Below are 115,343 nucleotides of genomic sequence, written 5' to 3'. Positions count from 1 at the left end.
CAAGCGCTGAACAGAAGCTGGGGGCCGATCGCCATCGTTGAGCCGGAAAAATAATCACCCTTTTACCGAAAATAATAATAGGAGCGGTTAATGACTAAGATTTGTGTGTTGTTCCACAGTGGCTACGGCCATACCCAGCGTCTTGCAGAGACCATAGTGGAAAGCCTTGCCGAGCAGGCCGAGGTAACGGCGATTGCGATTTCCCAAGACGGTGAGATCAGCGACGCGCACTGGCAGGCCTTGGATGACAGCGACGGTATTTTATTTGGCTCGCCCACGTATATGGGCAGCGTGTCCTGGCAGTTTAAGCGGGTGGCTGACGCCTCCAGTGGCCGCTGGATGATGCAAAACTGGAAGGATAAATTGGCCGGCGGTTTTACCAACTCCGCATCGATGAACGGTGATAAGTCTTCAACGCTGGCCTATCTGCATACCTTTGCGATGCAGCACGGCATGTTGTGGGTGGGCACCGCGTTGCCGGCGGCCAATACCAAAGCGGCGCAGCGAAACGACGTTAATTACCTGGGGGCGTTTAGTGGTTTGATGGCGCAGTCGCCCGCCGATGCCGGCGCCGACGAGGCGCCCCTGCCCGGCGATCTTGAAACTGCCAAACTGTTTGCTGCGCGTTTTGTTGCGCAGTGCCAGCGTTTGGCCTAATGAAGGTAAGGGCGCGGTAAGTGCCGCGCCACAAACTTAGCCCCGGCCGCGTTTATCCAGCCGCTCTGCGCCGAAGACTTCCTCTTTTTGTTTGCGTGTTTTTGCCGTCCAGGCATTCAATGCATCACGCGCGCTGGCGGCTTCATCTTTCATAATAGCGTCGCTATTTTCTGCGCGGCAGGTGATTTCCACCTGAATGCCATTGGGGTCGTACATATATACCGAGTGAACAAAGCCGTGGTCTATGGGGCCAAGGCAGGTTTTGCCGGCGGCGTTTAAATAGTCCTGCCATTCGCGCAAGCTATCCAGCGACTCGGCTTCAAATGCCAGGTGCATGTCGAAGCTATCTTTGCGGCCAAAATGCTCGGGCTTGGAAATGCCGGGCTCATCAAAAAAGGCGATGTAGTTGCCGTCTGCCATTTCAAAAAAGATATGCAAGAAGTGGCGATTGCGACCGAGGTTTTCGCCAAAGTCGATGTCTTCTTCAAAGGCGGCGGCGAGTGTTAAGCCGAGAAGGTCTTCATAAAACCAGCGTGTTTGCTCGGCATCTACACAGCGATAGGCGGCGTGATGAATGTTTCCCAGGGCCTGAAGTGGTTTGTTCATCGCCTGTGGTTCTCCCATTTTTAATTATCGTTTTTAGTATTGGCCAGCTGATTGCAATAAGTCAATATACTTGACAATAATGAATCATGTTGATTGTATAAGCAAGAACTAGCAGGCCTCTGCAATACACCTCTTGAGGGTTCGCTGGCTTGTGTAGTGGCTCCCTAACAGCGCAGATAAAGAGAAGAATATGGCGATGTCTCGAGACTGGATGCAGATACGTAGCGAGTTGGTGGATTTCTTGGAGCAGGAGATTTATCCGCGCGAGCCGCTATTGCAATCTGCCGATAAAACCCTTGCCGAGGCGGAATTGGCCGCGCTGGTTAAGAAGGCCAGGGCAAAGCACTTATGGGCCTTTGGCCACCCCGAAGAGATAGGCGGTATGGGCTTGCCGTTTTTGGAATACGCCTACCTGAATGAGGTTATCGGCCGCTCGGAATTCGCTCAGCGCATTTTCGGCACGTATTCCTTGCAGGACTCCATCATGTTGAATGCCTACGCGTCTGACAGTCAGCGCGAGCGTTATTTGCTGCCGCTGGTTGCCGGTGACATCAACCCCAGTTTTGCGATGACCGAGCCAGGTATTTCCAGCTCTGACCCCACGCAGCTGCAGACCACCGCAGAATTAATAGACGGCTATTGGCATATTAATGGCCGCAAGTGGTTTACCACCGGCGCCGATATTGCCGCCTACACCACGGTAATGTGCCGCACCGAAACGCAGGCGCCCGACCACAGCGCATTCAGCATGATTATTGTGCCAATGGGTACGCCGGGCTATTCCATCCTTCGGGATACGCCGGTGCTGGGCATCGCAGGCGGCCACTTCGAGGCCGAGTATGTCAATGTAAAAGTGCCGGCCGACAACCTGTTAGGTGAGCGCGGCGCGGGGTTTAAAATCGCCCAGCGGCGCCTCGGCCCCGGGCGAATATTCCACTGCATGCGCTGGCTTGGTCAGGCCCAGCGCGCCTACGACCTGATGTGTAAGCGTTTGCTGTCGCGCAGCGCCTTTGGCTCTGGCCTCGCCGATAAACAGTTAATGCAGCAGCATGTGTTCAACAGTTACCAGGATATTCAGGCCTGCCGCCAGCTAACTTTGCACGCCGCCAAGCGCATCGACGCGGGCGATATTGCCAGAGTGGAAATTGGCGCAATTAAAGTGGCCGGTGCCGGCATGTTGCACCGGGTAATTGACCGTGCCATTCAGGTTTATGGGGCCGAAGGCCTTACCGATGACACTCCGCTAAGCCGGATGTATCGCCATGCCCGCGAAGCGCGGCTCTATGACGGCCCGGACGAAGTGCATGTTCAGTCGGTGGCGAAGCAACTGCTGCGAGCCTATGAAAAAGGTCAGGGCTGGGACTTTGGCCAGCGCGATGCCGAGTTTGCGTCATGACGGATATGGCCTTAGTCCGCTTGCTGGAAGAATGCCTGTCCGGGCATTGGCAGAGTAGCGTGACCATCGACAATGTTAAGCAATTAACGGGCGGTGCAGCGTCGCAAACCACCGCGTTTGATGCCTGGGCAGAGGGCAAGTTGCAGCCGCTGATCTTGCGTTGTGGCGACGATGAACACCAGTTTGAAAATGCCCTGACCAAACCCACCGAAGCCAGTTTGCTGGAGTTGGTGTATCAGCAGGGCTTGCCGGTGCCGGAAGTGATCGCTCACATACCGGCCAGTGACGTGAGCGGCGCCGGTTTTGTGATGCGGCGGCTCGCAGGCGAGGCACTACCTAAGCGCATTCTTACTGACGCGCGTTTTGCCACTGCCCGCGAGCTACTCGCTGGTCAGTGCGGCGCTGTTTTGGCGTCTTTGCACAATATTGATCCGCGTCGCGCCGCTATGCTGGAGTCAGTGTCGGTAGAAGACGACGTGCTGCGTTACCGGGAACGTTATCGGGAATTTGGCCAGTGTTTGCCGGTGTTTGATTTGGCCTTTCGCTACTTATTGGACACCCCGCCAACGCCGCGCCAAGCCGCCATCGTGCACGGCGATTTTCGCAACGGCAATATCCTGGTGGACGAGCAGGGCCTGAGCGGGGTGCTGGATTGGGAGTTGGCGCATATCGGCAACCCGATAGAAGACCTCGGCTGGCTGTGTGTGAATTCCTGGCGCTTTGGCCGCGTCGACAAAGCGGTGGGCGGCTTTGGTGACAAGCGTGCACTGTTGGAAACCTATAACCGCGGCCGCGACACCGATGTTAGCGAGCAGGAGCTGGCCTATTGGGAGGTGTTTGGCGTGCTGAAATGGGGGGTGATCTGCCTGTATCAAAGTGCCATTCATTTGCAGGGTAAGCAGCGCTCGGTTGAGCGGGCGGTGATTGGCCGGCGTTTGTCTGAGTGCGAGGCCGACCTTATTCGGCTGCTGAAGGAGCATTAATCATGGCTATTGAGCATCCCAATGCCGAGCAATTACTGGAAGCGGTTAGTGAGTTTTTAAAACAGTCGATACTGCCCGCCGTGGACGCGCCGGCCCTGTCGTATCAATTGCGGGTGGCAATCAATGGCCTTGGTATTGTCGGTCGCGAGTTGAGTGCAGGGGGGAATCAGCAGCGCGGCGAGCAAGCATTGCTCGCCGAATTCCTGGGCCAACGGGGCGAGTTGGTAACACTGCGTGAACAGCTTCGCTCTCACATTGAGGGCAGCGACGCGCCGTACCGCGACCCGGCTTTGCTGGAAATGTTGCAGAAAATCAGCGATGCCAAACTGGCTATCGACAATCCAAAGTATCAACCGGTGCGGCTATCGAGTGCAGGCATTCGGTAATGACCTGAACGTGTTTTAACAAGCAATACAACAATAAGGAGAACAACATGGATCTGAATAACAAAGTGGCACTGTTTACCGGCGGCGCATCGGGCCTGGGAGAGGCGACGGTGCGCGCCTACGCCGCCAAAGGCGCCAGGGTTGCTATCTTCGATATGAACGAGGCTCGCGGTAACGCTTTGGTGGAAGAGTTGGGCAGCGACCGCGCGGCGTTTTATAACGTGAACGTGGCGGATGAACAGTCGGTGGCCTCGGCCATCGATGCCCTGGTTGAAAAATTTGGCGGTCTGCATATCTGTAACAATTACGCCGGTATCGGTAACGCGATTAAAACCCTTGGTAAGCAGGGCGTGTTTCCGCTCGATGCCTATAAAACCGTTATCGATGTGAACTTGATTGGCACCTTTAATGTTGCCCGCCTCGCCGCTAAGGCGATGGCTGACGCGGCACCCTACCAGGATAACGCTCGTGGCGTCATTATTAATACCGCTTCGGTTGCCGCCTACGAAGGGCAGGTGGGACAAGTGGCCTACAGTGCATCAAAGGGTGGTGTGGTTGGCATGACATTGCCAATGGCGCGCGACCTGGCCAGCTATGGCATTCGCGTAAACACTATAGTGCCGGGCCTTATTCATACGCCGCTGTTTGAAACTCTGTCGGAGGTGGCATACAAGTCGCTGGAAGCCAGTGTGGTTAACCCTCAGCGTTTGGGTCGCCCAGAGGAAATTGCTCACCTGTCGGTGATGATCGCCGAGAATGAATACATGAACGGCGAGTGTATTCGTCTCGATGGTGCCATTCGTATGCAGCCGCGCTAATCGCGCGGTACTCCTCATATAAAGCAACGGCGAGGCGACAGCCATGTTTACTAATTTTAATCAGTACCACGCCTTTCATGCGCAGCGTCGCGGCGACGCCATGATGCTGCAAGACGACAGCCAGACACTGACCTTTGCCCAGGCCTGGGACTATGTGGGTACGATTGCCGGGGCCATGCAGCGCCAGGGCATTCGCAAAGGCCAGCGCGTGGGCATACTGGCAAAAAACTCTGTCGATAATTTATGTGTATTCCTCGCCTGTGCGCGCCTTGGTGCGATTGCGGTGGGCCTGAATTACCGACTGAGTGAAGGCGAGCTCGAATATATTGCCGACGACGCGCAACTGGTGGCGCTGTTTCTCGACGGGGAGTTCGACAGCCTGTGCGGGCCTGTCATGCAGGCACTGCCGCGCATTTACCTGGCGCCGACAGCGGGGCAAGACGACCTTAAAAGCTGGTGCAAGGGCGCGAATGCCCCCGCCGAGGTGGATATTGCTGGCGACGATATTTTGTTTCATATGTACACCAGCGGCACCACCGGCCGCCCGAAGGGCGTATTGATTAGCCACAGCAATGTGCTACTGAATAGTTATCAGGCGTCCATGAGTACCGGCGTGTGGCCGGCCGAAAACGACAAGGCATTGGTGATTGCGCCCACCTTCCATGCAGTGGGTTTGGTGGGTGCAATGCTCGGCGTGATATACGGTTCGGCGATGGTGATTCACCGCGACTACGATCCGGTGGGCATGATCGAAACGCTGGCCAACGAAAAGATCACCACCGTGGCAGTGATTCCGGTAATGCTGCAGTTTTCGCTGGCAATGGTCGAGAATGTTGAGCGCTATGATTTCTCTGCGCTGAAAACGATTAACTACGGTGGCTCGCCCATTTCCGAAAGTTTGCTGCAGGATTGTATGCGCATTTTTGGCTGCGACTTTGTACAGGGTTACGGGCAAACCGAAGCGACGATGGGGCTGACGTTTCTCACCGCCGACGATCACCGCCGTGCTTTGGCGGGTGAGCCCGGTCTGCTGCGCTCTTGCGGTCGCGCTGTGTTTGCTACCGCGTTAAAAGTGGTTGATACCGAAGGCCGTGAATGTGCGCCGGGCGAAGTAGGGGAGATTCTCGCCAAGGGCCCGCAAATTATGCAGGGATACTGGCAGCGACCCGAAGCGACCGCCGAAACCATCGTTGATGGCTGGCTGCATACCGGCGATGCGGGCATTATCGATGAGCGTGGCTATGTATTTATTCAAGACCGCGTGAAAGACATGATTATCTCCGGTGGCGAAAATATTTACCCGGCTGAAATTGAAAACCTGCTGATGTCGCACCCGGAAATTTCCGATGTGGCGATTATCGGCGTGCCGGACTCGCGGTGGGGAGAAGTGCCACTGGCCGTTGTGGTCTCGGCGCCGGAGTGTGAAATCAGCCTGGCGGAAATGAAAACGTTCTGCGAAGGAAAACTGGCGGCATTTAAAGTGCCTAAGCATATTTGTTTTGTGCCAGGGCTGCCGCGCAACCCGTCGGGAAAAATTTTGAAGAAAGAACTCCGCGAAATGTTTGCCGAGCAATACCGGCTCGACAACAGCGAAACGGTGTAAGGGAGTTAGGACATGTCGACAGCAGAAACCATCAAGGCAGCGCGCAAACCCACTTCTGATATCGATCATCTGCCGGGAGATCGCGGGGCCTTGCCAATTTTGGGTGACACCATACCCTTTCTTACCGACTACTTTGCCATGTCGATGGAAAAGTATCGCAAGTATGGTCGAATTTTTCGCAGCAATGCGCTGCTGCAAAAAACGGTGGTAATGGTCGGGCCTGAAGCCAATGAAATATTGCTAAAAGACAGCGAAAAACTGTTTTCCAGTAAGCGTGCCTGGGATCCATTCCTGGATCGTTTATTTCCCAACGGTCTGATGCTGATGGATTTCGCCGACCATAAACTCAATCGGCGAATACTGCAGTCGGCGTTTAAAAAAGATGTACTGGCAAAGTATGTCGATACCATGAACCCGATGATCGATCAGCGCCTTGCGCAACTGCCCGCTGGGCAGCAGGTCATGTTTAAAGACGAGATTAAGGCGATTCTTCTCGATGTGGCGGCACAGGTATTTATGGGCGTCGACATTGGTGACGACGCGCAAAAAATTAATCGCGCCTTTGTTCACGCAATGGAGGCGTCGCTGGCCGTTGTTAAGTTGCCGATTCCCGGAACTACGTGGAAAAAAGGCTTGGATGGCCGCAAAACATTGGAGCGTTTTGTCGAGCAACATATTCAGAAAAAACGCGAGCAGGAAACCGATGATTTCTTCTCGCAGTTTTGTCACGCCAAAGATGAAGACGGCAACTTCCTCGATGACAAAGCCGTTCGCGACCATATTATCTTTCTGTTGTTTGCGGCCCATGACACGACCACCAGCACGCTGTGTTCAACGATATATTTATTGGCAAAAAATCCTGAGTGGCAGGAAAAATTACGCGAAGAATTTGCCAGTATCGACAGCGACTCGCCCAGCTTTGATCAGCTTGCTGAGTTTTCCTTGGCGGGCTTTGTGATGCAGGAAGCGCTGCGTATGTACCCGCCGGTGGCGGTGGTGCCACGGCGCACGGTGCGCGAAACCGAGATATTCGGTTACCGTATTCCAGCCAATACCTCTATTGGCATTTCGCCGCTGATGACTCACTACCTGGAAGAGTGGTGGACTGAGCCCACGCGCTTTGACCCAATGCGGTTCTCGCCAGAGCGGGCCGAGCACAAAAAGCACTTCTACCAGTGGCTGCCATTTGGTGGTGGCAGTCATAAATGCATCGGCCTGAACTTTGCGGAGATTCAGGTGAAGATAGTGCTGTTTCATTTGTTAAAGCGCTACCGCATTGAAGCGGAGCCCGGCTATGAAATGCCCTACAATCCGGTGCCGATTTCCTTCCCAACCGATGGCCTGCCGCTACGTTTTATGTCACTAGAGGAGTAGTTTGGCAGCGACCCAGCGCGCTGCCTCGTCGGCACTACCGGCGTGTGGCAGGTGCTGGATTTGCGGCTCAGCGATACCCACCGCGATTAACAAGCGTGCTCGATGATGGGCTTCGGTCTTGTCGTGACCCATAGCGACAAATAGCTGCACGACAAAATTCATTAGCAATTGGTCGGCATGGTGCACGGCCGCGGCAACGGCGTCTTCTTCGCGTGCCCAATTTCGCATGACTTGGTCCAGGCGCGAGAAATTACTGCTCAGCCAGAAGCTGATTAGCTCTTCAAACGCGCGCTCGGGTTCGTCGTGGGCACTTTGGCGAATGCGCTGATGAATGCTCTGCTGAAACTCGTCGGCCCAAAACGCCACCAGCGCCTCGATCAGTTTCGCCCGCCCTTTGAAGTGCCAGTAAAAGCTCCCCTTAGAAACACCCAGCTGCTGGCATAGGCTGTCTATGGTCAACGCTTTCACGTTGCCTTCATTGGCCAGTATTTCCAGTGCAGCGTGAATAAACTGCGTTTTTGATTTGCGGCTTTTTTGTGGCTGCGGGTCGCCCATGCATCACCTGATAGTCAAATATATTGACAATATATTTTCCGTACCATACGGTATAGTATGTAGTGGTTGTACTCACAATAATCGATAAGAATGAGTAGACGCAATGTTTGTTGAGCAATTATCTGCAGCGCTGGTGCCCTACTATCTGCAAATAAAATTTTTCCATGTGGCCTGTGCGATGATCTGGTTGGCCAGCACATCGGTGGCCTATATCAATTACCTGCTGCCGGCGATTAAGGCCTGGCAGCGCGCGCCGGACGACGAGCGCTTGCTGCGTCAGCGTAATATCGCCATGGAGCGCTTTGATCAGGGCGTGGTACTGGAGCACGTGGCCTTTCCGCTATTGCTGCTAAGTGGTTTGTTGCTGCTCACGGTTGGCCCCTGGGGGCTGGCACATTTCTGGCTTAGCCTAAAGTTGTGCATTGTGGTGCTGGTGTTTCTGCCTATTGAGGCCATGGATTATTGGTTGTCGCATTTCGGTGGTAACAAGCGTGCTATTCGCGTGTCGGGGCAGGGTGATGTCACCCTGAGCTACGAACAGGCCATTGCCCATCATTGGTTGTTCTTAGTAGTGAGTACGCCGGTAATTTCAGTCACCGGTTTATTGGTTCTTTACCTCGCGGTTGTTAAACCCGTTTAAAACGAGCGACTTGATAATGAATAATAAAATGTCTGCTGCGCCGTCCCCGCAAACGCTGAGCAAAATCGCCATCGCTATGGGGGCCTATGTTTTGCTGGTGATCTGGCCCTGTTTTGATGCCCTGCGCCTGTTTATTGCTGAAGATAACCGGGCGTTTAGCCTGCATCACTTAGCGGTGGCTGCAGGCAGTGCACTGGCGGTGACTATTTTTTCCCAGCGGGTGATGCTGTCGCTGTGTCGGCCGCCCGTCGATAAAGCGGTTCACTTTACGGAGGGGGAAGTGCGATGAACAAGGCAATGAAAACGCACTGTTTGTGTGGGCTGGTTATTGGTCAGTTGTTGGCGTTACCTGCAATGGCAGCAGAGCACAAGCGCGCCTCTCATATCGAAGAAGTGATCGTCACCGCACAAAAGCGTTCGGAGTCGATTCAAGATGTGCCCATCGCGGTATCTGTACTCAGTGCTGAGCGCATGAAAAATTCTGCCATCGCGTCTTTTGAAGATATTTCTCTGGCCAGCCCGAATACGGAAATTAATATGACGCCGGGTTATGTACAGGTGGGTATGCGCGGCCTGAACTCGCCGATTAATGATGGCATGGAGCAGGCGGTAGGGATCTATGTGGATGGCATTTACTACGGAAAAATGGCCTTCCTGCAAGATGCATTTCTAGATCTGGCCCGAGTGGAAATGTTGAAAGGGCCGCAGGGCACGCTGTTTGGTAAAAACACGGTGGCCGGCGCAATAAGCATCAGTACCGCCCAACCTGAGGAAGAGTGGCGGGTATCGGCCAGCGCCGCTCATGGGCAGTTTTCCGGTGAAAAATATGACGCCATGATCAATGCGCCGCTGGTGGAAGACCGGCTCGCTCTGCGCGTTGCCGCGACCAGCGACCGCCGTGATGGCTATGTAAATAATGTGTTGCGCGGCACAGATGAAAAGCGCGTCGACAAAGAGGGACTGCGCGCCAAGCTATTGTTTACGCCGCTGGATACCTTGACGGCCGTGTTGACCTACTACCAGGGTGAGTCGCGAGACAGTGGGCAAGGCTGGGAGCCCTTCGTGCTGGGTGGCGACGCCGCGCTTGTGCACGGTTTGTTCGACCCGAATCTGGAAGCCAACTTTGATTACCGCAGCCACGCCGACGGGCCGAATGAAAGCTGGAGCGACACCGAAGTATGAAATCTGGAGGCGAATTGGGATGTCGCCGAGCACCGGCTAACGCTGATTGCCAGCGACGCACGCGCCGAGGAATGGTTATACCTGGATGCTGATACGGCCTCGGCACCGATCGCCGACTGGGGGCGCGAAACCGACTACCGCCAGCAAATGCTGGAGCTGCGTTTGAGTTCGCCGCCGGGCAAGCTGGAATACCTAGTGGGGGCCTTCGCGTTTCAGTCTGACAATGACCTGACCGGCGAGCTGCGCATGCTGCCCAAGGGGCCACTTCAGGGCTTGTTACTGCCTGCGCTCGGTTTGGATGTTGTGACCGATCTGCTTGGCGGCGTGCTGACGCCATTGCTCGACTCCCTCGATAATCTATTGGGCGCGTTAACCACCGATGCCTTGCACCAACGTTTCATTCAACATACCGAAACCCTGGCGCTGTTCTCGCAACTCACCTGGAATATTAATGACCGATTGAGCCTGGTGGCTGGCTTGCGGGCATCGGAAGAAAAGAAAAAGGTAGACCTGGACCAGAATTATGAGCAAACCGGCTTGCTGTTGCAGTCTGCCTTCGGGGTGACCGAGTACCAGCTGAAGGACACGCGGGAAGAGTCCAATATCGCCCCCAAGCTATCGATGAAATACAGCCTGGACGACGATTTGATCTACGCCAGCTATTCAGAAGGATTTAAAGCGGGAGGCTATAACCCGCTGGCACGCACGGCGGATGAGTCCGGCTTTGATCAGGAACGCGCCAAGGCCTATGAGCTGGGCTACAAGCTCACTGCCTACGACGGCGTACTTACGATTAATACCGCGCTCTACCACACTGAATTTAGCGATATGCAGATACAGGCATTTATCGGCAACGGCTTTATTGTGAACAATGCAGCGAAGGCGACCACTGAGGGGGCGGAGATTGATATCAGTTGGCAGCCCTGGCGTGGCAGCCAGTTCTTTGCGAGTTGGGGCTATAGCGATGCCCGTTTCGACAGCTATAAAGACGGGCCTTGCCCGGCGTCATCCAATGAAGAAACCTGCGATCTGAGTGGATCGCAGTTACCGCGCGCGCCAAAGATCAGCGCCACCGCTGGCTTTAATGTTGCCGTACCGTTGTGGCAAGAAAAGGTCGCCATGATGGTCGGTGCTGATATGAGCTGGCGTGACCGGATATTGTTTGATCTGGATGCCGACCCTATCGACAGCCAGGATGCGTATCACCTAATTAATCTTCATGCCGGCATCGTCGACCCGAATGGGCGCTGGCAATTTATGGGACATATTAAAAATCTGGAGAACAAAACCATCCGTCATTTTGCGGCAGATATGCCCATCTTCAGTGGCTCTCATATGGGCTTTTTGATGCCGCCTCGCATATTCAGTGCTGAGTTGCGGTTCGCACTTTAGCGATTTTTTTGTAGTAATTGATGGCGCTGTGAAGCGATGACTATTTTGCACTTCTCGCACTTGCTAGGCTGGAAAAATTCTAACAAAAAGCCAGTAGTGAAGAGGCGTCATGACTTCCCGCAGAGACTTTATTCGTTCTAGTGCCGCCGTTGTTGCCATGGGTGCCACGGCCTGTGGCGGCGGTGGAGGTGGCGCCGGTAGTACAAGTAGCGACGAGGCTAATGACATTATTATGTCGGGAGTTTCATCGGCAGATACTCCCCAGCCCGATCTTCCCCCGGCATCCGCAGAACTACACTTGCTCAAACGCGCGACGTGGGGGGCAACGCCGCAGAGTATGCAGGCAGTGGCGGAAGTTGGCGCAAATGCCTGGCTTGAGGAGCAGCTGTCGATGTCGGCGGCGCGCGACGCTGACGTTGAGGCGGAGGTTAATTTCCGCTGGCCTACCGTCAACTACGACGGCTGCCGTCTCGCTCAGCTCAATGATGATCGCCGAGCGATGGGAGAGCTGCGCAGTGCGACGCTGTTTCGGCGGGTTTTTAGCCGTCGCCAGTTGTTTGAGGTGATGGTCGATTTTTGGAGCGATCACTTCACAATCTATCACGGAGATGGCATTGCGCGTCACATGAAGACGGTGGATGATCGCGATGTTATTCGGGCAAACGCGCTGGGAAGTTTTCGCAGCTTACTTAATGCGTCAGCTAAAAGCCCGGCAATGTTGGAATACTTGGATAATCGTCGCTCCACCAAAAAACACCCCAACGAAAATTACGCCCGTGAACTTATGGAGCTACACACATTGGGTGTGGGTGGCGGGTATACCGAGGACGATATCTGGGAAGTTGCTCGGGCATTTACCGGCTGGGGTATTCAAACCGATGACGACGACCGTTTGTGTTTGGCGAATAACCACCACGGCTTTCTATTCGACGACGAACAACACGATAGCAACGAAAAGCGCGTACTGGGTCACACCCTGCCAGCAGGCAGAGGCATGGAAGATGGTGAGCAAGTGCTGGATATCCTCGTTGCCCACCCTTCAACGCGGCGATTTATTGCCAGTAAGTTATACCGGCGATTTGTGCGCGATTCTGCTGCGCCGGAGGCCTTTATTTCCTCGGTAGCGGCAGCCTGGGGGGAGCATGGTGATATTCCGGCAATGCTTCGAGCGGTGTTTAGCAGCGAGGAATTTCAGAACGCGGCAGACGCTAAGCTGACACGGCCACAAGAGAGCGCAATTGCGCTGGTGCGCGCTCTGGAACCGGAGATGAATGACAGCCTCACCTTGTCGGATTTATTGCGGGCCTCGGCTATTCCCGATCTCTACAGTATGTTGGGTTTGGCGAATATTGATGCCCTGCCCGAGCTCGACTTTGGCGTGCTGGACCCCCTTGATATTGACCTGAATCCGACCTATGAAGGGCCGAATAGCGACAGCATGATCTCGCGTACCGGCCATGTTCCCTTTCAGTGGCCAAGCCCCGACGGCTACCCAGATAGCGAGGGCTACTGGGCCAGTGTTAATGGCTTACTTGAACGTTGGCGCCACGTTATCAGTGTGGCGGGGCAGTCCCGCAGCGAGGGCGTGAGTAACGCCGCCTGGGCAGCAGACCAGCAGGAGGAGCCCAGCGAGGCACTGGCGGCCATGCGCCGCAAGTTGCTGATGCGCGATATCGACGACGCGACGGCCAGTCGTCTGCTGGCGGCTGCCCAAACCCACGCGAGCGGCGAACGCGCCGCATCCACCGAACAATTTTGGCGGCGTTTAATGGCGCTGTTGCTGATCTCGCCCTATGCCCAACGGCGTTGATTGACTTCGGTAGTAAAAGGAAGGAAATACAATGACTTATACTCGCCGAGAGCTTTGGAATACCCTCGTCGATGGTGAGGTGAGCAGGCAGAGCCAGTTCACTTCGGCAAAACACACCCTGGTTATGGTGTTTATGCGCGGCGCGGTGGACGGCTTGAATGTTGTGGTTCCCCACGGCAGCGACGACTACTACGCGCGCCGTCCGGTGGTGAGAGTGCCGCGGCCGGATCAATCCAACGGTGCCTTGGATCTAGATGGTTTCTTCGGTTTACACCCCTCGCTGGCTGCGCTGCTGCCCGCTTGGCAAAACGGCCGTATGGCCGCCGTTCACGCTGCTGGATCGCCCCATGAAAGCCGCTCACATTTTGATGCTCAGGCGATTATGGAAAGTGGTGTTCAAGACCCCAGTGCGACTTTAACCGGGTGGCTTGGTCGACACATTGCGCATACTCACAGTGGACCGTCGGCGTCGCCGTTTCGCTCGGTAGCCATCGCTTCAGCGGCGCCACAGAGTTTGCAGGGCCCAGTGCCGCCACTGGCGCTGGCACAGTTTGACCGTTTCAATTCCATAGTGAAGCAGGGCGATGACTTCCTCGATGCGGTGCGCAGCATGTACGGTGATGATACGGCGTTGTCGATTCAAAGCCGTTTGTCGTTGGATGTTGTGCAGGCGCTTGCAGCCGCCGATCCCGCGTCACTTGAGCCTCAAAACGGCGCTGAATACGCCAACAATGCCTTCGCCCGAAATATGCGCAAGGCTGCGCAGTTGATTCGCGCGGATATTGGCAGTGAATTTATCAGTGTTGATATTGGTGGCTGGGACACCCATGTGAATCAGAACGGGGCGTTGCGCAATAACCTGGCGGCAATGGGTGATGGCTTAGCGGCTTTTATGCAAGATCTCGGCGACGCCATGTCGCGAGTGACGGTGGTAACAATGAGTGAGTTTGGTCGCCGCGCGACAGAGAACGGGTCGCTTGGTACCGACCACGGGCACGGCAATGCCATGTTGCTAATGGGCGCCGGCGTCAACGGCGGGCAGGTTGTCAGTGACTGGCCCGGCTTACAAGACGATGACCTCGATCGCGGTGACTTGCAAGTCACCACGGATTACCGCCAGGTGTTGTCGGAGTTGCTGCAGACCCAAAGCAGTCGTCTCGATATCGCCAGGGTATTTCCCGGATACAACTACCCCGGCGGGCTGGGTCTTTTTCGCTAAATTATAAATCGCGAGCGTTGATATAAGCCTGCTCGGAAATATGGTGGTAGTTTTTTGCGCCTTCCAGGAATTGCTTCCAGCTGGTGTAAACCCGCTGGGTGAGTTCATCAGTTTGCGCCAGCTCCGCCAGGTAGTCGTCAGAGGTTTTGTGCAGCGCGCGAATCACATCATCGGGCAGCTTGCGTAGCTGTACGTCGTGTTGCTCTACCAACTCTTTTAAGGCGTTATTATTGCGCGCGGTATATTCGTCGAGCATGTCGGCGTTGGCATAGCGCGCTGCAACCTCAACAATGGCTTGCAGGTCTTCGGGCAGAGCTTCATAAGCCTGCTTGTTAACGATTAGTTCGAGAGTCGAGCCGGGCTCATGCCAGCCTGGGTAATAGTAATAACGCGTGACCTCGTGAAAGCCAAAGGCCAGATCGTTGTAGGGTGCCACCCACTCGGTGGCGTCGATCACGCCGGTTTGCAATGAGGTGTACAGCTCGCCGCCCGGCAGCGTTACCGAGGTGCCGCCCAAACGGTTTAATACTTCACCGCCCGAGCCGGGAATGCGCATCTTCAGCCCTTTGAGATCGTCTACCGAGTTAATCTCTTTGTTAAACCAGCCCGCCATTTGCACGCCGGTATTGCCGCCGGCCATGGGGATCAAATTAAAGGGGGCATAGGCCTCGCGCCACAATTCCAAGCCGCCGCCGTGGTAGAGCCAGCCGTTCATTTCCTGTGCGCTCATGCCAAAGGGCACGGCGGTAAAGAAGATTGATGAGGGCAATTTGCCCTTCCAATAATAGGCCGCGCCGTGGCCGGCCTGAACGCTACCGCCAGAGACGGCATCGAACACGCCGAGGGCGGGGACCAGCTCACCGGCGCCATAAACACTGATTTGCAGGCGGCCGCGGCTCATGCGATTGACCACCTCGGCAAACTTTTCTGGCGCGGTGCCCAGACCGGGAAAGTTTTTCGGCCAGGTGGTGACCAGCTTCCATTGATACACTCGCTCACCGCCCAGGGCGGCGGTACGCGCGTTGTCATCGGCGACATAGTGTCGGCTGCGCTCGCCCACATAGAGCCAGCTCATGGCGACCAGCGCGGCAACCAGGGCCAGAATAATCAGCGGGGTAGTGCGCGCGTTTGAAGAGCGGTTCATAGCGTTACCTTATTATTGTTGTGAGCCGGTGCGATTACAGCAGCTCCAGATTGGCGTACTGCAATACCAGCCATTTGCTGCCTTCGTCCTCAAAATTTACTTGTACTCGAGCGCTGGCGCCTTGGCCCTCGAAGCTGAGCACGGTGCCCGCACCAAAAATACTGTGCAGCACGCGCTGGCCCAGAGCGATACCACAGTCGGCGGCGGCCTGAGCAGCAATATTGCCACTGGCAAAGCTGCTCGGACGGGTCACAGAATTGTTAATACGCACTTCGTTGATGAGGTCATTGGGAATTTCGCGGATGAAGCGAGACAGGCTGTTGAAGTTCTCTTGGCCGTGCAGTCGCCGCGACTCGGCGTAACTCAGAAACAGCTGCTGCTCGGCGCGAGTAATACCCACATAGGCGAGGCGACGTTCTTCTTCAAGGCGTGCGGGGTCGTCCATCGACATCTTGTGGGGGAACAGGTTTTCCTCGACGCCCACCATAAATACGATGGGGAACTCCAGACCTTTGGCGGAGTGCAGGGTCATCAGTTGAATGCTGTCTTCGTGCTCGTCGGCCTGCTGTTCACCGGCATCGAGGGCCGCTTGGTCGAGGAATTCGCGCAGCAAATCGGCATCCGGGTCCTCCGGGGTAAAGCTGCGCGCGGCACTGACCAATTCCTGCAGGTTTTCTATGCGCGCCTGACCCTTCTCGCCTTTTTCCTTTTGGTGGAAGGCGATCAGTCCGGCTTTATCGATGACTAAATCCACCTGCTCATCCAGTGACTGGTCACTGCACTGCTCGGCGAGGTCTTCGACCAGTGACAGGAAGCCGCGCAAGGCATTGCCGGCGCGCGCGGTGAGGGCGCCGTTTTGAATCATCGCCATGGCCGATTGCCACAGCGACAGTTGGTGGTCGCGAGCGTATTCACGCAGCATTTCCACCGTGCGATTACCGATGCCGCGCGTGGGCGTGTTGATCACCCTTTCCATGGCGGTGTCGTCGTCGCGCAGGGCGATCAGGCGCATATAGGCGAGGGCGTTTTTAATTTCCAAACGGTCATAGAAGCGCTGGCCGCCGTATATTCGATAGGGTTGGCCGCTGCGAATCAGCGCCTCTTCCAATACCCGCGACTGGGCATTGCTGCGGTATAGAATACCGATGTCGGCGCGGCGATAGTCCTGGCGGAGCAACTCGTCGATGCGGTCGGTGACAAAGCGCGCTTCGTCCTGCTCATTGAACGCAGCAAACAGGGTGATGGGCTCGCCGTCTTCGCCGCTGGTCCACAGCTCTTTACCCAGGCGCTGGCTGTTGTTTTTGATCACCGCATTGGCGGCACTGAGAATGGTGCCGGTGGAGCGGTAGTTCTGCTCCAGGCGAATGATGCGGGTATCGGCAAAGTCCTTTGAGAACTGCTGAATGTTCTCAATGCGTGCGCCGCGCCAGCCGTAGATGGACTGGTCGTCATCGCCCACGGCAGTAATGGGCATGCCATTGCCGGCAAGAATCCGCAGCCACGCGTATTGCACGGCGTTGGTGTCCTGAAACTCGTCGACCAGCACATGCTTAAAGCGCTGTTGATAGTGGGCGAGTACCGCCGGGTTGTCGCGCCATAACTCCAGGGCGCGGAGCAGCAACTCGGCAAAGTCGATAACGCCCTGCTGCTGGCAGATCTCCTCGTAGCGCCGATAAACCTTCAACATGGTTTGCAAGTACAGGTCGCCACCGGCGTCATCAATGTGGGCGCTGCGTCGGCCCTCGTCTTTGTGGCCGTTGATAAAGTAACAGGACTGGCGCGGTGGCCAGCGCGAATCATCCAGTTGCAGTTCGCGGTGGATGCGCTTCATCAGCCTGAGCTGGTCGTCGCTGTCGAGAATCTGAAAATTCTCCGGCAGACCGGCTTCGCGGGCGTGGGCCTTTAATAGACGGTGGGCAAGGCCGTGGAACGTGCCCACCCACATACCACCCTGCAGGCTGCTGCCCAGCAGCTCCTCAATACGGCCGCGCATTTCCCGCGCCGCCTTGTTGGTAAAGGTGACCGCCATAATGCTGTACGGCGACAGGCCCTCTACCTTTATCTTCCAGGCTATGCGGTGAACCAGCACGCGGGTTTTGCCACTGCCGGCCCCCGCCAGCACCAGTGTGCCCGGGCTGTCAGCGGTTACTGCGTCGCGTTGCGCGTCGTTGAGTTGATCGAGAATATAAGATACGTCCATGGGCGGCTATTCTATCGGGAATGGCGGGTTCTGGCACCGTCGTTGAGCAGTAATCTCGTCATCGGCGGCCTTGGGTTACAATACGCATCAGGGCTTGCTCGGTGAGCCGCAGTTAGCCAAGCCTGTGGAGAAACGCTTGAAACCCAGAAATATCATCCGCGCCATTGAAACCAGCCGCGAGGCCATGCGCCGCAGCGAGCGCAAGGTGGCCGACTATATCCTCGCCAATCGCCGCGAAGTGATTCATATGCGCATTGTCGATCTGGCGCAGGAAGCCCACGTTAGCGAGCCAACTGTGGTGCGCTTTTGTCGGGCGGTCGGTTGCGACGGTTTTCAGAATTTCAAGGTTGCCCTGGCCCAGCATGTGGCACACAGCCCTGAATACGAGGCGGTGAGCTACGGCGATGAAGACAGTGCCCGGCAGTACACCTTCAAGGTGTTCGACGCCACCATGGAAGCGCTTAAGCGGGTACGCGACAGCATTGAAGTGGATGCCATTGAAAAAGCGGTGGAGTTGCTTAGCAATGCGCGCCGGGTGGAGTTTTACGGTTTTGGCGCTTCGGCGGCGGTTGCCCACGATGCCCAGCACAACTTCTTTCGCCTGCAAATCAGCGCCAGCGTCTATGCCGACCCCCACGTGCAGGCCATGTCGGCGATGTCCCTGCACGCCGACGATGTGGTGGTGGCGATCTCCCAGTCCGGCCGTACCCGGGCCTTGTTAGATGCCATTAAACTTGCCAAGAACAACGGCGCGCCGGTTATCGCCCTAGCGCCGTCTGGCAGCCCTATCGCAGAGCTGAGCGACCTGCCAATCTACGTGGATGTGGATAACGACAAAGGCGCCTACACGCCGCTGCCCTCACGGCTGGCCCATATGACGGTACTCGATATTTTGGCGGTGGGTATTTCCGCTAGCAAAGCCGGCCTGCGCGAGCACTTGGAAAGCATTGAACAGGGCCTGCAGTCGTTGCGTTTGGAAGGGCCTGAGTAGTTTTGCCGCTACCGGGCTTTGGCGCTTCGTTTCTGCCAGCGCTTGTAATAGTGTAAGCCGCCAGTAAGGCACAACCACGCGAGCGCAATACCGCTGAGAAGGGTTAATAGCCGGTAGGGGGTGTTCATGCCGAAGCCGGAGTGGAGGGGGTAGAGCTGGTTCAGCAATCTACGTGTTGTTGGCATGTTGTCGGCGCGCTCGGTGCGGCGGAGTTCACCGCTATGAGTATTGAGCCATACGGTAGTGCGGCCATTGAGGTGCCATTCGCCATTGAGGCGAAACCGCACTTTCAACATTACGTCCCCTTGTTCCTGACTAATAGTGATATACGTGGGCCAGCTGCCCTCTATTTCCCGGTGTGTCAGCAGGTAGCCTCTGCCTATTGCTGTGGTTGGGGCTTGAGCCTCAGTCTCAGCACTTTTCACCGTGAAGACGGGGTTGGCTGGTAGCAGGGGGAAAATGAGTTTTTGCCAGAGCATCAAGCTGCCCGTGAGTAGGATCAGCAATAGAACGGGGCTGCTCACGGCGCCGGTATGCCGATGGTATTGCAGCCATTGTGAGGGGCGTAATTTTTTGGGGAGCACCCAGCGCCAGCGAAATCCGCGGCGGCCTGGCCACCATAAGATGACGCCGCTGATACAGAGAAATAGTGCGAGCACGCCAGCCACCAATAACAGCGCCTCGCCGATCTCACCGCTGAGAAGATCGACGTGCAGCTCGCGAATAAATGTAATGACGTCGAGAAACCAAAGATTATTGGTATAGGGCTGAAGGCTACCCAGGGCCAGCAGTTCTAAACCCTCTGCGTGGCGCACCGTCCAGTAGGGCTCCAGTTGGCTGGGGGCTTTTAATTTCAGCGCCGGGTCGATACCCCGCTGGTTTGCCAGTGCCGAAAGATCCTCGGCCAACTGTTGATGGCGGTAGCCGGCAGGCAGGCTTGCATCGGGGGTGACAACCGCCGCGACCAACTCCTTCTGATAGACCAACAAGGCACCGCTGACGGCCGCGACAAGTAATACGCTAAGCCCGGCAATACCGGCCCATAAATGCCAGCGCCATAGGCCCGGCGCGCGAACTTTGCGCGGCCGCCGGGGTGGGTTTGAAGCCGTGTCAGACACTGCGAAAAGCGCCTTAGAAATTCAGCTGGTAGGCCATACCAAAGCTGCGACCAATGCCTTTGAAGTTGCGCAGGTCGTTGGGGCTGCTCTGCGAATAATAGGTGTAGTAGTCGCGGTTAGTCAGATTCTGGACTGACACGCTCAGCACGCCGGGGCCGACATTGATCTCAGCGCTGGCATCGACGGTGGTGTAGCCGTCAAACTGATTGACGGTAACATCGTTGCTGTCTTTCACGCGGCGTTCGCGCAGGTGGTTCACCTGAATACGCGAGCTGAGGGCGGGGGTCCACTGGCGCTGCCAACTGAGGTTTACGCGGTCTGGTGAAATATTGGTGCCGCCGAGGTCGGAGTCCACTTTACCGTCCTGGTCAGAGTCGTAACGACCCTCTGCCTGTGCGTAGCGCATGTCAACGGTGTCGGCCTCCGTGGCATGCCATGCCAGGCGCATTTCAATGCCATCGACTTCGGTTTTCTCGCGCTTAACGGTGTATATCCCGTCTGCGCCGCGTTGCAAACGCTGGCCGAAGTCTGAGTCGGAAACATAGTAGCTCAGCTGTGCATTCACGGTGCCATTGTCGTATTCAACGCCCAATTCGCTGTTTTCAGTGAGAATGGGTTGCAGGTTCAAAAAGGACTCAACGTCCTGGTCTGGCTGGTCAATGCCTCGCAATACGCGGCCGACATCGGGCATGGAAAAGGCCTCGGCGTAATTGGCAAATGCGCGCCAGCGCTCGGTGAACTGATAGGTGCCGCCGAGGTTGTACAGGGTTTCTGAAAAATCGGGCGCGCCGCCCTTCACGAATTGGCTGCCGTAGCGGAACAGGGTGGTAAAGTCGTCCACATCGAGCTTGGATTCTTCGTGGCGTACTCCCGCCGTTAGCGTGGCATTTTCAATGCCGGTGAACTCGGCTTGCAGGTAGGGTGCGTAGTTGTTGTAGCGGGTTTCCGGTACCCAGGCGCGGCCGGTTTGCACCAGCTCTTGCCAGGTTTTGTCTTGCAGGATGTCGATGCCGTAAACCAAGGATAGCGGCAGACCGCCGACCTGATCCTTGGCCAGGGTAATTTTGGCGCCAATTTTCTCGGAGTTATTCTGCGATTGGTCAATCAGGTCTGGCCCGTACGCTGGGTCCTGAAACGTAGCTATTGGGGTAATTTGTGCCCCGTATGTGGCTTCAAAATCTTGCTTGAATGCCTGAACCCGCAGGCTGTGCCCGAGTACCTCGGGGTTCTCGTAGCTTAAGCCGATAGTGGTAACGCGGTTGCGCGCACCTTCGGCGGGCAGTTCCGCGCGGATGGCGGTGGTGGGGATGTCGGCATCTACGTCGCCGGGCACCGAGGTCCACTTGTGGTCGCTTTCGACATTGAAGCGATTGACCATCAGTTCGACGCGCTGGTCATTCCAGTTGTAACCGGTTTTCAGGAAGACATCATATTGCTCAGAGGCCATGGTATCGCCCTGCGTGTTGTCGACCCCAATCACCTCACCGTTGGCGTCGTAGGCGATGCCATTGTCGCGAAAGCCCACACTGGCCAACACGTCGAATTGGTCGATGCGATTGGAAACGCTGTAGTGCACACCCCGGTCTAGGCTTTCGCTGACGCGCTCGGTTTGAAAGCCGACATCAACGCGCAGGCTTTGCTCAAGGGTTTCCGTGGGGCGTTTGGTGATCAGGTTAATGATACCGCCGGCCGCGCCGAGCCCGTGAATGGCGTTGGCGCCGTGCAAGACTTCGACACGTTCGAGCGTCAGCGGCGAGATGGTATGGCCGTCGCGGCCACCGCTGCGCAAGGGGTTGGATTGGGGAATGCCGTCAATTAAATACAGTGGCTTGCGGCCTCGTAAGGTTTCTCCAGCGTTGGTCATTTTTTGGCGCGCTGGCGAAAAGCTGGGGATCAGTTTTCCCAACACACTGGACAGATCGTTTTGAATAGACAGCTGCTGGGCAAGTGCTGCTTGATCAATAACTGTGACGGTATTGGGGATCGTGCTCAGTGGTTTTTCGACACGGCTGGCAGTGACTACCACTTCTTCAACCTTGTCGTCGGCATGGGCTGGCAATGCCAGTAGGGTGAGGCTGGTGCAAAGTAGGCAGCGGTAAAATGAAGGCGGCTGGCGCATGGTCGGTCCTTGAGAGGGCGAGAAATTTTCGGGAATGGTAGAGCAATTGATAATCGTTATCAATAAAAGATTAGTCTCGCCAGGGCTCCAGTTGCCAGTGCGGCGGGCTGAGTTGTAGCCGATGGCTTAATCGAAGCTCAGATAAAAAGTAGGTGTCGTGAGAGACCACCACGAGGCAGCCGGAATAGTCGCGCAGCATAGATTCCAGAGCGCTTAGTGAGGGCAGGTCGAGATGATTGCTGGGTTCGTCCAGCAATAGCAAACTGGGTGGTGAGTCGGCGTATAACAAGCAGGCTAGATAAGCCTTAAGTTGCTCGCCGCCGCTGAGCTCGCGGCAGGGGGCAAGCAATTTATCGGCCCCTAAACCCAGTTGGGCCAAGCGCATGCGCTGCTGTTCTTCGGGGGTGCTGGGGCTGATTTCACGCAACTGTGCTAACGCCGAGCGCTGTGAATCCAGAGCGCTGAGGTGTTGGTCGAGATAGGCGCATTGCTTCGTTGTATAGACGTCGCCACTGCGGGGTTTCAATACCCCGGCAATCATCTGCAGCAAAGTGGACTTGCCGCTGCCATTTGGGCCGACAACCCCGACTTTATGCTGCGTAGTGAGCGTAATGTTCAGCGGTGCAGAGTGCGAAACGAAGGGCAGCTGAAGGTCTTTGAGCTCGGCAACACGGCGGGAGTGGCGGCCCTGGTTGGGGCTGTGCACCGCGATAACAGCGGCGTTATCGAGCGCTTTTTGCGCGCTGTGAATGGTCTCCACCAGCGAGTCCCGTCTGGCGTCATGTTGGCGTTGCAGTTTTCCAGATGCGTTTTCGCTGCGCTGCTGCCGGCTGTCGAGGATGAGCTTTGATTGGCTGCCTTCCCTGCGCTGCGTTTTGCCCCGCGCCTGACGACGAGCAATACGCTCGCGGTGTTGCTGCATGCCGCGCTCCTCGCGCCTGCGTTGTCGTTTACTCTGTTCAAGGGTTTCCAGCGCCACACGCTGTTCAGCCGCCTTGCGTTGTGAATAAAAGGCGTAGTTGCCGCCGTAGTGACTCAGGCCAGACGGAGAAAGCTCGATGATATGTTCAAGCGTATTAAGCAGCTGCCGGTCATGGCTAATGACGAGCAGTCCACTCTTCCAATTTTGTAGTTGCTGAATAAGGGCCTGGCGGTGCTCGCCATCGAGGTGATTACTGGGCTCGTCCAAAATCAGCAAGTCGGGCTTTGCGTGCATTGCTCCAGCCAGCGCGATGCGCATGGCCTGGCCACCGCTGAGCTTGCAAGCGAGCGTTGCTGCGGGGGTGGCGGCGAGTCCGGCCGAGGCGACTATTTGCTGTAGTTCCTGACGAATGTTCCAGCGCTCCCCCAGTATTTTGAAATCATTGGGGTCAACACTGCCTTGCTCAATACGTGCCAGCGCACTGATTTCGGGGCCCACCCCGGCCAGCTCGGCCAGCGTTGTCTTGGCGGTTAGCGGCAGTTGTTGCGGCAGGTAGTACACCGACCCGTAGTGATGGCAATGACCCGAAGTCGGGGCCACTTGCTTGGCGAGAATGCGTGCTAACACACTTTTGCCCACGCCATTGCGGCCCACCAAGCCCACTGACGTGTCGCTGAGTTGAGCGTGTAAATTTGTGAAGAGAGTGCTGCCATTCGGCAGTGAATAAGACACATTTTCCAGTGTCAGAAGAAGCTTCGTCATTGTGAATACCATAAACGCCAAGAACCACCCCATAGCACTGGGGACGAGAACGGCCGTCATAGAGACGGAGGCATTAATTGTTCACTGGACGAAGACTCCTTATTGGGAGGAATGTCCGACGACTATAAAGGATTCGTTCACAGGGTCAACTTTCCGGCTTGGGTTCATGGCCTGTACGAGGCTACTAGGCGAGGGGCTCTTGGCCACGCACGCCAAATAAAAAGAGGCCAAGCGTAATCAATGCCGTCGCAAAAACTGAGCCCCAGGCGATAAATTGTAGGCTGGCGCCCCATTGACTCCATGTGCCAATGCTCCCGAAATACAGGAGGTACAGACACGCTCCGCCGTTGCTGACGATGCCCACCCAGATCGGCCCCATCAGCCGCCGCCCACGGAGCGCTTCACGCAGCGCAAAGCCATAACCCACACACAGGGCTAAATATGCCCAGCCCAGTAGGCGAACGAACATATAGCTGTTCTGCGCCGGGAGGCCGAGGCTTTCCAGCATGGTCGCCGGGAATAACAGCAGTGGTAGGCACCAGAGAATTACGGTGCCGAGGATCTTAAAAATTAGTACTAGAGAAAGAAGGTTCATTGTTCTCTCAACACGTTAATAACGGCTTAGCGCATTTGTAGCCACTGGGCGATAGCCTGGCCGATTTCCTGCGGGGAGTCTTCCTGAATAAAGTGCAGGCCCTTAACGGTAACCTCTTGTTGGTTGGGCCAGGACCGGCAGAGCTCGCGCTGCCGGCCAACCAGAATTGACCCCGGCTCGGCATTAATAAATAGCTTGGGAAAATCAGACTTCGCCATAAACCGCGAGTAGCGCGCCACAATGGCGTGAACGTCGGCGGGTTCGCCGTTGATAGGAATTTGTCGCGGCCAATTCAGCGTGGGCTGACGTTCGTCTGGGGTAGAAAACGGGCGGCGATATTCGGCCATTTCCTCGTCACTGAGTTGACGAATAATGGAGCTTGGCAGTACCGCTTCGATAAACATATTGCGTTGCAGAACGAGCTCTTCTCCACTGTCGCTGCGAAAACCCTGGAAAATTCCTTTTGCAGCCTCAGGCCAGTCGTCCCAGGTAATCGTGGTAACAATGGCTTCCATATAAGCGATACCGCTGATCGCATCGGGGTGTTCGCAAGCCCAGTGGAAGCCGAGGCCGCTGCCCCAATCGTGCAGCACGAGGGTGACATTGCGATCAACCCCCAAGGCGCTCAGCATGCGGTCCAAAAATTGATACGCAGTTGCAAAGCTGTAGCGCTCGGGGCCGAGTTCTGCTGGCAGTTTCTCAGAGTCTCCCTGACCGATGAGATCAGGCACGATTACACGGCCCTTGCCCTCGAGCTCTGGAATAACGTTTCGCCACAAATATGACGATGTGGGATTGCCGTGAAGCAGCACAATCGGGTCGCCGCTGCCTTTTTCGATATAGGCCATTTGTCGGCCGTCAACGTCGATAAATTTCTTTTGTGAGCGAAAACTGTTGGTCATTATTATTCCCCTTAAATGATGGGTGTTTCACGGTGTTGAAAAATTAGCCGCTTGCTCTAAACCAAGTAACTTGAGACTGGTGAGAAAGCTGGCCCAAAGTTGTTTGTTGTCGATACCTTTGCGGCTCTGCACCCGCAGGCCTTGATTGATAATCATCAATTGCTCTGCAATTTCTGAGGGCGTTAGCGTTGAGGTGAATTTGCCTTGTTTGGCCGCCGCGGAAAGTGCTTGCTCAAATATGTTTTGAACAACGCTAAGTTGGGCCGCTGACAATTCGCTGAGCGTGGGATCGGTGTTGGCGAGTTCAAGAACCGAGTTTACAAGCATGCAACCTTTTTGCAGTTGTTCTGCCTCGACATCGAGCAGTGTTGCCTGGAAAAAACGGGGGATCACTGACAGTGGTGCGTCGTCATTATCCGCGGGTATTTCGGCCACCGTGCGTTGGCCGAAGCGCTGCAGGCATTCAATAAAAAGACTGCGCTTATCCACAAAACTGGCATAGAAACTACTTCGCGCAATGCCCATACGCTCAAGGAGCATAGACAGCGAAGTAGCGTGATAGCCCTGTGTCCAGAATAGTTTTGTCGCCTTATCGAGGGCCGATTCGCGGTCGAACTGAGTGGGTCTAGCCATGATCATGATTCTTTTTGTACTGATCGGTACATAATGCGCTTGTCGCGATTAACAAACAAGGTCTGCGCTCGCCTTCTTACGCTTGTAACGTTGGCGTGCAATACTGCACGTTTTCGTTATTTGTTACATAGAGGGCCCTGCAATGCCGCCAGTTTCCCGCCGTACCCTGCTGAAAGGCATGGTTGGCCTCGCCAGTGCGAGTTCGATGGCTTTTTTGACCGGTTGTCATTCCTCCAGCAAGTCGGGCCGCGCTGGTGGTCAGACGCCATCACCGGACGATGATAATCCTCCTCAGGTGGCGGACTTTGCGCAACTGAGCGGCTTTGATTATCCAATGGTGGATAGCCTGCTGCCCTTCGCCCACGGCGTTGCCTCGGGTGATCCCTTATCGGACCGAGTGATAATTTGGACGCGAGTAACGATCCCTGATCCGCGTGGCCCCTTGGTCGCCGATCCGCAGGGCTTTGACGATGCGCAGGTGAATTGGCTGGTCGCGACTGATCCGGCGTTGACCAACGTTGTTGCTCGGGGCTCCACGACAACCTCCGCCGAGCGGGACTGGACAGTGAAGGTTGATGTCGCAGGCCTGAGCCCGGCCACCACGTATTACTATGCGTTTGGCGCTTTCGAGAGAATGTCGATTGTGGGCCGTACACGCACCGCGCCCGACGCCGGCAGCGCGAGTGATGAGCTGCGTTTTGCGGTGGTGTCGTGTTCGAGCTACTGGTCCAGCTACTGGTCGGGTTATGGCCATATTGCCGACCGCAATGACTTGGATTTGGTGATTCACCTCGGGGACTATATTTATGATTTTGTTGACCAAGATGAGGAAGTGCGGGCGCGGGTTGACCGCGATGGCGTTGAGCGCAATGCCATTTCCGACGTGGACTACCGAGATTGGTTAAACGTTGACGAGGTGCGTCGCCGCTATGCGCTGTATCGCTCAGAGCCCAACTTACTTCGCGCTCACCAGCAGCACCCGTGGACAATTATTTGGGACAACCATGATATCGACCCGGGCTTTGGCAACGAGCTCGACGACAGCAGCATCGATAGCGATAGTCAGACCACCACTCTGGATCAGACCATTGATGCATTCTGGTTGTGGACGCCCTGTCGGCCACCCGCCGACGTGGCCGGCAACCCATTGCGCGTTGACGATGGCAGCTACCCCGAGCCACCACTACCGAGACAGTTATGGCGCAAGCTGGAGTACGGCGCGCTCGCCGATATTCTGTGTACCGATATCGAACTCTACCGGCAGCTGAATACCGACGAGCTGGCTGATGACTATTCCGCACATTTAAGCAGCGGCCAATCCTTGCTCGGCCGCCAGCAATTTAGCTTTATTACCGAGCAAATGAAGGCCTCGGCTGATGCTGGCAAGGTCTGGCGAGTGATTCCCCATCAAAGCTGGCTGGCACCGTGGAATATTCCAGCGGCAACGGCTGAGGCGAGTGTTCCTGGGTCGCCTATCGAAACCCGATGGTCGTCATTTACCGAGGAGCGCAAAGCCTGGTTTGATTATCTGCGTGACAACAATATCGCCAACAATATTGTTCTGTCCGGCGACATGCACGGAAACTGGGCGAGCGACCTGGTGGCAGACAATGCCTTGCTCAACGGCTATCAGTCCTCATTGCCTCTGGCCAACCCGCGCGCGGGATCAAGACCCAGCAATATTGCCGCAGGTTATGGCCGTCTCGGTACGGGAAACCTAGCAGCCCTAAATAATCGCGCAGCCTCGGTGGGAGTGGAGTTTGCGCCAAGTTCAATGGGTCGTGGCGGCGCCGATGAGCTAGTGGCCAATGCGCTGCCGGGTAGCACCGAAGAGGTGCAGGTTGCGGGCGCCCGGGCATTAGAGCTTGCCAGTGTGACGGCCAATAAAAACATTCAATACCAGGAGTGGGTTGACCACGGCTATGGCATTGTTCATCTCAGTGCCGAGGAGGCCATCTTCGAATTTTGGTGGCAGGATAAACTTACTGCCGGTTCTCCCGACGTCCTCGGTTTCCAGATGGTCAGCTTTGTAGGTGACGAGCCAGGTGCTCTGCCCGCACCGCGTTACCGCAATCAGATCGACGATGTAACCTTGCATGGTCGAAGCGTGGCGGCAACTCAGGGGCAGCGCGATGATCTGCCTGCGCCTTTGCCGGCTCAGAGCCTAGTCCAAAGCTAAAAACTATCCCGCTGTCGTTAGTAAAGACAGGGGTGGTTGGTGCAAGTGGGTTTGCCAACAACTTGAACTATACGCTGGCGTAAAGTGTGCGCTCGGCCAGCCAGCGATCGATGAGTGGCTGAACATTTTGTGGGTGGTGTTCGCTGAGTAGGCGCGCCTGTTCTCGCACGCTGTCCAGTAGGCCCTCGTCGCGTTGCAGGTCGGCAATTTTAAAACTCATTAGCCCGGTTTGACGGGTGCCGAGGACTTCGCCGGGGCCGCGTAGTTGCAGGTCTTGTTCGGCGATGACAAAGCCGTCGTTGCTGTCGCGTAGTGCAGATAAGCGCTGGCGGCCATTGCGCGACAACGGACTTTGATAGAGCAGTACGCAGTGACTTTGTTGGTGCCCTCTGCCCACTCGACCGCGCAGTTGGTGGAGTTGTGCGAGCCCCAAGCGCTCGGCATTTTCGATAATCATCAGCGTGGCGTTGGGGACATCAACACCTACTTCAATAACCGTTGTTGCAACCAGCAAATCGACTTTTGCGGCCTTGAAGTCTGCCATCATGGCGGCCTTTTCGGCGGCTTTCATGCGCCCGTGCACCAAGCCGACGTTCAATTCCGGTAGTGCGCCTTTCAGTTGTTGCCAGCTCACCTCGGCGGCTTGTGCCTGCAATTTGTCTGATTCTTCGATCAAGGTGCATACCCAATAGGCTTGTTGGCCACTTTGGCAGACGGCGCGTAGCCGTTCGACAATTTGCTCGCGCCGGTCGTTGGCGAGCACCACGGTGTTGATCGGGCTACGCCCCGGCGGCAATTCGTCGATGACCGAGGTATCCAGGTCAGCGTAGGCGGTCATTGCCAGGGTTCTGGGGATAGGGGTGGCCGTCATAATTAATTGGTGGGGATGGCCGACGTGATCCTCGCCTTTCTGTTTGAGAGCGAGGCGTTGGTGCACGCCGAAGCGGTGTTGTTCGTCGACAATAACCAGGCCGAGTTTGGCGAATATTACCTCGTCTTGAAACAGCGCGTGGGTGCCTACCACGACGTGCGCTTTGTGCTCGGCAACGCGCTGTTGGGCAGCGGCTCGGGCCTTGCCTTTTTGCTTGCCGCTGAGCCAGGCAACGTCCAGATTGAGCGGGGCCAGCCATTGGCTGAAGTTGTGGAAGTGCTGCTCGGCGAGGATCTCGGTGGGCGCCATGATGGCAACCTGATAACCGCTGGCGGCAGCGCGCAGTGCGGCGAGTGCAGCAACGGCGGTTTTGCCACTGCCGACATCACCTTGCACCAAACGCAGCATGGGCGCGCCCTGGTGCAGGTCGCGGCGGATTTCATCGGCAACACGCCGCTGCGCGGAGGTGAGGGTGAAACCCAGGCCGTTGAGAAAGGCATTTTCGAGATCATCGGGGCCGTCGAGCCGGGGCGCGCCAAAGCGGCGGGCCTCGACGCGCAATTTCTGCAGCGCCAGGTTATGGGCCAGTAATTCTTCAAAGGCGAGGCGCTGCTGACTGGGGTGCTGGCCAGATTGCAGTAGCTCAAGCGAGGCGTCTGCCGGTGGATGATGCAAATAGCGCAGTGCCTCGGCCAGTGTCCAGCGACCTGGCAGTGCCGTCGGCGGTAGCCATTCGGTAATGGGGTGAGTATCGAGATAGTGTAGGGCTTGGCCGCATAGTTTTCGCCAGCTGGTTTGAGCAAACCCTTCCGTGCTTGGGTAAATGGGCGTCAGCCGGTCTTCGACGGGAGCGACCGCCCCCCCTTGCAGAACGGTGTACTCCGGGTGGTAAAACTCCAGGCCGCTGGCGCCGCGCCGGGCTTCGCCAAAACAGCGCAGTCTCGCGCCTTTGCTGAGTTGTTGTTTCTGCGCGGCGTTGAAGTGAAAGAAGCGCAGTGTTGTGGTGCCGGTGCCGTCGCGCAGCCGACAAACCAGGCTGCGCCGTCGCCCGAAAGTGATATCGGCGGCGAGTACTTCGCCTTCGATCACCACATCGTTGCCGGGTCGCAAGGCGCCGATAGGGCAGATGCGGGTGCGATCTTGGTAGCGCAGTGGCAGGTGGAAAAGCAGATCTTGCACACTGTGCAGTCCGAGCTTTTTGAGCTTTTCTCTCAGCTTTGGACCTACGCCCTTGAGCGAACTTACATCAAGTTGGTGCAGGGCTTGGGTCATGTGGAGGGATGATCGCTGTGGGCGGTTTTGATCGCCTGGCTGATAACGTCGATGGCTTGGTGGCGGGGGAAGCTGGCCCGCCAGGCCAGGGCAATTTCCCGCGTGGGCGGTGTGCCGGCAAAGGGCCGAGTGCACAACATACCGTCGCCATAGGGCCCGACTTGGGCGGCGGACAAAGGCAAAATGCTGATGCCGAGTTTGGAGGCCACCATGTGTTTGAGGGTTTCCAAAGAGCTGCCCTCAACCACTGACTGGAGCAAGCGGTCACTGCGGGCCAGGTGCTGCTGTAGACCGGGGCAGGCGGCGAGCACTTGGTCGCGAAAACAATGGCCTTCGCCCAGTAGCAACACGTTTTGCTGATACAGGTCGCTGTGCTCAATATGGGACTTCGCGGCCAGTGGGTGATCGCCTGGCAGCAGCACCACAAAGGGCTCTTCGTAAAGCGTTTGGGTAACCACCTCGGGTTCATTGAAGGGCAGGGCAATAACGATGGCGTCGAGCTTGCCGCTGCGCAGGCGACCGCGAAGAATCGCCGTCATATTTTCCTCAACATACAGTGGCATTTGTGGCGCGAGTTCGCGGATGCGAGGGATGGCACGTGGGTAAAGATAGGGGCCGACGGTGTGAATGGCGCCCAGCGCCATTGGGCTGCCCAGAGGGTCGCGTCCCTGGGCGGCCAGTTCGCGAATCCGCTCGCTCTGTTCCAGCACGTAGCGGGATTGCTCGATAATCTGCTCGCCGATAGGCGTGCAGGTCACCTGGCCGCGGCTGCGTTCGAACAAGCTTACCGCTAATTCCTCTTCAAGCTTTTTAACCGCCACACTGAGGGTGGGTTGGCTAACAAAGCAGCGCTCGGCGGCCTTGCCAAAATGTCCGGTTTCTTGGAGCGCGATGATGTAGCGTAATTCTGTTAGCGTCACAAAATTGCCTGGTTCGATAGTTTTAGACTATAGCGCTGCAGTGTACACCGACGACTCTGGCCTGCCTACTATTGGCGTTGCAGATCCAGTATCAGCTTGCCAATATGCTCGCTGCTCTCCATGCGCGCGTGGGCGTCGGCAACCTGCTCAAGGGGGTAGACACTGTCGATGGCGGGCTGCAGTTCACCGCGAGCCAGCAATGGCCACACGCGTTCGCGCAGGGCGCTGGCAATGGCGGCTTTTTGGTCGCGGCTCTGCGCGCGGAGGGTGGATGCGCTGAGGGTGAGCCGCTTCATTAACACCGGCAAGAAGTTCAGCTCGGCGGCAAAGCCACCTTGGAAGGCGATAAAAACAATGCGGCCATCCTCGGCGGCAAGGTCGATATCGCGGCGGATATAATCGCCGCCAACCATATCCAGAATCACATCGACACCGCGACCGTTGGTGGCCGCGCGCAGTTGTTCGACAAAATCCTGCTCTCGGTAATTGACGGCAATGCTCGCGCCAAGCGATTCACAAGCGGCACATTTTTCGGCGCTGCCTGCGGTGGTGAATACCTTAGCGCCGAAGGCGCCAGCCAGCGCGATGGCGGTGGTGCCGATACCGCTGCTGCCGCCGTGTACTAGAAACGACTCGCCGGGTTGCAAGGCGCCGCGCTCAAAGACATTGTGCCAAACGGTGAAGTAGGTCTCGGGCAGTGCCGCTGCTTGCACGTCATTTAAGGCATCGGGAATGGGTAGGCATTGCCCGGCGGGCACGGCGACGTAGTCGCTATAGCCACCGCCGTTGCACAGCGCGCACACGCGGTCGCCAATTTGCCAGCCGTTTACGCCTTCGCCGATGGCGGCGACGCGCCCGGCAACCTCCAAGCCGAGAATCGGACTGGCGTCAGCCGGAGGGGGGTAAAGGCCATAGCGCTGCATTAAGTCGGGCCGGTTAACACCCGCAGCAGACACGGTAATCAACAGTTCGCCGGCGCCGCATTTAGGCAGTGGCTGCTCGCCGATTACCAGGCTGTGATCATCGTTGACGTTAACGCAGCGAACGTGTGTTGGAAGCGCTGTCATTGTTGTTCCCCTTTGCTATGCTCCCCGACCTGCGAGGGCGAATGTGCCCAAGTATGCCTGAGCTGAGCTTGGGCTTGAACCGACTAAGGTGGGAACATGAACGCGAGTACGAAGCGGCTGTTGATTGTTGGTTGTGGCGATATTGGTGGTGGGCTGGCGGCGCGCTACTTGGCAAAGGGCTGGCATGTGCAGGGTATGCGCCGTGATGTTAGCAAGTTGCCAGCGGGGGTAGAGGGCTTGTCAGCTGACCTTGCGCAGCCCAGCAGCATACGGGCTTTGGGGCCTTTGCAGGCCGACTACATCGTAATGACGCTCACGCCCAATGGCTATAACCCGGAAGGCTACCGCAAAATTTTTGAAGACGCGCTCGCGGTGATTTTGGAATGTATCGTCGAGCCGCCCAAGCTGCTGTTATTTGTTTCCAGCAGTGGTGTGTACGACCAGAGCGGCCACGAATGGGTCGACGAAGATAGTCCGACGGCCCCCAGTCGTTTTTCCGGGCAAAGCATTTTGCGTGCAGAACAGCAGATTGCCGACAGGGGCTGGCCGCACAGTATTGTCCGTTTCGCCGGTATTTATGGCCCGGGGCGCTTGCAAATGATCGCTAAGGTGAAGGCGGGTGAGTGTGTGCCGGACGAGCCACTGCATTATAGCAATCGTATTCACCGAGACGATTGCGTTGGGGTGCTGGCGCACTTGATTGATAAGGTTGACGGCGGTGAGTCAGTGGCGAGCTGTTACTTGGGTGTTGATGACCTGCCGGTGGCGATCCAAACCGTGCAGCGCTGGTTGGCCGAGCAGCTCGACGTGCCCTACCGGCAAAACGGGGCACCCATTTCGCGAACCGGCAGCAAGCGCTGTAGTAACCGCCGCCTGCGCGACAGCGGCTACGAATTCCTGCACCCCGACTATCGCAGCGGCTTTGTTCAAGTGCTCAGCGACGCGCGGTCGGCTTGACTGTTAAAGGGCGAGAATAACCTCAATCTCCACCATCGCGCCGCGCGGTAAAGCGGCAACTTGTACGCAGGCGCGAGCGGGGTAGGGCTCATCAAATACTGACGCCATCACCTCGTTGACGGCAGCAAAGTCGCCGAGGTCGGTGAGGGAAATATTCACTTTTACTGCATCGTTCAAACTGCCGCCAGCGGCCTCGGCAACGGCGGTCAAATTTTTAAACACTTGCTGGCTCTGTTCGGTTATCCCGCCTTCGATCATTTCCATAGTTTCGGGAATCAATGGGATCTGGCCCGACAAAAACACCATGTTGCCGGTTTTTACCGCTTGCGAATAGGGGCCAATAGCCGCTGGGGCCTTGTCGGTGCTGATGATGGTTTTAGTGCTCACAGAAGTATCCTTATCGCCACGCCGGTGGCCGACTAATGAGTGTTAAAAGGGATTAGTGTTTTTCGCGGGTCACTTTTATCACCGCGGGAATATTGCGAATACGGCGCATGATGCTGGCGAGGTGAATGCGTGAGCGCACGCCGATCACTAGGTGGATGGTGCTGATCTTCGGGTTTTCGTCTTCAACACTGATCTTTTCTATGCTGGCCTCGGCGCCATTCACCCGGGTGGCAAGCACGGCAATAATGCCGCGCTGCTTGCTCAGCTCGACTTTGAGCTCTACGGAGAAGTCGCGGTCAATATCATCGGCCCAGCTCAGCGGTACGACGCGCTCAGGGGTGTTTCTCAGGTCAATGCTGTTGTGGCAGTTCTCACAGTGCACCACCACGCCTTTTTCTGCGCTGACGATACCAACGATGTGGTCGCCGGGAATGGGGTAGCAGCAGCGGGCAAAATTAACCAAAAACCCTTCGGTGCCGTGAATGACCATGGTCTGCCGCTGGCTGGTGGTAGGCGGTGCGTTGTCATCGTCGTCGCTGAGTTGGTCGCGCAGGGTCAGTAACTGTCGGGCGGTGAGGTAGGCAACGCGGTTGCCCAGGCCTATTTGTTCAAAAATATTGTCGGCTGATTTGCTCTGCGTGGCGTCGACAAGCTGTTCCAAGTGCTCGTCGCTGAAGTTGTCCAGCTGCTCATCCATGCTGCCTAAGGCGCGTTCCAGCATGCGGCGGCCGAGGCTCACTGCCTCGGTGCGGCGCTGGTGTTTGAGGAAGTGGCGAATGCCGCTGCGCGCTTTTGCGGTGACCACAAAGTGCAGCCACGCCGGGTTGGGCTGGGCGCCGGGGGTGGTAATGACCTCCACGGTCTGCCCGCTTTGCAGGGCTTCAGACAGCGGTGCCAGGCGGCGGTTGATTCGGCAAGCAACACAGGAATTGCCCACATCGCTGTGTACCGCGTAGGCGAAATCGACGGCGGTGGCGCCAGCGGGCAATTCCATAATGTCGCCGCGCGGGGTGAATACATAAACCTCGTCCGGGAAGAGGTCGATCTTCACGTTCTCGATAAATTCCAGCGAGTCGCCAGCGCGTTGCTGCATTTCCAGCAGGCCTTGTACCCACTGGCGGGCGCGCGCATGGCTGGAATTGCCGCGGGCATCTTGCTCGCTGGACTTATACAGCCAGTGGGCAGCAATTCCGTTATTGGCCATTTCCTCCATTTCCTGCGTGCGGATCTGGATTTCAATGGGCACGCCCTGCATACCGAAGAGTACGGTGTGCAGGGATTGATAGCCGTTGGCTTTGGGAATGGCAATGTAGTCTTTAAATTGCCCCGGCACAGGTTTGTAGAGTCCGTGAACGCAGCCGAGTACGCGGTAGCAACTGTCGACAGAGTCGACGACGATGCGAAAGGCATACAGGTCCATGATCTCTTTCAACGACTTTCGCTTGTTGCGCATTTTGCTGTAAATGCTGAACAAGTGTTTTTCGCGGCCGACAACGTGGGCTTTGTGTCCCTCTTCCAGCAGGCAGTTTTCCAGGCCTTCCTGAATATTGGCGATGGTTTTGCTGCGGTCGCCAAAGCGCGTGCGAATGGCCTTGCTGATGCGCTGCGCGCGCATGGGGTGCATGGCCTGAAAACCGAGGTCTTCAAATTCCACGCGGATATTGTGCATGCCCAAGCGCTGGGCAATGGGGGCATAAATTTCCAGTGTTTCCCGGGCGATGCGGCGGCGCTTCGGCGGCGGCATCACACCCAGGGTGCGCATATTGTGTAAGCGGTCGGCCAGTTTGACGAGGATAACGCGAATGTCCTTGGCCATCGCCAGGGCCATTTTCTGAAAGTTCTCCGCCTGCTGTTCGGCTTTGGACTGGAATTCGATACGGGTTAACTTGGACACGCCGTCAACCAGCTCGGCAACCGCATCGCCGAATTGCTCGCTGAGGTCTTGCTTGCTAACGGCGGTATCTTCGATCACGTCGTGCAGCATTGCCGCCATGAGGCTCTGCGCATCTAGGCGCATTTCCGACAATATGCCGGCGACGGCTAAAGGATGGGTAACATAGGGTTCGCCGCTGCGGCGATTCTGACCCTCGTGGGCTTGTTCGGCGTAGTAATAGGCGCGCCGAACCTGATCCACCTGTGAGGCAGAGAGATAATTACTCAGGGTTTCGGCGAGGGCGTCGATGGATTGCGCCGGTTCAGGCTTACCGTGTTGGTAATTGAAAAAGCTGTATTGGTGCATCGACACCCCGGGCCAAGGTTTTTACAGAGGCTGAGCGCCCAGCTCAACACCCAGGTCCAGCTCGGGCTCTTCCGCTACCGCGTCGGCGGCCATGATTTCTTCGCGGGTAATTTTGCCTTCGGCAATTTCACGCAGCGCCAGTACTGTTGGCTTGTCGCCTTCTTCGGCAACCAGCGGGTCTTTGCCGCCAGTGGCAAGCGCACGGGCGCGCTTGCTGGAAACCATTACCAACTCAAAACGATTGTCTACTGCCGACAGGCAGTCTTCTACAGTAATACGGGCCATGAAAATGTTCCTGAATGTGCTGAATCGCAGTGGTAACAGGCACCACCGCCAGTTATCCACAGTCTATCAAACTTCGCAGCGCTATGTCAGCAGTGCCGTGAGTAAGTCACGGTGACGCTGCTGCTGGCGGTTCAGGCGCAGGCGGTGGCTGAGCAGAATGGCCTTCAGCTCTTTCAGGGCGGTTTCAAAATCGTCGTTGATCACAACGTAGTCGCCTTCAACAAAGTGCGACATTTCTTCGACGGCGGCGGCCATGCGGCGGCTAATTACCGCCTCTTCATCTTGGCCTCGTCCGGTCAGGCGTTCGCGCAGAGCGTCTTGGGAAGGGGGCAAAATAAAGATGGATACCGTTTCCGGCAGTAATTTGCGCACCTGCTGAGCGCCTTGCCAGTCGATCTCGAGAATAACGTCGCGACCGCTGTTTAACGTGTCCTCTACCCACTTTTGTGAGGTGCCGTAGTGGTTGTCAAAAACCTGGGCATGTTCAAGGAATGCCGCGTCCTGCAGCATGGCCTCAAAGGTGTCGTGGCTGACAAAGTGGTAATTCACGCCATCGGCTTCACCGGGGCGCATCGCGCGGGTGGTGTGAGAGATCGAAACCTGCACATCGTCCATTTCGTCGAGCAGTCTCGCAACCAGGCTGGTTTTGCCGGCGCCCGAGGGGGCGGATACGGTAAAAAGGGTCCCCTGGCTTTGCTGCATTGTGGCTGCTTCCTGTGGTGTCGATGAAAAATCAAAGTATACGGTGTGCTGTCATGCTCGTCACGGCTTGGTGGGCTAGGCCGCGGCTCGGGTTGTTGGCATCACTCAATATTCTGAATCTGCTCGCGCATTTGCTCGACCAGCACTTTCAGCTCAACCGCGGCCTGGGTGCTTTCGGCAACAACGGCTTTGGAAGACAGGGTGTTGGCCTCGCGGTTGAGTTCCTGCATTAAGAAGTCGAGCCGACGACCCACTGCGCCGCCTTTTTTGAGTACGCGGCGCACTTCTTTTACGTGGGTGTCGAGGCGGTCGAGTTCTTCATCGACATCGGCTTTTTGGGCAATGAGGGCCATTTCCTGTTCGAGCCGCTCGGCGTCGAGCTCCGCTTTCAAGTCGGCGAGTCGCTGGCGAAGTTTATCCCGCTGTCCGCTGACGATTTCCGGCATGCGCTGACGTAAATCGGCGACGATGCTGTCAATGCTGACGAGGCGTTGCTCGATCAGGTCGGCGAGTGCCAAGCCTTCGCGTTGGCGATTGTCGCACTGATCTTGCAGGGCTTGCTCAAAGCTACTCAACAGCGCCTTGCTAATGGTGTCGCTGTCGAGCTGGGCGTTTTGCATGACGCCAGGCCAGCGCAATACTTCTAGTACATTGATGGGCGCAGCATGGGCAATATCGGCCCGCAGGCTGTGTGCGGTGTTGAGCAGCTGTTCAGCTAACTCTTTGTTAAGTGTCAGGCTGTGTTCTTGTTCTTGCAGGTTAATGCGCAGAGAGCACTCCACTTTGCCGCGTTGTAGCGTCTTGCGCAGCCGATCGCGTAGCTCTGGCTCCAGTTGGCGCCAGTTCTCGGGCAACTTAAACGACAGCTCCAGGTAGCGGTGATTGACGGAACGCAACTCCCAGATGGCGGTACCCCAGTCATGTTCACTGCGGCGGTGGGCGAAGGCGGTCATACTGCAAATAGTCACGGGCGTCCCCTGTTGGTAGCGTCTTGTCACGGTATTGATACGCAGGCTTGGCATTGTAGCGGGAAACGGGTTTCGCTTCAGTGCCTGTGCGACAGGTATACTGTCGCGCTTCAGTAGAGGAGATTGCTATGAGTTTTGTTCGACCGAGTGGCCGCAGCGCCGATGAAAAACGCGAGCTGCGAATTACCCGCAACTACACCTGTCACGCCGAGGGTTCTGTATTGATTGAAACCGGTGCAACCAAGGTGCTGTGTACGGCCTCGGTTGATGCTAGCGTTCCGCCGTTTTTGCGCGGCAAGGGGCAGGGCTGGATCACAGCTGAATACGGCATGTTGCCGCGCAGTACCGGCAGCCGAATGGGGCGCGAGGCGGCACGCGGTAAGCAGTCGGGCCGCACTCAGGAGATTCAGCGTTTAATTGGCCGCTCATTGCGTGCGGCGGTGGATTTGAGTTTGCTGGGTGAGCACACCATTACGCTGGACTGCGATGTTATCCAAGCCGATGGCGGCACGCGCACAGCATCCATTACTGGCGCTGGCGTTGCATTGGTTGATGCCATTCGGCATTTGCAGCGCAGCGGCGCGATCAGCGCTGACCCCCTTAAGCAAATGGTTGCTGCGGTCTCTGTTGGGGTTTATGAAGGTCAGCCAGTGTTGGACCTGGACTACATTGAAGACTCGTCAGCGGAGACCGATATGAATGTGGTCATGGACGAGGTGGGCGGCATTATTGAAGTGCAGGGAACCGCTGAGGGCGCAACCTTCAATCGCAATGAAATGAATGCGATGCTGGATTTGGCGGAGAAGGGTATAGCCGAGTTGATCGCGGCGCAGCAGGCCGCTTTAGCGGAGTAGCGAGGGTGTGGCGGAGGCTGAGCCTCCGCTGCTTAAAAGATTAAAAGGCGCTTTCTGGCAATTCGTAGTCGTAATCCATGATTACCGGCGCGTGCTTGCCGAATTGCTGCACTTTGTAGATGGCGCCGTATTCAACGCGCGGAATCAGTCTTTCTGATACCACCTGATAGTCTACGCGCCAGCCGTTTTTGCCTGGCTCACCGTCGGGCCAATAGCTGAACTCATCGGCATCGGTATTCACCAGGCGGAAGGCGTCAGCGTAGTGTTCTTCATGGAACAAGCGCTCCATCCACTGCTGCTCTTCAGTAAGGCTACCTGATACACCGTGATTGCCCTTCACATCCTGAATATCAATGCTTTTGTGGGCGATGCCCCAGTTGCCGCAAATGACGAAGTCGCGGCGCTTGTTGCGGACTTTGTGCAGGTGGTTGTAATACTGCTCAAAGAAGTTATTTTTGCGGATCTGCGCCTCGCTGTCGCCGTCGGGGACGTTAGGTGCCAGCAGGCTGCCGATGCTGATATTGTCGAAATCGGCCTGGATGTAGAGGCCATCCATATCGAAATCCATGAAGCCGAGGCCAGTCATAATGGCCTTGGGTAGCTGCTTGCAGTAAATCGCCACGCCGTTACTTTTGCCATCGGCGGCATCAAAAAAGTACGGGTTGTACTCGCGGGGGAAGAAGACGTCGTCGCGAAGCTTGTACTCGGCTATAGCCAGGTTTTGCAGGCAGATGATATCCGCGTCCTGCTTGACGACCCAGTCAAAAAAGCCTCTTTCCGCAGCATCAGTGATGCTGTCAGCGCAAAAGCTGATGATTCTCATGTGCTTCCCGTGTGTCTACTATGCGGGCCTGATGCCCTTATTCAACGATACTGTCGCCCGCCATTATTGGGGCAGAGTAGGCCGTGCTGTGCGCGCTGCAAGCCTCTAAAGGAGATTGCGATGCGACGAGATCGACACTTGCAAAGTCCGTACTAAACAGGTGTTTAGACTACAATGAAACCCTTTTTACGACAATCAATTGGGCGTGAATGTCGGCAAAAACACCATGATTGAGGGCGTTCAGCAGAGTTTTGCCTACAATGCCCGCGCTTCGCTCTGGGCCGCGGCCACCGCGGTGCGTACAATAAGGGGCTCTACAATCCAGCTTTTGTGAGATGAGTCGTAGCCGCCCATGAGTATTAAGCCTTTCCAGCAACAGTTTATCCGCCAAGCCATCGACAGCGATGCGCTGTGTTTTGGTGAATTCACCCTGAAGTCGGGACGTGTCAGCCCGTATTTTTTTAACGCCGGCCGTTTTAGCAGCGGTGGCGCCTTAAGCGCATTGGCGGCCTGCTATGCCGACGCCATTGTGGACTCGGGGGTGCAGTTCGACGTGTTGTTTGGCCCAGCATACAAAGGGATTCCTCTGGCTGCAGCGACGGCCTGTGCACTTGCAGAGCGCCACAATATCGACATTCCCTTTGCCTATAACCGCAAAGAAGCCAAAGACCATGGCGAGGGTGGCACCTTGGTGGGCGCGGCGCTGCAGGGCCGTGTATTGATTATTGACGATGTGATTACTGCGGGTACGGCAATACGCGAGGCCATTACCATGATCGAAGCCGCTGGCGCCAGCGTGGCGGCAGTGGCGATTGGTCTCGACCGCCAGGAGCGCGGCAAGGGCGAACTGTCCGCCATTCAGGAGCTGGAACGCGAGCGTGACTTGGCGGTCATTAGTATTGTTGGCCTTAACGATATTGTTGAGTATCTGAATGCCGGTGCGGGCGATCCTGAACTAGTATCTAGGGTAAGTGCGTATCGTGAGCGCTACGGTGTGTCGTTATAGTTCAGGTAAAACAGGAGAGTGAGAGTTTATGCCTTGTTGGTCGTTACGGTTTCTCAGCCCACTATGCCTCGCGTTGGCCGTAGTGAGCGCGCCTGCCATAGCGGCAGAGAAGCTGTTTTATCGCTACGTCGATGCGAACAATAAGGTGGTTATCCTCGATCGTTTACCACCTGATGTTGTGCCACGCGGCTACGATGTGATCCGAGCTGACGGCAGCGTAGTGAAAAGCGTGGCTGCGCAGCTGACTGGTGCCGAGCGGGAGGCGTGGGAGCGCGAAAGAGCGGTGGCAAAAGCGCGAGCTGAAGCCGAGGAAAAAATGCGCGCTTGGGATGAATCCCTGCTGCTGCGTTACAGCGACATTGCCGATATTGACCACGCCAAGGCGCGCGCGCTCAACGATATACGGGTACGCATTTCGATACTGAAGAGCAATTTGTCTGCACTGAAGGATAAGGTACGAAAGAATCAGTCCGAAGCGGCCGAGCAGGAGCGCCGCGGTCGTCCCGTGCCAGAGGCATTGGCGAAAACGCTAAATGACTTGCGTCGCGAAGTCAGTGCAACGGAGAGCGACCTTGAGCGACGCAATGCGGAATTGTTCGAGGTGGAAGAGGCCTACGAACGGGACAAGGCCCGCTTCTCTCAGCTGCAGGAAAACGTAAAACGACGCCGCGCCTTTCACAGCGAGAACAATTAGCGGCTAGCGAAATACCGTCGCTCGCAATAGCTTCCACTGGTCATCCCAGTCTGCGCTCGGCAGGCGCTTGAATTCACTGCGCACAAATTGCCCGATACGCCCCTCTACGCAAGCCATCAGTAAGTTTGCTGTGGTGTTTGCCGTGGCCTGGGTGCGCAGCCCCTCGCGAAGTTCAGCTTCGCGCAATATTTGTCGCAGCTGCATTTCCAGTCGGTCGTAAAATTGTTGCACGCGGCTGCGCAAGCGCTCGTGTTCGCCCGCCAGGGCATCACCGTTGAAAATGCGTGTAATGCCGGGATTGCGCTCGGTAAAAGCCAGCAGCAGGTGAAGGATTTTAGCGAGCTGCGCTTCCGCTTGTTCCTCTTCGCTGCAAATCAGCGCAACGCGACTGAAAATAGCCTCTTCTACAAACTCAATCAGGCCTTCAAACATCTTCGCCTTGCTGGGGAAGTGGCGGTATAGCGCCGCCTCGGAAACACCGACTTCGGCAGCCAGCTTTGCCGTCGTAATACGGCTGCCGGGCTGACTTTCCAGCATGGTGGCCAGAGACTGCAGAATTTCGTCGCGGCGTGAAGGTCGCTTAGTCATAGCCTGCCTTATTCGCCGCTGTCTGCAGCTTGTACGCTGCTGTTGGTGATTAGGGTGCCCACACCGGTGTCGGTGAAGATTTCCAGCAGTACGGCATGGGGTACGCGGCCATCGATAATATGGGCGCTGTTCACGCCGGCATTCACGGCACTGAGTGCGCAGCCGATTTTCGGTAACATGCCGCCATAAATAGTGCCGTCTTCAATTAGCGCGTCGACCTGCTCGGTGCTCAGCCCGGTGAGGACTTCGCCCTCTTTGTTTTTCAGGCCCTCGATATTGGTGAGTAGCATCAGCTTCTCGGCCTTTAAGACCTCGGCAATTTTCCCTGCAACGAGGTCGGCGTTGATGTTGTATGAGGCGCCGTCAGGGCCCACTCCGATGGGGGCTATCACCGGGATAAAGTCGCTATTGACCAGCATGTCCAGCACGTCGGTGCTAACACTTTCCACCTCGCCAACATGGCCAATATCGATAATTTCAGGGGCCGACATTTCCGGTGTCTTGTGGCGAACCTTGAGCTTGCGGGCGCGAATTAATTGGCCATCTTTGCCGGTTAGGCCCACGGCCTTGCCGCCGTTGTGGTTGAGCAGTGAGACAATTTCTTTATTGACGCTGCCGCCCAGCACCATTTCGACCACGTCCATGGTGTCGCTGTCGGTCACGCGCATGCCTTCAACAAAGCGCGACTCGATTTGCAGCCGTTTTAGCAGGTCGCCGATCTGCGGGCCACCGCCGTGAACGACCACTGGGTTCATGCCAACCAGTTTCATCAGCACGATGTCTCGCGCAAAGTGCTCCTTGAGCTGGTCGTCGACCATGGCGTTGCCGCCAAACTTTACAACGATGGTTTTGCCGGTGAAGCGCTGAATATAAGGCAGTGCTTCGGTCAGAACGCGGGCGACATCGCCCGCAGCGTCGCGGCTGAGTGACATAGTGTTTCTCGTGCTGGGGGCCGATTAGTCGGCCGTATAAAAAGGGTGACTATTAAAGACCATCTGCCAGGGTCGGATCAATCTTCGCCAGGGTTTGTGCGAAGCTTTCACGAATTCCATCCAGGGCGGCCTGGCTGTCTGCTTCAAAGCGCAGGGAGATTGCTGGGCCAGTGTTGGAGGCGCGTAATAAGCCCCAGCCATTGCGAAATTCGTAGCGCAGGCCGTCAATGTCGATAAGTTGGGCATCGTCAAACTGAGCGTGATTCGCGAAGCTCTGCACCAGCGAAAATTTTCGCTCGTCGTCCACGGCTATCAATATCTCCGGGCTACTGTGCAGGCTCGGGTAGCCAGCCAGTTCGTCGTCGAGTGTCGTGCCGGCCAGCGTGAGCGCTTCAAGCAGGCGCGCTGCAGCGTACATGCCATCATCAAAGCCATACCAGCGTTCTTTAAAGAAGATGTGGCCGCTGAACTCGCCGCCGAGCAGTGCATCGCTGTCGGCCATCTTGCGCTTCATATGTGAGTGGCCGCATTTCCACATGGTGGGGCGGCCGCCGTGATTCACAATAAGTTGGCTGAGCAGTCGGCTGCATTTTACGTCGAACAACACCTCGCAGCCGGGATTGCGGCTAACCATGTCGTCGGCGAGCAGCATGAGTAATTCGTCGGCGCGGGGGCGTCGGCCGCTGGCGCTCACTACCGCCACGCGATCACCGTCGCCGTCAAAGGCGATACCGATATCCGCCTGGTGTTCGCTGATCGCCGCGGCGAGGGCATCCAGGTGCTCCGGGATCGTGGGGTCGGGGTCGCGATTGGGAAAGCTGCCGTCGATGTTGCAGAACAGTGGCACTACCTCGCAGCCCAGTTCTTCAAACAGTGGCACCACTATATTGGAGGTGGCGCCATTGCCGGCGTCGATAACCACTTTCAAACTTTGTGCGACTACGACATCACTGCATATGCGGTCTATGTAGCGCTGTTCAATACTGTCATTGCTGAGTTGGCCGTCGCCACTGGTGAAGTGCTGGCTTTCAATACGTCGCGCCAAGGACTGTATGTCGTCGCTTGTGAGGCTCTGAAAATCCAGCAGCATTTTCATGCCGTTGTGGTCAGCGGGGTTGTGGCTGCCGGTGATCATTACGGCGCTGCCAATATTCAGGTCGTAGCAGGCGAAGTTGAGCATGGGCGTGGCGATAATGCCTAAATCGACAACATCCACCCCACTGCCTAGCAGGCCTTTGAGTAAGGCTTCGCGAATGCGTGGGCTGCTGTTGCGACCATCGCGCCCCAGCAGCATTTTGCTGTGGCCGCGGGCCTGGGCCTCGCTGCCCAGCGCCAGGCCAATCTGCACGCAGTGCGCGTCGCTCAGGTCGCGACCGGCAATGCCGCGGATGTCATAGGCGCGAAAGCAGTTCAACGCCAAGGCCGGGCCGTTTTCGTCCGGCTCTGCATCGGCAGCAGGCGGGGGAGGGTGTGGCTCGGCGTGTGCGGCGGCGGTGGCTTTCTTGCCTAGTGGTGCCGCCTCGGGGAGGGGCGGGGTTAGGCTGCCTTGGGGGTTAAATGGCGCTGTACCTTGGTCGCTGTCACTGGGCTTTCGCGCCGCCAGTTTGCGGGCCAGCTGCTGCTCGAGGCTGGGTGGCGGTGACTTGGCGGCAGGGGCGGGTTGCGGCGCTGGGCTGCTTTGCTGTTGATCGGCTCGAAGAAAGAAAATGCTGTGGCTGCCGACGATGATGCCAAGGCAAAGCAAGCACGCAAGCCAAATAAGTGTGCCGTCAACTCGCAGTGCCTCCAGCATTGCCGATTGCGGCAACACATGCAGTGTCCAGCCGGGCACGGGTAGGTTGCGGCTCACCATAAACTCGCTGAATTGCTTTGAGTCAGCGGCAATGACGATGTCTTCTCGATCTTTGTAGCGCTGCACCAGCTCATTGTGCACGCTGGATCCAGCAATATTGCGCAAAATCCGTGCGAAAAATTCGCTGTCGAAGCTGACGATAATCGCCCCGCGCGCACTGACTCGCTCCAGCATCGAAATAATCCATTGGCCGTCGTGGCGGTACGCTTCAATGGTGAGCTTGCCGGTGTCGCTGGCTTTGCGCAGCATATCGATTTCTATGTGGTTGCGCAGTCGATCCGTTTGGCTGCGCTCGTCGGCGATACCCTGATCGCCCAACAGAATAAGCTTGGCGTCTATTGCTGCGGGGAAGCTGCGTTGCAGGTCGCGCTCCTGCTGTGTAAGCCGCTGCTGATCGCCACTAATAAGTGCCTCGGCGATGGCGGGACTTGCTGCCTGAACGCTAACCCGCTTGCCGATGGAGTCGACAACATCAATAACGACTTTGCGCTGGTGCTCGGCGATATTGCTGGTAATGCCAATAACGTTTTGATTCAGGCTGCGCGGCAGCTCGATGGTTTGGATCCAGTAGAACGCGCCGATAATCAGTGCGGCGCAGACAATGCCGGAGGCGAGGATGTCTCTGCGCGCAGGAGAAAGAGGAAATTTAACGGCCGCTTTGGCGCTACGCTTTTTTGTCATGGGCCTGGCTGATCTTCTGCAAAAGTTGGTTTAGAACTTTCATCATGGTAGTGCAATGGGCTGCTGTCTAGCGAAAGGCGGCTCAAGCGGGGAATCGTTGCCCACCTCAGCTGCTGTGATCGCGCTTTTGCTCGGCGTACCGCGCGGCGATAAGGTCGATCAATTGCTTCGCAAGTTGGCGCTTACCCATCTGTTCCAGTTTTTGTTGCCCGCTTGGGTCGACGACCGTCACGCTGTTTTCATCAGAATTGAAACCGATGCGTGTGTCCGAGACGTCATTGGCAATAATCATATCGAGATTCTTTTTCTCGAGCTTGCCTTTGGCGTAGTGAATAACATCTTGCGTTTCGGCGGCGAAGCCCACCGTGAAGGGTCGCTGGTCGTGGCTGGCTACAGCGCTAACGATATCCGGGTTGCGCACCAGCTCGATATTCATCGAGGTGTTCTGCTTCTTTATTTTCTGCTCTTCGATGTGGGCCGGGCGGTAGTCTGCGACCGCGGCGCAGGCGATGAAAATATCGCAACTGCCCATATTTGCCATGCTCGCCTTATACATGTCGTCGGCGCTGATGACATCTACCCGTGTCACGCGCGGCGGGCAAGGCAGCTGGGTCGGGCCGCTAATCAAGGTGACGCGGGCACCGGCGTCGGCAGCGGCCTCGGCCAGTGCGTAGCCCATTTTGCCGGAGCTGTGATTGCTGATATAGCGAACCGGATCAATCGCTTCGCGCGTGGGGCCGGCGGTAATACTCAGGGAAATACCGTCCAGCGCGCGGCTGTTAAACAGTCCGGCCGCGAGCTCTGCCAGTTGCTCGGATTCGAGCATACGGCCGGGGCCAATGTCGCCGCAGGCTTGTTCACCGGCCGCGGGGCCGAACAAGGCGACCCCACGTTGGCGCAGTGTGTCGGCGTTCGCCTGGGTTGCGGGGTCGCGCCACATCCCCTGGTTCATTGCCGGGGCCAGCGCGATGGGCGCGGGGGTTGCCAGGCACAATGTGGTCAGCAAGTCGTCGCCGCGGCCGTTGGCCAGGCGCGCCATAAAGTCGGCGCTGGCCGGCGCGACGAGGATTAAGTCCGCCCAGCGCGCCAGCTCAATATGCCCCATACCCGCTTCGGCTTCTGGATCGAGCAGTGCCGTGTGCACCGGATTACCTGACAGCGCCTGAAGGGTGAGCGGGGTAATAAACTCCATAGCGGCGGCCGTCATTACCACTCGCACATCGGCGCCGTGATCTTTGAGGCGGCGCACGAGCTCGGCGCTTTTATAGGCGGCGATGCCGCCGGTGATGCCGAGAAGGATTTGTCGATTACTGAGCTGCTTCATGCCTGGGCTCGATATTGCCAATAAAGCGGCTATTATGAACTTTCAAGGCGATGGGCACTAGGCGGAGCGTCCATAAACATCGCTTTGCAACATCACCAAGGAGGGTGGTATGGCAATCTGTGATTGGCCCGCGGATGAACGGCCCCGTGAAAAACTGTTGCAGCGTGGGGCCCAGGCGCTTTCCGATGCCGAGTTGCTCGCCATTTTTCTGCGAACCGGCGTACGCGGCAAGTCGGCTGTTGATCTTGCACGCGAATTGCTGGCGGAGCACGAGGGTCTGGCGGCGCTGATGTCGGCCTCCCAGCAGCGTTTCTGCCAGTCAAAGGGGCTGGGCGACGCCAAGTATGTTCAGCTGCAGGCAGTGATAGAGATGTCCCGCCGCTATCTGGCAGAAGCCCTTCAGCGCGAGCAGGTGTTCGCGAGCGCGGCCGCGACGAAACAGTATTTGTGCGCCCAGTTGCGCGGCGAGCGGCGTGAAGTTTTTGCGGTGCTATATCTGGACAACCAGCATGCGCTGATTGCTTACGAACCCTTGTTTTTTGGCACGATTGACGGCGCTGCAGTCTACCCGCGGGAGATTGCCCGTCGCGCTCTGGAGCTAAATGCGGCAGCGTTGATCGTTGCCCACAACCACCCCAGTGGGGTCGCCGAGCCCAGTGACGCCGATGTCAGAATCACGGCCCGCATCCGCGAGGCCGTGCAGCTGTTGGATATTCGTTTGTTAGATCACTGCATTGTGGCCGGCCCCGAGGTGATTTCCCTGGCGGAGCGCGGCCTTTTATAACGTGCTCTAGCTCAGTGCCATCATCGACTTCACATCAAAGCTTTGCAGCTCGTCTTCGCGGCCATCGCGCAACTTGGCGACCCAATTGGGGTCTTGCAGCAGTGCCCGGCCAACCGCGATCAGGTCGAACTCGCCGTCGCTCATCCGCTGCTCGAGTTCGTCCATGCGCTGGTGCTGGTCGCGCTCAGATGACAACCCTTTGGCCAGTGTGTCGAGGAAGTCACCCTCAAGGCCAACAGAACCGACACTGATAGTGGGTTTGCCGGTCAGTTTCTTCGCCCAGCCGGCAAAATTCAATGACGAACCCTCAAACTCCGGTTCCCAAAAGCGTCGCTGTGAGCAGTGGAAAATATCGGCCCCGGCGTCGCTGAGCGCCTCAAGCCAGGCAGCCATTTTCTCGGGGGTGTCGGCGAGTCGGGCCTGATAGTCCTGCTGCTTCCACTGGGAAATTCGCAGGATCAGCGCAAAGTCTTCACCCACTGCTGCCCGCGCCGCTTTAAGAATCTCCACCGCAAAGCGGCTGCGCTCTACCAGCGTCGTGCCGCCATATTTGTCGTCGCGCTGGTTGGTCGGCCCCCAGAAGAATTCATCAATCAGGTAGCCATGGGCGCCGTGAAACTCAGCGGCGTCGCAGCCGATTTGCTTCGCGGCGAGGGCGGCTTGGGCAAAGGCATCAATGGTGTCGGCAATGTCGCTGTCGGACATGACGCGGCCACGGGTTTTTCCGGGGGAAGGAATACCTGACGGGCTCTCCAGTAGCGCGTCATCAATGCGTTCGGCACCGCCCGCGGCCCGCATCGCGCCCACGTGCCAGAGCTGGGGGGCAAACTGGCCGCCGGCATCGTGTACCGCCTCGACCACCTGCTGCCACGCGGCGAGCTCGGCTTCGCCGTGAAAACGGGGAACCTTGGCGTCGTTGAGTGCGCCGGGGCGGGCAATGCCCGTTCCCTCAGAGATAATCAAGCCGACACCGCCTTCGGCGCGACGCTGGTAGTAGCCGCGCATAGCATCGGAGACAATACCGCCGGGCGAATGCGAACGGGTCATTGGTGCCATGGCCAGGCGATTGGGTAGCTGCAATGATTTGCAGGAGAAGGGGGTAAACAGAGCGTCGCGTGACATAAATTGGTGGCCTCCACGGGGCTGATTCTCAGAATGAGTGCGGGCGCGAATTTGATCGCGCGCGATACAAATTTGAGCTTAACACGCAACTGACGATGGCGATACCGGCAGATCTGCACCGCAATGCTGGTTTTTTCACCAGTTTCATTGATTAGGGGGGAGGCTTCTGGTATAAAGTCGCGCTCAATTTGGGTCTGACCGCTGCGCGGTGTCAAGCGAGCCTGATTCGGGCACTGGTTTTCCCGGTGCTGCGGCCCATATTTTTAAAGCGAAAGTTTTGAAGCAGAATTCATCGGGCTTTTTTGCGTAAAAAGCTTAAAGAGGCGAAGGAAAATCATGTCCAGAGTATGTCAAGTTACTGGTAAGCGTCCGGTAACCGGTAACAATGTATCCCACGCAAAAAACCGCACCCGTCGTCGTTTTTTGCCGAACCTGCACAGCCACCGTTTTTGGGTTGAAGCAGAAAAACGTTTCGTAACCCTGCGCGTATCAGCCAAGGGTATGCGTATCATCGACAAAAAGGGCATCGACGCAGTTCTGGCTGATCTGCGCGCCCGTGGCGAAAAATACTAAGGAGAACCATCATGGCGAAGAAAGGCGCTAGCGATAAAATCCGTCTGGTCTCCAGCGCGGGCACTGGTCACTTCTACACGACCACTAAAAACAAGCGTAACACTCCGGACAAGTTCGAATTTAAAAAATACGACCCGGTTGTTCGTAAGCACGTGATCTACAAAGAAGCCAAAATCAAGTAAGGCCTCTTCGCGAGATTGCAAAAGCCGCGCTGGTCGCGGCTTTTTTTATGCCTGACGTTTTTGTCCCGGACTTTTGCGATAATGCTGGCGTTGGCCACGCCCAGACGAGTGACACAAGGATGCTGAATGACACCACTACACTTTGAAGAGTTGCTCAGCCTCGACGGCAAAAGTGTGGTGCTCGTGCCCAGTGATGCCAGTGCCCGCCAGTTGCGCGAGCGCATTGCGGTGGCGCGGGGCGAGCACGACCAGGCTTTTTTGGAAACCATGAGCGTTGTTCCTGTTGCGCAGTGGTTGGCGGAACTGTGGGACGAGAGCTTGCCCAGTCGCCAGGTGTTGCGGCCCATTCAGTTGCTGGCTATCGCGCAGAAGATCATCGAAAGCAGCGAGTTCTTCCCGGCCAACTGCCTCAACAGCCTGGCTATTGTTCGCCAGTTTGTCGATGCTTTCCAAATTCACGCCGCCTATCGCCTTGGCAATAACCGTGAAGACTACCTGTTTTCTGCCGAGTATCAGGCTTTTTTCCATTGGCGCAGCGCTATGCAGGAGGCGCTGGACGAGCTGGACGCGATGAGTGCGGAGCAGTTACCGGCAGCGTTGAGTGCCGCGTTACCCGAGGGGCTACTGCCGTTGCCGGCGCGTTTAATTCTCTCGCCTCTGCTGCACTTAACACCCGCCACGCAAGCATTTATCGAGCAGTGTCGCGCGCAGGGTGTGCAGTGTTTTCAGCTCGACGACACGCCGCCTAATACAGTGCCGAGCTTGTACAGCGCGACCCAGCGTGAGCAAGAGTGCGACGCCATTGCTAATTGGCTGGCCGGGCAGCTATCGCAGCAGCCCGAGGCGAACCTGGCGGTGTTGGTCGCCGACATGAATAATTACCGTGCGCCGCTTGAGCGGGCGCTGCAACGCCGGGTATTTCCGCAGTCGCTCTATGTCGAGGGTGAGGCGCAGGAGGCGCCTTGGGCCTTTGAGGGCAGCGAGAGCCTTTATGCGTACCCACTTATTCGGGCGGCTTGGGATGTGATCTCTCTGCGCCAGGGCGCGCTGCCCTTGGAGCAGCTGAGTCGCGTGTTGCGCAGCCGCTTTGTGGCGGACTGGCCAGCCATGCGCCAGCCGCGCGCACAGTATGATCGTTTCTGTCGCGACCGCTTAGCGGTGCAATGTCAGCTTGGCGAAATGCTGGCCTTGGCGCCGTACTTTGGCGAGGACGCCGGGGTCGATGTTTTGCAGGCCTTGCACTCACACATTAGCGCGCAGCCGTCGCGGCAACTGCCTTCGGCCTGGGTGCGCAGTTTCGACCAAATGTTGTTGGCGGCGGGGTGGCCGAATGCCGACAGCGATGACCCGGTGGTTGCGGACTGTCGCCGTGGCTTTAGCCAGGCGATGGATGTGTTTCGCGCCTTGGATCGCCAGTTGGGGGAGGTTGCTCATAGCGATGCCCTGCACTGGCTGCAGCACATTCTGACCACCAAACGCTTTGCCGTCAGCCGGCGGAGCCCGGCCCGGATAAGGGTCTTGCAGTACGAGGAGGCACTCGGCCTGCACTTCGACGGCGCCTGGATCGCTGGGCTCGATGACGCAGCCCTGCCGCGCCGCGCTGAACCGTCACCGTTTTTACCGCTGCACCTTCAGCGCCAGGCGCAAGTTGATGGCTGCGAGCCCGGCTTGTGTTTGCAGCGCGATCGCGCCCTGCTCGCGGAGATATTGCGCAGCGCCCCCGCATTGATTTGCAGCTATGCCGGCGAAGACCCCAGCGGCACACCCCGTGCGCCCTGTAGTTTGCTGCCGGCGATGGCCGCGGCAGAGGTGGCTGATGGGGAGTTGCCGGTTCGCTGTCAGGGGCAGTTAACACTTCCACAGTCAGATGCGGTGCGCCCGGTGGCTCCCGAGCAGCGGGCGCGGCTGCGGGGCGGCAGCGGTCTATTTAAAGAATACGCTCAGAGCCCCTTTCTCGCCTTTCTAAAATACCGTTTGCGCCTGAAAGAATTTCCCCGGCCCGCGGAGGGGCTGGATCATCGTCTGCAGGGGATTTTGGTTCACGACAGCTTGGAAAAAGTGTGGCAGCGTTTAGAGGGCAAGGCCGCGCTGGACGCACTGGACTTTGCCGGGATAGAGCGCTTGGTGGCGCAGTGTGTGGACGAGGCCTTGCAGGGCTCGGAAATCAACCCGCAACGCTTTGGTGAGTCGCTGATGCAGCTTGAAAAGACGCGCGTGGTGGCACTGATTAGTCATTGGTTGGAATACAAGGAGAAAGCGCGCCTGCAGGACTTTGACGTCGTCGCCTTGGAAACAGCGATGGATACCCAGTTAATGGGAATTCCGCTAAAACTTCGCATCGACCGCATTGATCGCATCGGCGACAAGCACCTCGTTATCGATTACAAAACCGGCAGCATCGATGGCAAGGCGCTCAATAGTGACTCCCTGACTGAGCCGCAACTACCTATTTATGCGCTGGCCGCCAGCGAGGGTAGCCCTGTCGATGGGGTGATGCTGGCCCAGCTGCGCAGTCCCGACGATTTGAAAGTGCATATGCGCAGCAACTGGGCCAACAGTGTCATTGCCAAAAAGGCCCACGGCAATGATGTCGACAGCCCTGAAAAGTGGCAGGCCGAACTTCGCGCCTGGGAAGGCGCCTTGCAAAGCATGGCGGAGGGCATTCTGGCGGGCAACATCGCCCACGATTACAGCACGCAATTGGATCGCAGCTTTAGCGCCTACCTGCAGCCGCTGCTGCGCGATAGCGCCAGCTCGGAGGACGAATAATGAGCGATTTACTCAGTCCTCCCGATCAATCCCAGCGCGAGCAGGCGGTCGATCCCGCTCGCTCAGTACTGCTTAGCGCGCCTGCGGGCTCGGGAAAAACCGGCGTGCTGCTGTTGCGTTATCTGCGCTGCCTGCTCTGTGTGGAACGCCCAGAACAAGTGGTGGCCATCACCTTCACCAACAAAGCGGCGGGCGAGATTAAAGAGCGGGTGATGGCGGCTCTGCAGTCGGCAGAGGCAATGTCCATCAACAGTGTGTTCGACCGCGATATTCGCGACGCCGTGCTGGCGGTGCGTGAGCACCAGGCCCGCTTGGGCTGGAACCTGCTGGAAAATAGCGCGCGCCTGCGCATTGCCACCTTCGACAGTTTTTGCGGGAGCTTGGTGCGGCGTTTGCCGCTGCTGTCAGGCCTGGGTGCTGCCGCCCCCGTTAGCGACAGCGAGGCGCTGTACCGCGAGGCGATTCTGGAGCTATTTCGTCAGCTCGACGACCCGCAGTGTCCGGCGCCGTTGCGCGAAGCTCTGGAAAGTTTGCTGCGCTACGGCAGTAACCGCATAGAAACGCTGCAGCCGCTGTTGTCGGCATTGCTGGCCAAGCGCGATCAATGGCAGGAGGATATTCTCAGCGCTGACCTCGACGTGATGGACGAGGCACTAACGGCATTGGTGAGCGAGGCGTTTGAGCATCACTGGGCGCAGCTTAAGCATTTTGGCATCGACGAGCTGTTTGCGGCTTACCGGGAGTCGTCCGGTAGCTGCGATGCACACAGTTGGGCGGCGCAGCTGCCCCAGCCGGAGGCGGTCACCATAGCGGATTTGCCGGTGTTGGCGGAGATGGGGCGCAGTATTTGCAAAGGCAGCGGTGAGCTTTACAAGCCGGGGTCGGTGCAGCACGCTAAATTTAAAAAGGGCCAGCCGGGAACCGAGCAGGCAAAAGACTGGTTGAAGCGCGCCCAGGAAAGCGAGCCGGAGGTGCTGGCCGCGCACTGGCAGACGCTGGCAACACTGCCGCCCCCTGCCTTGCCAGACGGGTCTCGCGAGCTGGTGGGGCATTTCTGCGTGGCGCTGCGCTACCTGCTGGCGCAGCTGCGGCTGGTGTTTGAGCAGCGCGGCGGCGTCGATTTTGGTGAAATTGCCCTGCGCGCCATTCATGCCCTTCGCACCGGAAGTGCCGGGGAGGTCAGTGACGCGATGCTGGTCGAGGATCGCATCGAGCACATCCTTGTCGATGAAATGCAGGATACCTCGGTCAGTCAAATCGAACTGCTCAAGGCGCTGTGTCAAGACTGGGCGCCGGATGACGGGCGCTCGGTATTCTTCTGCGGCGATTTGCAGCAATCCATCTACGCCTTTCGGGGCAGCTTAGTCAGCCTGTTTGATGGCCTGCGCCAGTCCGCCAGCTTTGCGGGAAAATCCCTCGACTTGCTGCAGTTGCGCGCCAACTTCCGATCATCGCCGACCTTGGTCAAATGGGTTAACGGCTGTTTTCGCGGCCTGTTTGCCGAGCGTGACAGTGCCTATGTAGAAGCGTTGCCACAGCGGCAAAATCTCGGGCGATTGCAGGTTCACCCCATCGCGGTGGCTAAAGATGTCGATGCTAGCGCCAGTGCTGCCCGCCGCGAGGCCGCGGACGTGGTGGGAATTATCCAGCGTGTGCAGCGGGAAACGCCCGAGGCGAGTATTGCGATCCTGGTGCGCGGCCGCAGTCACTTACGGGAGATTACCCCAGCCCTCAAAGCCGCAAATATTGCCTTTTCTGGTCAGGATATCGACAGCTTGGCGCAATTGCCGGCGGTAATGGATCTGCTGTCTATGCTGCGGGCGTTGTGGCACGACGCCGATGAGGTTGCCTGGTCCGGCCTGTTGCGCGCGCCCTTCGTGGGCCTGAGCTGGGACGACCTATTGTGCCTGCGCGAAACCGAAATGTCCCTGCGTGAGGCCCTCTACACCAGTGCTGAGAACACCGCGCTCAGTGACGAGGGACGGCGCGTTTGCACGCGCCTCGTGGAGGCCCTGAATTGGCTGGACTCGCGGCCGGAGAGTCGCGACCTGCGCTGGGCACTGCGAAGCCTGTGGCACCGCTTGGGTGGGCCGGCCTGTATTGCGCCGCACCAGCAAGCTGATATCGACCGTGTGCTTGCGGTGCTCGACGAGCACGCCCCCTCGGGTATTCTCGAAGATATCGCGGCCTTTGAGTCATCGCTGGCACGATTGTTCGCCGCGCCGCCGAGCAGTCGCGTGGAGTTGATGACCATTCACAAATCCAAGGGCCTGGAATTTGATGTGGTGATCCTGCCCGGCCTGGGCAATCGCGGCCGCAATGATGACCGGCCACTGTTGGCCTGGCAGCGCCTGCAACAGCACATGCTGTTTGCCCCCAAACCGCAGCGCAGTGGCGGTGATGAGCAGCGGCTTTACGACTACTTGTGCGGCGTACAAAAGCAGGCGCTCAGTGAAGAGTTGGATCGCCTGCTCTATGTGGCACTCACCCGCGCGAAAGTGGAACTGCACTTGTTTGGCGTGGCGAAAATGAACAGTAAAGACGATCTCAAGCCCGATGCGGCAAGTTTTCTGGCACGATTGTGGCCGGTGGTGTCGCCTGACTTTGAAGCCGCCGAGCTGCTGCAGGAAGGTGATGAAGCGTCGCCGCTGCGAGTGCCGCTGGCACCGAGGCTGCGCGACTTTTCTGTGACACTGCAGCCGCCCTGGCAGGCGGAGGTGTACCCGGAGTCGCCGCTGCAACGGGTGCAGCGCCAGACCGAAAACGCGGTGCTTGAAGACAATATTGAAGAGCGCGCAGTCGGTATTGTGTTCCACGAATTAATGGAGCGGCTGGGGCGCCAGCAACCGAGCCAGTTGCTGATAGATGACCGCGCCAGATTGGCCGGCGCACTGCGACAGCGGCTGCGCCACCATTGCCACCCCGAGCCGGGCCTGGAAGACAGCCTGGCGCGAGTGCTGCACTTGCTCGACAATACACTTGCCTGCGAACAGGGGCAGTGGATTCTGCAAAGTTACGACTGGCAGGCCAGTGAACAAACCATTCGTCGCTTGATGGCGGGGCAGTGGCAAACGCTCATTCTCGATCGCGCGTTTATCGACAATCGCGGCGAGCAACCGCGCTGTTGGATTATCGATTATAAGACGGCTGAGGCACGAGGCTCTCTAGAGACCTTTCTGGCGGCCCAGCGTGAGCGCTACAGCAATAAAATGCAGATATACCGAGAGGCCTTGCAGGCAACTGGGTTAGAATGTCCGATTTCGTCGGCGCTGTATTTTCCCGCTCATCAGCGTCTGCTTTGTTTGGATGGACAAGATGATTAAATTCTCTGGCTTGGGCAGCCTGGTGTTAACGGGCATTCTGGCAGCCAGTTTGTCGGCATGCAGCTCAATGGTGGACCGCCAGCAGGTGGAGTTTGAGCATGCCAGCCTTGCTGCCACGCCCGCCGTGGAGTCTCGGGATAGCGTTCGTTCCGCCCCGGCAGAGGGCGGTGGCCTGACTACCGCGCAGGCGCGCAAAGCCCTGCTGGGTAAGTGGTATGGCATCGCCAATAGCAAAACGGGTATTCGCAAAGAGTGGTTAGTTGAGCGAGCCGAAGATGGCACCTATCGCACAGACTTTCGCAGCACCCACCCCGACGGCCGGGTGGAAAGCCAGGCCGAGGTCGGCTTTTGGGGCGTTTCAGGAGATGTGTACTTTCGCATTTTTCGCGGCTGGGTGATGGTTGATGGTATGAAACTGGCCAACGCGAAGAACCCGTCGCACTACGACGCCTACCGCATCGACCACCTGAGCAGCGAATTGATGCGCTACCAACATGTGGACAACGGCCGCCGCTATGTTATGAAGCGCATGCCGGAAAACTTCCGATTGCCGGTGGTGTTGGAACAGAAAAACACCGCGCCGCTGAAGTTCGAGTTTTAGCCAAACCGTCAGGCGATTGGCAGAGCGCGCTTTGGCAAGCTAAAATCGCCGACCTTAATTTAACCAACACGCGGAGCTGCGTAATGGGCAGAGCCTACCAAAACCGAAAAGAGTCTATGGCCAAGACGGCCGCCGCCAAAACCAAGGTCTACAGCAAGTATGGCCGCGAAATATACGTGGTGGCGAAATCGGGAGGGGCTGACCCCGATGCCAACCTGGCTCTGCGCAGTTTGTTGGACCGCGCAAAGAAAGACCAAGTCCCCAGTCACGTTATCAAAAATGCTCTGGACAAAGCGCAGGGCGGTGCCGGCGAAGACTTCTCTCCGGCGCGCTACGAGGGCTTTGGCCCCGGCAACTGCATGGTGATTGTGGATTGTTTAACCGACAACCCAAACCGCACCTTTGGTGATGTGCGCCTGGCGTTTACTAAAACCAACTGCAAGATTGGTACCCAGGGCAGTGTCAGCCACATGTTTGACCACTCGGCGATCTTTGTTTTCGACGGCGAAGATGAAGAGGCGGTGCTGGAGGTGCTAATGATGGCTGACGTGGATGTCAGCGATATTGAGTGCGAAGACGGAAAAATCAGTGTGTTTGCGCCGCATACGGAATTCTTTAAGACCAAACAAGCACTGCAAGAAACGTTTGAAGGCATCGATTTTGATGTCGAAGAAATTCAGTTTTTGCCCCAAACCACCGCGCCGATCAGCCAAGACGATATGCCCATGTTTGAAAAATTCATGGACATGCTCAACGAGCTGGACGATGTGCAAAATATCTACCACAGCGCCGAACTGCCGGCCGACTAATCGGCCTGTAGGCGCAGTACCTGCACCTCGCTGCTAGTAATATCGGCGAGCGTGTAGGGCGCCAAGCTCTCCAAAAAGGCCTCTACCGCACTGCCCAGTATGCCTTGTAAGGCGCAATTGCCGATAATCCTGCAGGGCTGCTCGGCGCAGTCAATTGGCTGCAAGGTGGTTTCAAACTCCCGAACAATATCCAGCAGCGAAATTTCCTCCGGCGCTCTTGCTAGGCTCAGACCGCCGCCTTTTCCTCGCACCGATTCAACCTCACCCCGGCGCACCAGCTGCATAATGACCTTCGATACATGGTTCGGGGAGATGGTGTAAAAGTCGCAAATATCCTGAATCGTGACGCGCTGCCCCGGCGGCTGCCCCGCCAAAAATATCAGGCTGCGAAAGGCGTAGTCCGTATGTTTACTTAATTTCATTTATCAGCCCTTTACCTGACACTGGAGTCGTAGCTATTATAGCGCCCCAAAACATGCATTTATTATGCATCTTTAGTCGGAGAGAGATAGTGACAACATTATATGAGCGCATCGGTGGCGAAGCAGCGGTAGACAAGGCCGTGGATATTTTTTACGAAAAGGTGCTGGCAGATGAGCGTATCAATAGCTTCTTTGAAAATATTGATATGTTCGCCCAGGCCCGCAAACAGAAAGCCTTCTTAACCATGGTGTTTGGTGGCCCCAATGATTACACCGGTGAGGACATGCGCAACGCACACGCCGGTATGGGCGTGAACGACGAGCACTTCAACGCCGTTGTTGAAGACTTGGCCGCCACGCTGTCAGAGCTGGGCGTAGGCGACGGTGATATTCAGGAAGTGGCCAATATTGCGGAAAGCGTGCGCGACGACGTGCTGAACCGCTAATTAAAGCCGGGCCAGGGAAGAAAACACCACGCTTAGCAGCTCCGACTGCTTGCCCACGCCCAGCTTTTGGTAGCTGGATTTAATGTGGCTGCGCACGGTGCTTTCTTTCACGCCCAGTTGTTGGGCAATGGCTGCCGCCGAGCAGCCGTCTGCCAGGCCCTGAATAACACTGGCCTCGCTAGCGGTAAGGCCGAATAGCTTGCGCAAGCCTTGGTGGCTCAATTGACTGCGCACGGTGTTGGGTTTGAGCTGCAGCAGTGCGCCAAGCTCCTGGTAACCGGGCCGTATCGACGGAATCAGCCAGGGTTCCACACTCATTTGATAGCCATCGTCGCTGTCGCCAATTCGGGCAAAGCGGCGCGCTTGGCGTTGCTTATTGTCGGTAAATGCCATCAAGTCATTGAAAAGTTGCGCGGCGTGGCGATCCAGCTGTGGATGGTTGAAGCGCAGTTGACGACCGCGATGCAGGGCAATGCCACGTTTCAGTAGCGCCTCTGCCATGCTGTTGTGGGACAGCAGCTCGCCTCTTGGGCTGAGTAAAAAGGCCGCACTGTCGACAATTCGTCCTACCGCCTCCAGGCCCATGCGGGTAATTTCGCCATCGATATTGCGCTTATGGATGGCCAGCGCATTCTGAATATGGGGGACAAAGGCATCCAGAGAGGTCAGCTCGTCGCGACTAAAGGGCTGGTGACTGTGGCTGCGTTGCAGGGTAACGCGAAACGCCCGCCCCTGACTTGGATCTTCTATATAAGCGCCGCAAGCATGGCGAACATCGGCGGGGCGCGCATAGTCGGCGTAGAATTCAGAGGCTAACAAAGCCTTGTCCGACAGTTCTTGGCTGCCGTGAAATTTTTTCGGCGGTCGCCTTATTAGTTCAGCCGACCAGACATCCCGCTTGAGGTAGTAATCGATATAGCTCTGCATATCGCTCTCGTCAATATGCCGGTTCAGCATGACGTCGCCGTTTTTTTCCTGCGTGTTTTCCAGCATTAAGGTGGTGGAGCGGGTGGGAATGTCGGATTCCAGCAGTGAGAAAAAGGCTAGCCAGCCGTCTGCCTGATCCGCGTGGCGATAGAGCTCTCCAATGAGCTGCGACAGTCTGTCGTTGTCCATGTATTTTTCATTACGCCGGTGCATCCTAGCCAGTTAACAGCGATTCCTTTCGCCGTCCCCAGTTTTGGGGAGGTAGAGCCTCGACTATATAGTTAGTCTTGGCGCTGGGCAAACCCGTCCCGCCACACTCACTGCGTGTTAGGTCGCCAGTGAGTGTCTGCGGCGAGAAGTGTGTCGCTTGCGAATGTCACAGGGACTTCGCCGTGGAACCGGGCCGGCTAGGAAGTTAGCCCATGGGAAGGGATGCCCTCATCCGCTCCGCGCCTTTTGCCGAGAGTTTTAGGCGCTTGCATCGTCAATGGCGGTGCCATGGGGGGCAGGCTGAAGCAAAAGTAACATGGGGCTTGCAATATCGGCGGTGTTAATCGCTGTCGTTAACACTGGCGCTCATTAAGGCAAATAGCAATATTCGTGTGGGCAAAAGCAGAAGGTAAAAATACGAACTACACTGCGAGGTGCAATGGAATGTGATCTGCGTCACATTTTTGATTTCGTTGTGGTGTAGGTCCAGCGGCTGAGGCGGTGAATTGGCAGGGAATTGAAAACCGGCGGCCTGCTGCAATAGCGGGTTTGATATGACGACTACTGGTAAAGGCGAAATACCATGAGCAGACGCAATCTGAAATTGATCGCGGCGACGGCCTGCTGTGCAGCCCTCGTCGCATGTGGTGGTGGGGGAGGCTCTGGCTCCGGCTCATCGTCAGGCAATGCATTGACGGGCAGCCCGGTGAAGGGCCCGATGGCTAACGCCGAGGTTAGGGCTTATCGCTTTGCGGCCGATGAGAGCCACTTTCAGGGTGATGTCTTGGATACGGGCAGCACGGATGACAGAGCGGCGATTAGCGGATTGGTGATCGCGAATAGTCACAGTGGCCCGATATTGCTGGAGATCCGCGCCGTTAGTGGCACTGTTGATCTGGCATCGGGTGCAGCGCCAGTGATTTCAGTATTTCGCACCGTGTTGGCCGATGCCGCTGCGCTGCAGTCTCCCGTCTACCCGTCGCCGCTGACAACACTGGCCTATGACCTGGCGGCAAGCAATGCCGATACCGCGGATTACGGGGGCAACGCCGATGGTACTGTTAGTGAGGCCGAGTTTATCGCTGGTTTTGAGCGCGCGTCTAAGCAAGTGGTGAGCACACTGGGCTTTGGTTTGGATACCGGTACCGACCTTAACAGCACCGCGCCAATGCTGACGGCGCAAACGACTGATGCGACCTCGCAGGCCGAAGCGGCATCCTACCGAGCGGCCATAGAGGCCGTGAGCGCCATCGTCGTTAATATGCGCAATGCGGCCGTCGCCAGCAACAGCGCCAGCACGGTTAACACCGATGAGCTGTTGGCAGGCTTAGTGCAAGACCTTAGTGATGGTGAGCTTGATGGTCAGCAGGCTGGTCAGGCTATTGCGGCGTTTAGCGATGTGCCCGATGTGGTGGCTGAAATTACCGTTGACCCGTCAAGCTTACTAGTGCCGGGTACATCGACGTCGGTTGCCGATATCGAGAGCATCTTGATCAGCGAGCGCAGCGCCACGGGAGTGAATGTCGACAGCAGTGCGCTGGAAGACGGTGGCGACGCCAATCGCGACCCGGCGCCTGCCAATACCGTCCCTGACACTGATGGCGACGGTGTTAGCGATAACGAAGATAACTGTCCCCTCACGGCTAATAGTGACCAGGCAGACTTGGATGGCGATGAGCAAGGCAACGTTTGTGACGATGACCGCGACGGTGACGGCGTGGCCAATGACGAAGACGCCTTTGCCGATGATAGCTCTGAATCCGTCGATACCGATGGCGATGGTATTGGCAACAATGCCGACACCGACGACGACGGCGACGGGGTTGCTGATGCTGAGGATGCCTTCCCGCTGGATAGTGCCGAGAGCGTCGATACTGACAGCGATGGCATTGGTAACAATGCTGACACGGATGACGACGGCGACGGTGTTGCTGATGGCGATGATGCCTTCCCCTTGGATAGCACTGAATCCGTAGACAGTGACGGCGATGGCACCGGAGACAACAGCGATACCGACCGCGACGGTGATGGCATCGAAAATGAGATTGATAACTGCCCTAATGTTGCCAACGAAGATCAGGCCGACAGCGATGGCGACAATATCGGCGATAGCTGCGATGACGACACCGGGCTACCGCAGGCGCTATGGGACAGTTTCAACTGGGATCAGGCGGTTTGGCAGTAGTGGCTGCCAACAACAATGTTACCGACAACGAATTACCTAAATTGAAAAGGTGAAGACGATGAAAAAATTACTGACTGCAAGTGCTGCGCTGGTTCTGACCGTGCCCATGGCGATGGCCGGTACAGTGGGCTCCAGTGATATAACAACTTTTGAAAGTGGTACTGCGGCAAGGGCTGCGGATGTTAATGCGACCATCGGGGCGCTGGTTGCGGCGATTAACGACAATGCTGAGCGCTTGGCAGCTCTGGAGCAGGCGACGCCAGATAACTCGGTAGCTGGCAGCAGTTACCAGCTGCTGAGTATTAACAGCGCGGTTGCCGTGGGTGGCCAGCCGCCTGAAGGCTCGTTTAATGAAAGCGCCTTTGCCAATGTCAGCAATGGCACCTTAAAAGCGACTATCAGTTTTTCTGAGGGCGGCAGCGCAAACTTTTCGATTGCAGCAGGTAACGATGCGGAATATGAAATAAATATGCCCAATAACAGCCTGCAAAATTATTCGGATGGGCTTGCTGAGAGTCAGACGGTAACTTACGTGCAAAATGGCAGCGTTGTTGTTGTCAGCTTCCCTGAAGATGGCACCACATTTGACGTGGAGTTTCTCGTCAGTGGCGACGGCTCAATGCTGACATCGGCGACCAAAGAGTATGATGCTAACGCAACATTTGATGATGGCTCATCCGGTGAGTTTGCCTTTGTCGAGCTGATTGTCGGCACCCGCACCGGGAACTGATCGCGATGCCGGTCCAGCCTGTCATATCGACAGGCTGCGCCCGCCATCAACGGCAATAATCTGCCCGTTGATATAGCTATCGCTTTGGAGCAAAAACCAGACGGTGCCGGCAATATCTGCGGCGCTACCCCAGCGCTGCAATGGCACGCGCTCTCTCACATTTCGCTGCTCGATTTCACCAAAGGCATCGCTGGCTACCGGCGGCAATATTGCGCCGGGGGCAATGCCATTCACGCGTACGTCCGGTGCCAGCTCCACGGCCAGTGATCGCGTCATCATTGCCAAGCCAGCCTTGGCGATACTGTAGACCGGGTGGCCCTGCAGAGGTTTGTCGCCGTAGATATCGACAATATTCACAATGGCGCCGCGATGCTTGCGCAGCGCCGGAGCCAGCGCCTGGCTGAGAAAGAAGGCGCCTTTGACATTGCTACCCAGCAGGCTGTCCCAATCGGCCTCGCTCACCTCGCCCACCGCCGTGGGATAAAACCCAGAAGCGTTGTTGACTAAGGCATCCAGCCGCTGCCACTGCGCGAGGGCGTCGCTGGCCAGGCGCTCAACATCGGCGATCTTTTCCAAATCGGCGTACAGCATAACGGCAGAGTCGCTTCGCTGCTGATTGAGTTCTTCGAGCAGGGCAGTGCCAGCGGCGCTTTCGCGGCGGCAGTGAATAATCACGCGGTAGCCCTGCGTGTGCAGTTTGCGACAGATGGTTGCGCCTATGCGCTGACTGGCACCGGTAATCAGTGCGACGGGGGGCGGGTTCATAAGCTCTCCGGCGGGGTTGGCGCGGAATTATCGCAAGTCACGGCGCGCTTTATAAGGATTTTGTTGCGGAATCTCCGCTGTGTACTTGCGCCGTGCTGATGCCGCGCTATGCTCAGCATTTTCCCATTGCGAGTATTGATCATGTTTGAGTGGATCGCGAGCCCCGAGGCCTGGGTTGCCCTGGCATCACTTGTTGCCCTGGAGATCGTGCTGGGTATCGACAATATTATTTTTATCTCGATCCTGGTGGGTCGCTTACCCGAATCCCAGCGAGAGAAAGCGCGCCGCCTGGGTTTGGCTCTGGCAATGTTGGCGCGCTTGGGGCTGTTGTTTAGTTTGGTTTGGATTATGGGCCTGATTGAGCCCTTGTTTGTGGCGTTCGGACAAGAGATATCGGGGCGAGATATCATATTGGTTCTCGGCGGTTTGTTCCTGCTGGCCAAATCCACCCATGAAATACATGCCAGTCTGGAGGTGAGTAACGAAGGTGCCGGGTCTCCGGTTTCGGCCAGTTTTATGTCGGTGATGGTACAGATAGCGATGTTGGATATGGTGTTCTCGCTGGACTCGGTGATCACGGCGGTGGGCTTGGTCGATCATATTTCCGTGATGGTGATCGCCATTGTGGTGTCGGTGGCGGTAATGCTATTTGCGGCAAAACCCATCGGCAATTTTGTCGACAGCCATCCCACTATCAAAATGCTCGCCCTGTCATTTTTGCTGATGATCGGCCTGACGCTGATGGCCGAGGGCCTCGATGTCCACGTTCCCAAAGGCTATATCTATTTTGCGATGGCGTTTTCCTTTGCGGTCGAAATACTCAATATTCGCGTGCGCAAACGCAGTCAGATCGCTTTGAACAAGCGCCTGAGCGAATAGCTGTCGGCGGGGTGGGCCTGCGACAATTGGTCGCATTTCGGCTAACCCTGTAGAAAACTAGAATGTTCGCCTTTTTACGCACTTGGGGCGAACTATGTCATCTCGTTTACCTGCCGGCCTGCTGACACTGCTGGCGGCGCTATCTAGTCAATGGGCGGCGGCGGAGCACGGCAAGCTCGAAACCGTATTGGTCACCGCCACTCGCGAGGCGCGTCAGCTGCAGGATGTCGCCGCCAGTGTTGGGGTTCTTGGTCAGGACGAGCTGGAAGCGGTGAACCCCGGCCACTCGGCCGAGCTGTTAAATCTCATTCCGGGCGTCAATATTGTTCAGCTGGGCTCCAGTGGCGAGGGCGCTGCGGCGGCGATCCGTCAGCCGGTGTCGTACGGCCCGGTTTACCTCTATTTGGAGAACGGCGTGCCCACTCGCAGCGCGGGCTTCTTCAATCACAATGCCCTGTATGAGGTGAACACCGCACTGGGTAACGGTGTGGAGGTGATCAAGGGGCCGGGGTCGGCGCTTTATGGCTCCGATGCAATAGGCGCCGTCATCAACAGCCTGGTGGGGCAGCTGCCGTCGCAAGACCGGGCGAGTGTGAGTGTGGAGGCGGGCGAGCACGACTGGCTGCGCGCGCAGTTGCGCACGGCCAGTGTCGGCGAAGACAACAGCTACACCCTCAGCGCCTCGCTGAGCCACAACGGCGGTTGGCGCGATAACACCGATAGCGAGCGTCAGGAGTTGGTGGCGTCGTGGTATCGTCAGCTCAGTGAGCGTTGGACGGTGAACACCGTGGCCAGCGGCAGCGTGATCAATATGGCGACCGGCGGTTCGGGGCTGCGCTACGATGACTTTCGCAACGACCCGCAGCAGGCGGGAAACACCATCGGCTTTCGCGACGTAAAGGCCTTCCGCCTCTCCAGCGCTTTTGAAAAGACGACGCAAAAGGGCCTGTTGAGCCTGACACCCTACCTGCGCAGCAACCAGTTGGAATATATCGCGACGTGGACGCTGAACACCGGCCGCGTGCAGCCACCACCGCCGTGGTGTCCCAGTTGCCCCGCGGCGCTGGATTCGCAGGACGCGCATATCAACCAGAGTGGCCACGACTCTCTCGGCTTGCTCGCCAAGTTTCGGCGCGACTTTGCCGAAAGCAGTTTCTACATTGCCGGGGTGGATATCGACGTCAGTCGCGGCGACACCCGCCAGGACTATATCGAGCGCAGCGACAACGATCCCGGTAATTACTGGCAGAGTTATCGTCGCGCCGGCAGGCTCTATGACTTTACGGTCGACTTCACTTCGGTGTCGCCCTATGTGCATATAGAGCACCAGCTCTCTTCACGCCTGCGGGCCACTGCGGGGCTGCGTTACGACGCCATTCGCTATGACTACCGCGACCATTTATCTGGTCCAGACACGCCGCTTCATTTGCGCCCCCGTGACCAAGCCATCGACTTTGAACATCTGAGCCCAAAACTGGGGCTGATCTACGACATCAACGAGCGCCTAAACGCCTATCTGGCCTACCGCCATGCCTTTCGTATTCCCTCGGCTGGGCAGCTTTTTCGCAGCGGCAGCACGCAGGACTCAAGCGCTCTGGAGCCGGTAAAAGCCGACAGTATTGAAGTGGGGCTGCGAGGGGAGTGGGGCCATCGTGGCAGCTTTGAAATCAGCCTTTACGATATGCGCAAGGAAGACGATATCCTCAGCATTCGAGACACCGGCACCGGCGCGCGACGCAATACCAATGCCGGTGAAACCCGCCACCGCGGTATTGAGCTGGGCGTGGCTCAGCGCCTGGGCAGCAGCCTGGACGTGAGCGTGGCCTACAGCCGCAACCAACATGAATATCGCGACTGGGTCGACCGCAGTGGCGACTTCAGCGGCAACGATATGCCAGACGCCCCGCGCAGCTTCGCCAATATCCGGCTCAACTACCACCCGTTGGCGCTCAAGGGCGGCTACCTGGAAGTGGAGTGGTCTCATCAGGGCCCGCATTGGTTGGATGAGGCCAACGGGGGCGATGGCAATGCCAGTGACCGCGACCGCTACAAGGGGCACGCGCTGTTAAATCTGCGCGCTGAATACCCGCTCAGTGACACCTTGAGTGTGTATGGCCGCGTGCTCAACGTCGACGACCGTCGCTACGCGGAAACCACCAGCAAGTGGGGGCCGAGCTATACTCCTGGCCGACCACGCACAGCGATACTCGGCGTGAAGGTGGACTGGTAATGGCGATGACACGCACTGCGCTGGTCGGCCTGCTGCTGCGCTGGCACATGCGGCTGGGGGCGCTGGTCTCCGTCGGTATTATTGCCTGGGGGTTGAGTGGCCTCGCCCATCCTATTATCTCTCGCCTGCAACCGGTGGCCGATCAACATCGTTATCCATTGAGCGCAATGTCGGGTAGCGAACTGCTGAGTCCGGCCCACGTCTTGCAACGCGCCGGTATTGCCGAGCCCGTCACGGCGCTGCGACTGGTCGACTGGGGCCAGGGCGCGCAGTATCGCGTGGCCCTCGCGGGGCAGGTTTTGTGGCTCGACGCCCGCAGCGCCGAGCTGTTGCCGAATGCCGAACAGGCCTATGCAACGCAACTGGCACGGCACTTTAGCGGCGACTTGGCCAGCCCGGTGGCGCAGCTAGCGGAGCAGCGGCAGTTTAGTGAAGACTACCTGTTTATCAATCGCTTGCTGCCTGTGCAGCGCGTTGCCTTTGCGCGCGATGACGAACTGCGGGTCTATGTCGACACTGCCAGCGGGCGTCTGGCCGCGATGGTAGATGCCAATAAGGCGGCGGGATCGGCGCTGTTTCGCAATCTGCACAACTGGCTGTTTATCCCCAATGAGCAGCTGCGACACGGGGCGATGCTGGTGTTTCTGTTCGGTGGCATTGTCGTCGGTGTAATGGGCGCCGGCCAATATGTTATGCAGGCGAGGTCCGGCCGCGGTTGGCGCAGGGGCAGCGCGGCGCGAACCAGGCACCGTCGCCTGGGCATCGCGGTGGCTCTAACAACGGTGACCTTCAGCGTCAGCGGTGCATGGCACCTGCTGCAAAAGCACAACCCAGCGCTGCGCCTGGCAACGCCGAGCGTGTCCTTTTCACCCAATGCATTGTCCCTAGACTGGGGCCTGCTGGGCGATGGCATCCGCCAGGCCGAATTGGTTGCAGTGCAGGGCCAGCCCTATTTTCGCGTATGGCAGTCTGGTGAACTCAGCTATGTACATGCTGCCAGCGGTGAGGTGCTTGCCGGTGGTGAGGCGCAGCACGCCCGAGAGCTTGCCAGCTATTATTCCGGCAATGCCGAATTGGGCGAGGCCGCGTGGATCACACGCTTTGAAGGCGAGTATGGCTTCATCAATAAGCGCCTGCCGGTGGTGGCCTTCGAGAATCTGCAAAATGGCGATCGCTACTATGTTGAGCCTCGCAGTGGCGTGTTGGCTGCCCATGTTCGCGATAGCGACCGGGCCGAAGGCTGGAGCTTTGCGTGGTTACACAAATGGCATTTTCTCGACGGCTTGGGGCGCGATGCACGCGATGCGGTCGCGGCGCTGTTCGCCTTGGGCATTGCCGCCAGTTTTGCGCTGGGTGTCTTCCTGTACTGCTGGCGACTGCGCCAGGGCAAGCCGGGCTGATGCTACCCGGCCGCCCGAGTGCGGCGCTATACTCACGCTTTTGTTTGTGAGGCCTACCCGTGACCCCGGCTATTGAACTCGCACGCAAGGCGGGCATTCGTCACTGCGTTCACGAATATCAACACGACCCCGGTGCGGCGTCGTACGGTTTAGAAGCGGCAGACAAGCTGGGTTTGCCGCCTGAGAGGGTGTTTAAAACGCTGGTGGCAGCACTGGCCACCGGTGAATTGGTGGTCGCCGTGGTGCCTGTTGCCGCCATGGTGAATATGAAAAAACTGGCCAAGGCGGCCGGGGCCAAAAAGGCGGCGATGGCTGAGGCGAAAGCGGTGGAGCGCAGTTCCGGTTACGTGCTCGGTGGGGTAAGCCCGTTGGGCCAGAAAAAAGCGCTGCGCAGTTTTATCGATGACTCCGCCGCAGATTTATCGTCCATATACGTCAGCGCTGGGCGCCGAGGCCTGGAAATCGAGTTGGCCGCCGACGACCTGCTGTCACTCTGCCGAGGGTGTTACGCGCCCCTCTGCTGAGGCCGACGGCGCAAGGCAAAAGCGCGTCACCAAGTTTTGAATTAGTGCCACGGTGGGCTTAATTTGCTCGTGAGCAATAAATTCATCCGGCTGGTGGGCCTGGTCGATAGAGCCCGGCCCCATGACAATGGTTTGCAAACCCAGCTTTTGGAAGAACGGCGCTTCTGTCGCGAAGTTGACCACATCGGCGCGCTGCCCCGTGAGTTGTTCCGCGACCTTCACCAGCGCCGAGTCCGCCGGCTGTTCAAAGGCGTCTACCCCGCCGATCAGTGAGCGTAAACCAATATTGATTTTGCGGCGCTCTGCAATGGGGCTGAGATGTTGCTGAATGCGTTGGCGCACCTCGTCGGTGTCCATGCCGGGAATCGCGCGAATATCAAAGTGCAGCTCGCACTGACCACAAATCCGGTTGGGGTTATCGCCGCCGTGAATGCAGCCTAGGTTCATGGTGGGCGTGGGTACCGCGAAGCCGGGGTGGTGGTATTGCTCTTGCAGCTCGCCACGCAGGTTAAGCAGTTCGCCAATCACCTCATGCATGGCCTCCAGGGCGCTGTTGCCCAGTAGCGGGTTCGAGCTGTGGCCACTGCGCCCGGTAATGGTAATGCCTTCCATGATAATGCCCTTGTGGGCGCGTATTGGCTTTAGCCCAGTAGGCTCACCCACTATCGCGTAGCGCGCGCCCGAGATATCGCTTTGTACCAGCGCGCGAGCGCCGTCCATGCTGCTCTCTTCATCGGCGGTTGCCAGAATAATTAGCGGGGCGTTGAAGTCGTGGCTTAACAGGCTGCTGACCGCCTCGATCACCAGCGCAAAGAAACCCTTCATATCGGCGGTGCCCAAGCCGTAAAAGCGATCGTCGCGATCGTCCAGAGAGAAGGGGTCTGAGTGCCAGCGGGCATCGTCGTAGGGCACGGTGTCGCTGTGGCCGGCGAGCACCAGGCCGCCGCTGCCGCTGCCATAGGTGGCAATAAGGTTGGCTTTGCCGGGCTTATCGAGCGGCATAATGCGCACCTCAAAGCCGAGTGGGCGCAGCCAATTGGCCAGTTGCTCAATCACTGCCTGGTTGCCCATATCCCATTTTTCGCTGGTGGCGCTGATCGACGGCAGAGCGATCAGCTCGCGAAGCATGTTTATCAGCGGGGGATGTTTCATGGTGGGCTCACAATCAATGGCAGACAAAGCCGTCATTGTAGGGAGGAAAGTGCGTAGCGAACAGGGCGCAGAGTGAAGGGGCAGAAGTTAGCCGTTGCCGGGGCAGCTCACCCGGCAACGGCTCTGGGAAGGCTTCTTAACCCAAGAATGCCTTGAACAGGAAGAAGAAGATAATTGCCAGGCCCGCACCGGCAGGCAGGGTAACGATCCACGACATGAAAATATTGCGGATCACTCGCAGGTTCAGCGCTGCAATACCGCGAGCCAAGCCTACACCCAATACCGCGCCCACCAGCGTGTGAGTGGTTGAGATGGGCAGGCCCGTGGCCGAAGCGAAAACAACCGTGGTGGCCGCGCCCAGCTCGGCGGCAAAGCCGCGGCTGGGGGTGAGCTCGGTGATTTTGGTGCCAACGGTGGCGATAACCTTAAAGCCGTAGGTCGCCAGACCGAACACAATACCGCCGGCGCCCAGCAGCAATACCCACCAAGGCAGTGCGGCTTTGGCAGCAATTTCGCCGCCAGATTGGATAACGCTAACCACTGCCGCCACGGGGCCAATGGCATTGGCCACATCGTTGGAGCCATGTGCAAAGGCCATGGCGCAAGCGGTGAATACCATCAATACGGCAAATACCCGCTCGACGCTGGCAAAGCGCGAGTGTCCGGTCGGGTCTGGCTCGTCCTTAATGCGGCGTAAGAACAGGTTGCCGATGAAGGTGATAACCAAGCCGGCAATTGCTGCATAGAACAGGCTTTCACCAAAGCTCAGGCCCAGGCCAACGTGTTTCAGCCCCTTCACCATGGTGACCATGGAGATCATAAAGCCGACCAGGAACAGGTAGAAGGGAATGTAGCGTTTGGCCGCCTCGAAGGGTTTTTCGGCGCGCAGTATTAAACTCTGAGCGCTGAGAAACAGGCCGAAGGATATGGTCCCGGCGAGCACCGGAGACACCACCCAGCTGGCAACAATTTGCCCAACTTTGCCCCAGGCCACGGCGTCGACATCGATACCCACGGCGGCAAAGCCGACCAGCGCCCCAACAATGGAGTGGGTGGTGGAAACGGGCCAGCCCATCAAACTGGCGACCAATAGCCAGGTACCGGCGGCAAGCAGCGCCGATAACATGCCATAGACGAGTAATTCCGGACTGTCGGCGACGTAGGCGGGGTCGAGTATGCCCTTGCGGATCGTCTGGGTGACTTCGCCACCGGCGAGATAGGCACCGCAGAACTCAAAGAGCATGGCGATAAGAATGGCTTGTTTAATGGTCAGTGCTTTAGCGCCGACCGAGGTGCCCATCGCGTTCGCGACGTCGTTGGCACCGACACCCCAAGCCATGAAGAATCCAAAGAGGCAGGCGAGAATCAGTAGCAGTTGCCCGTGTTCAGCAATGATAGACATGAGTCTTCCTTTAAAACGTTGGTAACCCTTGCTTAGCGGGCAATGACTATTTGCAGGCGGGAGCCTACCTTTTGTGATTTGTCCGACAGTTCGCCGATCAGCTCAATGATCTTATAGAGGAACATCACGTCCACCGGCGGCAATTCGCGCTCAATGTCGTAGAGGCTGGCGCGAATTTTGACTTGCAGTTGGTCGGCCTCGTATTCCAGTCGGTCGAGCTCCTCGATCATTTTCTCAACCAGTTTTACCTCGTGGCCGCGAAAACCGGTTTCCAGCAGTTCGTCCAGCTCTTCGATCGCCTTCTTGGCTTGCGAGGAGGTGGCAATGGCCAAGTCAACATAGCTGCGCATGTCATCAACCAGAATGCCTGGAATCTCCATGCGACGACCGAGCATCAAACCGGCGATATCCTTGGCGCAGTTGGCGATGCGGTCTTGCATGCTGATTAATTCGAGGAGGTCGGAGCGGGGAACAGGAAGGAAGAGGTTGCTGGGGAGGTTGAGGCGGATTTGCTTCTTGATCAGGTCTGCCTCGTGCTCCAGCTTTACAATTTGCTGCTGAGCCGTTTCGGCACCTTGCCAGTCTTTGTCGATAACTGCATTAATAAATGGCTGCAAGGCTATCGCACAGGCCTCGGCTTTCTTAATATGCTCCTGTATGGGTTCAAAGGGTGACTTACCAAACAGGTTGTTTAGCTTATTTAAGGGCACGTTAAGGCTCCTTTGCGCACATGAATAATTAAGTGGCGGCGATTATACGGATGCAGTGTCGCCCCCTCCAGTTTTTTGCACGGTAGACTCTCGCTGGTTGAGCGGCTTGCCGTACTATAAGTACAAAATATGACAATTCGGAGCTTCAATGCCCAACTCGCTGAAAACACAGGGCCCTCTCGATACCGCAGTGGTACTCCGGCAACTGGTTGACGACGGCCTGCTGGAGCCAAGCTCTGCCAAGCGCGCCGGTGTTAATCCACCGCGCCAGGGAGAGCGCCTCCAGCACCCGCTCAATTACCTGGCCAGTCAGCAACTTGCCGATGTGCGGCGCAGCGGTGCGACCCTCAGTATAGACACTCTTTTGCAGTGGCTGAGCGATCGCTGCGGGCTTGGCTTTCAGCGCATTGACCCTTTGAAAATTGATGTGCCCTCAGTCACTGAGGTGATGTCCTTCGCCTTTGCCCAGCGCCACCGCATTCTGGCGGTGGCGTCCACGCCGACCGAGGTGGTGATCGCCTGCGCCGAACCCTACGTTGATGGCTGGGTGAGTGATTTGCAGCAGGTATTGAATCGCCCTATTCGCCGGGTGATCGCCGATGCCGACGCCATCGACCGCTACACCGTCGAGTTCTACAGCCTAGCGCGCTCGGTGCGCGGCGCCAGCACCGGGGAGCGCAGCAGCACCACCAACCTGGAACAGCTGCTCGAAATCAGCAAACAAAAAGACCTGGATGCCAACGACAGCCACGTGGTGAATATTGTCGATTGGCTGCTGCAGTACGCCTACGACCAGCGCGCCAGTGACATTCATATTGAGCCCCGCCGCGACCAAGGCAATGTGCGCTTTCGCATCGACGGCGTGTTGTGCACGGTCTACCAGTTGCCCGCAACCGTGCTCACGGCGGTGGTCAGTCGCCTTAAGATTCTCGGTCGCATGGATGTGGCAGAAAAGCGCCGCCCCCAGGACGGCCGTCTGAAAACCAAAAACCCCGCCGGGCAGGAAATAGAGCTGCGCCTGTCCACCCTGCCCACCGCCTTTGGCGAGAAGATGGTCATGCGTATCTTCGACCCCGAGGTCTTACTGCGCAGCTTTGACGAACTCGGCCTGCGCGGCGACGACTTGCAGCGCTGGCAGTCGATGATCGGCGCGCCCCACGGCATTGTGTTGGTCACCGGCCCCACCGGCTCGGGTAAAACCACCACCCTCTATTCCAGCTTGCGCAAGATCGCCAGCCCCGAGGTAAATGTTTGCACCATTGAAGACCCCATCGAAATGGTCGAAGAGGCCTTCAATCAGATGCAGGTGCAGCACAATATCGGCCTGGACTTTGCCGGGGGTGTGCGCGCGCTGCTGCGCCAGGACCCCGACATTATTATGATCGGCGAGATCCGCGACCTGGAAACCGCCGAAATGGCCATTCAAGCGGCGCTTACCGGCCATTTGGTGATCTCCACCCTGCACACCAACGATGCGCCCTCTGCGGTTACCCGCTTGCTGGAGCTGGGCGTGCCCGCCTACCTGATTCGCGCCACCGTACTCGGGGTGATGGCGCAGCGTTTGGTGCGCACGCTGTGCCCGCACTGCAAATCCGCCGTCGACAGCAGTGAAGCCGACCCTGCCGGCAGTGAATGGGCCGCCTTGGCGGCGCCCTGGAAATTGTCGCCGCCGGCGCGCTATTTTGCCGCCAGCGGCTGCCTGGAGTGCCGCAACACCGGCTACTACGGCCGTCAGGGCATTTATGAAATTCTCACCCTCGAAGGCGAGCTGCAGGCAGCGATTCAAGACGATGTGGCGCTGGACCAGATGCGCCTCCTGGCCATGAAAAAAGGCATGAAAACACTGCGCCTCAGTGGCGCGAGAAAGGTGGCCGCTGGCGAGACCACCATCGCAGAAATTATGCGCGTGGCGCCGCCGGTGCAATCGCACTAGGGTGCCCACCGAATCAATGGCCGCCCGCCTGATGGGGATGATGTATGAGCACAGCATTAAACGTGCAAAACGATGAGTTACCAGCGCTGCTTGCCGAGGGTTTAGATGCCCGTTGGCAGAGTTTTCTGCAGCGCTGCAGCGAGCCGCAGGCGCAGTGGTATCAGGAGTTTGCCCAGTCGGAGGCGCGCCCCAAACTGCTGCTGGCGATCGCTACCAGCCCGATTTTTCTCGACTACTGCCAGCGTTTTCCACAGGCGCTGATCGACCTGCAGCAGCAGGGTTTATTGGATGCGCCGCTGTCTGCCGGCGAGTTAACTGAGCAACTGGCGGCCGAGTGCGACAACTGCAGCAATGCCGACGAGCTGGCTAAAACCCTGCGCCAGTTTCGCTACCGCCACTGGTTAAGATTGGTGTGGCGCGATCTAAACCGCCTTTGCGATATGGTCGCCACCACCGCTGAGCTCTCGGCTTTGGCCGATGTGTGCGTGCAGCAAGCGCTGGCTTTTTTGCACCGCGAGTTGTGCCGCGAATGGGGTGAGCCACAATCTGCTGACGGCCGCCCACAACAGCTCAGTGTTATTGCCATGGGCAAGCTGGGCGCCGGTGAATTGAACCTCTCGTCAGACATCGACCTGATCTTCAGCTATCCCGAAGCGGGCAGCACGGTGGGTGGCCCGCGCAGCGTCGACAATCAGGAATTCTTTATTCGCCTTGGGCAGCGCTTGATCAAGGCCTTAGATGCGCGCACCGCCGACGGCTTTGTGTTTCGCGTGGATATGCGGCTGCGGCCCTATGGCCAAAGCGGGCCGCTGGTGGTCAGCTTCGACGCCATGGAAGAGTACTACCAAGACCAGGGGCGAGACTGGGAGCGCTACGCGCTGATCAAGGCGCGCTGCATCGCCGGTGACGAGACGGAAAATCAACGCCTGATGGCCAGCCTGCGGCCGTTTACCTACCGCCGCTATCTGGACTTTTCCGCCATTGAGTCGCTGCGCGATATGAAGGCGATGATCCAGCGCGAGGTCGCGCGCCGCAGCCTGCACAACAACATCAAACTCGGCGCGGGCGGTATCCGCGAAATTGAATTTATCGCCCAGTGTTTCCAGTTGATTCGCGGCGGTCAGGAAATCAGCCTGCAGCAGCGCCCACTGCGGCTTATTCTCGATGAGCTGCGCGACATGGAGCTGTTGCCCGCCCCGGTGGTGGATGAGCTGCAAGCGGCCAATGTGTTTTTGCGCAATACCGAGCATGCCATTCAAGCGTGGCGCGACGAGCAGACTCAGCAGCTACCCGATGCGCCCGCCCCTCAGGCGGCGTTGGCGCTGAGCATGGGCTATGACAGCTGGGAGGCCTTCACGGCGGCGCTGGCCGAACACCGCCAGCGTGTCGACGAGCACTTTGCCAATATTATTGCGGCGCCAGAAGAGGAGAGCAGCACCGATCGCGCGGCTATCCAGCGCTGGGAAGTGCTGCTGAACGACCCCGACGCCGAATCGCTGACCGAAGAGCTGGAGTCGGTGGGCTACAGTGACGCCGCTGAAGTGGCGCGGCGCCTGCTGGCGCTGTTAACCGGCGCAGGGGTGCAACGCATGCAGGGCAGTGCCCGAGAGCGCCTGGACGATTTCCTGCCGCTACTGCTGGAGCAAGCTCAAGAGGCCGAAGACAGCGGTCGCGCCTTTCTGCGGTTGATCCCCTTGATCGAAGCCGTGCTGCGCCGCACCGCGTATCTGGTGTTGTTAATGGAAAACCCCGCCGCGCTGGGACGCTTGGTCAGGTTGTGCGATGCCAGCCCCTGGGTGTCGCGGCAACTGGCGGCGCACCCGGTGTTGCTGGATGAACTACTCGACGCCAGTAGCCTGTACTCAGTGCCCGACAAAGACGGCCTGCGCAGCGAATTGCGCCAGCGCCTGCTGCGCATTCCCGAGGACGACCTGGAAGCGCAAATGGAAGCGCTGCGCTACTTCCGCCTGGCCCATGTTCTCAGAGTGGCGGCCTCGGAAATTACCGGCAGCTTGCCGCTGATGAAGGTCAGCGACTACCTGACGTTTATCGCCGAAACGGTAATGGAATTTGTCGTGGATATCGCCTGGCAGAATCTGGTGGAGAAACACGGCACCCCCTGTGGCGATGACCCACGCCGCCATTTTGTGATTCTTGCCTACGGCAAGATGGGCGGTATCGAGTTGGGCTACGGCTCTGACCTGGATTTGGTGTTCGTGCACGACGTGCCCGCCGGCGTGATTAGCGATGGCGAGCGCCCGCTGGATGGCACCATGTTCTATACCCGCCTGGGGCAGCGCATCATCCATATTCTCACCGCGCAAACCCGTCTCGGCCAGCTCTACGAGGTGGACATGCGCCTGCGGCCGTCGGGTAACTCAGGCCTGTTAGTAAGCTCCTTCTCGGCCTTTCGCGACTACCAGCGCGGTCAGGCCTGGACCTGGGAACATCAGGCGCTGGTGCGGGCGAGGGTGGTGGCTGGTGACCCGGTACTGGCTGAAAAATTTACCGAGCTGCGCGCCGATGTGCTGGGCAGTGAGCGCGATCTTGCCAAGCTGCGCGAAGACGTACTGAGTATGCGCGACAAGATGCGCCAGCACTTGTTGCCGTCAGGTGGTGAAAAAAACCGCGAATTTGATATCAAACAAGGCCTTGGAGGTATCGTTGATATAGAATTTATGGTGCAATATGCCGTTTTAGCTTGGTCGCATCAGCACCCGCCACTGCACTACCACACCGACAATATTCGGATCCTGGAGTCCCTTCAACAAGAAGGCTTGATTCCCGAGGCTGATGCCCGGGCCTTGATCGAGGCCTATATCGCGTTTCGCAGCCAGTCGCACCGGGCCAGCTTGCAGGAACAGAAAGGGCAAATTAGTGGTGACGCCCTCAACGAGGAACGCGGCGCCGTGCGTCGAATTTGGCAACAGATATTCGACGAGCAGTAAGCGCATAACAGTAATTTTCAGGAGTAAACGACAATGTCCATGGCCGATCGCGATGGTCTAATCTGGTTCGACGGTGAAATGGTGCCCTGGCGCGATGCCCGTGTACACGTACTCACCCACACGCTGCATTACGGAATGGGCGTATTCGAAGGCGTGCGCGCCTATCATGCTGGCGATCGTGGAACCTGCATCTTCCGCTTGAACGAGCACACCGACCGCCTGTTCCGCTCAGCCCATATCATGAATATGAGCATGCCCTTCGACAAAGAGGTGATCAACGAAGCGCAGCGCCAAGTGGTTCGCGAAAACAATCTCGACGAAGCCTACCTGCGCCCGATGGTATTCCTCGGCTCGGAAGGCATGGGACTGCGTGCGGATAACCTGCGCACTCACGTGATTGTTGCCGCTTGGGACTGGCCCAGCTACATGAGCCCGGAAGCGCGTGACAAGGGCATTAAGGTGCGTTGCAGCTCTTACACCCGCCACCACGTGAACATTTCCATGTGTAAGGCGAAGGCCAATGGCCACTACATCAACTCGATGCTGGCGCTGCGCGAAGCGCTGGACAGTGGTTGTGAAGAGGCACTGCTGCTGGATAACGAAGGTTATGTTGCCGAAGGCAGTGGCGAGAATATCTTCATCATCCGCGACGGCAAACTCTACACGCCCGAGCTGACCAGCTGCCTGGACGGTATTACCCGCAACACCATCTTTGCCTTCTGCAAAGAGCTGGGTCTGGAAGTGGAAGAAAAACGCATCACCCGCGATGAGGTGTATGTCGCCGATGAGGCCTTCTTCACCGGTACCGCAGCGGAAGTTCTGCCGATTCGCGAGCTGGACGGCCGTCAAATCGGCAGTGGTGTGCGCGGCCCGATCACCACCGAGCTGCAAAGCCGCTACTTTGACCAGGTCAAAGGTCGTCGCGAGCAATTCCCTGAGTGGTTAAGCCCCGTCGCTTAAGCCCCTGTGCGTGAGCAGCTCAGGCGGCTCACGCATCGCTTCCCCCCTTATTAGCCCTCACTCTGCTGCGCTTGATAGCGGCATTCGCCGCGAATCTTTAACGCATTGAGCACGGCATATTGTTCCAGCGTGATATAGCCGTAGGGGCAATAGGCCTGCAAGCGGCTGTCGTTGCGCAGCATGCGCTGCGCCTGTTTCAGCAGCTCGTCGTCACTGGGTGGGCGTTTTTGCGGGCGGTTTGGGTCGACCGTGTGGCGAATCGGTTTCACTGGCGGGAGGGCGATTCGCAGCTGGTATTCAAACAACTTCAGGTCGCCACCGCGATTCAGCGGCGTAAACAGGCCTTTGTCCTGCGGCGGGCTGGGTTGGCTGCTGCACGCGGCGGTAAGAAGGGCGGCGATAAAAGCGCTGTAAATGGCACGCATCTTTATGGTTTTCCTGGCATTTTTGCGGGGCTTGGCAGTGTAACATGACAAACTGGTAATCCCTCTAGGGGGCCGCGAGACGGGCCGTCGGTGGATTTATCCACAAGCGATGGTTAGAATCCGTTCACTTACGAGGCGTCATGCCCCGCAATAGCTGCGGCGGCCCAAGGCCCGCACGCGAGCCGCCAGTGTGAATAGGGCGGTCGCGGCGATAAGAGGCCGGGCACGTCAGAAACAATCCTAACAAACAGCGATAACGGCTATGTCATCAGACCCAACCGCGCTTGCCCAGTCCGCCAACGCGGCGACCGGGTCGGCCCAAGTTATTCCCATTGAAGAGGCGCGTCCGCAGCGTCGCCTTCATATCTGTCTGCTCGGTTATCGCAGTGCGCCCTTTGGTGGCGGTCAGGGTATTTACCTCAAGTACCTCAGCAAGGCCCTGGTGGATGCCGGCCACGAGGTCGACGTGATCTCGGGGCAGCCCTATCCCCACCTCGACCCACGGGTGAAGCTGATCAAAATGCCGGGCATGAACCTGTTTGAGACCGGCCTCGGTTCGCTGCGCCCTCATCATCTTAGCTCGCTAACCAATATCATCGAGTGGAGCAGCAAGCTGACCGGCGGTTTTGCCGAGCCCTACTGCTTTGGCCGCCGCGTAGTGAAATACCTCAAGCGCCACGGTCGCCACTACGACATTATTCACGACAACCAAAGCCTCAGCTTTGGCATGCTCAAACTGCAAAAACTCGGCTTTCCGCTGGTTACGACCATTCATCACCCCATTACCAGTGACCTGGATATTGCCTTGAAGGCCGCCAATTCCCTGGTTGACCGGGTGCTGATACGCCGCTGGCACAGTTTTATCCAAATGCAGCGCCAGGTTGCGCCGCAGTTGCACCACGTGGTCACCGTTTCCGAGCGCTCCCGCGAAGACATCGCGGCGGCCTTTGGTATGCAGCCCGCCGCGATCCAGCTGGTGCACTGTGGTATCGACACCGACGAGTTCCGCCCGCTGCCCAGCGTGAAAAAAATACCGCGCCGTTTAATGGCAACCGTGTCGGCCGATGCGCCATTGAAGGGCATGAGCTACCTGTTTGAAGCCGTGGCAAAACTGCTGCCGCGCTACCCCGACCTGCAGTTATTAATGGTGGGCAAAATTCGCGAGGGTGGCGAGGCCGAAGCGCTGATCGAAAAGCTTGGCCTGCACAATCACATTGCCACCGCCTCGGGCATCAGCACCGAGCAACTGGTGCGCTATTACAACGAAGCCGAGGTCGCCGTCGTGCCCTCGGTTTACGAAGGCTTTGGTCTGCCCGCCGGCGAAGCCATGGCCTGCGGTACGGCGCTGGTGTCCACCACCGGCGGTGCGCTGCCAGAAGTTACCGGCGACGCGGCCCTGCAAGTGCCGGTGCGCGATGCCCAGGCCCTGGCCGATGGCATCGATGCGCTGCTGAGCGACGCCGAGCAACGGCGCGCTCTGGAAGTGGCTGGCCGCGAGCGCATGGAAGAATTGTTCTGCTGGAGCCGCGCCGCCCAGCAGATGCTGGACTATTACGAACAGGTATTACGCAGTGAAAACGGTTGATTTTAAACACTTTGCACTCCAGCCCGGCGACCGCCTGCTGGACCTGGGTTGCGGCGAAGGCCGCCACGTTATCTCTGCTTATGTGGAAGGTGAAGTGACGGCGGTAGGCGTCGACCTGTGCCTGAAGGACCTGCAAACCGCCCAGCAGCGCGCGGCCGACTATGTTGATGGCAGCGACGACAAGCGCGCCTTTGGCCTCGCCAATGCCGATGCCATGAACCTGCCATTTGCCGATAACAGCTTCGACAAAATCATCTGCTCAGAAGTGTTGGAGCATATCCCCGACTACCAGGCCGTGCTCAAAGAGATCGAGCGCATCCTTAAACCTGGCGGCCTGTTTTGCGCCAGCGTGCCGCGCGCCTGGCCAGAAAAAATCTGCTGGGCATTGAGCGATGCCTACCACCAAGTGGAAGGCGGTCACCTGCGTATTTTTAAAGCCAGCGAGCTGCGCAAGCAGATCCAAGGTCTGGGCTTCCGCTTCTATCGTCGGCACTGGGCACACGCCTTGCATTCCCCCTATTGGTGGCTGAAATGCGCCTTCTGGGAGCAGGACAACAACCCGCTGGTAAAGAGCTACCACAAACTGCTGGTCTGGGACCTGATGGATCGGCCATGGATCACCCGCACCGTCGAGCGTGGCCTCAACCCGGTAATGGGCAAATCAGTGGTCATGTATTTTGAAAAAGGACAGGCAGCATGAGCGGACTGTTTCTCAGCAAGGGGCTGTACCCGGAAGACTTCTTCCGCGCCACCATTGAGTTCCTGAAGCGCGAGCAACAGGCCGACGGCAGCATCCCTTGGTTTGAGGGCGGTCACGCCGACCCCTGGGACCACGTCGAGTCCGCGATGGGGCTGAGTATTGGCGGCGAATACGACGCCGCCGAGCGCGCTTACTTTTGGCTGCGCGACAGCCAGCTTGCCGACGGCAGCTGGTGGGCCGCCTATCGCAACGGCGAAGTGGACAACCGCGAACGCCGCGAAACCAACTTCGTCGCCTATATTGCCACTGGCGTTTGGCACCACTACCTCATTAGCCAGCGCCGCGAGTTCCTGCAAGCCATGTGGCCCTGCATTCAGCGCGCCATCAATTTTGTCGTGGGCCAGCAAAGCCACCACGGCGACATTAACTGGGCGGTCGATGCCGATGGCCAGTCGATGGAAGACGCGCTGGTCACCGGTTGCGCCTCCATCTACAAAAGCCTGGAGTGCGCCTGGAATATCTCGGTTGTACTCGGCGAGCCCCGCGACGAATGGCGCGCCGCCCGCGCCGCTCTCGGCGACGCCATGCGCAACAAGCCCGAGCGCTTTGACCGCACCTGGGAAAGCAAAGCCCGCTACTCCATGGACTGGTTCTACCCCGTCCTTACCGGCGTAGTGCCGCCCGCCAAAGGCAGCGCCCACCTGCAAAAACGCTGGGGCGAATTCGTTGAAGACGGCCTCGGTTGCCGCTGCGTGTCCGACGAGCCCTGGGTCACCGTTGCGGAATCCTGCGAACTGACCATGGCCCTGCTCGCCGCCGGCGATCACGCGCGCGCAGTTAACGTGTATAGCTGGCTACACCAATGGCGTGACGGCAACGGCGAATACTGGACCGGCTACCAAATGGTCGAAGACCTGCTGTGGCCCGACGAGCGCCCCACCTGGACCGCCGCCGCCATCCTGCTTGCCGCCGATGCGCTCACCGAGCACACTCCGGCCCATCACCTGTTTAAAGAAGTGCGTCTGCTGGAAGTTGAAGCAGAGCTGGCGGAAGAAGCCGAGCGCTATACCAGCGGGCGCTAATAGCGTTCGCGCAACCCCACCTGTAGGATCGGGCCTGACCGCGACCGACCCAGCGCTTGTAGGAGCGGTTTTAACCGCGAATAGAGGCCTGGATGTGGTTCCTACCTAGTGGCCCTTGGTTCGCTCATTCTCCCAGATGCTGATGGCATTGTTTTCGCCCTTGCTGGGCGACCTACTTATTTTTTGTGCGAAAAAATAAGTAGGCAACAAAAAGCGCACCCCGCATCACTGTCGTCGGCTGTCGCCGTCGATCCCCTGCGCGCGACGCGAGCTGTGCGGGCGCTGCGGAACTCGCTTCGCTCAAACAGTCCTCGCGCAATTCCCGCACACCTCCCGCCGTGCTCGGCAGCGCTGAGGGGGAGGGGTGTTGCCCGACCCGTAGGAGCGGTTTACCCAAAGCACTCCCTGCGGTCGCGGGGCACGCTGTTAACCGCGAAGAGAAGCCTAGCTAATGTGGTTCCTGCCTGATGCTCCCATGGTTCGCTAATTCTCCTAGATGCTGAGGGGAAAGATGGATAGTGCCACGTTCAAAGTGCTGGGGCGCGACTTGAATAAATGGCGCTAACTCTATTGATTTGCACCAGATAAACCCCGCTATAAAACTAATGAAAGACTTGATCCCATCGCAGCGCGACTTTATGGTATTTAAGCCGTAGCGACGCACTAGCATGTGCTCCCACAAATACCGAAGGAATGGTGAACCACCCATAATGACAAACCCTGTCATCTGCCTGTATACGCATACAGCGTATCCCGATTTATCCTTCCTGCCAGTAAAGTGGCCCTGTTATTGGTCGCGACGAAACCTGAATTCAAAATACCCTTTTAAAAACAATGCGTTAATAAAGGGTCGAAAAAGAGCCAGCGTGATAGATGGCCGCCCGATAATATTTATTATGAGGCCGCAGGTCTCATAAACAGGCTGTTATATGGCCTGAGTCTCATCGACAGTATCTTGGGCATCGTCTCTTTAGGAAAATTAAATTAGAGCACCTACTTACTCTAGAAATTCTTGGGATCGAAATATTCAATGGCCAAAAAAATAATACTAGTTCATGGGTTGGGTGGAACTGCGGATGACACTTGGGGAAGCTTTCCTGATTTTTTAAGGCAGGACAATGACATTGGATATGATGTCATTTCTTGCGGGTATGAATCCCCTAGCCTATGGAAAATATGGAGACGAGCTCCAAGTGTTTTAAATATCGCAAATGGAGTGCTTACAGATATCAGAGCACGCTGCGACATAGAAAATGATGACATCATATTGGCCGGTCACAGCTTGGGTGGGGTTATCTTAAAGAAAGTGCTTCTCCTGCTAGAAAATAAGAATATCAATCACAAGATTGTAAAGGTTTGTTTTTTTGATGTTCCGCATGATGGTTCCGGTTACGCAAATGCTGGAAAGTATTTGGCTTTCAGAAATCGCCATTTGAAGAGCCTAACTCGAGACTCGGGTGAGCTGGATGATTTAAATGATCAGTGGGTAAACAGCGGGCTAAATAGAAAATTAGAAATATTAAGTATCATTTCGGCCAATGATGATATTGTTTCCTCTTCCAGTTCTAAGAGTATTTTCCGAGAGCATGCGATAGAAACAATTAATGACGTAAATCACCGAACGATTGTAAAGCCGGAAAGCATAGATTCTTCCTCTTATATTGTATTTAAGCGCTTAATTTTAGAAAAAAGAACAGTTGCTAGATACAAAAATTCCGCATCTCGTGACCTTGAAGATTGGAAGCGTGTAGAGAGAAATCATAGTTATCACTATGCAAGTGATGACAAGCGGGCAAGTGATCTGGAAGCGATAGTTGCTGCATTGGAATTAGACCAGGCTGCAGTAAGGCTGACAGGAGCATCTGGATTAGGTAAAACACGCTTGTTATTGAAGGCTATTGATGAATCACCTTTTGTTGACAAAGATTATGTCCTTGTCTTCAATGCTCCGGGATACGACACAGTCATCAATGATAGTGTTAAAGCAATGGTTGAAGATTGTGTTCATGGTCTAGTAGTAATAGAAAATTGCAGCATTAGCTTACATAACCTCTTGGCTAAGGAAGTCAATAAAACTGAGTGCTCCCTTAAGCTGGTTACTATTGGTTACTCAGATGAACAAGTTGATGAGTCTATTCATATTCAGCTCTCTCCTTTGTCAGATGAGGCGATAAAGCAGCTTTTAACACCTATTTTGGTCGGTATGGATTCTAGCGATGTTGAGCGTGTAGCTCGATTTGCTCAGGGTTATCCTCTAATGGCAACTCTTATCGCAGAGCAATACCAAAAAGAGGGGCGGTTGCTTGGATCGATTGAAAGCAGCTCCGTCGTTAGGAAATTGATTGATGGTGACGGCGGTATTAGGGCTGACGAAAAAGAAGTGCTATCTGCTTGCTCATTATTTGATGTTTTTGGCACTGCTGAGGGGGCTGCTGGAGAAGAGGCCAAGTTTATCGCAGAAAATGTTGCAGGGTCTAATCTGAGGGTCTTCGATCGAGTACTTAGAATATTTACCGGTCGTCAGATCATAAACCGTGCGGGGAGGTACGCTAGGCTGGTTCCTAAACCACTTGCTTTGACATTGGCATCTGAGTGGTGGGAAGAGGCATCCTATGATCGCCAACAACAACTGATTGACACCATGCCTGATTCTCTTATGCAGAGTTTTTGCACCCAAGCATCATATCTTGATAGCCAACCAAGCGTTCAACGATTTTCAGATAGATTATTTGGAGGAGCTAGCCCTTTTGTTCGAGCGGAGGCGTTACTTACAGAAAAGGGTTCGAAACTCTTCCGCGCATTTGTTGAAGTGAACCCTGAGTCGACTAGCCACGCCCTTTACCATATTTTATCGGCATGCAGCCATGAAGAGCTTAAGGGTATAGATGGAGATATCCGAAGAAACTTAGTTTGGGGGTTAGGGAAACTGTGCTTTCATGCTGATGTTTTTGAAAAATCGGCATGGTGCATGTTGTTACTTGCGTCAGCTGAAAACGAAAGCTGGAGCAATAATGCAACAGGTATGTTTGCTCAACTTTTTAGAGTCAACCTTTCGGGAACGCAAGCGAAACCAATAATTCGGTTCGATTTATTAAGGCGCGCCATTGAAGTTAATCAGTCCAACATCGACATGGTAATCCTTGAGGCTCTAAGTCAAGCAATCAGTACTTATGGCGGTACACGAACTGTAGGTGCTGAGTATCAGGGTACTAAAGCTCCGCTAGAGGAATGGCGGCCGGAACTATGGAAAGAGGTTTTCGAATTCTGGCAACAGGCTATCGATCTGATGCTAGTTCTAATAGAGCGGGGCGATGCTCAAAGAGAAAAAGTTCTTTCGGATGTGGGGCATTCTATTAGAGGTTTTGTAGCTTATGGTCGAGTAAATATGTTAGACGCGGCAATAAGGAGAGTTGTGTCTATCAATGGCCGATTTTGGCCGGCGGCCTTAAGCAGCATTAAAGACACTTTGGAGTATGATTCCAAAGAAATGAGTAAAGAAAAGGTTGATGCGCTACATAGTTGGCTAGAGATTTTAAGCCCTGACGATGCTGAGTTGTCAGAAAAACTGAAAATACTCATAACCAGCCCTCCATGGGAACACCATAAAGATGAAGATGGACGCTATATTGATGTGGCAGCTGAGAATGCAAAATCTCTTGCTATAGATCTATCCCATAATATTGATGATCTGATCCCACATCTCGAATCTTTGCTACAGGGAGATCAAAAGCAGTCCTATGTTTTTGGTTACCAGTTATCTCGTGAAGTTTCTGAAATTCAGCCATTAATTGAATCTTCCTTAGAGTGCTTAAAAAATATAGAGCATCCTGATTGCCGACTTATTCTAGGTTTATATCGGGGCCTATTCGAAAAATCCCCCGATCTCTGGCAAAAAAAAATAGATCGATTAATCTCAGATGAAATGTTTGTCCATCTTTATCCTGATTTTATACGCACTGGTAACATCCAGAAGGAGCATTTAGATAAACTTTTAGAGCTCATTCAGCGTGGTGAATTGTCGCCAAACAGTGCAAATTCTCTGAGCTATGGCAGTGTTGCCGACGGAATCGAACCGGACGTGATGGTCGAGTTTTGCCTTCATCTTGCCGAGCTGGGCGCTCAGGAAAGTTGGTCGGCACTCAATGTTATATATATGTATTGCTTTGGTAATAAAGGCAGTATCGAAAAGCTACGAGATCAGATTAAGTTGCTGGTTATCACCGTTCCTTTGCATACGGAACAGCAGAATACTATTACAGATATCCACCATTGGCATGATATGGCCGAAAAGTTATTAAAGGTGCGTGATCAAGAGTTTGCTACTGCTTTAACGAATCAGTTAATTGCCGCCTGCAAGTATGGCTTTAACCATGGGGATATCTGGTCTCATATTAAACCTTTAATGCTAAACCTAATGAATGATTACGGTGACACGCTGTGGCCAATATTTGGTAATGCTATCGTTCAAGCAGAAGGGATGGAGCGGTATTGGTTGCAACAGCTTTTAGATCGCGAAACAAGTTTGGCAGTTAATATGCCAAGCGTGCTTTCAGTTGTTCCAGTTGAGAGCGTCATTAAATGGTGTTCTGCACTTCCAGATCTTGGACCTGTTTTTGTTGCCCGTTGCTTGAACGTTTTTGAAACAGTTGATGAGCAACAGCAACCCTCGGCATTGTTTATAGCTTTGCTTGAGAACTTTGGAAATGATCAAAGGGTCGCGAATGAACTGCAAGCTAATATGGGAACCCGCGGGTGGTCTGGGTCTCTTGTACCTTACCTAGAGTCAGATAAGTTGGCACTAATTCCCCTGATAAACCATGAAAATGCCAATGTAAGGCTCTGGGTTAAAAGCCATATTAAGTATATAGATCGGCAGATAACTGAAGAATCGAAGCGAGATGAGGAGCATGGTTTTGGACTTTATTAGTGAGTGGTGTGGATAATGTGCACCTGTCATATAACAAGTTGCTTCACACGGACATGTAGTTCCCCCGGTTTGATAGATACCTTCCGGTCAATATGGGTAATGTCTTAATACCCGGTTACTGCCCAACTCCATTCCCCCTCAGCGCTGCCGAGCACGGTGCAGGCAGCACGGGAATTGCGCGAGGACTGTTTGAGCGCAGCGAGTTCCGCAGCGCCCGTGCTGGTTGTACCGCGCGCAGGGGATCGGCGGCGATCAGCCGACGACAGTGGTGCGGGGTGCGCTTTTTGTTGCCTACTTATTTTTTCGCATAAAAATAAGTAGGTCGCCCAGCGAGGGCGAAACGAATGTCATCAGTAAATGATGCGAATTAGACAAGGTGGGTATACGAAGGCCTGTGGGGTATTCGAGGTCCGAATCGCGGTTAAAACCGCTCCTACAGATGCTACTTTCCATAGCTGGGTTGGTTGCGGTCAGGCCCGCTCCTACATAAGCATGATTCGCGTGCATGCCCGTGAAAAATAAGCCGGTCGTCCAGCAGGGGCGAAACGCTCACCATCAGCAAATCCCGCGAATATTCCTCTCTACCAATTCCCGCCACAGCCGCTCGTGATTCTCTAGCTCCAGGTGCTGAGAGGTGTTTTGCAGTTGCGCGGGCAGGTCGAGAAATTGGCCACTGATACTGGCTTGACTGGACGAGCTTTCGAACAGGGCAAAGCCGAGGGTCATCCACAGCAGTGACTGGGCGTGGCGCACGGCGAGGCTGTCTTCTGCCTGCATGGCTTTGATGGGCTCTGCCAGCGTGGCAATGGTGGCGACCATGGCTTCGGCGGGCAGGCTGTTGTTGAACTGGGGTAGCAGGCCAGGGAAGGCGAGTACTTGTTGGCGCAGTTGGTCGAGGAGTTTTTCTAGGCGTTGGGGGTGGCTTAACCCCGCAGGCAATGCACTGGCATCCACGCTGAGTACGGTCTCGCCGATGGCGGTGAGCAGTTGTTGTTTGTTTTCAAAGTAGCGGTATAGGGAGGTGGGACTAATGCCCAGCTCCTTGGCCAGTTGCCGCAGGCTGAGCGCCGCGAGGTCTTGCTGTTGGGCGAGTTGCAGCGCCACAGTAAGAATCTGCTCTTTGCTGGTGATGCTGGGGCGGCCAACGCGGCGCGTGTTACGGGTCATGGTTTATCCTTCTTTTTAAATATAGTAACACCGTTAACTAATTCGTGTTAGCATCGTGCCATTGGCGTTCAATAACATAACAATGAGGCCTCGCATGAGTAACGATCAGCGCCCCACACCGGTATTGGATAACCCGGACGAAACCCGCAGCAAACTGGAAAATTGGCTGTCTGCCCAGCTTGGCGACACGGTGAGTATCCCGTCGCTCAGTGTGCCCGAGGGTACGGGCATGTCGAACATCACTATGGTCTTCGATGCTCAGCACGGCGGCGCGGAGGCCGCTTATGTGGCGCGCATTGAGCCGCGTGGCGAGTACCTGGCCTTCCCTGAATATGACCTGGGTATTCAGTGCCGCGTAATGGAGATGCTGGCGGCCGATGGCGATATTCCGGTGCCCGAGATCGTTGCCAAGGAGCTGACAGGCGAGGTGCTGGGACAGCCATTCTACATTATGAAAAAGACCGACGGGGTGATTCCGCCGGATATGCCGCCCTACCATATGGACGGTTGGCTAACCGAGGAAGCGCCGGATACCCGTCGCCAGCTGTGGTTGGCGGGCCTGAAGCGCTTGGCGCAGGTGAATGCGCTCAACATCAGCAGTCCGGCTATCCAGTCTGCCCTCAATGCCTGCGCCATTCCCCGCAGCCTCGATGAGCAGCTGACTTACTGGGAAAATTATTACCAGTGGGGCTTCCAGCGCAATGGCGAGCGGCTTCCCCACGATGTTGCCGCAAGCACCTTGCAGTGGCTGCGCGATCATCAGCCCAAAGAGCAGGCGGTCGCTCTGTGCTGGGGCGATTCCCGAATGGCCAATGTGATTTTCAGCCCGGATAAAACTGACGTTGCCGCCTTGCTGGACTGGGAAATGGTCGCACTGGGCGACCCCCTGCAAGATGTGGCGTGGTGGATTTACATGGATGAGCTGTTCAGCCACGGGCTGGATTTTCCGCCGCTGGAAGGCTTCCCCGGTCGTCAGGAGTCAGCCGAGGCGTGGGCGCAGCTCAGCGGGTTTAACACTGATCATCTTCACTATTATCTGGTGTTTGCCGGCTTGCGCTTCGCCTTGCTGCTGGGCCGTATGTCGATAGGCATGGGTAACGAGGACAGCATTAACAGCCATTTCAGCAGCTGCTTTGAAGTGAAGTATTTGGAAAAAATCCTCTCGGAAACATCGGCCTGAGGGCGGGTAGCCATGATTAGTAAACTCGACGATTACCCCATTCACCAAACCGCTGAGCCGGTCGCGCAAACCGCCACCAGCGACCGCTTCACCTATGACCGTTTCTGGTATAACGGCCACGCCAAAGACAGCGCATTTTATTTTGGTATTGGCCTTTGCCGGTATCCGAATTTGGGCATTGTGGACTGCAGTTTTAGCGTGGTGGTGGACGGCTGCCAGTACGCCTTTCACGGTTCCCGTCGCGCCTCCGACGAGCCGATGGATTTGGATGTTGGCCCCTTCAAACTCAGCATTTTAGAGCCGATGGGTCGCCACCGTTTGGTGATTGAATCCAACGACACCAATATCGAATGCGACCTGGTGTTCACCCCTAAAACCGGGGTGATTCCCGAGGGGCGGCAAACCCTGCGCAACGCCCGGCATGTGGTGATGGATGCCACCCGCATCGACCAATTCGGCCACTGGCAGGGCAGCATTTCCGTTGAAGGTCGCAAGATTGCGGTAAACAGCGAGACCACCTTCGGCCTGAAAGACCGCTCCTGGGGGATTCGTCCGGTGGGCGCGCCTTATGAAGGCGGCGCACCGCTGGACAGTTTCCAGGCGGTGCACTTTATGTGGCTGCCCATTCACTGGGAAAACCGTTGCACGCTGGCCGGTTGGTTTGAAGACGACAGCGGCTACCAGTGGCACACGGACCAAGCCATCGCCCCCATTCATGCAGAGGGGGAGAGCATTCCGGTAAATGACCCGGCCATGACACTGTGGCAGGGCTGCGTTGGCCACCAGTTGAAGTTCAAACCCGGTACCCGTCAGGCCGAGTCGGGCACCTTTCTGATGAACCATAAAAACGGCGAGCAGATCGAAATTACTGTGCAGCCGGTATTGCTGCACCGCATGAAGGGGCTGGGCTATATGCACCCTGAGTGGGGGCACGGCAAATGGCATGGCGAACTCGCTATCGCGGGCGAGAGCTGGGACTGCGACGACGCGCCGCCGCTGAATTTGGAGAATATTCATATTCAGCAAACGGTGGTTGCCCGTTGTGGCGATGAAGTGGGCTATGGCGTATTGGAGCAGCTACATATTGGCCCCCACGCCGAACTGGGCTTTAAAGACTGGTTCGATGGCGCGGAATAAAGTGGCCTGAATCCGCTTGGCTTAAATCAAATCGGTTTAGTAAAGATAGGAAGAGTAAACGAGAGGCGCGCTGCCAACGGGTAGCGCGCCTTTTTTCGTTGCTTAGGCAGGCTTGTACAAACCCTTGCCGTTGATTTTTGGCAGGTCGTAAGCGGCGACCATGCCGGGCTCTTGTTCCACCACAGCGGGAATGGCATTGACGATGGCGGTAGCGGTTTGAATCACGCCGCCCACCGCGTGGTCGCCGTGCTTGTCTTCCATGTCCATGCAGATGGTCATCTTGGGCTCACCTTCAATAATCACTTTGTAGCCCTTGCCCTTGGGCCAGTCGGGGGCAATGTCGTCGGTGATGCGGGTGATGTGTTCCAGTACGATGGCGTCGCGGCCATCGACCACGGCGCGCACTTCAAAGCGCATGGCGCCGGTGGTGCCCTTCTTGAATACGCCCATGGCATTTTCTGTATCCTGCTCCAGGGGCAGGCGCTCGTGGACTTCGTACACGCGCTCTACTTCCAGGCCTAGGGCCGCCGCTACCGAACGCACCGAACCGCCCCAGCCCAGTGACAGCATGCCGGGTGCAAACAGCACGCAGTCGTGATCGACCGGATAGCCAAAGCCCATCACTTCGCGAATGGTGTCTTCCTGTTCGTAGGTGGCGTAGTTGATGATCTCCTGCATGCGTATGCTCGACCAGTGCTCGCTCAGGCCGGTGAACACCAGCGGCATAGTGTCGTTGGCAAAACCGGGATCAATACCATTGTTAAAGCAGGTGGCTTCGCCTAGCTCGCAGGCTTCTTTGATCGGCTCGGCGATAAAGGCGACGTCCGGGTTGTCGGGGTATTGCAGCATAAACAGCGACGAGGCCACCACATTGATGCCCCGGCGCAGGCAGCGTGCCTGGTCTTTGGCCGCTTCCATCATGCGGGTCTCTGAGTGGGCGGTGTACACCACGCAGTCCGGGTTGAGGTCGAGTACCGCGTCGATGTCGGTGGAGGCCGCAACGCCGCAGGGCGTGTCGAGCTCAGCCAGGGTGGCGGCATCGACACCGGCTTTGGCATCACTGCTGACAATGTGCCCAACCAGTTCCAGTTCGGGGTGATTCAGTACCGCGCGAATGGCATATTTGCCAACGTTGCCGGTTCCCCAGGTAACCACTTTTAACGACATAGTATTTCCCCACTCTTTATTGTTTATGGCTGACGGTGATACGCGTCAGCACTGTGCTTGGATAGACAGCCGTCATGCTAGCAAGGGCGGCGGTGTGGCGAAGGCTGCGCTGGTATGACATAGAAAACCGCGTTGAGCTTCGCGGGGAACAAAGGGGGTGGAAGTGCCTGCTGGTTCAGTTTTTTGGTCTGAGGATGCGTGTGCAGCGGTTATACAGGCGCAAATTGATTTTGCTTGTTCCCCGGTTTTCAACTAGTTATGATAGCGAGACTATAACTACCTACAGGATGGGATAGTGGACTGGCAATGGACTGCTGGCAGTTATAGTGACGATCCGCATTGCGGGACCTTATCGTTTAATTCCTGAAATTTCCTTCCTTTAGTTTATGCAGCGACCACAGCGCGTTGGGCATGTATTTGTTCCATCGATGTGTTCGCAGCAGTAGTTGTAGACCCATTTTTTTGATCCAGGGGGTTTTCCCCTTGCCTGAATCATTCGAGGTCTGACTATGTACAAGCAAACAACAAAAAAATTGTTCCTCTCTCTTGCGGCAAGTAGCTGCCTGCTGCTCGCCGCATGCGGTGGTGGTGGCGGTGGTGGCGGTAGTGCTGGCGATGGCGGTAGTAACACTGCACCGGCGATCAGCCGCATTGCCATTCAAGATGCGGAAATGTTGTTCCTGGCCTCTAGCTCCGGAAATGACGAGGCGTTGGTAAAACGCAGCGCATCAAGCGGAGACCGGATAAGTCGCACCGCTGAAGAACCCGAGCAAACGGTAACCACGCTCTATAAAATGACCGATGCAGGTTTGGTCGTGGAAGTGGAGCTCTACGACGAAGACGGCGAGCTGGTGGAAAACACCACGCACACGCCTTCGATGGTAAGAGAACTGAATGATAACTACATGCTGGTTGCTATCGACTTTGGCGAACTAGCAATCAATGGCCCAGCTTATTACTTAGTGAGCAAGACGACGGGAGCGGCCTATTTCTGGTGGGGGCAGGATCCGGAAAACGAGCAGCTGTTAAAGGTCATGAACATCTACACTGGTTTGGGGTGGTTGGACTTAAATCCCAGCTCGTTTTACGTCGACCAACACGGCAATAGCGTTCATGAAATGAGCCGCGACAACTATGTGGTTGCCGATGGCAATGTGTATGTGAATATTCAGGATGACTGCACCAGCAACCTTTGTGACAACAGTTGGACAAACCGTGTACACCGCTTGAATGACCAGGATCCATCGAGCCTGAATACCGAAGCCTTGTCGCCGGTGAGCGACTTGGTGCAAGGCAAGGTGATGGTGGATAACGATGGTGCGCTGATTTACCAATTGGAAGGGTCTGAAGATTTGCGGGTGGTGAAGGCTGCCGGTGGCCTGGAGCGCATTAGTGAAGACGACTTCTTAGTGGGCTTGAGTAACGACAGCGAGGCTAGCGAAGTACTGCCGCTGCTGCGCAGTAATGGCGAAGCCTCGGTACTGGCACGCATAACAGTGCCAAACCCCAATTACCCCGCGACTGGCGAATTGCCGTATACCTTTGATGGCGCTCGCTTGTTTACCATCAATGCCAGTCAGGGAAGCCTGACTGAAGTGAGCCGTCTCGACCAATATATTGTGGAATCTCGCAGTGCCATTATGCGCGCCACCGAAGAGACTTTGCTGTTGGGACGTCGTACATATGGCAGTGCTCAGGAACTGGACCAGCACTATTTGCTCACGATGGACAATAGCACTGGTGCATTGAGTTTGGCGGCGACCATGCCAGAAAACTTTACGGTAACCAGTACGCCGTTGTTTGCGTTGAATGACGATGTGCTCTACCTGGCTGATGGCCGCCGGCAAGTATTCCGCATTGATTTGACTGATTACAGCTTTACCAAGCTGTTGGATGCCGATGACTATGAAACGAAGAAAGTGTCTATTACTGGCAACGGCAGTTTGATCGCCAATGCGCTGCGCTTGTCCGACGGTGCGGAAGTGACGCTTCGCGTGCCGGTTGATGGTGAGCTTGAAGTGCTTGACGTACTGAGCAATCAGTCGATTATTTCACTGATCCGCGTGCATTAAAGAAAGAGTGGCGAGGTATGGCCTTTGCTGAAATAGTTAGCCCGCGTTTATGGCTTCGTCAATGGCGGTCAGCCGATGCGCAGGCCTTTGCCAGCATGAACGCCAACGCGCAGGTGATGGCGCACTTTCCTCGCAGTTTATGCCGTGAAGAAAGTGACGCCTTGCTAGCGCGATTGACGGCGCAAAACGCGCAGCAGGATTGGGGTATTTGGGCGCTGGAGCGTCGTGGCGACGGCCGCTTGCTGGGCTTTGCTGGCTTAAAGCCGGTGTCCAGAGAGTTGCCCTTTGCGCCAGCCACCGAGATTGCCTGGCGCTTGGCCGCCGATGCCTGGGGGCAGGGTTACGCTTATGAAGCGGCGCAGGCCGCCCTGGAATATGGCTTCGCTACGCTGAACATGCCTGAAATTATCGCTATGACAGCGGTCGTGAATACGCGCTCGCGCGCATTGATGGAGCGCCTGAACATGCGGCGCGGTGACGACTTCGAGCACCCTCAATTGGCCGTGGGCTCGCCGCTGCGCCGCCATTGTTTGTACACATTGGCGGCGCCAGCCTGACAAGCGTTTTAGTTGTTGGCCGGGCTGTCTTTTAGTTCCTTCTCAAGCTGGTGCGCCACATCCTGCGGGGAGCCTGTGTGGCGAGCTAGGAAGCGGTAGGCCATTGGCACAACAAACAAGGTAAACAGCGTGGCGGCACTTACCCCGGAGACCACAACCACGCCAATAACGTAGCGGCTTTCGCTGCCTGCACCAAAGGCCAGCAACAGCGGAATGGCCCCCATAATGGTGGTGATGGCAGTCATGATGATGGGGCGTAGCCGCTGTTCGGCGGCTTTGCTGATCGCCTCTTCAAACTCAACGCCGTCGTCGCGCAACTGATTGGTGAATTCCACCAGCAGAATGCCATTCTTGGCGGCTAAGCCCACCAGCATAATCAGCGCCACTTGGCTGTAGATATTCAGGCTTTGCCCGGTGAGGTAAAGCCCGAGCAAGGCCCCGGCGATGGCCAGCGGTACAGTCAGCAGGATCACCAGCGGATGAACAAAGCTTTCAAACTGGGCGGCCAGTACTAAGTACACCACCAGCAGCGCCAGCACAAAGGTGAAGTAGACGGCATTGCCCGAGTCTTTGTAGTCCAGTGATTCGCCCTTGTAGTCGATAATGGCATCCGGCGCGACCTTGCGGGTAACCTCTTCCAAATAGCTCAGCGCCTCGCCCAGCGAATAGCCCTCTGCGAGGTTGGCATCCAGGGTGATGGCGCGCACGCGGTTATAGCGCCTGAGCACCGCCGCATCCCCGCGCTCGCTAATGCTGACCAAATTAGACAGCGGAATAAGTTGGCCGCTGCTGGCAGAGCGCACATAGATATTGCCGAGGTCATTGGGCGTGTTTTGTTTGTCCGGCTCGCCTTCCAGCACCACGTTGTACTCTTCGCCATCGAGCATAAAGGTGGTTACTCGGCGGGAGCCGAGCAGGGTTTCCAGACTGCGGTTAATTTCCTGCGTACTGACGCCGAGATCGGCGGCGCGGTCGCGCAGAATCGTTACTTCCAGTTGCGGCTTGGTTTCCCGGTAGTCACTGTCCAAGCCCAGCAATTTTGAGTTGTTGCGAGCCTCGTCCATAATGGCATCGCGCCACGCCGCGAGGTGCTCGAAGTCGCCACCGCCAATCACAAACTCCACCGGTTTGCTGAAGCCGCCACCCAGTGCCTGGGGCATAATGGGGAAGGTCGTCAGCGCGGTAAAACCCTTCAGTCGCTGACGAATATCGGCGACGATGGCGGTGTTGGGGCGGCGGGTCTCCCAGGGCGCCAGCACCATAATGGCGAAGGCTTCGTTGTAGCTTTCAGCGCCGCCGCGACCAGCGGGGGCGCGCACCAAAAAGCGGTTCACCTCGCCGCTTTCCACCAGCGGCATCAGCCTGCGCTCAAGCTCTTCCATGTGCTTGCTGACAAAATCAAAGGACGAACCCTCGGGGCCGCGAATCATCATAAAGATGACGCCGCGGTCTTCCTTGGGGGCGAACTCTGCGGGTACCTTTTGCATCAGCAAAACGCAGCCCAGAACGGCCAGGCCCAGGATTGAGGCCGACAGCAGTGGACGTTTTAGGCTGGCGTCGAGGCTGCGGCGGTAGCGGGTCTCCATACGGTGCAGCAGGCCTTCGACGAACTCGGCGAGGCGGCCGTGCATGGCGTCTTGTTTTAGTAATTTCGAGCAAATGACCGGCGATAGCGTTAGCGCGACAATGCTGGAGAACACCACGGCGACCGCCATGGCGACAGCAAACTCGCCGAACAGTCGGCCGACATCACCGTCGAGCATGGTGATGGGAATAAACACCGCCACTAACACCGCGGTGGTGGCGACTACGGCAAAGCCCACTTGGCGGCTGCCGCGAAAGGCGGCCACCAATGGCGACTCACCGTTGAGCAAGCGGCGGTGAATGTTTTCCAGTACCACGATACTGTCGTCGACCACCAAGCCGATGGCCAGCACCAGGGCCAGCAGGGTCAGCAGGTTAATGGTATAGCCCAGTGCGTAGAGCACGGTAAAACTGGCAATCAGCGAGACCGGCACGGTGACGGCAGGCACCAGCATGGCGCGGAAGTCGCCGAGGAAAATAAAGATCACCAACACCACCAGGCTGGCGGCGATAAAGAGGGTGGAGTAGACCTCGTCGATGGCGCTGTCGATAAACACCGAGCTGTCGTAGCTGTCGTGCAACTCGGTGCCTGCCGGCAGGATACTGCGCATAGCATTCACTTCGCGGTGTGCTGCCTTGGCCACTTCCAGTGTATTGGCGGTGCTCTGTTTTACGATGCCGACGCCGACCTGCGGAATGCCGTTACCGCGGAACATAGTGCGGTATTCTTCGGCGTCCAGTTCAACTCTTGCCACTTCGCCAAGGCGCAGGATATTGCCGCTATCATCGCGGCGCAGTACCAAATCGCTAAAGTCGTCGGTGGTAAGAAACTGGCGCTTAATTTTAATGACGAAGTCGCGGTCGCCGGTTTTGAGCGTTCCAGCCGGTAGCTCTACGTTTTCCAGTCGCAGGGCATTTTCCACATCGCCAATGGTCAGGTTGCGGGCGGCAAGGGCTTCGTGGTCCAGCCAAATACGCATGGCATATTCCGGCCCGCCGCTCACCCGCACCCGCGCAACGCCGTCAAGCACCGACAGTCGGTCTACAAGGTAGCGCTGGGCATAGTCGGCCAGCTGCAGGGTATTCATTTTGGTGGAGGTGAGGTTAAACCACATGATCACCCGCTGATCCGAGTCGGCTTTTTGTACCTCTGGGGCATCGGCTTCTTCGGGCAGGTTATTGCGCACACCGGCCACGCGGTCGCGCACATCGTTGGCGGCGGCGTCGATGTCGCGGCTCAGTTCAAACTCGATACTAATCGTCGAAAAGCCATCCTGACTGGTCGACGACACCGTTTTAATCCCCTCAATGCCGGAGATGCGATCCTCGATAACCTGGGTGATTTTCGACTCGACCACTTCGGCTGAGGCGCCAGTGTAGTTGGTGCTGACCGAGACGATGGGCGGGTCCACATCCGGGTACTCGCGCAGTGCCAGACGATCGAATGAAAGGGCGCCAAAGGCGACCAGCAACAGGCTAATAACGGTGGCAAAGACCGGGCGTTTTACCGCAGTGTCTGACAGCAACATGTCTTATGACTCCTGCGGGGCAACGGGGCTGCCGGGGCGCAGCATCAAATAACCTTCGCTAATCAACTGCTCGCCCGCTTTGAGGCCACTAATAACTTCAACGCTGTCGGCGCGCCGAATGCCCAGCTCCACTTCACGGCGCTCTGCCTTTTGATCGGTATCTACCAGCCAGACATAGTGGCGGTTTTCAATGCTCTGCAGGGCGGAAGAGGGCACCACAATGCCAATGCGCTTGTCTTTTAATAACGACACTCTCATTAGCATGCCGGGTTTTAAGGCGGCGTCGTTATTGGGAATGTGGGCGCGCACCATCACGCTGCGCGACAGCGGGTCAATGCGCGGATTAATGGCGACGATCTTGCCCTGAAAGGTTTTATTTAAGGCATCGCTGCGGGCATCCACCGGCATGCCCACCTTGAGTGAACCCAGCAACAGGCTAGGCAGGTTGAGGTCGAGGCGCATGGTGCTCAGGTCGTCGAGGCTGGTAATGCTATCGCCCGCCGAGATCAGCGCGCCGGGGCTAACATTGTGTAGGCCGGCCACACCGCCGAAGGGGGCGCGCAGGGTGCGTTCATCAATTTTTGCCTGAACTTCGGCAATCTTGGCCTCGGCGCGGTCGCGGGCGCTCAGGCGCTGGTCATACTCATTTTGCGCCGCAGACTGGCTGGCCAAGAGATTTTTCAGGCGGCGAATTTCTCGCTGTTGTTCTGCCAGGTCAGCCTTTGCCGACGATAGCTGGGCTTGCTCCTCCGCTTGTTCCAGTGTTGCCAGTAAGTCACCTTGCTTCAGGTATTGGCCCTCGTCAAAATGCAGGGCGCGGACTTTTTCGCTGACGGTGCTGGTAATGAGTACTGACTGCTTGGCCAGTAGCGAACCGATGGCAGGCAGCCGCTCTTCAATGGTTTGCGGGGCGAGTGTTTGCACCTTTACTGCGGCGGCGGGGCGCTGGCCGGGGGTGGCCGCCGAATTGGGCTCGCAGGCGCTAAGCGCGGCGAATAGAGGCAGGCAAAACGCAATTACGCGTGCGCGGGGCGCAGTGAACATGGTGAAGACTCCTGTCATTCCTGGTGTGCTACGCCCGAGATGAAGAGATGGATGTGTCGCGGGCAGTAGTAATGTAACACCGCAGCGAGAGAAATCCCTCGCGGCAGTGGATAAGAATTTTTAAAGAAGTGGGGAATCGCGGCGGGCAGGATGCCCGCCGACAGACTTAGCGCTGTTGCAGTCGGGCTTCAGCGCGATCAGCGGCGGCGCGCACCTGCGCAGGTGCGGTGCCGCCAATATGGTTGCGGGCGTTGATAGAGCCTTCCAGGGTGAGCACCTCAAAGACGTCGTCTGCAATGTCGGCACTGAACTGCTGCAGCTCTTCCAGGCTCATTTCAGACAGGTCCTTGTTTTGCGCAATACCGTAGGCCACTGACTTGCCAACCACTTCGTGGGCGTCGCGGAAGGGCAGGCCTTTGCGCACCAGGTAGTCGGCCAAATCGGTCGCCGTAGAGAAACCGCGCATCGCGGCTTCGCGGGTAACCTCGGCATTCACGGTAATGGCGGGCACCATATCGGCGTAGGCTTTGAGGCTGTCTTTTAAGGTGTCGATCACATCGAACAGCGGCTCTTTATCTTCCTGATTGTCTTTGTTGTAGGCCAGCGGCTGCGACTTCATCAGCGTGAGCAGGCTGATCAGGTGACCGTTAACGCGGCCGACTTTGCCGCGAATCAGCTCGGGCACATCGGGGTTTTTCTTCTGCGGCATAATCGAGGAGCCGGTGCAGAAGCGGTCGGGCAGGTCGATAAAATTAAATTGCGCCGAGGTCCACAACACCAGTTCTTCACTGAAGCGCGACAGGTGGGTCATGATCAGGCTGCCAGCGGCGGCAAATTCAATGGCGAAGTCGCGGTCGCTCACCGAGTCCAGGGAATTCTCGGTAGGGCGGTCAAAGCCCAACAGCTGTGCGCTGTATTCGCGGTCGATGGGGTAGGTGGTGCCGGCCAGTGCGGCGGCGCCAAGCGGGCTTTGATTCAGGCGCGCGGCGCAGTCTTGCAGGCGGCCAAAGTCGCGCTCCAGCATTTCATTCCAGGCCAGCATGTGGTGGCCAAAGCTCACGGGCTGGGCAGTTTGCAGGTGAGTAAAGCCGGGCATGATGGTGTCGGCTTCGCGGCGCGCCAGTGCCACCAGGCCTTCTTGTAGGCGGGTGATTTCGCTGCAGATACTGCCAATCTCGTCGCGCAGGTACAGGCGAATATCGGTGGCGACCTGGTCATTGCGCGAGCGGCCAGTGTGTAGCTTCTTGCCGGTAATGCCGATCTTGTCGGTGAGGCGCGCTTCAATATTCATGTGCACGTCTTCAAGGCTTACCGACCAATTGAATTCGCCCGCTTCAATTTCGCTGCGAATTTCTTCCAGGCCGGTTTGGATCTGCTTGAGCTCGTCCTCGCTGAGTACGCCGACTTTAGCCAGCATGGCCGCGTGGGCCAGCGAGCCGTTGATGTCGTGATGGTAGAGGCGTTGGTCAAAGCTCACCGACGCGGTGAAGCGCTCAACAAACTGGTCGGTGGCCTCGCTGAAACGCCCACCCCAAGGTTTGATAGCCGGCTCTTTGTCACTCATTGCAAACGGGTCCTGTGTCATTGGGCGCTGCGCGGGCAGCCCATCGGAAAAGCGGCAGAGTATAGCAGAAATTACCGCGCTCTCGCTGGCTGCCTGCGCCGGGGCTGCCGCTCACCGCTGTAACGTTTATGTAATATAGCGTGGCCATAATTTCGCGTGCCGAAAACTCCTGTGAAGTAAGGAACCGCCATGACCCAGGCGACTGCGCCGCGCGCCAAATTAGTGGAGCAATTGTGGCAACTAAAAGCTGCTTTTGAGCAGGCCCAGGACGGCCGAAGTATTCATTTTGACACCTTGCTGCGCGACTCGGATTACCGTCGCGAGCTGATCAACGAAGCGGCGATGAGCCGTCATCGAGAAATGCGTGACCTTGGGCGCAGCCTCAGAGTGATCAACACCGATGGCGAGCTGCGTGCCTCCCAGCACTCGCGCAAAGCCGTCAACCCCGACATTGCCGAGATGATGGACTGGCAGTCGCAGCAGCCAGCCGAAGAGGCCGTGCGTTCCCGGCGCTGGTGGCTGTGGTTGCTGCTGCCCGCGCTGTTGCTTGCCGCATCGCTGTGGTGGCTATTGGGGCGCGGACACGAGCAGCTTGTCAGCGGCTCCCTGCACGGCGATCACGTGTGGACGGCGGATAAAACCTGGATTCTCGACGACATTGTCTATGTTGAGGCCGCTGCCACGCTAACGATCGAACCTGGTGCGGTGGTGCGAGGCCAGCCCGGTAGCGCCCTGGTGGTCACCCGCGATGGCCAAATTATGGCGCGCGGTCGCGCCGATGCGCCGATTGTCTTTACCAGTGCGCAGCCCGAAGGTGGGCGCAAGGCCGGCGACTGGGGCGGTTTGGTGCTGCTTGGCAATGCGCCGGTAAATACCCTGGACGCTCAGGTAGAAGGAGTGCCGACCAGCGATACGCGAGGGATGTTCGGCGGTGTCGACAGTCGCGATAACTGCGGCGTGCTGGAATTTGTGCGTGTGGAGTTCGCGGGGTATGAGGTGTATGCCAATAACGAACTCAATGGCTTAACGCTGGGAGGCTGCGGCAGTAATACCATTGTGCGCCACGTGCAGGTGCATCGCGCTTCCGACGACGGCATAGAGATTTTTGGCGGCACGGTGGATATGAAGCACATCCTGATTAGCGCCGCCGCCGATGACTCACTGGACTGGGATATGGGTTGGCGCGGCCGCGTGCAGTTTCTGCAGGTGCTGCAGTATCCGGGCATGGGTGACAATGCCATCGAGGCCGACAACCGCAATGGCCGCGAAGATGCCCAGCCGATCTCGGAGCCTCAGTTCTACAATGTAACGCTGCTTTCGCTTAACAGCGACGATAAATACCAGCGCGCCATGACCCTGCGGCGCGGCACCGGCGGCCATTTTCACAATATGATTATCAGCGGATTCTCCGGTGAAGCTATTGATATCAAAGGGCGCGTCAGTGCCAGCCGGCTATCGACGGGAATGATGAGCTTTGGTGGCCTGCTGCTGTATAACAATGGTCGCGATGGTCGCAGTCACTTTATTGAAGAACTCGGCAAGCAAGACGACGACGGCGGCTTTGATGAAGCGGCATATTTCGCCTCGCTGGCACGCCGCGACATCTCACCAGAGTTCAGTGTGCCGGTTGACCCAGTGCGCTTTCCCGATTTTCGCATTGGCAGTAAGTCTCCCGCCGGGCAGGGGGCTGTCGCGGTTCCCGAAGGGGAATTTTGGGATCAGGGCGCCAACTATCTCGGCGCGGTGCGGCCGGGTAGCGCCAGCACCTGGATGAACGGCTGGACGGCATTTGCGCCAAACTGACGCGCTGATGAGTTGGGCGGTTTAGTCTGTCAGGCGGCTGGCGTATGATACGGCGCTGATGCTTTACACGGACCCACGCTAATCATGTCTGAACAGCCCTCGCGCACGCTGCGCATTGCCACCCGCGAAAGTCTGCTTGCTCTCTGGCAGGCGGAATACATCAAAGCTCGCTTGGAAGCCTGCCACCCGGGGCTGCAGGTTGAGCTGCTTGGCATGACCACTCGCGGCGACCAGCTGCTGGACTCGCCGCTGTCGAAAATTGGCGGCAAGGCGCTGTTCGTCAAAGAGCTCGAACAGGCGCTGCTCGATGGCCGAGCGGATATTGCCGTGCACTCGATGAAAGATGTGCCGATGGAATTTCCCGAAGGGCTGGGGCTGGCGATTATCTGCGAGCGTGAAGATCCCCGCGATGCGTTTGTCAGCAACCATTACGCCGATGTCGACGCCCTGCCGCAAGGGGCGAGAGTGGGCACCAGCAGCCTGCGCCGCGAGTGCCAGTTGCGCGCCCGGCGCCCCGACCTGCAGATCAGTAGTCTGCGCGGCAACGTGCAAACCCGCCTGCGCAAGTTAGACGACGGCGAGTTCGATGCCATTATTTTGGCCTCAGCCGGTTTGATTCGCCTGGAACTTCAGCAGCGGATCGCCTCCTTTATGAATGTTGAAGACAGCCTGCCCGCCTGCGGTCAGGGTGCGGTGGGCGTCGAAACCCGCTTGGACGACAACTGGGTACGTGAACTGCTGGCGCCGCTGCACGACCCAGACAGCGCGGCCAAAGTGATGGCCGAACGCGCCATGAACACGCGCTTACAAGGCGGCTGCCAAGTGCCGATTGCCGGTTATGCCATTACAGACGACAGCCGCGACGACCACTTGTGGCTGCGTGCGCTGGTGGGCGAGCCCGATGGCAGCCGCGTGTTGCGCGCAGAATTAACCGCACCGGCGGCCGACCCCGAGGCCCTTGGTGTGGCCGTTGCCGAGGCACTGCTGGCTCAGGGTGCGGGTGATATTTTGGCGGCGGTTTACGGTGACCAGCAGCACTGATCTACAGGGCCTGCGCATTCTTATCACCCGGCCCGAGGGCCGAAACGAAGAATTGCGAAGTGCCCTGGTTGCCGCTGGCGCCCAGGTCTGGGTGCAACCGCTGCTGCGCATCGTTCCCCTGGCTGAAAACGACGAGCGCTATCAGCACGCGCGCCGCTGCCTATTGGATCTGGATCGCTACCAGCACATAATTTTCATCAGCGTGAACGCTGTGGCCTGCGGAATGGCCTTGATCGATGAGCTATGGCCGCAGTACCCGCTGGGGGTGCGCTGTCACGCCATCGGCGCTGCCACGGCCAAAGCGCTACATGACTGGCCGTGGCCTGCCGGCGCGCTTACGCCCTTGGACGCGCAACAAGGCGGCGCGATGGACAGCGATAGCTTGCTGGCCAGCTCGGCGTTTAACGCGGTTGCGGGGCAGCGGGTCTTAATTGTTCGCGGCTGCGGTGGCCGCGAGCAGTTGGCGCAAAAACTCCGTGAACGCAACGCGCGGGTAGACTATGCTGAATGCTATCAGCGTTGTGGGCCAGATTTGGCCGCCGATGATTTGCAGGCACAGTTGGACTCCGCATCCATTCAATTAGTCTGTCTGAACAGTGGCGAGACCTTACAGCAGTTTGCCGAGCGCATTGCTGCCGAACGCCGCGACGAATATTGCTTGGTTTTACCCAGTGCGCGGGTGCAGCAATTGGCCCATGAACTCGGTTTTAGGTGTACCCTTATTGCAGAAAATGCCGGCACAGCGGCAACGCTGGCGGCGATAAAAACGTGGCAGAGAGAACGCAATGTCGGAAACCAAAAATGACAACAAGGACGTGGCGGTAACCGCCAACGACACCCCACCCCCTTCAACGCCGTCGCAAAAAACACCCGCTGCCAAGAGCAAGTCTGGCAAGGGTGGCGTCATTGCAGCATTGGCCTTACTGGTATCGCTGGTGGCGTTGGCCGCCGCCGCTTGGCTGTATTATCACCTTATTTACTTAAGCCAGCAGCAAGACAAACAATTTCTCAGTGAAATAAGCGCCCAGCTGCAGGACCTCGATCAGCGCGGCCAGGCCAGCTTGACGGCGTTGGACCGCCAGCGTGAGCGTTTAACGGAACTCGATAGTGCCCTGGACCAGCAGCGCGCGGTTGTTCAGCGACAAATTCAACAGCTGAGCGACAAAGTACAAAGCCTCAGTTCGGTCGACCGCAATGACTGGCTGTTGGCTGAAGCGGAGTATTTATTGCGCCTTGCCAATCAACGCTTGCAGCTCAGTGGCGACAGTCGCGCCGCAGCGCAGTTGTTAGCCAGCGCCGATGCTATTTTGCGCGAGCTGGACGATCCGGCGTTGTACCCGGTGAGAGAAGCCCTGGCGGTGGAGCTAGCGGCGCTACAGAGCAGTTCCAATTTTGACCTGGAAGGTGCATACCTGCAGCTTCAGGGCTTGGCCGAAGCGGCTGAAGAGCTGGCGGTTTACGAGGCCCCCAGTTACCAGCCCGAGCCACAGCCAGCGAGGGACGCCTCTTGGCAGGAAGGTTTGAAAGCAGGCTTTGAACGCGCTTGGGCGAAGTTGCGCAGCTATGTGCGCATTCGTCAGCACGATGAAAAATTCAAAGCCGAGTTGGCGCCGGAGCAGGCGACCGCCCTACGCGCCAGTTTGCGGATGATGTTGGAGCAGGCGCAATTGGCGTTGCTGGCAGAGCGCCCCGCCTTGTACCGCCGTTCGCTGGATAAGGCGCTGGCATGGCTGGAGCGCTACTACCCGCTGAATGATGGCAGTCAGGCGTTGGCAGAGGCGTTGGAAGAATTGCGTGCGGCAGAGATCCGCGCTGAGCGCCCGGATATTTCCAGCTCGCTGCGCGCCTTAAAGGACTACAGCAAAACCCGCCGCTGGCAGCGTGAGGTGGGCCAATGATTGTATTCCTCGCAGCACTGTTTGCGCTGGCCGCTGCTGCTGCGATTGCAGTGGCGATTCAATACGACAGCGGCTATGTGCTGCTGGCCTACGGCAACACGACGGTCGAAATGACCCTGTGGGTGGCGTTGGCACTACTGGCGATATTCTTGTTTTTGGTGTGGTTGCTGTTCAGCCTGTTGCGCCGCAGCGCGCGCCTGTCTGATAAGTTGGGCGCTCTGCGCGGCCAGCGGCGCCTGCAGCGCGAACGGCAGCGCAGCCATCGCGGTGTTATCGCCTACACCGAGGGCAACTGGTTACAGGCAAAACGCTTGCTGCTGTCGAGTGCCAGCAGCGACAAACCGTTGATTAATTATTTACTGGCGGCGCGTGCTTGCCAGCGCCTGGGCGATGAGCGTGGCGCGCTCCAGGCACTGAGTCAGGCAAAGAACTGTGGTGCCCAAGCGGGGTTGGCTGCGGCCCTGACGCAGGCGGAGCTGCAAATTGATAACGGCCAGTTGGAAGAGGCGCTGGCGACCCTAAACCGTTTGGGCAAAAGTGCCGAGCGCCAGCCTACAACGCTGTTGCTGCTTGCGCGGGCCTATCGTGGCCTGGGTGATTGGCAAGAGTTATTGGCGTTATTGCCAGAATTGAACAAGCGGAAATTGCTTCAGGAATCGGCGCGGCGAGAGCTGGAGCTAGAAGCCCTGCGCGGCCAATTGCTGCGATTGCGCCACGGTGGCGATGCCGAGCCGCTGCTAAAATGGTGGCAGCAGCTGGGGCGAAACAGCCACTTCCGCAGTGAACTGCTGGAAGACATGGTGCCGGCGCTGCTGTCGCTGGGGCGCAGCAGCGAGGCCAGTAAATTAGTTCGTGCTGCCATTAAACAGCAGTGGCGCGACGAGCTGGTGTTGTTGTTTGCGGCGATCAATGACGACCCCGCCCGACAGCTGCGCATTGCCGAGTCATGGCTGAAAGAGCAGCCTAACAACCCTCAGCTGCTGCTGGCGCTGGCGCGTATCTGCCTGCGCAATGAGCTGTGGGGCAAAGCGCGAGAATACCTGGAAAGCGCCCACAGCATCGCGCCCTCGGCGACGGTGTGCTTTGAATTATCGCGCTTGCTGGAGCATCTCGGTGAAGCCGAACTAGCGGCGTCGATGCTGCGCGAGGGGCTGCTTTTGCAGGGGCAGCAATTGCCGGATTTGCCGATGCCGCACTTGAGCCACCAGTCATGAATATCGATGCGCTGCGCAAAATGCTGGCGCGGGGCCAAGACAGCGCCATGCTGCGGTTCGGTTTGGGTAAAGCCTTGCTCGATGACAAACAGCCCGCTGAAGCGGCTGAACATTTGCAGTGCTGTGTGGAGCAGGACGCCGATTACTCGGCGGCTTGGAAACTGCTTGGCCGCGCACACCAGCAGCTTGGCGACGTCGCCGCAGCCCGCGCGGCCTGGCAGCAGGCCCTGCAAGCCGCCGAGCGCAAGGGAGATAAACAAACCGAGCGCGAAGTGCAGGTATTTTTGAAAAAGCTTGATAAGTAGGCAGCAGTAGTAGGAGCGGTTTACCCAAAGCACTACCTGCGGTCGCGGGGCACGCTGTCAACCGCGATTGAGGCTCCGAAAAATGCGCATTGCTATACGTGCTGCCGAATGTGGTTCAGTACTCCGAATCTTCGCGACTAAAGTCGCTCCTACAAAAACACCACTTCGCAGTCGGGCGCGTAGGAGCGGGCCTGACCGCGATTCTTAGCTAATAAACGGGCCGCGCATCAGTTTCGGTAATACCCGGTTGATTACCTCGGCAATGTAATCGAGGAACAGGGTGCCCATGCTGGATTTGAAATGTTGTGGGTCCTTGCTGGCGATGGCCAGCACGCCGTCGATATTCCCCGGTTTAATGGGGATCAGCGCCGCCGAGCCGATGTGGTCGGCGTGTTTGCCAAACAGAAAGCTTAACTCCTCTCCGCGCAATACTCCGCACACGCCCTTGCCGCCGCGCAACAAGCTGCCGATATGTTGCTGGGCGGTTTCCGGGCTGACCACCCGCAGTTGTGCGTTGCCCATTTTGGATGGGTCGCCGAATAAGGTCAGGCTGGCGTAGTCGATCATATCGAAATCATTCACCAGGCGGCGGCACAGGGTGTTGCTCAATTCTTCCGGCCGACGGGCTTCCAGCATACCGAGAATCAGCGCCTTGCTGCGCTCAAAAATTACGTCGTTGTGCTGGGCGTTATCCAATAGGTTGCTCATGCGTGAGCGCATATCCATATTGCGTTCGCGCAACACTTCCACTTGGCGCTCCAGCAAACTGACGGCTTTACCGCTGTGATGGGCCAGCTTTAACTCGGCCAGAATGTCTTCGTTCTGCAAAAAGAAACCGGGGTGGTTTCGCAGATAGCGCGCAACATCGTCTTCGCTGGGGAGACCGTCTTCTTTAGGTTTGGCTGTGTCCACAGTGCATCCTTATTATTGCTGGTGGCATGCTGCTAAAGCTGAATTTGCCCTTCAAAGACCGTGGTCGCGGGCCCCGTCATAATAACGGGCTGCCCGGGCCCCGGCCAGTCGATGCTGAGCTTGCCGCCCGGCAATGTGACATTCACCTGATTATCGAGCCGGCCCTGCACAATACCGGCGACAACGGCCGCGCAGGCGCCAGTGCCACAGGCCAGGGTTTCGCCTACACCGCGTTCAAAGACGCGCAGGCGGATATTTCGGCGGTCGACAACTTGCATAAAGCCAACGTTGACGCGCTGGGGAAAGCGCGGGTGACTCTCGGCAATGGGGCCAACGCGCGCTACGGGCGCGGTGTCGACATTCTCCACGGGCAACACCACATGGGGGTTGCCCATCGATACGGCGCCGACCTGCCAGGTCTGGCCGTCGATCTCCAGCGCGTAGTCTGTGGCCTGCTCGGCCGCGTCGAAGGGAATGTCCGCAGGGCTTAACACCGGCGCGCCCATATCAACGTGCACTTCGCGGTTTTCGGTAATTTCCAGTTCGATGATACCGGCGAGGGTTTCCACGCGAATTCGCGGTTTGCCGGTCAGGCGCTTGTCGCGCACAAAGCGTGCAAAGCAGCGTGCGCCGTTGCCGCACTGTTCCACCTCGCTGCCCTCGGCGTTGTAGATTCGATAGCGGAAATCCACCTCCGGTTGGGTGGGGATCTCCACCGCCAATACCTGGTCGCAACCAATGCCAAAATGGCGGTCGGCAATTTTGCGAACGTGGTGGGGCTTGAGCTTGAAGCGCTGGGTAATGAGATCGACAACCACGAAATCATTGCCCAGGCCATGCATTTTGGTAAAGCGTAGCTGCATCGTATGTCCTGTGCGGCGCCTCGCCGGTGGCGCAGTTCAACGATGCGGGGGCCACTGCTGCTGGGCGGGCCAGCGTGCGGAGTTTACTCCGGCAGTACGGCTTCGCCACGCATCAGGTCGGCGACAGTTTCACGCGTGCGAATAAGGTAGTGTTGGTCGCCGTCGACCATCACTTCTGCGGCGCGTCCTCGGCTATTGTAATTGGAACTCATGGTAAATCCATAGGCGCCGCTCGATGCCAGTGCCAACAGGTCGCCACTTTCAATGCGCAACTCGCGGTCTTTGGCGAGAAAATCGCCGGTTTCGCACACCGGCCCCACTACGTCGTACAGGCGGGCTTCGCCGTCGCTGCGCGGGCTAACGGGCAGTAAATCCATCCACGCTTGGTAGAGCGAGGGGCGCAGCATGTCGTTCATGGCCGCGTCGATAATGGCGAAATTCTTGTGCGGGTTGAGCTTCAAAAACTCAACCTTGGTTAGCAGCACACCGGCGTTGGCGGCAATAGAGCGGCCCGGCTCAAACATCAGTTTCACCGCCCGGTCGCCCAAGCGCTGGCGAATAGCGGCAATATAGTCGGCCGTGGAGGGGGGGACTTCGTCGCGATAGCGCACGCCCAGGCCACCGCCCAGGTCCAAATGCTTGATCTGAATGCCCTGTGCTGCCAGCTCATCGAGCAGGGCCAGCAAGCGGTCGACAGTGTCCAGAAAGGGGCTGGTGTCGGTAAGCTGGGAGCCGATGTGGCAATCAACGCCCTTCACGTCGAGGTGTTCGAGGCTGGCGGCGCGCGCGTAGACGGCGGGGGCGCGGGCAATATCGATACCGAATTTATTGTCGCGCAGGCCCGTGGAAATATAGGGGTGGGTATTGGCGTCGACATCGGGATTTACGCGGATGGAAACCGGCGCCTTGCCGCCAAATTCGCCAGCCACCTCGTTGAGGCGTTCCAGCTCGGCCTCGGACTCGACGTTAAAGCAGTAAATACCCACTTCCAGCGCGCGGCGCATTTCCTCAGCGGTTTTGCCGACACCGGAAAACACAACGCGATCAGCCTGGCCCCCTGCGGCCAGTACCCGCTCCAGTTCGCCGACCGAGACAATGTCAAAACCCGCGCCCAGGCGGGCCAGAACATTCAATACGGCAATGTTGGAGTTGGCCTTCACGGCATAGCAGACCAGGTGGTCCTGACCCTGCAGGGCGTCGCTGTATTCCGTAAAACGCTGCTCCAGATAGGCCCGCGAATATACATAGCAGGGGCTGCCATAGTGTTGGGCGATATCGCGCAGTGAAACGTCTTCGGCAAATAATTCGCCGTTCTGGTAGTGGAATGCAGTCATGCGTAATCTCTAATTCTGAGGGCTGGCGGGGGCGGTGTCTTCGCTGGGCAAGACCAGTGGCCCGGTTTGCCCGCACGCGGCTAGAGCGAGGCACAGCAGTGCAGTGGCCCAGCCAAGGCAAATACGGCGTTGCGTGGTCATGGATACACCCCCGAAAAAATAAGCGCGTAGTATAGCGCTGCCCGCGCTCGGATGCACCGCAGCGCGCGTATACAACGCTCGTCGGTGGCGAGCTGAGCTTGCTATACTGGCCGGCAAATTTTCAGGATGTGATGGCAATGAATGAAGTGGAATTTCACGATGTGCTGGATACCCTCTACGAAACGATTGAGGACGCCGTGGAAGCGTTGTCGGTCGACGTAGACTGCGAGATCGCCGGCAGCGTGTTAACCCTGACATGCCCGGATGGCAGCGCCCTGATTTTTAGTCGGCAGGCGGCGAACCGGGAGCTGTGGCTGGCGGCGCGCAGCGGCGGTTATCACTTTAGTTGGGATGGTCAGCAATGGTTCTGCCAGCGCGAGCAGCAGTCGCTGAGTGAGTTATTGCAGCACTGCGCACAGGATCAAATTGGCGAGACGCTGGATATTTAACGTCGCTGCGAGGTCTGGAGCCTGTCCACTTCTCGCTGAATAAGCTCTTCCAAATAGCGTTTGTAGCGCATGTACACCGTGGTTTGCTGCGGCGGTTTATTCCCCAGATTCACCCGGTCAATCGCAAAGTGCCGCTGTTTCGGGTAGCGCTCCACCAGTTGCGTTGCCAGCCGGGTAAACAGCTTGGCACCCTCATCGCGATAATACAGCTGCTGGTTGTTCCAGCGCACATCAAATATCGGGCGAGCGCGCTGACGGGCGTGGGCGGTTGCCTCCAGATACAGCGGCGATTGCTGTGCTGGCGGTGCCTGAAGAGGGCGGCTCTGCCAGCGGCCGTCGTGCTGAATGAGTTTGTAGAGCCGAACCCGGTGGCGCAGCCCCTGTTCCTTGCGTGAATGCTGAAGAAATTGCAACAGCTGATAAACCAGCGCGTCCGGGGCGCTGCTCTCTGCCGGCAGGTAGATCAGCGAGCCGCGTTCATCGCGCAGAAAAATATCCACCAAGGTCGCGCGCAGGTGCACAAAAATATAACAGTCGTCGCTGCGACAGGTGTCGATAATACTGGCCAGGGCAGAGTTGGGCAGGCAGTGGCGGTCCATGCGCAGCGGGCTAAAGCGGCTCTGGCCGCGTTCCAGGCACTGAATAAGCTCGCTATAGCTGTCGGCATTGACCACATCCAGCTCGCTATTGCGCTGTTGCAGAATGTGAAAGCCATCGGCCAGTTTCAGAATGTAGCGGGTGTTGGCCTCAGTATTTTCAAAGCAGGGTTGCACGCCCGCAGCCAGTCCCATCAGGCGCCTCGCCAATCGCTCGCCGGGGTCGTTAAAACAAAGAATATCGATCTGCGGTCTTGCGCTGCCGCTGGCAGCAGCAACCGTCAACTGTTGATAGGCGTGCAGCGTGTTGAGCAGCGCGTCGCCACCGGTAAACGCCATCGACGACACTTCTCCCCAGCTGTTCAATACCACCATCTCCACATTGGCCACGGGGTAGCAGCTACTGTGCTGGCCGATGCCCTGACTGCTCAACTGACTGAGGCTGTCCTGCCCGAGATTGATGCAAAATAAGGTGTGCAGCGGCACCTTGGGACGAGTAAAAGCGGCGTGCTGGGCAGGGTCTGCGGCGGGCAGACGTTTGGGTAAGTGGGCATGCAGCCAGGTGGCCAGGCGGTTCAAGTCGGCCTCGCTTACGCCCTGGCTACGGCTGCTAAGCCGCAGGCGGCTATTCTCTTTGACCAAGCCATTACAGTAACACCAGCACAACAGGCCGCTCAGGTGTTCGTCTTCCTTGAGTACGGCGCCGCTTTCAAAGTCGTGGCGGGCGCTGGCACTCACTGCCCAGCGGCGTTGATTACCAAAGCCCAGGGTGTGGAAATACAATTGCTGCTCGGAGAGGTCGGGGGCGATGCCGGGGTTGAGCCACTCTACCTTGTGTCGCTTACGCTCGAAGGCGGCGTAGAGTTTGCGGCCGAGCAGGGTCATTTCTTCTGAATTAATTAGCGCTGACTGCTGGCTGTGGGCGGCGAAGTCTTGCAAAAACCGGTAGCTGTTGGTCAGCTCCGCCACCAAAAAGCGGTGCTCGTCACGCACGCGCCGCAGTTTCCAGCGGTGGCGGGTGTCGAGGTTGAGCAAGGTTTCCGACTGCCAGTGCCACTGACTGGCGAGGGCGCTCATGCGTTGATGGCGCTCGACTTGCTTGCTCGCCGCCGGACGCGACAGGTGTAACCCGGTTTTGAAGTAAAAAGCGCGGCGCACCAGTTCCAGACGGTCTTTCTCTCCACGCTCTGACAGGTAGTGCTCCAGGCGTTGATATACAAGGATATAGGGGTCGAGCTGGTCGGCGTCGCATTCGCCGTTGTACACGCGTGCTTTTAAGGAAAGGCAGATCGGCTGCACGTTCGGGTAGTGGCGAGCGTAGGCCTCGGTGAGCAGCAGCTTCAAAAGCGCTTTGTAAGGCGAAGCGATGGCCTTGTAGAGCTGCCACACACCCGCGCCAATAAACTCACCGGCGGGAATGGCGGCAACACCGCCGAAGTTAATCGACTCATCGGGGCCGATATGCTGTTGCGCGTGGAGCAGGGCGGTGTATTCGTCGTAATTTTCCTCTTCCTCTGGCGGCACCAGCCACCAGATGGGATAGCGACCGGCGACCACCACCACGCTGCGGTAAAACTCATCCAGCAGCAAATAGTGCTGGCTGGTACCCGCGCCCTCGGCGCTTAAGCGCTCGCGCTTGCCGCGTCGAAACTGCTCGTTGTCCATCAAGAAAAAGTGCAGTTCCAAACCCAGCTCGGCGGCCCACTGACTAATATGCTCGGCTTTTTCCTGTAACTGCTCGCGCGCCTCGCTGGGCAGGGCATTGCGATGGCACAGCCAAACATCCAGGTCGGAGTCTTCGGCCTGCGCGATACTGCCGCAGGAGCCCATAATGAAGATGCTGTGGATCAGGTGGTGTTCGGGAGGACGGTAGTGAAAACCGCTGGCGATGTATTGTTGCGCGCGTTCCAACAGTTTGGGCGTTGGCTCAAAGCGATCGATGCCGCAGGGGGTGTCTTTGCTGCTGTAGCCGGGCAGAGAGGGGTGGTTAACATGGAACAACAATGGAATCAGGTCGAACAGGATGCGCTGACGTTCCTGCAGGGCGGCGCGGGTGCGCAGCAGACGCTCGGCGTTCAGCTGCAGAAAACGCTCGCGAACATCGGCGATGCGTTGCCGGCTAATGCCGCGCTCAAAGAGCGATTGAGGAGCGTGTTTTGCCGACATAAAAGCCTGTAAAACCGTGGGTGACGGCTTTCACTGTAGCGTGAGCCAACGCAGATGTCATGGCGCGATGCGGTTGAGCAGCAAGTGACCTTGCGGGTCGAGCTGGGCTTGCCAGCCCTCGGCCAGCCAGGTTGTGGCCACCGCCTCGCAAATGAGTGCGGGACCGGCCAGTATGTCGCCGGGCTGCAACTGTTCGCGTTGGTAGCGGGCCACAGGCTGGTCGATAAAGGCAACGCGCTGGTGGCTGGGTTCGCGCTGGGCCTGCCCTTGGTGTGGCGGCAACGCCTTTAATGCGGCGGGCGCGCGCAGGGCAAGACGCAGGTTCACCAATTGCACCGGCAGCCCTAAACGGTGGCCGTAGCGCTTGGCGTGAGCGCGGTGGAAGGCCTCTTCGCAGTCTTCAATACTGCCGTCAAAGGGCAGATTCAAAGTATAGGACTGCCCCTGATAACACAGGTCCAAACTGGCTTGTGCCTGTATGGCGTCGCTTGCTACCCCTTCATCGGTGAGGGCTTTCTGGCCTTCATCACGAAGGTCGGCAAAGGCTTGCGCTAATGCATCGCTGGAAAGCGTGGCCAGGGCCTGATTAAGCGTTCGGGAAAGTTGTCGCTCTCTCGGGGCCAGCAGCATTCCCAAAGCGGAAAATACCCCGCCATAGTTGGGAATAATGACCTCGTTGGTGCCCAGTGCCTCGGCCAGCGCGCAAACATGCAAGCCGCCGGCGCCGCCAAAGCAGCACAAACTAAACTCGGCGGGGTCGTAGCCGCGCTGCAGGGAAATGACCCGCAAGGCGCGCACCATGTGCTCGTTAGCAATATCAATAATGCCTGCGGCGGTGTCTTCCACCGATAAGCCGAGCTCACTGGCCAGTGTGGCGACGGCGGCAATTGCCGCGTCACGCTGCAGAGGCATGTTTCCGCCCAGGCGGGCGTCATCGGGTAAGCGGCCGAGCACCACATTGGCATCGGTCACTGTAGCGCGCAGCCCGCCCTTGCCGTAGCAGGCGGGGCCGGGAGACGCGCCTGCCGACTCCGGGCCAACGCGCAGCAGGCCGCCTTCATCCAAGTGGGCAATAGAGCCGCCACCAGCGCCGATGGTGTGCATATCCACCATCGGTACCGCGACGGGGTAAGGGCCGATATGGCCCTCGGTGGTCAACGCGATATCGCCATCAATCAACGCGACATCGCTGGATGTGCCGCCCATATCGAATGTGATTAGCGTATGTCGGTTCAGTATCCGGCCGAGTTGCCGGGCTGCCGCCAAGCCCCCGGCGGGGCCAGAAAGTAATAAATTCACCGCGCGTTTTGCCGCGTTGGTGGCATCTAAGGTGCCGCCGGACGATTGCATGATCGCCAGTGGCGTGCGCGGCATGGCCGCCTGCAAACGCTGCAAATAGCCCTGCACCTTTGGCCCCAGCCAGGCATTGAGCCAGGTGGCCATGCCGCGCTCATACTCCTTGTATTCCGGCAGCACCTCGCTGGAGCGGGAACAAAACAGGTGGTCGGGCAGGGCGGCAGCAATGGCTTTTTCGTCGGCGTCGTTCAGGAAGGAAAACAGCAAATTAATCGCGACCGCTTCGGGCTGTAGCTCGGCGAGTTGTTCGCGCAATGTCTCCAGCTCCGATGCGGACAAGGCCTTTAGCGCTTTCCCCTGGGCATCCACCCGGCAGTCCACCTCCAAACACAGCTCGGTGGGAACCGGCGGCGCGACCGGGGGCGGGCATAAGTTATACAACTCGCGGCGGGTTTGTCGGCCAATGCTCAGCACATCGGCAAAGCCTCGGTTTGTTATGTACGCCGTGCGCACGCCCTTGCCTTCCAGCGCGGCATTAGTGGCCACCGTGGAGCCGTGGACCACGGTTAACGAACCATCTTGGATACGGTCTTCCAGGCCCAGTGCGCGAATACCCTGCAAGATTGCGCGTTCGGGTTGGTCCGGCGTCGACAAACATTTGTGCAAGCGTATGCCGCTGCCATCCACTGCAACAAAATCAGTAAACGTGCCGCCCGTATCGACGCCCAATAGACACAGTGATGACATAGGAATACGCGTATCCAAAAAAGCGATATTGTCGCGGCTTCAGCGCCATAAGTCATTATTGGATAGCACAGGTCAGGCACCTTCCCGCAAGGTATAAGGCACGGATCATGTGGTGTGCTGGAGCAGGGCATTGTTTTCGTAGGAGCGACTTCAGTCGCGAAGGTCCGGAGCAACGAACCACATTCGGCAGCACGGATAGCAAAGGACCCTTCTCTGAGTTCTTATCGCGGTTGAAACCGCTCCTACACTGCGTAAAGCACGCCGTTAGTCGTGAAAATTCGTCGCGGGAAACCTCAACAGATCATCAGCAATATTTTCGGTAGAATTGGCCCACGCAAATATGAGGTAGCGCTGTGCCAGAACTTCCAGAGGTCGAAACAGTATGCCGGGGCATCCGCCCCCACTTACAGGGGCGAGTTTTCACTCAGACAACGGTGCGTCAGCCGCAGCTGCGCTGGCCGGTGCCCGACAACCTTAATGAATTACTGCGCAACCAAACGGTTCACAGCGTGAATCGACGGGCGAAGTACGTACTGGTCGAACTGGACCAGGGCAGTCTGATGGTGCATTTGGGTATGTCCGGGCGTTTGTATTTTGTGCCAGCCGGAACGCCTGCAGCCAAGCACGATCACGTGGATTTTGCCCTCGACAGCGGCCAACTGCTTCGCTACACCGACCCCCGCCGCTTTGGCGCGGTGTTATGGCTTGGCGGCGAAGCCTCAGAACACCATTTACTTTCGCACCTGGGCGCCGAGCCGCTGTCCGAGGATTTTAATGCTGGCTACCTATTCAGCCGAGCAAAGGGGCGTAAGGTTCCGGTGAAAACCCTGTTGATGGACGGCAGGGTGGTTGTCGGCGTGGGTAACATCTACGCCAATGAAGCACTGTTCATGGCCGGTATACGCCCGGACCGCGAGGCAGGCAGTATCAGCAAAGCGCGCTACCAGCGCCTGGTCATGTGCGTAAAGCAAGTGCTGGAGAAAGCCATTGCCCAAGGTGGCACCACCTTGAAAGACTTTGTGGGCGGGGATGGCCGCCCCGGCTACTTTAAACAAGAACTACTAGTGTACGGCCGCGCGGGCTTACCCTGCCTAACCTGCGCAGGGGCGCTAAAAGAAATTCGTCAGGCCCAGCGCAGTACCGTTTTTTGCTCGCGTTGCCAGCGCTAGTACCGTAGGACAGCGTGGCCCGCGAGTGGAGCGAGTGCTGTGGCCAGCCCGCCTGAGGGCGACCAGAACGAACGCTAGGGGTTGGATTAATCGCGGTCAGGCCCGCTCCTACGTGCCTGATTGCGTAACGTGGTTTCGTAGGAGCGACTTCAGTCGCGAAGGTTCAAAGCTACGAACCACATTCGGCAGCACGGATAGCAAAGAACCCTTTTCGGGGCCTCAATCGCGGTTAAAACCGCTCCTACTAGAGGGTATGAGGCACGGATCAGGCTGTGTGCTGGAACAGGGGGTGTTTTTCGTAGGACAGTGTGGCCCGCGAGTGGAGCGAGTGCTGTGGCCAGCCCGCCTGAGGGCGACCAGAACGAACGCTAGGGGGTGGATTAATCGCGGTCAGGCCCGCTCCTACGTGCCTGATTGCGTAACGTGGTTTCGTAGGAGCGACTTCAGTCGCGAAGGTTCAAAGCTACGAACCACATTCGGCAGCACGGATAGCAAAGAACCCTTTTCGGGGCCTCAATCGCGGTTAAAACCGCTCCTACTAGAGGGTATGAGGCACGGATCAGGCTGTGTGCTGGAACAGGGGGTGTTTTTCGTAGGACAGTGTGGCCCGCGAGTGGAGCGAGTGCTGTGGCCAGCCCGCCTGAGGGCGACCAGAACGAACGCTAGCGGCTGGATTAATCGCGGTCAGCCCCGCTCCTAAAGGGTATGAGGCACAGGTCAGGTTGTGTGCTGGAGCAGTGTGGTGGTTTTTGTAGATACCCTGTTCAAGCGCAAGCATTTTTCGCATGGCAATCACTAAAAAGCAGCGAGGAATCGAACGGAGTATCCGTCTTAATACAGGCCCACAGGCCTGTCAGATACTTACGCATTACAGCCACAAGAGCCTGTAACTTGGTTTTCCCGCGGGCCACCAGGGCCTCGTAAAATGCCTTGGCATTCGGATCAAAGCGCACGGCTGACATGGCAGGCATATACAACGCAGAGCGTATGTACACATTCCCCGCTTTACTGATCCGTGAGGCCTGATGAACGCTGCTTCCGGATTGGTGCAGGCGTATATCCAGTCCTGCATGACGGCTGACCTGAGCGGATTTC

The 115,343-nt window shown here is 57.3% G+C and carries 96 protein-coding genes (1 of these 96 running past the window's edge); 53 read left to right on the top strand and 43 right to left on the bottom strand.

What is annotated here, in order from left to right; genetic code table 11:
- A protein-coding gene (locus tag H573_RS0114105; RefSeq protein WP_051171329.1) for a MarR family winged helix-turn-helix transcriptional regulator crosses the window boundary here: on the top strand, window positions 1–54 show its 3' portion. 405 nt of this gene lie to the left of the window's left edge; only the last 54 of its 459 coding nucleotides appear in the window; its start codon lies beyond the left edge, outside the window; its stop codon occupies window positions 52–54.
- Window positions 55–90: 36 nt separating this feature from the next.
- On the top strand, window positions 91–657 hold the full coding sequence (locus H573_RS0114100) for a flavodoxin family protein (protein ID WP_027874825.1): 567 nt from the start codon (window positions 91–93) through the stop codon (window positions 655–657).
- A 36-nt stretch (window positions 658–693) separates the two neighbouring features.
- On the opposite strand, the gene H573_RS0114095 is transcribed toward H573_RS0114100, so the two are convergent.
- Window positions 694–1,263, bottom strand: a complete 570-nt coding sequence (locus tag H573_RS0114095; protein ID WP_027874824.1) for a VOC family protein — start codon at window positions 1,261–1,263, stop codon at window positions 694–696.
- Window positions 1,264–1,453: 190 nt separating this feature from the next.
- Between H573_RS0114095 and H573_RS0114090 the strand changes: the two genes are divergently transcribed.
- Genes H573_RS0114090 through H573_RS0114065 form a run of 6 tightly spaced genes read left to right on the top strand, consistent with a single transcriptional unit; the run spans window position 1,454 to window position 7,823 of the window.
- Window positions 1,454–2,659 (top strand): acyl-CoA dehydrogenase family protein, encoded by a 1,206-nt coding sequence (locus H573_RS0114090; protein ID WP_036256904.1) that lies wholly within the window; start codon window positions 1,454–1,456, stop codon window positions 2,657–2,659.
- Window positions 2,656–3,642, top strand: a complete 987-nt coding sequence (locus H573_RS0114085) for a phosphotransferase family protein (protein ID WP_027874822.1) — start codon at window positions 2,656–2,658, stop codon at window positions 3,640–3,642. The genes H573_RS0114090 and H573_RS0114085 overlap by 4 nt, the downstream gene beginning before the upstream one ends.
- 2 nt (window positions 3,643–3,644) lie before the next feature.
- Complete coding sequence (locus H573_RS18405) at window positions 3,645–4,028, top strand: DUF6285 domain-containing protein (protein WP_036256902.1); 384 nt, start codon at window positions 3,645–3,647, stop codon at window positions 4,026–4,028.
- A 47-nt stretch (window positions 4,029–4,075) separates the two neighbouring features.
- A complete protein-coding gene (locus H573_RS0114075; protein ID WP_027874821.1) occupies window positions 4,076–4,846 on the top strand; it encodes an SDR family NAD(P)-dependent oxidoreductase in 771 nt (256 codons plus the stop codon).
- 43 nt (window positions 4,847–4,889) lie between these two features.
- Window positions 4,890–6,449, top strand: coding sequence for a class I adenylate-forming enzyme family protein (locus H573_RS0114070; protein WP_027874820.1), 1,560 nt, complete (start codon window positions 4,890–4,892; stop codon window positions 6,447–6,449).
- Between the two features lie 12 nt (window positions 6,450–6,461).
- The gene (locus H573_RS0114065; RefSeq protein ID WP_027874819.1) at window positions 6,462–7,823 is read left to right on the top strand and encodes a cytochrome P450; all 1,362 of its coding nucleotides are present in this window, start codon (window positions 6,462–6,464) and stop codon (window positions 7,821–7,823) included.
- Here H573_RS0114065 and H573_RS19170 read toward each other — a convergent pair.
- Complete coding sequence (locus H573_RS19170; RefSeq protein WP_051171328.1) at window positions 7,812–8,378, bottom strand: TetR/AcrR family transcriptional regulator; 567 nt, start codon at window positions 8,376–8,378, stop codon at window positions 7,812–7,814. The genes H573_RS0114065 and H573_RS19170 overlap by 12 nt on opposite strands.
- A 103-nt stretch (window positions 8,379–8,481) precedes the next feature.
- Between H573_RS19170 and H573_RS0114055 the strand changes: the two genes are divergently transcribed.
- From H573_RS0114055 to H573_RS18390, 6 genes are all read left to right on the top strand, one after another.
- A complete protein-coding gene (locus tag H573_RS0114055) occupies window positions 8,482–9,018 on the top strand; it encodes a hypothetical protein (protein WP_027874818.1) in 537 nt (178 codons plus the stop codon).
- Window positions 9,019–9,034: 16 nt separating this feature from the next.
- Entirely contained in the window at window positions 9,035–9,307 is a 273-nt protein-coding gene (locus H573_RS0114050; protein ID WP_027874817.1) for a hypothetical protein, read from the top strand.
- Window positions 9,304–10,200 carry a TonB-dependent receptor gene (locus H573_RS0114045; protein ID WP_027874816.1) on the top strand — a complete coding sequence of 299 codons (897 nt, stop codon included), beginning with the start codon at window positions 9,304–9,306 and terminating at the stop codon, window positions 10,198–10,200. The genes H573_RS0114050 and H573_RS0114045 overlap by 4 nt, the downstream gene beginning before the upstream one ends.
- A 162-nt stretch (window positions 10,201–10,362) precedes the next feature.
- Window positions 10,363–11,592: a TonB-dependent receptor gene (locus H573_RS0114040; protein ID WP_161624276.1), complete on the top strand. Its 1,230-nt coding sequence runs from the start codon at window positions 10,363–10,365 to the stop codon at window positions 11,590–11,592.
- Between the two features lie 109 nt (window positions 11,593–11,701).
- Window positions 11,702–13,402, top strand: a complete 1,701-nt coding sequence (locus H573_RS19165; RefSeq protein ID WP_051171327.1) for a DUF1800 domain-containing protein — start codon at window positions 11,702–11,704, stop codon at window positions 13,400–13,402.
- Window positions 13,403–13,433: 31 nt separating this feature from the next.
- Window positions 13,434–14,621 carry a DUF1501 domain-containing protein gene (locus H573_RS18390; RefSeq protein WP_051171326.1) on the top strand — a complete coding sequence of 396 codons (1,188 nt, stop codon included), beginning with the start codon at window positions 13,434–13,436 and terminating at the stop codon, window positions 14,619–14,621.
- A 1-nt stretch (window position 14,622) separates the two neighbouring features.
- Here H573_RS18390 and H573_RS0114025 read toward each other — a convergent pair whose 3' ends face one another.
- Complete coding sequence (locus tag H573_RS0114025) at window positions 14,623–15,765, bottom strand: TRAP transporter substrate-binding protein (protein ID WP_027874814.1); 1,143 nt, start codon at window positions 15,763–15,765, stop codon at window positions 14,623–14,625.
- A 34-nt stretch (window positions 15,766–15,799) separates the two neighbouring features.
- Complete coding sequence (uvrD, locus tag H573_RS0114020) at window positions 15,800–17,965, bottom strand: DNA helicase II (protein WP_027874813.1); 2,166 nt, start codon at window positions 17,963–17,965, stop codon at window positions 15,800–15,802.
- Window positions 17,966–18,101: 136 nt separating this feature from the next.
- Here uvrD and H573_RS0114015 point away from each other — a divergent pair, with 136 nt between their 5' ends.
- Complete coding sequence (locus tag H573_RS0114015; RefSeq protein ID WP_036256936.1) at window positions 18,102–18,956, top strand: SIS domain-containing protein; 855 nt, start codon at window positions 18,102–18,104, stop codon at window positions 18,954–18,956.
- Window positions 18,957–18,964: 8 nt separating this feature from the next.
- On the opposite strand, the gene H573_RS18385 is transcribed toward H573_RS0114015, so the two are convergent.
- From H573_RS18385 to H573_RS0113985, 6 genes are all read right to left on the bottom strand, one after another.
- Window positions 18,965–20,074 carry a PepSY-associated TM helix domain-containing protein gene (locus H573_RS18385; RefSeq protein ID WP_036256899.1) on the bottom strand — a complete coding sequence of 370 codons (1,110 nt, stop codon included), beginning with the start codon at window positions 20,072–20,074 and terminating at the stop codon, window positions 18,965–18,967.
- A 13-nt stretch (window positions 20,075–20,087) separates the two neighbouring features.
- The gene (locus tag H573_RS0114005) at window positions 20,088–22,193 is read right to left on the bottom strand and encodes a TonB-dependent receptor (protein ID WP_027874811.1); all 2,106 of its coding nucleotides are present in this window, start codon (window positions 22,191–22,193) and stop codon (window positions 20,088–20,090) included.
- Between the two features lie 70 nt (window positions 22,194–22,263).
- Window positions 22,264–23,877, bottom strand: coding sequence for an ABC-F family ATP-binding cassette domain-containing protein (locus H573_RS0114000; RefSeq protein ID WP_027874810.1), 1,614 nt, complete (start codon window positions 23,875–23,877; stop codon window positions 22,264–22,266).
- Window positions 23,878–24,061: 184 nt separating this feature from the next.
- Window positions 24,062–24,472: a hypothetical protein gene (locus H573_RS0113995; RefSeq protein WP_154653912.1), complete on the bottom strand. Its 411-nt coding sequence runs from the start codon at window positions 24,470–24,472 to the stop codon at window positions 24,062–24,064.
- 26 nt (window positions 24,473–24,498) lie between these two features.
- Window positions 24,499–25,374: a haloalkane dehalogenase gene (locus tag H573_RS0113990; RefSeq protein WP_027874808.1), complete on the bottom strand. Its 876-nt coding sequence runs from the start codon at window positions 25,372–25,374 to the stop codon at window positions 24,499–24,501.
- Between the two features lie 27 nt (window positions 25,375–25,401).
- On the bottom strand, window positions 25,402–26,007 hold the full coding sequence (locus H573_RS0113985) for a TetR/AcrR family transcriptional regulator (protein WP_161624275.1): 606 nt from the start codon (window positions 26,005–26,007) through the stop codon (window positions 25,402–25,404).
- Window positions 26,008–26,149: 142 nt separating this feature from the next.
- On the opposite strand from H573_RS0113985, the gene H573_RS18380 reads away from it, so the two are divergent.
- Window positions 26,150–28,186, top strand: coding sequence for an alkaline phosphatase D family protein (locus tag H573_RS18380; RefSeq protein ID WP_051171325.1), 2,037 nt, complete (start codon window positions 26,150–26,152; stop codon window positions 28,184–28,186).
- 67 nt (window positions 28,187–28,253) lie between these two features.
- Here H573_RS18380 and recG read toward each other — a convergent pair whose 3' ends face one another.
- The 3 genes from recG to H573_RS0113965 form a co-directional block, all read right to left on the bottom strand.
- Window positions 28,254–30,329: an ATP-dependent DNA helicase RecG gene (recG, locus tag H573_RS0113975; protein WP_027874806.1), complete on the bottom strand. Its 2,076-nt coding sequence runs from the start codon at window positions 30,327–30,329 to the stop codon at window positions 28,254–28,256.
- Window positions 30,326–31,249 (bottom strand): hydrogen peroxide-inducible genes activator, encoded by a 924-nt coding sequence (locus H573_RS0113970; RefSeq protein WP_027874805.1) that lies wholly within the window; start codon window positions 31,247–31,249, stop codon window positions 30,326–30,328. The genes recG and H573_RS0113970 overlap by 4 nt, the downstream gene beginning before the upstream one ends.
- Before the next feature lie 68 nt (window positions 31,250–31,317).
- Entirely contained in the window at window positions 31,318–32,316 is a 999-nt protein-coding gene (locus tag H573_RS0113965) for an NAD(P)H-quinone oxidoreductase (RefSeq protein WP_027874804.1), read from the bottom strand.
- Window positions 32,317–32,412: 96 nt separating this feature from the next.
- Between H573_RS0113965 and H573_RS0113960 the strand changes: the two genes are divergently transcribed.
- Entirely contained in the window at window positions 32,413–33,273 is an 861-nt protein-coding gene (locus H573_RS0113960; protein ID WP_027874803.1) for an SDR family oxidoreductase, read from the top strand.
- 3 nt (window positions 33,274–33,276) lie between these two features.
- Here H573_RS0113960 and H573_RS0113955 read toward each other — a convergent pair whose 3' ends face one another.
- The 5 genes from H573_RS0113955 to H573_RS0113935 form a co-directional block, all read right to left on the bottom strand.
- Entirely contained in the window at window positions 33,277–33,660 is a 384-nt protein-coding gene (locus H573_RS0113955) for a RidA family protein (protein ID WP_027874802.1), read from the bottom strand.
- A 52-nt stretch (window positions 33,661–33,712) separates the two neighbouring features.
- Window positions 33,713–35,899 carry a bifunctional GTP diphosphokinase/guanosine-3',5'-bis pyrophosphate 3'-pyrophosphohydrolase gene (spoT, locus tag H573_RS0113950; protein ID WP_051171324.1) on the bottom strand — a complete coding sequence of 729 codons (2,187 nt, stop codon included), beginning with the start codon at window positions 35,897–35,899 and terminating at the stop codon, window positions 33,713–33,715.
- 21 nt (window positions 35,900–35,920) lie between these two features.
- On the bottom strand, window positions 35,921–36,184 hold the full coding sequence (gene rpoZ, locus H573_RS0113945; RefSeq protein WP_027874800.1) for a DNA-directed RNA polymerase subunit omega: 264 nt from the start codon (window positions 36,182–36,184) through the stop codon (window positions 35,921–35,923).
- A gap of 81 nt (window positions 36,185–36,265) precedes the next feature.
- Window positions 36,266–36,886 carry a guanylate kinase gene (gmk, locus tag H573_RS0113940; protein WP_027874799.1) on the bottom strand — a complete coding sequence of 207 codons (621 nt, stop codon included), beginning with the start codon at window positions 36,884–36,886 and terminating at the stop codon, window positions 36,266–36,268.
- Window positions 36,887–36,987: 101 nt separating this feature from the next.
- Window positions 36,988–37,839 carry a YicC/YloC family endoribonuclease gene (locus H573_RS0113935; protein ID WP_027874798.1) on the bottom strand — a complete coding sequence of 284 codons (852 nt, stop codon included), beginning with the start codon at window positions 37,837–37,839 and terminating at the stop codon, window positions 36,988–36,990.
- A 143-nt stretch (window positions 37,840–37,982) separates the two neighbouring features.
- Here H573_RS0113935 and rph point away from each other — a divergent pair, with 143 nt between their 5' ends.
- The gene (gene rph / locus H573_RS0113930; RefSeq protein WP_027874797.1) at window positions 37,983–38,708 is read left to right on the top strand and encodes a ribonuclease PH; all 726 of its coding nucleotides are present in this window, start codon (window positions 37,983–37,985) and stop codon (window positions 38,706–38,708) included.
- A 40-nt stretch (window positions 38,709–38,748) separates the two neighbouring features.
- Here rph and H573_RS0113925 read toward each other — a convergent pair whose 3' ends face one another.
- Window positions 38,749–39,531 (bottom strand): exodeoxyribonuclease III, encoded by a 783-nt coding sequence (locus tag H573_RS0113925; RefSeq protein ID WP_027874796.1) that lies wholly within the window; start codon window positions 39,529–39,531, stop codon window positions 38,749–38,751.
- A 352-nt stretch (window positions 39,532–39,883) separates the two neighbouring features.
- Here H573_RS0113925 and pyrE point away from each other — a divergent pair, with 352 nt between their 5' ends.
- Both pyrE and H573_RS0113910 read left to right on the top strand, forming a co-directional pair.
- Complete coding sequence (gene pyrE, locus H573_RS0113915) at window positions 39,884–40,537, top strand: orotate phosphoribosyltransferase (protein WP_027874795.1); 654 nt, start codon at window positions 39,884–39,886, stop codon at window positions 40,535–40,537.
- A 28-nt stretch (window positions 40,538–40,565) separates the two neighbouring features.
- Window positions 40,566–41,231, top strand: a complete 666-nt coding sequence (locus tag H573_RS0113910; RefSeq protein ID WP_154653911.1) for a hypothetical protein — start codon at window positions 40,566–40,568, stop codon at window positions 41,229–41,231.
- A gap of 3 nt (window positions 41,232–41,234) precedes the next feature.
- Here H573_RS0113910 and slmA read toward each other — a convergent pair whose 3' ends face one another.
- The 4 genes from slmA to coaBC all read right to left on the bottom strand — a co-directional run bounded on the left by slmA (window position 41,235) and on the right by coaBC (window position 46,608).
- Window positions 41,235–41,819, bottom strand: coding sequence for a nucleoid occlusion factor SlmA (gene slmA, locus H573_RS0113905; RefSeq protein WP_027874793.1), 585 nt, complete (start codon window positions 41,817–41,819; stop codon window positions 41,235–41,237).
- An 8-nt stretch (window positions 41,820–41,827) separates the two neighbouring features.
- Window positions 41,828–42,751 carry an acetylglutamate kinase gene (argB, locus tag H573_RS0113900; protein WP_027874792.1) on the bottom strand — a complete coding sequence of 308 codons (924 nt, stop codon included), beginning with the start codon at window positions 42,749–42,751 and terminating at the stop codon, window positions 41,828–41,830.
- A gap of 52 nt (window positions 42,752–42,803) precedes the next feature.
- A complete protein-coding gene (locus tag H573_RS19385; protein ID WP_084498093.1) occupies window positions 42,804–45,284 on the bottom strand; it encodes a phosphomannomutase/phosphoglucomutase in 2,481 nt (826 codons plus the stop codon).
- 106 nt (window positions 45,285–45,390) lie between these two features.
- Complete coding sequence (coaBC, locus tag H573_RS0113890; RefSeq protein ID WP_027874791.1) at window positions 45,391–46,608, bottom strand: bifunctional phosphopantothenoylcysteine decarboxylase/phosphopantothenate--cysteine ligase CoaBC; 1,218 nt, start codon at window positions 46,606–46,608, stop codon at window positions 45,391–45,393.
- Between the two features lie 109 nt (window positions 46,609–46,717).
- Here coaBC and radC point away from each other — a divergent pair, with 109 nt between their 5' ends.
- Window positions 46,718–47,392, top strand: a complete 675-nt coding sequence (gene radC, locus H573_RS0113885) for a RadC family protein (protein WP_027874790.1) — start codon at window positions 46,718–46,720, stop codon at window positions 47,390–47,392.
- 6 nt (window positions 47,393–47,398) lie between these two features.
- Here radC and H573_RS0113880 read toward each other — a convergent pair whose 3' ends face one another.
- Complete coding sequence (locus H573_RS0113880) at window positions 47,399–48,514, bottom strand: NADH:flavin oxidoreductase (protein ID WP_027874789.1); 1,116 nt, start codon at window positions 48,512–48,514, stop codon at window positions 47,399–47,401.
- Between the two features lie 336 nt (window positions 48,515–48,850).
- Here H573_RS0113880 and rpmB point away from each other — a divergent pair, with 336 nt between their 5' ends.
- The 6 genes from rpmB (at window position 48,851) to H573_RS0113850 (ending at window position 56,771) form a co-directional block, all read left to right on the top strand.
- Window positions 48,851–49,087 (top strand): 50S ribosomal protein L28, encoded by a 237-nt coding sequence (gene rpmB, locus H573_RS0113875; RefSeq protein ID WP_022959071.1) that lies wholly within the window; start codon window positions 48,851–48,853, stop codon window positions 49,085–49,087.
- A gap of 11 nt (window positions 49,088–49,098) precedes the next feature.
- The gene (rpmG, locus tag H573_RS0113870; protein ID WP_022959072.1) at window positions 49,099–49,269 is read left to right on the top strand and encodes a 50S ribosomal protein L33; all 171 of its coding nucleotides are present in this window, start codon (window positions 49,099–49,101) and stop codon (window positions 49,267–49,269) included.
- A gap of 126 nt (window positions 49,270–49,395) precedes the next feature.
- Window positions 49,396–52,038 (top strand): PD-(D/E)XK nuclease family protein, encoded by a 2,643-nt coding sequence (locus H573_RS0113865; protein WP_027874788.1) that lies wholly within the window; start codon window positions 49,396–49,398, stop codon window positions 52,036–52,038.
- Window positions 52,038–55,361 (top strand): UvrD-helicase domain-containing protein, encoded by a 3,324-nt coding sequence (locus H573_RS0113860; RefSeq protein ID WP_027874787.1) that lies wholly within the window; start codon window positions 52,038–52,040, stop codon window positions 55,359–55,361. The genes H573_RS0113865 and H573_RS0113860 overlap by 1 nt, the downstream gene beginning before the upstream one ends.
- Window positions 55,354–55,962: a hypothetical protein gene (locus tag H573_RS0113855; protein ID WP_154653910.1), complete on the top strand. Its 609-nt coding sequence runs from the start codon at window positions 55,354–55,356 to the stop codon at window positions 55,960–55,962. Before H573_RS0113860 ends, H573_RS0113855 begins: the two co-directional genes overlap by 8 nt.
- 83 nt (window positions 55,963–56,045) lie before the next feature.
- On the top strand, window positions 56,046–56,771 hold the full coding sequence (locus H573_RS0113850; protein ID WP_027874785.1) for a YebC/PmpR family DNA-binding transcriptional regulator: 726 nt from the start codon (window positions 56,046–56,048) through the stop codon (window positions 56,769–56,771).
- Here H573_RS0113850 and H573_RS0113845 read toward each other — a convergent pair.
- The gene (locus H573_RS0113845; RefSeq protein ID WP_027874784.1) at window positions 56,768–57,193 is read right to left on the bottom strand and encodes an RrF2 family transcriptional regulator; all 426 of its coding nucleotides are present in this window, start codon (window positions 57,191–57,193) and stop codon (window positions 56,768–56,770) included. The genes H573_RS0113850 and H573_RS0113845 overlap by 4 nt on opposite strands.
- Before the next feature lie 89 nt (window positions 57,194–57,282).
- Between H573_RS0113845 and H573_RS0113840 the strand changes: the two genes are divergently transcribed.
- Window positions 57,283–57,639 carry a group I truncated hemoglobin gene (locus tag H573_RS0113840; protein ID WP_027874783.1) on the top strand — a complete coding sequence of 119 codons (357 nt, stop codon included), beginning with the start codon at window positions 57,283–57,285 and terminating at the stop codon, window positions 57,637–57,639.
- On the opposite strand, the gene H573_RS0113835 is transcribed toward H573_RS0113840, so the two are convergent.
- The gene (locus H573_RS0113835) at window positions 57,640–58,755 is read right to left on the bottom strand and encodes a helix-turn-helix transcriptional regulator (protein WP_161624274.1); all 1,116 of its coding nucleotides are present in this window, start codon (window positions 58,753–58,755) and stop codon (window positions 57,640–57,642) included.
- A gap of 604 nt (window positions 58,756–59,359) precedes the next feature.
- Between H573_RS0113835 and H573_RS19670 the strand changes: the two genes are divergently transcribed.
- Both H573_RS19670 and H573_RS0113825 read left to right on the top strand, forming a co-directional pair.
- Window positions 59,360–60,961, top strand: coding sequence for a thrombospondin type 3 repeat-containing protein (locus H573_RS19670; protein ID WP_084498092.1), 1,602 nt, complete (start codon window positions 59,360–59,362; stop codon window positions 60,959–60,961).
- A gap of 58 nt (window positions 60,962–61,019) precedes the next feature.
- A complete protein-coding gene (locus H573_RS0113825) occupies window positions 61,020–61,691 on the top strand; it encodes a hypothetical protein (RefSeq protein ID WP_027874780.1) in 672 nt (223 codons plus the stop codon).
- A 21-nt stretch (window positions 61,692–61,712) separates the two neighbouring features.
- Here H573_RS0113825 and H573_RS0113820 read toward each other — a convergent pair whose 3' ends face one another.
- Window positions 61,713–62,456: a pteridine reductase gene (locus H573_RS0113820; protein ID WP_027874779.1), complete on the bottom strand. Its 744-nt coding sequence runs from the start codon at window positions 62,454–62,456 to the stop codon at window positions 61,713–61,715.
- A 141-nt stretch (window positions 62,457–62,597) separates the two neighbouring features.
- Here H573_RS0113820 and H573_RS0113815 point away from each other — a divergent pair, with 141 nt between their 5' ends.
- From H573_RS0113815 to ybaK, 4 genes are all read left to right on the top strand, one after another.
- Entirely contained in the window at window positions 62,598–63,335 is a 738-nt protein-coding gene (locus tag H573_RS0113815; RefSeq protein ID WP_027874778.1) for a TerC family protein, read from the top strand.
- 94 nt (window positions 63,336–63,429) lie between these two features.
- Window positions 63,430–65,565: a TonB-dependent receptor gene (locus H573_RS18365; protein ID WP_051171323.1), complete on the top strand. Its 2,136-nt coding sequence runs from the start codon at window positions 63,430–63,432 to the stop codon at window positions 65,563–65,565.
- Complete coding sequence (locus tag H573_RS0113805) at window positions 65,565–66,965, top strand: hypothetical protein (protein WP_027874777.1); 1,401 nt, start codon at window positions 65,565–65,567, stop codon at window positions 66,963–66,965. Before H573_RS18365 ends, H573_RS0113805 begins: the two co-directional genes overlap by 1 nt.
- 59 nt (window positions 66,966–67,024) lie before the next feature.
- Window positions 67,025–67,489, top strand: coding sequence for a Cys-tRNA(Pro) deacylase (ybaK, locus tag H573_RS0113800; RefSeq protein WP_027874776.1), 465 nt, complete (start codon window positions 67,025–67,027; stop codon window positions 67,487–67,489).
- Here the strand turns inward: ybaK and argE are convergent.
- The 3 genes from argE to H573_RS0113785 form a co-directional block, all read right to left on the bottom strand.
- Window positions 67,454–68,641: an acetylornithine deacetylase gene (gene argE, locus H573_RS18360; protein WP_154653909.1), complete on the bottom strand. Its 1,188-nt coding sequence runs from the start codon at window positions 68,639–68,641 to the stop codon at window positions 67,454–67,456. The two genes, ybaK and argE, sit on opposite strands and share 36 nt — an antisense overlap.
- A 136-nt stretch (window positions 68,642–68,777) precedes the next feature.
- Window positions 68,778–70,043 carry an inorganic phosphate transporter gene (locus H573_RS0113790; protein ID WP_027874775.1) on the bottom strand — a complete coding sequence of 422 codons (1,266 nt, stop codon included), beginning with the start codon at window positions 70,041–70,043 and terminating at the stop codon, window positions 68,778–68,780.
- Between the two features lie 32 nt (window positions 70,044–70,075).
- The gene (locus H573_RS0113785; RefSeq protein ID WP_027874774.1) at window positions 70,076–70,753 is read right to left on the bottom strand and encodes a TIGR00153 family protein; all 678 of its coding nucleotides are present in this window, start codon (window positions 70,751–70,753) and stop codon (window positions 70,076–70,078) included.
- Between the two features lie 148 nt (window positions 70,754–70,901).
- Here H573_RS0113785 and tfpB point away from each other — a divergent pair, with 148 nt between their 5' ends.
- Genes tfpB through H573_RS0113770 form a run of 3 tightly spaced genes read left to right on the top strand, consistent with a single transcriptional unit; the run spans window position 70,902 to window position 76,594 of the window.
- Complete coding sequence (gene tfpB, locus H573_RS0113780) at window positions 70,902–72,686, top strand: type IV pilus assembly ATPase TfpB (RefSeq protein ID WP_027874773.1); 1,785 nt, start codon at window positions 70,902–70,904, stop codon at window positions 72,684–72,686.
- A gap of 44 nt (window positions 72,687–72,730) precedes the next feature.
- The gene (gene glnE, locus H573_RS0113775) at window positions 72,731–75,634 is read left to right on the top strand and encodes a bifunctional [glutamate--ammonia ligase]-adenylyl-L-tyrosine phosphorylase/[glutamate--ammonia-ligase] adenylyltransferase (protein ID WP_027874772.1); all 2,904 of its coding nucleotides are present in this window, start codon (window positions 72,731–72,733) and stop codon (window positions 75,632–75,634) included.
- Between the two features lie 33 nt (window positions 75,635–75,667).
- Entirely contained in the window at window positions 75,668–76,594 is a 927-nt protein-coding gene (locus H573_RS0113770) for a branched-chain amino acid transaminase (RefSeq protein WP_027874771.1), read from the top strand.
- Between the two features lie 50 nt (window positions 76,595–76,644).
- Here H573_RS0113770 and H573_RS0113765 read toward each other — a convergent pair whose 3' ends face one another.
- Window positions 76,645–77,019: a hypothetical protein gene (locus H573_RS0113765; protein WP_027874770.1), complete on the bottom strand. Its 375-nt coding sequence runs from the start codon at window positions 77,017–77,019 to the stop codon at window positions 76,645–76,647.
- A 262-nt stretch (window positions 77,020–77,281) separates the two neighbouring features.
- On the opposite strand from H573_RS0113765, the gene H573_RS0113760 reads away from it, so the two are divergent.
- The 4 genes from H573_RS0113760 (at window position 77,282) to H573_RS19160 (ending at window position 85,313) form a co-directional block, all read left to right on the top strand.
- Window positions 77,282–78,604, top strand: coding sequence for a glycosyltransferase family 4 protein (locus H573_RS0113760; protein WP_027874769.1), 1,323 nt, complete (start codon window positions 77,282–77,284; stop codon window positions 78,602–78,604).
- Window positions 78,591–79,304, top strand: coding sequence for a class I SAM-dependent methyltransferase (locus H573_RS0113755; RefSeq protein ID WP_027874768.1), 714 nt, complete (start codon window positions 78,591–78,593; stop codon window positions 79,302–79,304). The genes H573_RS0113760 and H573_RS0113755 overlap by 14 nt, the downstream gene beginning before the upstream one ends.
- Entirely contained in the window at window positions 79,301–80,386 is a 1,086-nt protein-coding gene (locus H573_RS0113750) for a prenyltransferase/squalene oxidase repeat-containing protein (protein WP_027874767.1), read from the top strand. Before H573_RS0113755 ends, H573_RS0113750 begins: the two co-directional genes overlap by 4 nt.
- Window positions 80,387–81,416: 1,030 nt before the next feature.
- A complete protein-coding gene (locus H573_RS19160; protein WP_051171322.1) occupies window positions 81,417–85,313 on the top strand; it encodes an esterase/lipase family protein in 3,897 nt (1,298 codons plus the stop codon).
- A 555-nt stretch (window positions 85,314–85,868) separates the two neighbouring features.
- On the opposite strand, the gene H573_RS19155 is transcribed toward H573_RS19160, so the two are convergent.
- On the bottom strand, window positions 85,869–86,480 hold the full coding sequence (locus tag H573_RS19155; RefSeq protein WP_027874766.1) for a TetR/AcrR family transcriptional regulator: 612 nt from the start codon (window positions 86,478–86,480) through the stop codon (window positions 85,869–85,871).
- Between the two features lie 94 nt (window positions 86,481–86,574).
- Between H573_RS19155 and H573_RS18340 the strand changes: the two genes are divergently transcribed.
- Both H573_RS18340 and H573_RS0113730 read left to right on the top strand, forming a co-directional pair.
- Complete coding sequence (locus tag H573_RS18340) at window positions 86,575–87,660, top strand: phosphotransferase family protein (protein WP_027874765.1); 1,086 nt, start codon at window positions 86,575–86,577, stop codon at window positions 87,658–87,660.
- 12 nt (window positions 87,661–87,672) lie between these two features.
- Window positions 87,673–88,797, top strand: a complete 1,125-nt coding sequence (locus H573_RS0113730; RefSeq protein WP_027874764.1) for an Rv3169 family protein — start codon at window positions 87,673–87,675, stop codon at window positions 88,795–88,797.
- 102 nt (window positions 88,798–88,899) lie between these two features.
- Here H573_RS0113730 and H573_RS0113725 read toward each other — a convergent pair whose 3' ends face one another.
- Window positions 88,900–89,964, bottom strand: coding sequence for an NAD(P)H-dependent amine dehydrogenase family protein (locus H573_RS0113725; RefSeq protein ID WP_027874763.1), 1,065 nt, complete (start codon window positions 89,962–89,964; stop codon window positions 88,900–88,902).
- A 509-nt stretch (window positions 89,965–90,473) separates the two neighbouring features.
- On the opposite strand from H573_RS0113725, the gene H573_RS0113715 reads away from it, so the two are divergent.
- Entirely contained in the window at window positions 90,474–92,036 is a 1,563-nt protein-coding gene (locus H573_RS0113715) for a hypothetical protein (RefSeq protein ID WP_027874761.1), read from the top strand.
- A 17-nt stretch (window positions 92,037–92,053) separates the two neighbouring features.
- Window positions 92,054–92,593, top strand: coding sequence for a GNAT family N-acetyltransferase (locus H573_RS0113710; RefSeq protein WP_027874760.1), 540 nt, complete (start codon window positions 92,054–92,056; stop codon window positions 92,591–92,593).
- A gap of 8 nt (window positions 92,594–92,601) precedes the next feature.
- Here the strand turns inward: H573_RS0113710 and H573_RS0113705 are convergent, their stop codons facing one another.
- From H573_RS0113705 to argH, 3 genes are all read right to left on the bottom strand, one after another.
- On the bottom strand, window positions 92,602–95,706 hold the full coding sequence (locus tag H573_RS0113705; RefSeq protein ID WP_027874759.1) for an efflux RND transporter permease subunit: 3,105 nt from the start codon (window positions 95,704–95,706) through the stop codon (window positions 92,602–92,604).
- A 3-nt stretch (window positions 95,707–95,709) separates the two neighbouring features.
- A complete protein-coding gene (locus tag H573_RS18330) occupies window positions 95,710–96,750 on the bottom strand; it encodes an efflux RND transporter periplasmic adaptor subunit (RefSeq protein ID WP_051171321.1) in 1,041 nt (346 codons plus the stop codon).
- Between the two features lie 166 nt (window positions 96,751–96,916).
- A complete protein-coding gene (gene argH, locus H573_RS0113695; protein ID WP_027874758.1) occupies window positions 96,917–98,314 on the bottom strand; it encodes an argininosuccinate lyase in 1,398 nt (465 codons plus the stop codon).
- Window positions 98,315–98,503: 189 nt separating this feature from the next.
- On the opposite strand from argH, the gene H573_RS0113690 reads away from it, so the two are divergent.
- The 6 genes from H573_RS0113690 to H573_RS0113665 all read left to right on the top strand — a co-directional run bounded on the left by H573_RS0113690 (window position 98,504) and on the right by H573_RS0113665 (window position 104,575).
- Window positions 98,504–100,117, top strand: a complete 1,614-nt coding sequence (locus H573_RS0113690) for a hypothetical protein (RefSeq protein ID WP_027874757.1) — start codon at window positions 98,504–98,506, stop codon at window positions 100,115–100,117.
- 84 nt (window positions 100,118–100,201) lie between these two features.
- Window positions 100,202–101,158: a hydroxymethylbilane synthase gene (gene hemC, locus H573_RS0113685; RefSeq protein WP_027874756.1), complete on the top strand. Its 957-nt coding sequence runs from the start codon at window positions 100,202–100,204 to the stop codon at window positions 101,156–101,158.
- Window positions 101,142–101,963, top strand: coding sequence for a uroporphyrinogen-III synthase (locus tag H573_RS0113680; protein ID WP_027874755.1), 822 nt, complete (start codon window positions 101,142–101,144; stop codon window positions 101,961–101,963). Before hemC ends, H573_RS0113680 begins: the two co-directional genes overlap by 17 nt.
- Window positions 101,944–103,056, top strand: a complete 1,113-nt coding sequence (locus H573_RS18325) for a uroporphyrinogen-III C-methyltransferase (RefSeq protein ID WP_051171320.1) — start codon at window positions 101,944–101,946, stop codon at window positions 103,054–103,056. The genes H573_RS0113680 and H573_RS18325 overlap by 20 nt, the downstream gene beginning before the upstream one ends.
- Window positions 103,053–104,270 carry a heme biosynthesis HemY N-terminal domain-containing protein gene (locus tag H573_RS0113670; protein WP_051171319.1) on the top strand — a complete coding sequence of 406 codons (1,218 nt, stop codon included), beginning with the start codon at window positions 103,053–103,055 and terminating at the stop codon, window positions 104,268–104,270. The genes H573_RS18325 and H573_RS0113670 overlap by 4 nt, the downstream gene beginning before the upstream one ends.
- Window positions 104,267–104,575 carry a tetratricopeptide repeat protein gene (locus H573_RS0113665; protein ID WP_027874753.1) on the top strand — a complete coding sequence of 103 codons (309 nt, stop codon included), beginning with the start codon at window positions 104,267–104,269 and terminating at the stop codon, window positions 104,573–104,575. The genes H573_RS0113670 and H573_RS0113665 overlap by 4 nt, the downstream gene beginning before the upstream one ends.
- Window positions 104,576–104,779: 204 nt before the next feature.
- On the opposite strand, the gene H573_RS0113660 is transcribed toward H573_RS0113665, so the two are convergent.
- The 4 genes from H573_RS0113660 to lptM all read right to left on the bottom strand — a co-directional run bounded on the left by H573_RS0113660 (window position 104,780) and on the right by lptM (window position 107,825).
- Complete coding sequence (locus tag H573_RS0113660) at window positions 104,780–105,487, bottom strand: DUF484 family protein (RefSeq protein ID WP_027874752.1); 708 nt, start codon at window positions 105,485–105,487, stop codon at window positions 104,780–104,782.
- Window positions 105,488–105,519: 32 nt separating this feature from the next.
- On the bottom strand, window positions 105,520–106,350 hold the full coding sequence (gene dapF / locus H573_RS0113655; protein ID WP_027874751.1) for a diaminopimelate epimerase: 831 nt from the start codon (window positions 106,348–106,350) through the stop codon (window positions 105,520–105,522).
- 83 nt (window positions 106,351–106,433) lie between these two features.
- A complete protein-coding gene (gene lysA, locus H573_RS0113650; RefSeq protein ID WP_027874750.1) occupies window positions 106,434–107,684 on the bottom strand; it encodes a diaminopimelate decarboxylase in 1,251 nt (416 codons plus the stop codon).
- 9 nt (window positions 107,685–107,693) lie between these two features.
- Complete coding sequence (gene lptM / locus H573_RS19665; RefSeq protein ID WP_205618945.1) at window positions 107,694–107,825, bottom strand: LPS translocon maturation chaperone LptM; 132 nt, start codon at window positions 107,823–107,825, stop codon at window positions 107,694–107,696.
- Window positions 107,826–107,962: 137 nt separating this feature from the next.
- Here lptM and cyaY point away from each other — a divergent pair, with 137 nt between their 5' ends.
- Window positions 107,963–108,274 carry an iron donor protein CyaY gene (gene cyaY / locus H573_RS0113645; RefSeq protein ID WP_161624273.1) on the top strand — a complete coding sequence of 104 codons (312 nt, stop codon included), beginning with the start codon at window positions 107,963–107,965 and terminating at the stop codon, window positions 108,272–108,274.
- Here the strand turns inward: cyaY and H573_RS18320 are convergent.
- Both H573_RS18320 and H573_RS0113635 read right to left on the bottom strand, forming a co-directional pair.
- A complete protein-coding gene (locus tag H573_RS18320) occupies window positions 108,271–111,036 on the bottom strand; it encodes a class I adenylate cyclase (protein WP_051171318.1) in 2,766 nt (921 codons plus the stop codon). The two genes, cyaY and H573_RS18320, sit on opposite strands and share 4 nt — an antisense overlap.
- Before the next feature lie 57 nt (window positions 111,037–111,093).
- The gene (locus tag H573_RS0113635) at window positions 111,094–113,079 is read right to left on the bottom strand and encodes a hydantoinase/oxoprolinase family protein (RefSeq protein ID WP_027874748.1); all 1,986 of its coding nucleotides are present in this window, start codon (window positions 113,077–113,079) and stop codon (window positions 111,094–111,096) included.
- Between the two features lie 353 nt (window positions 113,080–113,432).
- Here H573_RS0113635 and mutM point away from each other — a divergent pair, with 353 nt between their 5' ends.
- A complete protein-coding gene (gene mutM / locus H573_RS0113630; RefSeq protein WP_027874747.1) occupies window positions 113,433–114,248 on the top strand; it encodes a bifunctional DNA-formamidopyrimidine glycosylase/DNA-(apurinic or apyrimidinic site) lyase in 816 nt (271 codons plus the stop codon).
- A 764-nt stretch (window positions 114,249–115,012) separates the two neighbouring features.
- Here the strand turns inward: mutM and H573_RS19900 are convergent.
- On the bottom strand, window positions 115,013–115,343 hold a 331-nt coding region (locus H573_RS19900; RefSeq protein ID WP_036256882.1), incomplete at its 5' end, for an IS110 family transposase.

This window comes from Neomelitea salexigens DSM 19753, from assembly GCF_000422345.1.
Taxonomy (GTDB): Bacteria; Pseudomonadota; Gammaproteobacteria; order Pseudomonadales; family Spongiibacteraceae; genus Spongiibacter; species Spongiibacter marinus_A.
This window is presented reverse-complemented; position numbering and strand designations above follow the sequence as displayed.

What these genes read in the sequence shown, in the direction of transcription:
- pyrE (WP_027874795.1), top strand. Translation starts at nt 39,884, where the DNA reads ATGAGTATTAAGCCTTTCCAGCAACAGTTTATCCGCCAAGCCATCGAC.
- H573_RS0113880 (WP_027874789.1), bottom strand. Translation starts at nt 48,514, where the DNA reads ATGTCACGCGACGCTCTGTTTACCCCCTTCTCCTGCAAATCATTGCAG.
- H573_RS19170 (WP_051171328.1), bottom strand. Translation starts at nt 8,378, where the DNA reads ATGGGCGACCCGCAGCCACAAAAAAGCCGCAAATCAAAAACGCAGTTT.
- argB (WP_027874792.1), bottom strand. Translation starts at nt 42,751, where the DNA reads ATGTCACTCAGCCGCGACGCTGCGGGCGATGTCGCCCGCGTTCTGACC.
- recG (WP_027874806.1), bottom strand. Translation starts at nt 30,329, where the DNA reads ATGACCCAAGCCCTGCACCAACTTGATGTAAGTTCGCTCAAGGGCGTA.
- uvrD (WP_027874813.1), bottom strand. Translation starts at nt 17,965, where the DNA reads ATGGACGTATCTTATATTCTCGATCAACTCAACGACGCGCAACGCGAC.
- H573_RS0113960 (WP_027874803.1), top strand. Translation starts at nt 32,413, where the DNA reads ATGAACGCGAGTACGAAGCGGCTGTTGATTGTTGGTTGTGGCGATATT.
- H573_RS0114075 (WP_027874821.1), top strand. Translation starts at nt 4,076, where the DNA reads ATGGATCTGAATAACAAAGTGGCACTGTTTACCGGCGGCGCATCGGGC.
- H573_RS0113815 (WP_027874778.1), top strand. Translation starts at nt 62,598, where the DNA reads ATGTTTGAGTGGATCGCGAGCCCCGAGGCCTGGGTTGCCCTGGCATCA.
- H573_RS0114090 (WP_036256904.1), top strand. Translation starts at nt 1,454, where the DNA reads ATGGCGATGTCTCGAGACTGGATGCAGATACGTAGCGAGTTGGTGGAT.
- gmk (WP_027874799.1), bottom strand. Translation starts at nt 36,886, where the DNA reads ATGCAGCAAAGCCAGGGGACCCTTTTTACCGTATCCGCCCCCTCGGGC.
- H573_RS0113985 (WP_161624275.1), bottom strand. Translation starts at nt 26,007, where the DNA reads ATGGCTAGACCCACTCAGTTCGACCGCGAATCGGCCCTCGATAAGGCG.
- rpoZ (WP_027874800.1), bottom strand. Translation starts at nt 36,184, where the DNA reads ATGGCCCGTATTACTGTAGAAGACTGCCTGTCGGCAGTAGACAATCGT.
- H573_RS19155 (WP_027874766.1), bottom strand. Translation starts at nt 86,480, where the DNA reads ATGACCCGTAACACGCGCCGCGTTGGCCGCCCCAGCATCACCAGCAAA.
- rpmG (WP_022959072.1), top strand. Translation starts at nt 49,099, where the DNA reads ATGGCGAAGAAAGGCGCTAGCGATAAAATCCGTCTGGTCTCCAGCGCG.
- H573_RS0113850 (WP_027874785.1), top strand. Translation starts at nt 56,046, where the DNA reads ATGGGCAGAGCCTACCAAAACCGAAAAGAGTCTATGGCCAAGACGGCC.
- H573_RS18405 (WP_036256902.1), top strand. Translation starts at nt 3,645, where the DNA reads ATGGCTATTGAGCATCCCAATGCCGAGCAATTACTGGAAGCGGTTAGT.
- H573_RS0113690 (WP_027874757.1), top strand. Translation starts at nt 98,504, where the DNA reads ATGACCCAGGCGACTGCGCCGCGCGCCAAATTAGTGGAGCAATTGTGG.
- H573_RS0113725 (WP_027874763.1), bottom strand. Translation starts at nt 89,964, where the DNA reads ATGTCGTTAAAAGTGGTTACCTGGGGAACCGGCAACGTTGGCAAATAT.
- H573_RS18390 (WP_051171326.1), top strand. Translation starts at nt 13,434, where the DNA reads ATGACTTATACTCGCCGAGAGCTTTGGAATACCCTCGTCGATGGTGAG.
- slmA (WP_027874793.1), bottom strand. Translation starts at nt 41,819, where the DNA reads ATGACTAAGCGACCTTCACGCCGCGACGAAATTCTGCAGTCTCTGGCC.
- H573_RS0113750 (WP_027874767.1), top strand. Translation starts at nt 79,301, where the DNA reads ATGAGCGGACTGTTTCTCAGCAAGGGGCTGTACCCGGAAGACTTCTTC.
- H573_RS0113770 (WP_027874771.1), top strand. Translation starts at nt 75,668, where the DNA reads ATGTCCATGGCCGATCGCGATGGTCTAATCTGGTTCGACGGTGAAATG.
- H573_RS0113715 (WP_027874761.1), top strand. Translation starts at nt 90,474, where the DNA reads ATGTACAAGCAAACAACAAAAAAATTGTTCCTCTCTCTTGCGGCAAGT.
- argE (WP_154653909.1), bottom strand. Translation starts at nt 68,641, where the DNA reads ATGAAACATCCCCCGCTGATAAACATGCTTCGCGAGCTGATCGCTCTG.
- H573_RS0113935 (WP_027874798.1), bottom strand. Translation starts at nt 37,839, where the DNA reads ATGACCGCCTTCGCCCACCGCCGCAGTGAACATGACTGGGGTACCGCC.
- H573_RS0113670 (WP_051171319.1), top strand. Translation starts at nt 103,053, where the DNA reads ATGATTGTATTCCTCGCAGCACTGTTTGCGCTGGCCGCTGCTGCTGCG.
- H573_RS18320 (WP_051171318.1), bottom strand. Translation starts at nt 111,036, where the DNA reads ATGTCGGCAAAACACGCTCCTCAATCGCTCTTTGAGCGCGGCATTAGC.
- H573_RS0114085 (WP_027874822.1), top strand. Translation starts at nt 2,656, where the DNA reads ATGACGGATATGGCCTTAGTCCGCTTGCTGGAAGAATGCCTGTCCGGG.
- H573_RS0114045 (WP_027874816.1), top strand. Translation starts at nt 9,304, where the DNA reads ATGAACAAGGCAATGAAAACGCACTGTTTGTGTGGGCTGGTTATTGGT.
- H573_RS0113705 (WP_027874759.1), bottom strand. Translation starts at nt 95,706, where the DNA reads ATGTTGCTGTCAGACACTGCGGTAAAACGCCCGGTCTTTGCCACCGTT.
- rph (WP_027874797.1), top strand. Translation starts at nt 37,983, where the DNA reads ATGAGTTTTGTTCGACCGAGTGGCCGCAGCGCCGATGAAAAACGCGAG.
- H573_RS0113825 (WP_027874780.1), top strand. Translation starts at nt 61,020, where the DNA reads ATGAAAAAATTACTGACTGCAAGTGCTGCGCTGGTTCTGACCGTGCCC.
- H573_RS0113635 (WP_027874748.1), bottom strand. Translation starts at nt 113,079, where the DNA reads ATGTCATCACTGTGTCTATTGGGCGTCGATACGGGCGGCACGTTTACT.
- H573_RS0113845 (WP_027874784.1), bottom strand. Translation starts at nt 57,193, where the DNA reads ATGAAATTAAGTAAACATACGGACTACGCCTTTCGCAGCCTGATATTT.
- H573_RS0113790 (WP_027874775.1), bottom strand. Translation starts at nt 70,043, where the DNA reads ATGTCTATCATTGCTGAACACGGGCAACTGCTACTGATTCTCGCCTGC.
- H573_RS19670 (WP_084498092.1), top strand. Translation starts at nt 59,360, where the DNA reads ATGAGCAGACGCAATCTGAAATTGATCGCGGCGACGGCCTGCTGTGCA.
- H573_RS0114050 (WP_027874817.1), top strand. Translation starts at nt 9,035, where the DNA reads ATGAATAATAAAATGTCTGCTGCGCCGTCCCCGCAAACGCTGAGCAAA.
- H573_RS18380 (WP_051171325.1), top strand. Translation starts at nt 26,150, where the DNA reads ATGCCGCCAGTTTCCCGCCGTACCCTGCTGAAAGGCATGGTTGGCCTC.
- H573_RS0114095 (WP_027874824.1), bottom strand. Translation starts at nt 1,263, where the DNA reads ATGAACAAACCACTTCAGGCCCTGGGAAACATTCATCACGCCGCCTAT.
- glnE (WP_027874772.1), top strand. Translation starts at nt 72,731, where the DNA reads ATGAGCACAGCATTAAACGTGCAAAACGATGAGTTACCAGCGCTGCTT.
- cyaY (WP_161624273.1), top strand. Translation starts at nt 107,963, where the DNA reads ATGAATGAAGTGGAATTTCACGATGTGCTGGATACCCTCTACGAAACG.
- H573_RS19160 (WP_051171322.1), top strand. Translation starts at nt 81,417, where the DNA reads ATGGCCAAAAAAATAATACTAGTTCATGGGTTGGGTGGAACTGCGGAT.
- H573_RS19165 (WP_051171327.1), top strand. Translation starts at nt 11,702, where the DNA reads ATGACTTCCCGCAGAGACTTTATTCGTTCTAGTGCCGCCGTTGTTGCC.
- H573_RS0113805 (WP_027874777.1), top strand. Translation starts at nt 65,565, where the DNA reads ATGGCGATGACACGCACTGCGCTGGTCGGCCTGCTGCTGCGCTGGCAC.
- H573_RS0113925 (WP_027874796.1), bottom strand. Translation starts at nt 39,531, where the DNA reads ATGAGAATCATCAGCTTTTGCGCTGACAGCATCACTGATGCTGCGGAA.
- H573_RS0113965 (WP_027874804.1), bottom strand. Translation starts at nt 32,316, where the DNA reads ATGACAGCGCTTCCAACACACGTTCGCTGCGTTAACGTCAACGATGAT.
- H573_RS0113665 (WP_027874753.1), top strand. Translation starts at nt 104,267, where the DNA reads ATGAATATCGATGCGCTGCGCAAAATGCTGGCGCGGGGCCAAGACAGC.
- H573_RS0113910 (WP_154653911.1), top strand. Translation starts at nt 40,566, where the DNA reads ATGCCTTGTTGGTCGTTACGGTTTCTCAGCCCACTATGCCTCGCGTTG.
- lptM (WP_205618945.1), bottom strand. Translation starts at nt 107,825, where the DNA reads ATGACCACGCAACGCCGTATTTGCCTTGGCTGGGCCACTGCACTGCTG.
- spoT (WP_051171324.1), bottom strand. Translation starts at nt 35,899, where the DNA reads ATGCACCAATACAGCTTTTTCAATTACCAACACGGTAAGCCTGAACCG.
- H573_RS0114005 (WP_027874811.1), bottom strand. Translation starts at nt 22,193, where the DNA reads ATGCGCCAGCCGCCTTCATTTTACCGCTGCCTACTTTGCACCAGCCTC.
- H573_RS0114000 (WP_027874810.1), bottom strand. Translation starts at nt 23,877, where the DNA reads ATGACGAAGCTTCTTCTGACACTGGAAAATGTGTCTTATTCACTGCCG.
- H573_RS0113760 (WP_027874769.1), top strand. Translation starts at nt 77,282, where the DNA reads ATGTCATCAGACCCAACCGCGCTTGCCCAGTCCGCCAACGCGGCGACC.
- H573_RS18365 (WP_051171323.1), top strand. Translation starts at nt 63,430, where the DNA reads ATGTCATCTCGTTTACCTGCCGGCCTGCTGACACTGCTGGCGGCGCTA.
- argH (WP_027874758.1), bottom strand. Translation starts at nt 98,314, where the DNA reads ATGAGTGACAAAGAGCCGGCTATCAAACCTTGGGGTGGGCGTTTCAGC.
- H573_RS0113730 (WP_027874764.1), top strand. Translation starts at nt 87,673, where the DNA reads ATGATTAGTAAACTCGACGATTACCCCATTCACCAAACCGCTGAGCCG.
- H573_RS18325 (WP_051171320.1), top strand. Translation starts at nt 101,944, where the DNA reads ATGTCGGAAACCAAAAATGACAACAAGGACGTGGCGGTAACCGCCAAC.
- hemC (WP_027874756.1), top strand. Translation starts at nt 100,202, where the DNA reads ATGTCTGAACAGCCCTCGCGCACGCTGCGCATTGCCACCCGCGAAAGT.
- H573_RS0113865 (WP_027874788.1), top strand. Translation starts at nt 49,396, where the DNA reads ATGACACCACTACACTTTGAAGAGTTGCTCAGCCTCGACGGCAAAAGT.
- H573_RS0113995 (WP_154653912.1), bottom strand. Translation starts at nt 24,472, where the DNA reads ATGAACCTTCTTTCTCTAGTACTAATTTTTAAGATCCTCGGCACCGTA.
- H573_RS0113820 (WP_027874779.1), bottom strand. Translation starts at nt 62,456, where the DNA reads ATGAACCCGCCCCCCGTCGCACTGATTACCGGTGCCAGTCAGCGCATA.
- H573_RS0114025 (WP_027874814.1), bottom strand. Translation starts at nt 15,765, where the DNA reads ATGAACCGCTCTTCAAACGCGCGCACTACCCCGCTGATTATTCTGGCC.
- H573_RS19385 (WP_084498093.1), bottom strand. Translation starts at nt 45,284, where the DNA reads ATGACAAAAAAGCGTAGCGCCAAAGCGGCCGTTAAATTTCCTCTTTCT.
- H573_RS0113860 (WP_027874787.1), top strand. Translation starts at nt 52,038, where the DNA reads ATGAGCGATTTACTCAGTCCTCCCGATCAATCCCAGCGCGAGCAGGCG.
- dapF (WP_027874751.1), bottom strand. Translation starts at nt 106,350, where the DNA reads ATGCAGCTACGCTTTACCAAAATGCATGGCCTGGGCAATGATTTCGTG.
- H573_RS0113990 (WP_027874808.1), bottom strand. Translation starts at nt 25,374, where the DNA reads ATGACCAACAGTTTTCGCTCACAAAAGAAATTTATCGACGTTGACGGC.
- H573_RS0114100 (WP_027874825.1), top strand. Translation starts at nt 91, where the DNA reads ATGACTAAGATTTGTGTGTTGTTCCACAGTGGCTACGGCCATACCCAG.
- lysA (WP_027874750.1), bottom strand. Translation starts at nt 107,684, where the DNA reads ATGACTGCATTCCACTACCAGAACGGCGAATTATTTGCCGAAGACGTT.
- H573_RS18330 (WP_051171321.1), bottom strand. Translation starts at nt 96,750, where the DNA reads ATGTTCACTGCGCCCCGCGCACGCGTAATTGCGTTTTGCCTGCCTCTA.
- H573_RS0114055 (WP_027874818.1), top strand. Translation starts at nt 8,482, where the DNA reads ATGTTTGTTGAGCAATTATCTGCAGCGCTGGTGCCCTACTATCTGCAA.
- H573_RS0113710 (WP_027874760.1), top strand. Translation starts at nt 92,054, where the DNA reads ATGGCCTTTGCTGAAATAGTTAGCCCGCGTTTATGGCTTCGTCAATGG.
- coaBC (WP_027874791.1), bottom strand. Translation starts at nt 46,608, where the DNA reads ATGAAGCAGCTCAGTAATCGACAAATCCTTCTCGGCATCACCGGCGGC.
- tfpB (WP_027874773.1), top strand. Translation starts at nt 70,902, where the DNA reads ATGCCCAACTCGCTGAAAACACAGGGCCCTCTCGATACCGCAGTGGTA.
- H573_RS18340 (WP_027874765.1), top strand. Translation starts at nt 86,575, where the DNA reads ATGAGTAACGATCAGCGCCCCACACCGGTATTGGATAACCCGGACGAA.
- H573_RS0114070 (WP_027874820.1), top strand. Translation starts at nt 4,890, where the DNA reads ATGTTTACTAATTTTAATCAGTACCACGCCTTTCATGCGCAGCGTCGC.
- H573_RS0113765 (WP_027874770.1), bottom strand. Translation starts at nt 77,019, where the DNA reads ATGCGTGCCATTTACAGCGCTTTTATCGCCGCCCTTCTTACCGCCGCG.
- radC (WP_027874790.1), top strand. Translation starts at nt 46,718, where the DNA reads ATGGCAATCTGTGATTGGCCCGCGGATGAACGGCCCCGTGAAAAACTG.
- H573_RS0113855 (WP_154653910.1), top strand. Translation starts at nt 55,354, where the DNA reads ATGATTAAATTCTCTGGCTTGGGCAGCCTGGTGTTAACGGGCATTCTG.
- H573_RS0113835 (WP_161624274.1), bottom strand. Translation starts at nt 58,755, where the DNA reads ATGGACAACGACAGACTGTCGCAGCTCATTGGAGAGCTCTATCGCCAC.
- rpmB (WP_022959071.1), top strand. Translation starts at nt 48,851, where the DNA reads ATGTCCAGAGTATGTCAAGTTACTGGTAAGCGTCCGGTAACCGGTAAC.
- H573_RS0114065 (WP_027874819.1), top strand. Translation starts at nt 6,462, where the DNA reads ATGTCGACAGCAGAAACCATCAAGGCAGCGCGCAAACCCACTTCTGAT.